At 71.3% G+C, this 115343-nt stretch carries 91 protein-coding genes, 1 tRNA gene, 1 rRNA gene and 1 pseudogene (1 of these 94 running past the window's edge); 60 read left to right on the forward strand and 34 right to left on the reverse strand.

Going from position 1 to position 115343, the window contains the following annotated elements; all coding sequences use genetic code 11:
- The 3 genes from rrf to ACWD1Z_RS27330 all read left to right on the forward strand — a co-directional run.
- Positions 1-90 (forward strand): 5S ribosomal RNA (rrf, locus tag ACWD1Z_RS27320); the annotation flags it as partial.
- 115 nt (positions 91-205) lie between these two features.
- Positions 206-868, forward strand: a complete 663-nt coding sequence (locus ACWD1Z_RS27325) for a DegT/DnrJ/EryC1/StrS family aminotransferase (RefSeq protein WP_451122355.1) — start codon at positions 206-208, stop codon at positions 866-868.
- 92 nt (positions 869-960) lie between these two features.
- Positions 961-1033, forward strand: a tRNA-Thr gene (locus tag ACWD1Z_RS27330).
- A 59-nt stretch (positions 1034-1092) separates the two neighbouring features.
- Here the strand turns inward: ACWD1Z_RS27330 and ACWD1Z_RS27335 are convergent.
- Complete coding sequence (locus ACWD1Z_RS27335) at positions 1093-3840, reverse strand: SpoIIE family protein phosphatase (RefSeq protein ID WP_451122243.1); 2748 nt, start codon at positions 3838-3840, stop codon at positions 1093-1095.
- Between the two features lie 436 nt (positions 3841-4276).
- On the opposite strand from ACWD1Z_RS27335, the gene ACWD1Z_RS27340 reads away from it, so the two are divergent.
- The 10 genes from ACWD1Z_RS27340 to ACWD1Z_RS27385 all read left to right on the forward strand — a co-directional run bounded on the left by ACWD1Z_RS27340 (position 4277) and on the right by ACWD1Z_RS27385 (position 18933).
- Positions 4277-9706: a HAMP domain-containing protein gene (locus ACWD1Z_RS27340; protein ID WP_451122244.1), complete on the forward strand. Its 5430-nt coding sequence runs from the start codon at positions 4277-4279 to the stop codon at positions 9704-9706.
- Between the two features lie 361 nt (positions 9707-10067).
- A complete protein-coding gene (locus tag ACWD1Z_RS27345) occupies positions 10068-10748 on the forward strand; it encodes a response regulator (RefSeq protein ID WP_389420956.1) in 681 nt (226 codons plus the stop codon).
- A 134-nt stretch (positions 10749-10882) separates the two neighbouring features.
- Positions 10883-13576, forward strand: coding sequence for a DNA translocase FtsK (locus ACWD1Z_RS27350; protein ID WP_451122245.1), 2694 nt, complete (start codon positions 10883-10885; stop codon positions 13574-13576).
- A 244-nt stretch (positions 13577-13820) separates the two neighbouring features.
- On the forward strand, positions 13821-14657 hold the full coding sequence (locus ACWD1Z_RS27355; protein WP_451122246.1) for a helix-turn-helix domain-containing protein: 837 nt from the start codon (positions 13821-13823) through the stop codon (positions 14655-14657).
- A gap of 86 nt (positions 14658-14743) precedes the next feature.
- Entirely contained in the window at positions 14744-16213 is a 1470-nt protein-coding gene (gene rimO / locus ACWD1Z_RS27360) for a 30S ribosomal protein S12 methylthiotransferase RimO (protein ID WP_389420959.1), read from the forward strand.
- The gene (gene pgsA / locus ACWD1Z_RS27365; RefSeq protein WP_451122247.1) at positions 16210-16917 is read left to right on the forward strand and encodes a CDP-diacylglycerol--glycerol-3-phosphate 3-phosphatidyltransferase; all 708 of its coding nucleotides are present in this window, start codon (positions 16210-16212) and stop codon (positions 16915-16917) included. Before rimO ends, pgsA begins: the two co-directional genes overlap by 4 nt.
- Positions 16914-17459, forward strand: a complete 546-nt coding sequence (locus tag ACWD1Z_RS27370; protein ID WP_451122248.1) for a CinA family protein — start codon at positions 16914-16916, stop codon at positions 17457-17459. Before pgsA ends, ACWD1Z_RS27370 begins: the two co-directional genes overlap by 4 nt.
- Before the next feature lie 109 nt (positions 17460-17568).
- Complete coding sequence (locus ACWD1Z_RS27375; RefSeq protein ID WP_015657463.1) at positions 17569-17949, forward strand: helix-turn-helix domain-containing protein; 381 nt, start codon at positions 17569-17571, stop codon at positions 17947-17949.
- A gap of 157 nt (positions 17950-18106) precedes the next feature.
- The gene (locus tag ACWD1Z_RS27380) at positions 18107-18577 is read left to right on the forward strand and encodes a Dps family protein (protein WP_451122249.1); all 471 of its coding nucleotides are present in this window, start codon (positions 18107-18109) and stop codon (positions 18575-18577) included.
- A gap of 80 nt (positions 18578-18657) precedes the next feature.
- The gene (locus ACWD1Z_RS27385) at positions 18658-18933 is read left to right on the forward strand and encodes a hypothetical protein (protein ID WP_451122250.1); all 276 of its coding nucleotides are present in this window, start codon (positions 18658-18660) and stop codon (positions 18931-18933) included.
- On the opposite strand, the gene ACWD1Z_RS27390 is transcribed toward ACWD1Z_RS27385, so the two are convergent.
- From ACWD1Z_RS27390 to ACWD1Z_RS27400, 3 genes are all read right to left on the reverse strand, one after another.
- Complete coding sequence (locus ACWD1Z_RS27390) at positions 18881-19669, reverse strand: SDR family NAD(P)-dependent oxidoreductase (protein WP_451122251.1); 789 nt, start codon at positions 19667-19669, stop codon at positions 18881-18883. The genes ACWD1Z_RS27385 and ACWD1Z_RS27390 overlap by 53 nt on opposite strands.
- A 32-nt stretch (positions 19670-19701) precedes the next feature.
- Complete coding sequence (locus ACWD1Z_RS27395; RefSeq protein ID WP_451122252.1) at positions 19702-20526, reverse strand: DNA-formamidopyrimidine glycosylase family protein; 825 nt, start codon at positions 20524-20526, stop codon at positions 19702-19704.
- A gap of 334 nt (positions 20527-20860) precedes the next feature.
- A complete protein-coding gene (locus ACWD1Z_RS27400; protein WP_451122253.1) occupies positions 20861-25669 on the reverse strand; it encodes an ATP-dependent helicase in 4809 nt (1602 codons plus the stop codon).
- A 93-nt stretch (positions 25670-25762) separates the two neighbouring features.
- Here ACWD1Z_RS27400 and ACWD1Z_RS27405 point away from each other — a divergent pair, with 93 nt between their 5' ends.
- The 3 genes from ACWD1Z_RS27405 to ACWD1Z_RS27415 are packed head-to-tail and all read left to right on the forward strand — an operon-like array spanning position 25763 to position 27650.
- Positions 25763-26719, forward strand: coding sequence for an AraC family transcriptional regulator (locus ACWD1Z_RS27405; protein WP_451122254.1), 957 nt, complete (start codon positions 25763-25765; stop codon positions 26717-26719).
- Positions 26626-27348, forward strand: a complete 723-nt coding sequence (locus tag ACWD1Z_RS27410; RefSeq protein WP_451122255.1) for an AzlC family ABC transporter permease — start codon at positions 26626-26628, stop codon at positions 27346-27348. The genes ACWD1Z_RS27405 and ACWD1Z_RS27410 overlap by 94 nt, the downstream gene beginning before the upstream one ends.
- On the forward strand, positions 27345-27650 hold the full coding sequence (locus ACWD1Z_RS27415; RefSeq protein ID WP_451122256.1) for an AzlD domain-containing protein: 306 nt from the start codon (positions 27345-27347) through the stop codon (positions 27648-27650). Before ACWD1Z_RS27410 ends, ACWD1Z_RS27415 begins: the two co-directional genes overlap by 4 nt.
- A 551-nt stretch (positions 27651-28201) precedes the next feature.
- Here ACWD1Z_RS27415 and ACWD1Z_RS27420 read toward each other — a convergent pair.
- Positions 28202-29146: a hypothetical protein gene (locus ACWD1Z_RS27420; protein WP_451122257.1), complete on the reverse strand. Its 945-nt coding sequence runs from the start codon at positions 29144-29146 to the stop codon at positions 28202-28204.
- A 79-nt stretch (positions 29147-29225) separates the two neighbouring features.
- Between ACWD1Z_RS27420 and ACWD1Z_RS27425 the strand changes: the two genes are divergently transcribed.
- Both ACWD1Z_RS27425 and ACWD1Z_RS27430 read left to right on the forward strand, forming a co-directional pair.
- Positions 29226-29423, forward strand: a complete 198-nt coding sequence (locus ACWD1Z_RS27425; RefSeq protein WP_451122258.1) for a DUF3046 domain-containing protein — start codon at positions 29226-29228, stop codon at positions 29421-29423.
- A gap of 60 nt (positions 29424-29483) precedes the next feature.
- Positions 29484-30746: an AI-2E family transporter gene (locus ACWD1Z_RS27430; protein WP_451122259.1), complete on the forward strand. Its 1263-nt coding sequence runs from the start codon at positions 29484-29486 to the stop codon at positions 30744-30746.
- Positions 30747-30848: 102 nt separating this feature from the next.
- Here the strand turns inward: ACWD1Z_RS27430 and ACWD1Z_RS27435 are convergent, their stop codons facing one another.
- Positions 30849-31421, reverse strand: a complete 573-nt coding sequence (locus ACWD1Z_RS27435; protein ID WP_389420973.1) for a GNAT family N-acetyltransferase — start codon at positions 31419-31421, stop codon at positions 30849-30851.
- Positions 31422-31678: 257 nt separating this feature from the next.
- Here ACWD1Z_RS27435 and recA point away from each other — a divergent pair, with 257 nt between their 5' ends.
- The 4 genes from recA to ACWD1Z_RS27455 all read left to right on the forward strand — a co-directional run bounded on the left by recA (position 31679) and on the right by ACWD1Z_RS27455 (position 34849).
- Positions 31679-32806 carry a recombinase RecA gene (recA, locus tag ACWD1Z_RS27440; RefSeq protein ID WP_451122260.1) on the forward strand — a complete coding sequence of 376 codons (1128 nt, stop codon included), beginning with the start codon at positions 31679-31681 and terminating at the stop codon, positions 32804-32806.
- 3 nt (positions 32807-32809) lie between these two features.
- Entirely contained in the window at positions 32810-33643 is an 834-nt protein-coding gene (gene recX / locus ACWD1Z_RS27445; protein WP_451122261.1) for a recombination regulator RecX, read from the forward strand.
- A gap of 272 nt (positions 33644-33915) precedes the next feature.
- Positions 33916-34410, forward strand: a complete 495-nt coding sequence (locus ACWD1Z_RS27450) for a substrate-binding domain-containing protein (protein WP_451122262.1) — start codon at positions 33916-33918, stop codon at positions 34408-34410.
- A 67-nt stretch (positions 34411-34477) separates the two neighbouring features.
- Positions 34478-34849 (forward strand): sugar ABC transporter substrate-binding protein, encoded by a 372-nt coding sequence (locus ACWD1Z_RS27455; RefSeq protein ID WP_451122263.1) that lies wholly within the window; start codon positions 34478-34480, stop codon positions 34847-34849.
- Here ACWD1Z_RS27455 and ACWD1Z_RS27460 read toward each other — a convergent pair.
- The 8 genes from ACWD1Z_RS27460 to ACWD1Z_RS27495 form a co-directional block, all read right to left on the reverse strand.
- Entirely contained in the window at positions 34825-35304 is a 480-nt protein-coding gene (locus tag ACWD1Z_RS27460; protein WP_451122264.1) for a rhodanese-like domain-containing protein, read from the reverse strand. The genes ACWD1Z_RS27455 and ACWD1Z_RS27460 overlap by 25 nt on opposite strands.
- Positions 35301-35831, reverse strand: coding sequence for a cysteine dioxygenase (locus tag ACWD1Z_RS27465; RefSeq protein ID WP_451122265.1), 531 nt, complete (start codon positions 35829-35831; stop codon positions 35301-35303). The genes ACWD1Z_RS27460 and ACWD1Z_RS27465 overlap by 4 nt, the downstream gene beginning before the upstream one ends.
- A gap of 79 nt (positions 35832-35910) precedes the next feature.
- The gene (locus ACWD1Z_RS27470) at positions 35911-35997 is read right to left on the reverse strand and encodes a putative leader peptide (protein ID WP_451122356.1); all 87 of its coding nucleotides are present in this window, start codon (positions 35995-35997) and stop codon (positions 35911-35913) included.
- 76 nt (positions 35998-36073) lie between these two features.
- Positions 36074-37675 carry an FAD-dependent monooxygenase gene (locus ACWD1Z_RS27475; RefSeq protein ID WP_451122266.1) on the reverse strand — a complete coding sequence of 534 codons (1602 nt, stop codon included), beginning with the start codon at positions 37673-37675 and terminating at the stop codon, positions 36074-36076.
- Positions 37676-37873: 198 nt separating this feature from the next.
- Positions 37874-38779, reverse strand: coding sequence for an amino acid ABC transporter permease (locus ACWD1Z_RS27480; RefSeq protein WP_451122267.1), 906 nt, complete (start codon positions 38777-38779; stop codon positions 37874-37876).
- Positions 38776-39453 (reverse strand): amino acid ABC transporter permease, encoded by a 678-nt coding sequence (locus tag ACWD1Z_RS27485; RefSeq protein ID WP_451122268.1) that lies wholly within the window; start codon positions 39451-39453, stop codon positions 38776-38778. The genes ACWD1Z_RS27480 and ACWD1Z_RS27485 overlap by 4 nt, the downstream gene beginning before the upstream one ends.
- A gap of 135 nt (positions 39454-39588) precedes the next feature.
- The gene (locus ACWD1Z_RS27490; protein ID WP_451122269.1) at positions 39589-40434 is read right to left on the reverse strand and encodes a glutamate ABC transporter substrate-binding protein; all 846 of its coding nucleotides are present in this window, start codon (positions 40432-40434) and stop codon (positions 39589-39591) included.
- 79 nt (positions 40435-40513) lie between these two features.
- The gene (locus ACWD1Z_RS27495; RefSeq protein ID WP_451122270.1) at positions 40514-41290 is read right to left on the reverse strand and encodes an amino acid ABC transporter ATP-binding protein; all 777 of its coding nucleotides are present in this window, start codon (positions 41288-41290) and stop codon (positions 40514-40516) included.
- A gap of 291 nt (positions 41291-41581) precedes the next feature.
- Between ACWD1Z_RS27495 and ACWD1Z_RS27500 the strand changes: the two genes are divergently transcribed.
- Both ACWD1Z_RS27500 and ACWD1Z_RS27505 read left to right on the forward strand, forming a co-directional pair.
- Entirely contained in the window at positions 41582-42268 is a 687-nt protein-coding gene (locus ACWD1Z_RS27500; protein WP_389420983.1) for a response regulator transcription factor, read from the forward strand.
- 9 nt (positions 42269-42277) lie between these two features.
- Positions 42278-43669 (forward strand): sensor histidine kinase, encoded by a 1392-nt coding sequence (locus ACWD1Z_RS27505; RefSeq protein ID WP_451122271.1) that lies wholly within the window; start codon positions 42278-42280, stop codon positions 43667-43669.
- Here the strand turns inward: ACWD1Z_RS27505 and ACWD1Z_RS27510 are convergent.
- Genes ACWD1Z_RS27510 through ACWD1Z_RS27520 form a run of 3 tightly spaced genes read right to left on the reverse strand, consistent with a single transcriptional unit; the run spans position 43659 to position 46427 of the window.
- The gene (locus ACWD1Z_RS27510) at positions 43659-44654 is read right to left on the reverse strand and encodes a TAXI family TRAP transporter solute-binding subunit (RefSeq protein WP_451122272.1); all 996 of its coding nucleotides are present in this window, start codon (positions 44652-44654) and stop codon (positions 43659-43661) included. The two genes, ACWD1Z_RS27505 and ACWD1Z_RS27510, sit on opposite strands and share 11 nt — an antisense overlap.
- A gap of 59 nt (positions 44655-44713) precedes the next feature.
- Positions 44714-45937, reverse strand: coding sequence for a cation:proton antiporter (locus ACWD1Z_RS27515; protein ID WP_451122273.1), 1224 nt, complete (start codon positions 45935-45937; stop codon positions 44714-44716).
- Positions 45938-45941: 4 nt separating this feature from the next.
- Positions 45942-46427, reverse strand: coding sequence for a cation:proton antiporter regulatory subunit (locus tag ACWD1Z_RS27520; protein WP_389420987.1), 486 nt, complete (start codon positions 46425-46427; stop codon positions 45942-45944).
- Positions 46428-46595: 168 nt separating this feature from the next.
- Between ACWD1Z_RS27520 and ACWD1Z_RS27525 the strand changes: the two genes are divergently transcribed.
- The 4 genes and pseudogenes from ACWD1Z_RS27525 (at position 46596) to ACWD1Z_RS27540 (ending at position 50743) form a co-directional block, all read left to right on the forward strand.
- Positions 46596-47546 carry a sensor histidine kinase gene (locus tag ACWD1Z_RS27525; RefSeq protein ID WP_451122274.1) on the forward strand — a complete coding sequence of 317 codons (951 nt, stop codon included), beginning with the start codon at positions 46596-46598 and terminating at the stop codon, positions 47544-47546.
- Positions 47546-48191: pseudogene (locus ACWD1Z_RS27530) on the forward strand (response regulator). Before ACWD1Z_RS27525 ends, ACWD1Z_RS27530 begins: the two are co-directional and overlap by 1 nt.
- 47 nt (positions 48192-48238) lie before the next feature.
- Entirely contained in the window at positions 48239-49756 is a 1518-nt protein-coding gene (gene miaB / locus ACWD1Z_RS27535) for a tRNA (N6-isopentenyl adenosine(37)-C2)-methylthiotransferase MiaB (RefSeq protein ID WP_451122275.1), read from the forward strand.
- A 279-nt stretch (positions 49757-50035) separates the two neighbouring features.
- On the forward strand, positions 50036-50743 hold the full coding sequence (locus tag ACWD1Z_RS27540) for a class III extradiol dioxygenase subunit B-like domain-containing protein (protein ID WP_451122276.1): 708 nt from the start codon (positions 50036-50038) through the stop codon (positions 50741-50743).
- Between the two features lie 72 nt (positions 50744-50815).
- Here the strand turns inward: ACWD1Z_RS27540 and ACWD1Z_RS27545 are convergent, their stop codons facing one another.
- Both ACWD1Z_RS27545 and ACWD1Z_RS27550 read right to left on the reverse strand, forming a co-directional pair.
- The gene (locus ACWD1Z_RS27545; protein WP_451122277.1) at positions 50816-51232 is read right to left on the reverse strand and encodes an antitoxin; all 417 of its coding nucleotides are present in this window, start codon (positions 51230-51232) and stop codon (positions 50816-50818) included.
- A 24-nt stretch (positions 51233-51256) separates the two neighbouring features.
- Positions 51257-51538, reverse strand: coding sequence for a hypothetical protein (locus ACWD1Z_RS27550; RefSeq protein WP_451122278.1), 282 nt, complete (start codon positions 51536-51538; stop codon positions 51257-51259).
- Between the two features lie 183 nt (positions 51539-51721).
- On the opposite strand from ACWD1Z_RS27550, the gene miaA reads away from it, so the two are divergent.
- The 6 genes from miaA to hflX all read left to right on the forward strand — a co-directional run bounded on the left by miaA (position 51722) and on the right by hflX (position 59819).
- Positions 51722-52660, forward strand: a complete 939-nt coding sequence (gene miaA / locus ACWD1Z_RS27555; RefSeq protein WP_451122279.1) for a tRNA (adenosine(37)-N6)-dimethylallyltransferase MiaA — start codon at positions 51722-51724, stop codon at positions 52658-52660.
- Between the two features lie 108 nt (positions 52661-52768).
- On the forward strand, positions 52769-53272 hold the full coding sequence (locus ACWD1Z_RS27560; protein WP_451122357.1) for a hypothetical protein: 504 nt from the start codon (positions 52769-52771) through the stop codon (positions 53270-53272).
- Positions 53273-53315: 43 nt separating this feature from the next.
- Positions 53316-54185 carry a diaminopimelate epimerase gene (gene dapF / locus ACWD1Z_RS27565; protein ID WP_451122280.1) on the forward strand — a complete coding sequence of 290 codons (870 nt, stop codon included), beginning with the start codon at positions 53316-53318 and terminating at the stop codon, positions 54183-54185.
- A 300-nt stretch (positions 54186-54485) separates the two neighbouring features.
- Positions 54486-56615: a RelA/SpoT family protein gene (locus ACWD1Z_RS27570; protein WP_451122281.1), complete on the forward strand. Its 2130-nt coding sequence runs from the start codon at positions 54486-54488 to the stop codon at positions 56613-56615.
- Between the two features lie 83 nt (positions 56616-56698).
- Complete coding sequence (locus tag ACWD1Z_RS27575) at positions 56699-58171, forward strand: M1 family metallopeptidase (protein WP_451122282.1); 1473 nt, start codon at positions 56699-56701, stop codon at positions 58169-58171.
- 154 nt (positions 58172-58325) lie between these two features.
- Entirely contained in the window at positions 58326-59819 is a 1494-nt protein-coding gene (gene hflX, locus ACWD1Z_RS27580) for a GTPase HflX (protein ID WP_451122283.1), read from the forward strand.
- 156 nt (positions 59820-59975) lie between these two features.
- Here hflX and ACWD1Z_RS27585 read toward each other — a convergent pair whose 3' ends face one another.
- Together ACWD1Z_RS27585 and ACWD1Z_RS27590 are read right to left on the reverse strand one after the other, a co-directional pair.
- On the reverse strand, positions 59976-61145 hold the full coding sequence (locus ACWD1Z_RS27585; protein WP_451122284.1) for a trypsin-like serine peptidase: 1170 nt from the start codon (positions 61143-61145) through the stop codon (positions 59976-59978).
- Between the two features lie 136 nt (positions 61146-61281).
- The gene (locus ACWD1Z_RS27590; protein ID WP_451122285.1) at positions 61282-62502 is read right to left on the reverse strand and encodes a trypsin-like serine peptidase; all 1221 of its coding nucleotides are present in this window, start codon (positions 62500-62502) and stop codon (positions 61282-61284) included.
- A 626-nt stretch (positions 62503-63128) separates the two neighbouring features.
- Between ACWD1Z_RS27590 and ACWD1Z_RS27595 the strand changes: the two genes are divergently transcribed.
- From ACWD1Z_RS27595 to ACWD1Z_RS27610, 4 genes are all read left to right on the forward strand, one after another.
- On the forward strand, positions 63129-64628 hold the full coding sequence (locus ACWD1Z_RS27595; protein WP_451122358.1) for a diaminobutyrate--2-oxoglutarate transaminase family protein: 1500 nt from the start codon (positions 63129-63131) through the stop codon (positions 64626-64628).
- Between the two features lie 45 nt (positions 64629-64673).
- Positions 64674-66809, forward strand: coding sequence for an IucA/IucC family protein (locus tag ACWD1Z_RS27600; protein WP_451122286.1), 2136 nt, complete (start codon positions 64674-64676; stop codon positions 66807-66809).
- A 96-nt stretch (positions 66810-66905) separates the two neighbouring features.
- Positions 66906-67736 carry a GNAT family N-acetyltransferase gene (locus tag ACWD1Z_RS27605; protein ID WP_451122287.1) on the forward strand — a complete coding sequence of 277 codons (831 nt, stop codon included), beginning with the start codon at positions 66906-66908 and terminating at the stop codon, positions 67734-67736.
- Between the two features lie 317 nt (positions 67737-68053).
- Positions 68054-70039: an ATP-dependent DNA helicase gene (locus tag ACWD1Z_RS27610; protein WP_451122288.1), complete on the forward strand. Its 1986-nt coding sequence runs from the start codon at positions 68054-68056 to the stop codon at positions 70037-70039.
- A gap of 170 nt (positions 70040-70209) precedes the next feature.
- Here ACWD1Z_RS27610 and lexA read toward each other — a convergent pair whose 3' ends face one another.
- Positions 70210-70989, reverse strand: a complete 780-nt coding sequence (gene lexA, locus ACWD1Z_RS27615; RefSeq protein ID WP_250079895.1) for a transcriptional repressor LexA — start codon at positions 70987-70989, stop codon at positions 70210-70212.
- A 575-nt stretch (positions 70990-71564) separates the two neighbouring features.
- Here lexA and nrdR point away from each other — a divergent pair.
- Positions 71565-72113 carry a transcriptional regulator NrdR gene (gene nrdR, locus ACWD1Z_RS27620; RefSeq protein WP_389421005.1) on the forward strand — a complete coding sequence of 183 codons (549 nt, stop codon included), beginning with the start codon at positions 71565-71567 and terminating at the stop codon, positions 72111-72113.
- A gap of 167 nt (positions 72114-72280) precedes the next feature.
- Positions 72281-75175 carry a vitamin B12-dependent ribonucleotide reductase gene (locus ACWD1Z_RS27625; protein WP_451122289.1) on the forward strand — a complete coding sequence of 965 codons (2895 nt, stop codon included), beginning with the start codon at positions 72281-72283 and terminating at the stop codon, positions 75173-75175.
- Between the two features lie 67 nt (positions 75176-75242).
- On the opposite strand, the gene ACWD1Z_RS27630 is transcribed toward ACWD1Z_RS27625, so the two are convergent.
- The gene (locus ACWD1Z_RS27630; RefSeq protein WP_451122290.1) at positions 75243-75776 is read right to left on the reverse strand and encodes a TerD family protein; all 534 of its coding nucleotides are present in this window, start codon (positions 75774-75776) and stop codon (positions 75243-75245) included.
- 155 nt (positions 75777-75931) lie between these two features.
- Between ACWD1Z_RS27630 and ACWD1Z_RS27635 the strand changes: the two genes are divergently transcribed.
- The 3 genes from ACWD1Z_RS27635 to ACWD1Z_RS27645 all read left to right on the forward strand — a co-directional run bounded on the left by ACWD1Z_RS27635 (position 75932) and on the right by ACWD1Z_RS27645 (position 78219).
- The gene (locus ACWD1Z_RS27635) at positions 75932-76537 is read left to right on the forward strand and encodes a YdbC family protein (protein WP_451122291.1); all 606 of its coding nucleotides are present in this window, start codon (positions 75932-75934) and stop codon (positions 76535-76537) included.
- 106 nt (positions 76538-76643) lie between these two features.
- Positions 76644-77303: a histidine phosphatase family protein gene (locus tag ACWD1Z_RS27640; RefSeq protein ID WP_451122292.1), complete on the forward strand. Its 660-nt coding sequence runs from the start codon at positions 76644-76646 to the stop codon at positions 77301-77303.
- 13 nt (positions 77304-77316) lie between these two features.
- Positions 77317-78219: an ADP-ribosylglycohydrolase family protein gene (locus ACWD1Z_RS27645; RefSeq protein WP_451122293.1), complete on the forward strand. Its 903-nt coding sequence runs from the start codon at positions 77317-77319 to the stop codon at positions 78217-78219.
- 294 nt (positions 78220-78513) lie between these two features.
- Here ACWD1Z_RS27645 and ACWD1Z_RS27650 read toward each other — a convergent pair whose 3' ends face one another.
- Positions 78514-80061 carry an MFS transporter gene (locus ACWD1Z_RS27650; RefSeq protein WP_451122294.1) on the reverse strand — a complete coding sequence of 516 codons (1548 nt, stop codon included), beginning with the start codon at positions 80059-80061 and terminating at the stop codon, positions 78514-78516.
- 184 nt (positions 80062-80245) lie between these two features.
- Here ACWD1Z_RS27650 and ACWD1Z_RS27655 point away from each other — a divergent pair, with 184 nt between their 5' ends.
- From ACWD1Z_RS27655 to ACWD1Z_RS27665, 3 genes are all read left to right on the forward strand, one after another.
- Complete coding sequence (locus tag ACWD1Z_RS27655; protein WP_389420073.1) at positions 80246-80869, forward strand: TetR/AcrR family transcriptional regulator; 624 nt, start codon at positions 80246-80248, stop codon at positions 80867-80869.
- Between the two features lie 82 nt (positions 80870-80951).
- A complete protein-coding gene (locus ACWD1Z_RS27660) occupies positions 80952-81653 on the forward strand; it encodes a ribonuclease HII (protein WP_451122295.1) in 702 nt (233 codons plus the stop codon).
- A 68-nt stretch (positions 81654-81721) separates the two neighbouring features.
- Positions 81722-82360, forward strand: coding sequence for a hypothetical protein (locus ACWD1Z_RS27665; protein WP_451122296.1), 639 nt, complete (start codon positions 81722-81724; stop codon positions 82358-82360).
- 300 nt (positions 82361-82660) lie between these two features.
- Here ACWD1Z_RS27665 and ACWD1Z_RS27670 read toward each other — a convergent pair whose 3' ends face one another.
- Positions 82661-83287 (reverse strand): hypothetical protein, encoded by a 627-nt coding sequence (locus ACWD1Z_RS27670; protein ID WP_451122297.1) that lies wholly within the window; start codon positions 83285-83287, stop codon positions 82661-82663.
- 437 nt (positions 83288-83724) lie between these two features.
- Here ACWD1Z_RS27670 and ACWD1Z_RS27675 point away from each other — a divergent pair, with 437 nt between their 5' ends.
- The 8 genes from ACWD1Z_RS27675 (at position 83725) to ACWD1Z_RS27710 (ending at position 97254) form a co-directional block, all read left to right on the forward strand.
- On the forward strand, positions 83725-85884 hold the full coding sequence (locus ACWD1Z_RS27675) for a RecQ family ATP-dependent DNA helicase (RefSeq protein ID WP_451122298.1): 2160 nt from the start codon (positions 83725-83727) through the stop codon (positions 85882-85884).
- 145 nt (positions 85885-86029) lie between these two features.
- On the forward strand, positions 86030-87478 hold the full coding sequence (locus ACWD1Z_RS27680; RefSeq protein ID WP_451122299.1) for a DUF4192 domain-containing protein: 1449 nt from the start codon (positions 86030-86032) through the stop codon (positions 87476-87478).
- Positions 87479-88072: 594 nt separating this feature from the next.
- Positions 88073-90319: a glycogen debranching N-terminal domain-containing protein gene (locus ACWD1Z_RS27685; RefSeq protein WP_451122300.1), complete on the forward strand. Its 2247-nt coding sequence runs from the start codon at positions 88073-88075 to the stop codon at positions 90317-90319.
- A gap of 230 nt (positions 90320-90549) precedes the next feature.
- Positions 90550-91308, forward strand: a complete 759-nt coding sequence (locus ACWD1Z_RS27690; protein WP_451122301.1) for an NUDIX hydrolase — start codon at positions 90550-90552, stop codon at positions 91306-91308.
- A 136-nt stretch (positions 91309-91444) separates the two neighbouring features.
- Positions 91445-93244 (forward strand): ABC transporter ATP-binding protein, encoded by a 1800-nt coding sequence (locus ACWD1Z_RS27695; RefSeq protein WP_451122302.1) that lies wholly within the window; start codon positions 91445-91447, stop codon positions 93242-93244.
- Positions 93245-93407: 163 nt separating this feature from the next.
- Positions 93408-94292, forward strand: a complete 885-nt coding sequence (locus tag ACWD1Z_RS27700) for a FadR/GntR family transcriptional regulator (protein WP_451122303.1) — start codon at positions 93408-93410, stop codon at positions 94290-94292.
- Between the two features lie 428 nt (positions 94293-94720).
- Positions 94721-96253 carry an RNA polymerase sigma factor gene (locus tag ACWD1Z_RS27705; RefSeq protein ID WP_451122304.1) on the forward strand — a complete coding sequence of 511 codons (1533 nt, stop codon included), beginning with the start codon at positions 94721-94723 and terminating at the stop codon, positions 96251-96253.
- A 134-nt stretch (positions 96254-96387) separates the two neighbouring features.
- The gene (locus ACWD1Z_RS27710; RefSeq protein WP_451122305.1) at positions 96388-97254 is read left to right on the forward strand and encodes a S1 family peptidase; all 867 of its coding nucleotides are present in this window, start codon (positions 96388-96390) and stop codon (positions 97252-97254) included.
- Between the two features lie 112 nt (positions 97255-97366).
- On the opposite strand, the gene ACWD1Z_RS27715 is transcribed toward ACWD1Z_RS27710, so the two are convergent.
- On the reverse strand, positions 97367-97597 hold the full coding sequence (locus tag ACWD1Z_RS27715; RefSeq protein WP_250071150.1) for a DUF7455 domain-containing protein: 231 nt from the start codon (positions 97595-97597) through the stop codon (positions 97367-97369).
- 439 nt (positions 97598-98036) lie between these two features.
- Here ACWD1Z_RS27715 and ACWD1Z_RS27720 point away from each other — a divergent pair, with 439 nt between their 5' ends.
- The 3 genes from ACWD1Z_RS27720 (at position 98037) to ACWD1Z_RS27730 (ending at position 102366) form a co-directional block, all read left to right on the forward strand.
- Positions 98037-100160 carry a DNA gyrase/topoisomerase IV subunit B gene (locus ACWD1Z_RS27720; RefSeq protein ID WP_451122306.1) on the forward strand — a complete coding sequence of 708 codons (2124 nt, stop codon included), beginning with the start codon at positions 98037-98039 and terminating at the stop codon, positions 100158-100160.
- A gap of 146 nt (positions 100161-100306) precedes the next feature.
- On the forward strand, positions 100307-100777 hold the full coding sequence (locus ACWD1Z_RS27725; protein ID WP_451122307.1) for a DUF485 domain-containing protein: 471 nt from the start codon (positions 100307-100309) through the stop codon (positions 100775-100777).
- The gene (locus tag ACWD1Z_RS27730) at positions 100774-102366 is read left to right on the forward strand and encodes a solute symporter family protein (RefSeq protein WP_451122308.1); all 1593 of its coding nucleotides are present in this window, start codon (positions 100774-100776) and stop codon (positions 102364-102366) included. The genes ACWD1Z_RS27725 and ACWD1Z_RS27730 overlap by 4 nt, the downstream gene beginning before the upstream one ends.
- Positions 102367-102456: 90 nt before the next feature.
- On the opposite strand, the gene ACWD1Z_RS27735 is transcribed toward ACWD1Z_RS27730, so the two are convergent.
- From ACWD1Z_RS27735 to ACWD1Z_RS27750, 4 genes are all read right to left on the reverse strand, one after another.
- The gene (locus ACWD1Z_RS27735) at positions 102457-103137 is read right to left on the reverse strand and encodes a response regulator (RefSeq protein WP_451122309.1); all 681 of its coding nucleotides are present in this window, start codon (positions 103135-103137) and stop codon (positions 102457-102459) included.
- Positions 103134-104807, reverse strand: coding sequence for a sensor histidine kinase (locus ACWD1Z_RS27740; protein WP_451122310.1), 1674 nt, complete (start codon positions 104805-104807; stop codon positions 103134-103136). The genes ACWD1Z_RS27735 and ACWD1Z_RS27740 overlap by 4 nt, the downstream gene beginning before the upstream one ends.
- Positions 104808-104949: 142 nt before the next feature.
- Positions 104950-105894 (reverse strand): sucrase ferredoxin, encoded by a 945-nt coding sequence (locus tag ACWD1Z_RS27745; protein ID WP_451122311.1) that lies wholly within the window; start codon positions 105892-105894, stop codon positions 104950-104952.
- A 76-nt stretch (positions 105895-105970) separates the two neighbouring features.
- Positions 105971-107227 (reverse strand): citrate synthase, encoded by a 1257-nt coding sequence (locus ACWD1Z_RS27750; protein WP_451122312.1) that lies wholly within the window; start codon positions 107225-107227, stop codon positions 105971-105973.
- Between the two features lie 110 nt (positions 107228-107337).
- Between ACWD1Z_RS27750 and ACWD1Z_RS27755 the strand changes: the two genes are divergently transcribed.
- Positions 107338-108513, forward strand: coding sequence for a citrate synthase/methylcitrate synthase (locus ACWD1Z_RS27755; protein WP_451122313.1), 1176 nt, complete (start codon positions 107338-107340; stop codon positions 108511-108513).
- A gap of 11 nt (positions 108514-108524) precedes the next feature.
- On the opposite strand, the gene ACWD1Z_RS27760 is transcribed toward ACWD1Z_RS27755, so the two are convergent.
- The 3 genes from ACWD1Z_RS27760 to ACWD1Z_RS27770 all read right to left on the reverse strand — a co-directional run bounded on the left by ACWD1Z_RS27760 (position 108525) and on the right by ACWD1Z_RS27770 (position 110314).
- Positions 108525-109163, reverse strand: a complete 639-nt coding sequence (locus ACWD1Z_RS27760) for a DUF6082 family protein (protein ID WP_451122314.1) — start codon at positions 109161-109163, stop codon at positions 108525-108527.
- Positions 109164-109358: 195 nt separating this feature from the next.
- A complete protein-coding gene (locus ACWD1Z_RS27765; protein WP_451122315.1) occupies positions 109359-109595 on the reverse strand; it encodes a hypothetical protein in 237 nt (78 codons plus the stop codon).
- 239 nt (positions 109596-109834) lie between these two features.
- Positions 109835-110314: a DUF6082 family protein gene (locus ACWD1Z_RS27770; RefSeq protein ID WP_451122359.1), complete on the reverse strand. Its 480-nt coding sequence runs from the start codon at positions 110312-110314 to the stop codon at positions 109835-109837.
- A gap of 347 nt (positions 110315-110661) precedes the next feature.
- On the opposite strand from ACWD1Z_RS27770, the gene ACWD1Z_RS27775 reads away from it, so the two are divergent.
- Positions 110662-111720: a CobW family GTP-binding protein gene (locus ACWD1Z_RS27775; RefSeq protein WP_451122316.1), complete on the forward strand. Its 1059-nt coding sequence runs from the start codon at positions 110662-110664 to the stop codon at positions 111718-111720.
- Here ACWD1Z_RS27775 and ACWD1Z_RS27780 read toward each other — a convergent pair.
- Positions 111717-114173, reverse strand: coding sequence for a DNA gyrase/topoisomerase IV subunit A (locus ACWD1Z_RS27780; protein ID WP_451122317.1), 2457 nt, complete (start codon positions 114171-114173; stop codon positions 111717-111719). The genes ACWD1Z_RS27775 and ACWD1Z_RS27780 overlap by 4 nt on opposite strands.
- Positions 114174-114486: 313 nt before the next feature.
- On the opposite strand from ACWD1Z_RS27780, the gene ACWD1Z_RS27785 reads away from it, so the two are divergent.
- Positions 114487-115343 carry the 5' portion of a M16 family metallopeptidase gene (locus ACWD1Z_RS27785; RefSeq protein ID WP_451122318.1) on the forward strand. The gene runs 535 nt beyond the window's last position, so only the first 857 of its 1392 coding nucleotides appear in the window; the start codon lies at positions 114487-114489; the stop codon falls past the right edge of the window.

A 115343-nucleotide genomic window follows, 5' to 3' on the forward strand; every position in this document is an offset into this window, starting at 1 on the left:
CCCGGTTACATTCCGAACCCGGAAGCTAAGCCTTACAGCGCCGATGGTACTGCAGGGGGGACCCTGTGGGAGAGTAGGACGCCGCCGAACAAATTTTGAAAAGGGTTGGACCCTGAACTTCGGTTCGGGGTCCAACCCTTTTTTGCTGTGCGTCACTTGAAGTTCACGTTGCGGAACCACCATCCCGGGCATGGGTACTGCTGCAATGCTCAGGGCCGCCGGCGTCGGAGTCGGTGACGAGGTCGTCGTACCGGCCTTCGGGAACGCCGAGGTGGCCGGGGCCGTGGTCCTGGCCGGGGCGCTTCCGGTGTTCGCCGACATAGACCCGGTCACGTACTGCCTGGACGCCTCCGCCGTCGAGGCGGTCGTGACCGCACGGACCGCGGCCGTGGTGGTCGTGCACCGCTTCGGGCGGTTCGCCGACATCGCCCGGCTGCACGGGGTCGGGCAGCGGCACGGGCTGCTCGTACTGGAGCAGGGCGAGTCCGAGGTGCCGTACGACGAGATCGCTCAGCGTCGGCAGCGGGCCGCCTATCTGGACGCGAAGCTGAAGGGCGTGTGCACGCCCGACGGGGGTGACGGGCACACCTATCAGCAGTACGTCGTGCGCGTGCCCGGGAACGGGCGGCCCGACCGGGATGCCTTCGCGCGCGCCGTGCGCGCCCGCGGGGTGGACTGCAAGGTGCCGGTGAAGACGCCCGTGCACCGGCTGCCCGAGTTCCGGCGGTGCGTGTCGTTGCCGGAGACCGAACGCGCCGCCGACGAGACGCTCACGTTGCCCGTGGACGCCGCGCTGACCAAGCGGGACATGCAGCGGATCGTCTCCGCGTGCAACGCGCTGGGCGGGTTGCTCCAGCCCGCCGTCTGAGAATTCGAGCCCCTGGGCGGGCGGTTCGAAGCATGCGCGAATTCAGGGTATGATTTAGCTCGTTGCCGCGAGGGACACCTCGAAGGCAACAGGCCCCTATAGCTCAGTCGGTAGAGCGTCTCCATGGTAAGGAGAAGGTCAACGGTTCGATTCCGTTTGGGGGCTCCGACAGAAAAAGGCCTCCGCCCTTACGGGCGGGGGCCTTTCTCGTATCCCCTGGACGCTCAGTCCTTGTGGAGGCCCGGGACGCGCATCGCGAGGATCGCCATGTCGTCGGACGGGGCGTCCGAGGCGAAGCGCTCCACGGCGCGCATGATGCGGGCGGCGACCGCGCCTGCAGTCAGGCCCGTGCAGGTCGTCAGGACGTCGCTGAGGCCGTCGTCGCCGAGCATGCGGGTGCCCTCGCGGCGCTCGGTGACGCCGTCCGTGACGCACAGCAGGACATCGCCGGGGTCGAGCGTGACGGTCTGCTCGTAGAGCTCCAGGTCCTCCATCACGCCCAGCAGCGGCTGGGGTTCGGCGGCCGGCTCGACCGTGCCGTCCTGGCGCAGGCGGAGCGGGAGGGGGTGGCCGGCGCAGACCACCTTCAACTCCGCGCTGCCGTCCTCCTGCGGCCGCAGCTCGCCGTAGAGGAGGGTCAGGAAGCGGCTGCGGGCGCCCTCGTCCAGGATCGCGGAGTTGAGGCGCTCCAGGACCGCGGGGCCGCTGAGGCCCTCGCGGGCCAGGAGGCGCAGGGCATGGCGGGCGAGGCCCGTGACCGCCGCCGCGTTCGGGCCCGTACCGCAGACGTCGCCGATGGCGAAGCCGTAGGCGCCGTCGCTGATCGGGAAGAGGTCGTAGAAGTCGCCGCCGACCTCGTTGCCCTCGCCGGCCGCGCGGTAGATGACCTCGACCTCCACGCCGTCGATCTGGGGGAGTTCGGGCGGCAGGAGGCTGCGCTGGAGGGCCTGGCTGATGGCCGTGCGCTCCGAGTACAGGCGGGCGTTGTCCAGGGCCAGGGCGGCTCGGCGGGAGAGGTCCTCGGCCAGCTCCAGGATCTCCTGGCGGAAGTGCTCGTCGGTCGGCTTGCCGAGGGTCAGCATGCCGATCACACGGTTGCGGGCCACCAGCGGCAGTACGACGGTCTCGCCGCCGACCGCCGAGGCCGTGGCGAGCGTCGGACCGATGCCGGAACTCGCGCGGGGGAGCGGCTCGCCGAGGCCCAGACTGCGCATGGAGGTGCGCAGGGCGGCCTGGTGGGCGGCCTCCGCGGGAGCGGACCAGATCCGGGCGCCGGGGGTGGGGACCGGGTCGGGCGGGGCGATCTTCGAGAGCAACGACTTGATGCCGTCGATGAGTTCCTCGTCCTCGTGCAGGACGTACGAGAGGTACGGCTCGGAGGCCTGGTCGGCGATCGTGTAGACCGCGCACCACGTGGCCAGCGTCGGGACCGTCATCTGGGCCATCAGGGCCAGGGTCTGGTCGCGGTCCAGGGTGCCGGCGAGCAGGTCGGAGGCCTCGACCAGGAAGCTCAGCGAGCCCCGGCGCAGGCGCTCCAGTTCGCCCAGGCGGGCCGATTCGACGGCCAACGCGATCCGGTCCGCGGCGAATTGGAGCCGTAGGGCCTCTTCGTTGGAGTATCTGCCGGGGGCCTCCGCCGCGACGCCGAGGGAGCCGGTGAGGCGGCCCTCGACCTTCAGCGGGACCGTCACGACCGAGCGCATGCCGGTGCCGCTGAGCAGCGGGACGGCGCCGGGGACGACCGACAGGTCGTCGTGGACCGCGGGCATGCGCGCGGAGCCGTAGCGGCCGGGGCCCGCCTCGACGGGCACGCGGGCGAAGCGCTGGCGGGCGGAGGGCAGGCCGGTGGAGGCGCGGACCTCCAACTCGGTCTCGTCGTCGGTCGCGAGGAGCAGGAAGGCGGAGTCGCCGTCGAGCATGTCGCGGGCGCGCTCCACGGTGCGCTGGAGGAGGCCGTCGAGATCGTCCGGGGCCGGGGAGCCGATGAACACCTCGAAGGGGTCGGTGCTCTGGCCCTCCCCGGAGCCGGCGTCGGAGGACGGCATCCGCAACGGCGTCTGCAGGACCGCGCGTTCGTTGTCCCGGACGAGGAGGCAGACCGTGGAGGGCTCGCCGCCGGTGTCGCGGACCCGGAGATGGGAGGCGTAGACCGGGGTGACCCGGCCGTTGGCGCCGCGGATGCCGTAGCTGCCCTCCCAGCGGGAGAGCTGCAGGGCCTCCGCGATGCCGGTGCCGGTGCCCGGGGTGTGCGGCCAGGCGGCGAGGTCGGTCAGGGGCTTGCCGGTGACCTGCTCGGCGGGGTAGCCGAAGAGTTCCTCGGCGTCCTCGTTCCACGCCGAGATGGCGCCCGTGCGGTCGATCTGGACGACGGCGACGCGGACGCGGGCGTCGGCGATCGGGAGGAGGTCGGCCGGGAGCGCGGGGCCCGCGGCCCGGGTGCCCACCGGGCGCTCGGGAAGATCGAGCTGGAACCAGACCTGCTTGTGCGTGGGCGTGTACTCGACACCCCACCGGCCGGCCAGGGCCGCGCAGAGCTGGAGGCCGCGGCCGCCCTCCCGGTCGGGGTTCCCCATGCTGACGGACGTGCCCCGGAGCGGGATCTCGCGCTCGGGGTAGTGGTCGGCGACCTCGATCCGGACGCCGTCGTCGGCGCGCAGGCACAGGACGTCGGCGGAGGTGCCGGCGTGCACGACGGCGTTGGTCACCAGCTCGCTGGTGAGGACCACGGCGTCGTCGACGATGTCGGCGAAGCCCCAGCCCTGGAGGGTGTCGCGGACGAAGGAGCGGGCGCTCGCGACCGACCGCCCGACGGGCTCGAAGCTGGCGGCCGCGCGCGCGGTGATCACTGAACTCCTCGACCGGTTGTCGACATGCAGGGCTCCGTGGCCGGCCGGCTCCTGCCGCTGATGCGGCAGTCCGCCCGCCGGCCGGGGTTCCGAGGGCTGCTCCCCCGGGATCAGTCCGGTGGTCATGTGTGCGGCCGCCCCTCCGTGCCCGCTCGTTTCCGTGCCACCGCCCGAGCCGGACGGACCGGTGCGGCTGGACAGCCGCATGCAAGGTTACTTACCTTCGCCGTCCACGCGGATGCCGGTCCGCAGTGTTTCCGCCCGGAGGGTGTGCGGACGGTGTGCGAAGCTGCCGAACTGTTATGGCCGGGTTCGGCCGGGGTGAAACACTGGGCAAGCTTGAGGTGAAGGTCCGGTCGGGCGGAGTGGCGTTCGCTCTCGGTGGGCAGCAGCCCGTGGTGCGGTCTGCCGCATCCGGCGGAGATACCCAGCAGTAACCGGTACGCCGAGCAGGAGTACCGGGAGCACGGCAGTGATGGTCGACCCCTGCGGGAGGGACACAGTGGAGTCTGGCGAAGCGACGCGGGGCACCAAGACGCGCGCGAAAGGCGGACAGCCCCTGATGAACCAGCGTAAACCGCGCGGTGGGACCACCACGGTGGACACGGCCTCCTTGAACCGGCTGCTGGCGGCCCTCGTCTCGATGCGGGACGGCAACTTCCGCAAGCGGCTGACGGTCTCCGGCGACGGTGTGATGTCCGAGATCGCGGCCGTCTTCAACGAGGTGGCCGACCGCAATCTGCATCTGACCGGCGAGCTGTCCCGGGTACGGCGCATGGTGGGCCGCGAGGGCAAGCTCACGGAGCGGCTGGAGACGGGCGCCTGCGAGGGCTCCTGGGCGGCCGCCGTCGACAACTCCAACGCCCTGGTCGACGACCTCGTACGGCCCGTCTCCGAGGTCGGCCGGGTGCTGTCCGCGGTGGCCGAGGGTGATCTGTCGCCGCGGATGGAGCTGCGCACGCAGGCCCCGGACGGCACCGCGCATCCGCTGCGCGGGGAGTTCCTGAAGGTCGGCCGTACCGTCAACAATCTGGTCGACCAGCTGTCCACGTTCACCGACGAGGTCACGCGGGTGGCCAGTGAGGTGGGCACCGAGGGCAAGCTGGGCGGACAGGCACGCGTGCGGGGCATGTCGGGTTCGTGGAAGGACCTCACGGACTCCGTGAACACGATGGCGTACCGGCTGACCGCGCAGGTGCGGGACATCGCGCTGGTGACCACGGCGGTCGCCAAGGGCGATCTGTCCCGGAAGGTCACGGTCCATGTGGCCGGCGAGATGCTGGAGCTGAAGAACACCGTCAACACGATGGTGGACCAGCTGTCGTCGTTCTCCTCCGAGGTGACCCGGGTCGCGCGCGAGGTGGGTACCGAGGGCGAGCTGGGCGGGCAGGCTCAGGTCCCGGGTGTGGCCGGTGTGTGGAAGGACCTCACCGATTCGGTGAACCTGATGGCCGGCAACCTCACGGCCCAGGTGCGAGGTATCTCACAGGTCACCACGGCGGTCGCCAACGGTGATCTGTCGCAGAAGGTGACCGTGTCGGCGCGCGGTGAGGTCGCGCAGCTCGCGGACACCATCAACCAGATGACCGAGACGCTGCGGATCTTCGCGGACGAGGTCACGCGCGTGGCCAACGAGGTCGGCGCCGAGGGACGGCTGGGCGGCCAGGCCAATGTGCCGGGTGCCGCAGGCACCTGGAAGGACCTGACGGACTCCGTCAACACGGTCTTCCGGAACCTGACGATCCAGGTGCGGGACATCGCCGCGGTGACGACGGCCGTGGCCAACGGTGATCTCTCGCAGAAGGTCACCGTCGACGTGGCCGGCGAGATGCTGGAGCTGAAGAACACCGTCAACGGCATGGTGGACCAGCTCTCCTCCTTCGGTTCCGAGGTCACGCGCGTGGCGCGCGAGGTCGGTGTCGAGGGCGAGCTGGGCGGGCAGGCGCAGGTGCCGGGCGCGGCGGGGACGTGGAAGGACCTGACGGACTCCGTCAACACCGCGTTCCGCAACCTCACCGGCCAGGTCCGCAACATCGCCCAGGTGACGACGGCGGTGGCCAACGGCGATCTCTCGCAGAAGGTCACCGTGGACGTCTCCGGCGAGATGCTCCAGCTGAAGAACACCGTGAACACGATGGTGGACCAGCTGTCGGCCTTCGCCGACCAGGTGACGCGGATGGCCCGGGACGTGGGCACGGAGGGCCGCCTGGGCGGTCAGGCGGTCGTGCCGGGGGTGTCCGGGACCTGGAAGGAGCTCACCGACTCCGTCAACTTCATGGGCGGCAACCTCACCTCGCAGGTGCGGCAGATCGCCCAGGTGACCACGGCGGTGGCGCGCGGTGACCTGTCGCAGAAGATCGACGTGGACGCGCGCGGGGAGATCCTGGAGCTGAAGAACACCATCAACACGATGGTCGACCAGCTCTCCGGCTTCGCCGAGCAGGTGACCCGGGTGGCCCGTGAGGTGGGCACCGAGGGGCGGCTGGGCGGGCAGGCGCAGGTGCCCGGTGTGGCCGGTGTGTGGCGCGATCTGACCGACTCCGTGAACGGCATGGCCGGCAACCTCACCGCTCAGGTGCGCAACATCGCGCAGGTCGCCACCGCGGTGGCCCGGGGTGACCTGTCCCAGAAGATCACCGTGGACGCGCGCGGGGAGATCCTGGAGCTGAAGAACACCCTGAACACGATGGTCGACCAGCTCTCCTCCTTCGCGGAGGAGGTCACCAGGGTCGCCCGTGAGGTGGGTACGGAGGGCCAGCTCGGCGGGCAGGCCGAGGTGCAGGGGGTCTCCGGCACCTGGAAGGACCTCACCCAGTCCGTGAACTTCATGGCGAACAACCTGACCATTCAGGTGCGCAACATCGCCGAGGTCACGACCGCGGTGGCCAAGGGCGACCTGTCCAAGAAGATCACCGTGGACGCCAAGGGCGAGATCCTGGAGCTCGTCACCACCGTCAACACGATGGTGGACCAGCTGTCCTCCTTCGCCGAGCAGGTGACCCGGGTGGCCCGTGAGGTGGGCACCGAGGGCATCCTGGGCGGCCAGGCGCATGTGCCGGGCGTCACCGGCATCTGGAAGGACCTCAGCGACAACGTCAACCTGATGGCCAAGAACCTGACCATGCAGGTGCGGAACATCTCCCAGGTCGCGGCGGCGGTCGCCAACGGTGACCTGACCCGGACGGTGACCATCGAGGCGCGCGGCGAGGTCGCGCAGCTCGCGGACACCTTCAACACCATGGTCAAGACGCTGAGTTCGTTCGCCGACCAGGTCACCAAGGTGGCCCGCGAGGTGGGCACGGACGGCATCCTGGGCGGCCAGGCGCGGGTGCCGGGAGTGGCCGGTACCTGGAAGGACCTCACCGAGTCGGTGAACCAGATGGCGTCGAACCTCACCGGTCAGGTGCGGAACATCGCCATGGTCACCACCGCCATCGCCAAGGGCGATCTGACCAAGAAGATCGACATCGACGCGCGGGGCGAGATCCTCGAACTCAAGACGACCATCAACACCATGGTCGACCAGCTCTCCTCCTTCGCGGAGGAGGTCACCCGCGTCGCCCGTGAGGTGGGCACCGAGGGACAGCTCGGCGGCCAGGCACGCGTGCGTGACGTCGACGGCACCTGGCGGGACCTCACCGAGTCCGTGAACGAGATGGCCGGGAACCTCACCCGGCAGGTGCGGGCCATCGCGCGCGTGGCGACCGCGGTGACCCGTGGCGACCTGAACCTGAAGATCGACGTGGACGCCTCCGGCGAGATCCAGGAACTCCAGGACTACATCAACAAGATGATCGCCAACCTGCGCGACACCACGATCGCCAACAAGGAGCAGGACTGGCTCAAGGGCAACCTCGCCCGGATCTCCGCGCTGATGCAGGGCCGCCGGGACCTCCAGGACGTGGCCTCGCTGATCATGAGCGAGCTGACGCCGGTGGTCTCCGCGCAGCACGGCGCGTTCTTCCTGGCGATGCCGGATGCCCACCAGAGCGACGAGGACCAGTACGAGCTGCGGATGCTCGGCTCGTACGGCTACTCGATGGGCTCCATGCCGACCTCGTTCCGGCCCGGGGAGGCGCTGGTGGGGACGGCGGCCCAGGAGAAGCGCACGATCCTGGTGGAGAACGCGCCCAGCGGCTACCTGAAGATCTCCTCCGGGCTCGGCGAGGCACCGCCCGCCCAGGTGATCGTGTTGCCGGTGCTGTTCGAGGGCCAGGTGCTCGGCGTGATCGAGCTGGCCTCCTTCACGCCGTTCACGCAGATCCAGAAGGACTTCCTGAACCAGATCGCGGAGATGATCGCGACCAGCGTCAACACCATCTCCGTCAACACCAAGACCGAGCAGCTGCTGAAGCAGTCCCAGGAGCTGACCGAGCAACTCCAGGAGCGGTCGGCGGAGTTGGAGAACCGGCAGAAGGCCCTCCAGGCGTCCAACGCCGAACTGGAGGAGAAGGCCGAGCTGCTGGCCCAGCAGAACCGTGACATCGAGGTGAAGAACACCGAGATCGAGGAGGCCCGGCAGGTCCTGGAGGAGCGTGCCGAGCAGCTCGCGGTGTCGATGCGCTACAAGAGCGAGTTCCTCGCCAACATGTCGCACGAGCTGCGCACCCCGCTCAACTCGCTGCTGATCCTGGCCAAGCTGCTCGCCGACAACGCCGAGGGCAACCTCTCCCCGAAGCAGGTGGAGTTCGCCGAGACCATTCACGGCGCCGGTTCCGACCTGCTCCAGCTGATCAACGACATCCTCGACCTGTCCAAGGTCGAGGCGGGCAAGATGGACGTCTCCCCGACGCGCATCGCGCTCGTCCAGCTCGTGGACTACGTGGAGGCCACCTTCCGCCCGCTGACCGCGGAGAAGGGCCTGGACCTGTCGGTGCGGGTGTCGCCGGAGCTGCCCGCCACGCTGCACACCGACGAGCAGCGGCTGCTGCAGGTGCTGCGCAATCTGCTCTCCAACGCGGTGAAGTTCACCGACTCCGGATCGGTCGAGCTGGTCATCCGGCCGGCCGGGGCGGATGTGCCGGTGGCGATCCGGGAGCAGCTGCTGGAGACCGGTTCGCTGCGGGACGCGGACGCCGATCTGATCGCGTTCTCGGTGACCGACACCGGCATCGGCATCGCGGCCAGCAAGATGCGGGTGATCTTCGAGGCGTTCAAGCAGGCCGACGGCACGACCAGCCGCAAGTACGGCGGTACGGGCCTGGGGCTGTCGATCTCCCGGGAGATCGCCCAGCTCCTCGGCGGCGAGATCCACGCGCAGAGCGAACCGGGACGCGGCTCCACCTTCACGCTGTACCTGCCGCTGCACCCGAGCGAGCTGCCGCCGCAGGGCTACCACCAGCAGCCCATGCCCGCCCTGGAGGCCGGCGACCTGGTGGCGTCGGCCGCGGAGTCGTCCGAGCTGTCGGACGTGGAGATCGAGACGCCGGCCGAGGTGAAGTCGTACCAGGAGACGCAGAACGGCGCCGCCGCGCTCTTCCGGCGCCGGCGCCGCAGGTCCGTGCCCGAGCTGGAGCAGCTGCCGCTCCAGCAGGAGCAGCTGCCGCTCCAGCAGGAGCAGCAGTGGCCGACGCTGGAGCAGCAGGCGGCGCCGCAGGTGCGCCGGGGCATCCGGTTCGGCGGGGAGAAGGTGCTGATCGTCGACGACGACATCCGCAACGTCTTCGCGCTGACCAGCGTCCTGGAGCAGCACGGCCTGTCGGTGCTGTACGCCGAGAACGGCCGGGAGGGCATCGAGGTGCTGGAGCAGCACGACGATGTGGCGGTCGTGCTGATGGACATCATGATGCCCGAGATGGACGGGTACGCGACGACCACGGCGATCCGCCGGATGCCGCAGTTCGCCGGGCTGCCGATCATCGCGCTGACCGCCAAGGCGATGAAGGGCGACCGGGAGAAGGCGATCGAGTCGGGCGCCTCCGACTACGTCACCAAGCCGGTCGACCCCGATCACCTGCTGTCGGTGATGGAGCAGTGGATGCGGGAGGCGTGACGGGACCGGCCGGGCTTCGTACGGGCCCGTGCGCGGCCGGCAGGGCTTCGTACCGGCCCGTGCGTGGCCGGGAGAAGGGCAGGTCGGGAACCTGCGGTGGACACACGGAGTTGCTGACTCAGTGTGCTCGACGCCGTGTAGAGGGACGGGATTCGGGGAACCTTCTGGTCTCCCGCTACGTTTCTGCTACGTGCACAGTGACATCGCGGTGACAGGGTGTGGCGACAGGCGGGGTGCGGCTACCATGACCGGCACGAGGACGGGCGGCGCAAGGGAGCCGTCCCCTGGGGCGGCACCCGGCGGTGCCGCGTCAAGTCCTGCGGACAGGGGAGGCCCCATGCCGGGGCGAGGAGGGCGGGCCATGGTGCAGAAGGCCAAGATCCTCCTGGTCGATGACCGGCCGGAGAATCTGCTCGCGCTGGAGGCGATCCTCTCTGCGCTCGATCAGACCCTGGTGCGGGCATCGTCCGGGGAGGAAGCGCTCAAAGCACTGCTCACGGACGACTTCGCGGTCATTCTGCTGGACGTCCAGATGCCGGGAATGGACGGTTTCGAGACCGCGGCGCACATCAAGCGCCGGGAGCGGACCCGGGACATCCCGATCATCTTCCTCACGGCGATCAATCACGGTCCCCACCACACCTTCCGCGGCTATGCCGCCGGTGCGGTGGACTACATCTCCAAGCCGTTCGACCCGTGGGTGCTGCGGGCGAAGGTCTCGGTCTTCGTCGAGCTGTACATGAAGAACTGCCAGCTCAGGGAGCAGGCGGCGCTGCTGCGGCTCCAGTTGGAGGGCAGCGGCCGGGCTCCGGGCGCCGAGACGAAGGAACCGGCGGGGCTGCTCGCCGAACTGTCGGCGCGGCTCGCGGCGGTCGAGGAGCAGGCCGAGGCGCTGTCCAAGCAGCTCGACGACGAGTCGGCGGACGCGGCGGCGGTCGCCACGGCGGCTCATCTGGAGCGCAAGCTCACCGGACTGCGGCGCGCGCTGGACGCGTTGGAGCCGGGCGCAGGGAACACCTCCTCGGTGTCCTCGCAGAACTGACGCCCGTCCGGGGCGCGTTGGAGATGACCTTTCTGTGAACGTGCGTCAGTTCAGCGCCGTCGTCACGGCGACACGAACGGGTGAAGCAGTGGGCACACGTGTCCGCTGTCGTCTCCCCCGGTAACCTCACACCTATGGCCTCACGTCCCTCCGCAGCCAAGAAGCAGCCCGCGAAGAGGGCTGCCGCTCCCGCGAAGGGCCCGGCGAAGAAGGCCCCCGCGAAGAAGGCGCCCGCCAAGAAGGCCGTCGCGAAGAAGCCCGCGCCCAGGCCGGCCCCCAGCCCCACCGGGGGCATCTACCGGCTGGTGCGGGCCCTCTGGCTCGGGCTCGCGCACGCCGTCGGCGCCGTGTTCCGCGGCATAGGGCAGGGCGCCAAGAACCTCGACCCGGCGCACCGCAAGGACGGCGTCGCGCTGCTGCTGCTGGGTCTCGGGCTGATCGTCGCCGCGGGCACCTGGTCCACGTCGCGCGGTCCCGTCGGCGAACTGGTCGAGATGCTGGTGACCGGCGCCTTCGGCCGGCTGGACCTGCTGGTGCCGATCCTGCTCGCGGTGATCGCCGTGCGGTTCATCCGGCACCCGGAGCAGCCCGAGGCCAACGGCCGGATCGTGATCGGCCTGTCCGCCCTGGCCATCGGCGTCCTCGGCCAGGTGCACATCGCCTGCGGCTCGCCCGCCCGCAGCGCCGGCATGCAGGCGATAAGGGACGCCGGCGGCCTCATCGGCTGGAGTGCGGCGACTCCGCTGACGTTCACGATGGGCGAGGTCCTCGCCGTACCGCTGCTGGTGCTGCTCACCGTCTTCGGGCTGCTGGTCGTCACGGCCACCCCGGTCAACGCCATCCCGCAGCGGCTGCGGCTGCTCGGGGTCAGGCTCGGCATCGTCGACGATCCGCGGGCGGAGGAGTACTTCGACGACGACGAGCGCTACGACGACCAGTGGCGCGAGGCGCTGCCCGCGCGCCCCCGGCGGCGCGGACCGTCGCCCGAGGCCTACGACCCCGAAGGCGCCGAACAGGAGGCCCTCTCGCGGCGTCGCGGGCGGCCCCGGCGGTCCGCGACGCCCCAGCCCGACATGAGCCGCCCCATGGACGCGGTGGACGTCGCCGCCGCTGCCGCCGCCGCGCTGGACGGGGCCGTACTGCACGGGATGCCGCCCTCGCCGGTCGTCGCCGACCTCACCCAGGGCGTGAGCGCGGGCGACCGCGAGCAGACCACGCCGGCACCGGCGCCGACGCCCGTCCCGGCCGCGCGGCCCAAGCAGGAGAAGCTGAAGACCGAGGTCGCCGACCTCACCAAGCCCGCGCCGGAGGCCCCCTCCGACCTGCCCCCGCGGGCCGAGCAGCTCCAGCTCTCCGGTGACATCACCTACGCGCTGCCCTCGCTCGACCTCCTCACGCGCGGGGGGCCCGGCAAGTCGCGCAGCGCCGCCAATGACGCGGTCGTCGCCTCGCTCACCAACGTCTTCACCGAGTTCAAGGTCGACGCCGCCGTCACCGGCTTCACGCGCGGGCCGACGGTCACCCGCTACGAGGTCGAGCTGGGCCCGGCGGTGAAGGTCGAGCGGATCACCGCGCTGACCAAGAACATCGCGTACGCCGTGGCCAGCCCGGACGTGCGGATCATCTCGCCGATCCCGGGCAAGTCGGCGGTGGGCATCGAGATCCCCAACACCGACCGGGAGATGGTCAACCTCGGTGACGTGCTGCGGCTCGCGGCCGCCGCGGAGGACGACCACCCGATGCTGGTGGCGCTCGGCAAGGACGTCGAGGGCGGCTATGTCATGGCCAACCTCGCGAAGATGCCGCACGTCCTGGTCGCCGGAGCCACCGGTTCCGGTAAGTCGTCGTGCATCAACTGCCTGATCACCTCGATCATGGTCCGGGCGACCCCCGAGGACGTCCGGATGGTCCTCGTCGACCCCAAGCGGGTCGAGCTGACGGCCTATGAGGGCATCCCGCACCTGATCACGCCGATCATCACCAACCCCAAGCGGGCCGCCGAGGCGCTCCAGTGGGTCGTACGAGAGATGGATCTTCGCTACGATGATCTGGCGGCGTACGGATTCCGGCACATCGACGACTTCAACCAGGCGATAAGGGACGGCAAGGTCAAGCCGCCGGAGGGCAGTGAGCGCGAGCTCCAGCCGTATCCGTATCTGCTGGTGATCGTCGACGAGCTCGCCGACCTGATGATGGTCGCGCCGCGGGACGTCGAGGACGCGATCGTGCGGATCACGCAGCTCGCCCGTGCGGCCGGCATCCATCTGGTGCTCGCCACGCAGCGGCCCTCCGTCGATGTGGTCACCGGCCTGATCAAGGCGAACGTGCCCTCGCGGCTCGCCTTCGCCACCTCCTCGCTCGCCGACTCCCGGGTCATCCTCGACCAGCCCGGTGCCGAGAAGCTGATCGGCAAGGGGGACGGGCTCTTCCTGCCGATGGGCGCCAACAAGCCCACCCGTATGCAGGGCGCCTTCGTCACCGAGGAAGAGGTCGCGGCGGTCGTCCAGCACTGCAAGGACCAGATGGCGCCGGTCTTCCGGGACGACGTCACCGTGGGCACCAAGCAGAAGAAGGAGATCGACGAGGACATCGGCGACGACCTCGACCTGCTCTGCCAGGCGGCGGAACTGGTGGTCTCCACGCAGTTCGGGTCGACCTCCATGCTCCAGCGCAAGCTGCGGGTGGGCTTCGCCAAGGCCGGGCGGCTGATGGACCTGATGGAGTCGCGGAACATCGTCGGGCCGAGCGAGGGCTCCAAGGCACGTGACGTTCTTGTGAAGCCTGACGAGCTGGATGGCGTGCTGGCGCAGATCCGCGGGGAGGCTTGAGAAGAGTCCCCCGCGGGCCGGGCCGTCGATGTCGGATCGTGACTCACCCGTAAGGGATCATTGAGCAACCGTTTCCCTTCGACGTACGTCAAGTTGAGGGAAGCGAAACGCTGCTGCCCCACCATCGGTGTGCCGGGCCATACCGATGGCGTACAAAGTCCCGCCGCCCGGTTGCCCCAGGCTTTCATACCCCCCCTAGACTGAACTTCCAGCACAGGTGGCTACACGCTCGAAAGGCGCCCCCGTGTCCATCGGCAACTCCCCTGAAGACGAGCGTCCGTTCGAAGACGTTTCCGACGAAGCCCGCCTCTCCGTCGGCCGAGCTCTCCAGCAGGCGCGTATCGCTGCCGGACTGACCGTCGACGACGTCAGCAACGCCACCCGGGTCCGCCTGCCCATCGTGCACGCCATCGAGGCGGACGACTTCGCCCCGTGCGGCGGGGACGTGTATGCCCGCGGCCATATCAGGACCCTGGCCAGGGCCGTCGCCCTCGACCCCGGCCCGCTGCTCGCCCAGTACGACGCGGACCACGGCGGTCGGCCCGCGCCGACCCCTGCGGCGCCGCTGTTCGAGGCGGAACGCATCCGCCCGGAGCGGCGGGGGCCGAACTGGACCGCGGCGATGGTCGCCGCGATCGTGGCCGTGGTCGGCTTCGTCGGATTCACCGCGTTCAAGGGTGAGGACGACGGCGGCTCGGCGACGGTCGCCGAGGGTGCCACGCCCTCGGCCGGCACCTCCGCCACCACCAAGCCCAAGACCGAGAAGCCCGAGGACCCGAAGCCGGAGCCGTCCGACAGCGCCATCGCCGCCGCGCCCCAGGACAAGGTGACGGTCCAGGTCAGCGCCGCCGACGGCAAGAGCTGGATCTCCGCCAAGGACCACACCGGCGGACTCCTCTTCGACGGCCTGCTCAAGCAGGGCGAGTCCAAGACCTTCCAGGACAGCGAGCGGATCAACCTCGTCCTCGGGGACGCGGGCGTCATCCAGCTCTACGTCAACGGCAAGAAGATCGACGACAACTGGCAGCCGGGAGCCGTGGAGCGCCTCACCTACACCAAGGGCGACCCCCAGGCCGGCTGAGCACACTGCGCGAGAGGACGGGGTCGGCCAAGATCGGCCAACCCCGTCGACGTGGGGTGTCAGCGAGACAAAGTAGTCTTGAGTCCATGCCTGAACGCCGTACCGTCGCACTCGTCACTCTTGGCTGCGCCCGTAACGAGGTGGACTCGGAGGAGCTCGCAGGCCGCTTGGAGGCGGACGGCTGGGATCTCGTGGAGGACGCCTCCGACGCGGATGTCGCCGTCGTCAACACCTGTGGCTTCGTCGACGCCGCCAAGAAGGACTCCGTCGACGCCCTCCTGGAGGCCAATGACCTCAAGGGGCACGGAAGAACCCAGGCGGTGGTGGCGGTCGGCTGCATGGCCGAGCGGTACGGCAAGGAGCTCGCGGAGGCGCTGCCCGAGGCCGACGGGGTGCTCGGCTTCGACGACTACGCGGTCATCTCCGACCGGCTCCAGACCATCCTGAACGGCGGCATCCACGCCGCGCACACCCCGCGCGACCGGCGCAAACTGCTGCCGATCAGCCCTGCCGAGCGGCAGGAATCGGCCGCCGACGTGGCGCTGCCCGGGCACGCGCCGGCGGACCTCCCGGAAGGGCTCGCGCCCGCCTCCGGCCCGCGCGCCCCGCTGCGCCGCCGGCTCGACGGCGCCCCCGTCGCCTCGGTGAAGCTCGCCTCCGGCTGCGACCGGCGCTGCACCTTCTGCGCCATCCCGTCCTTCCGCGGCTCCTTCATCTCGCGCCGCCCCAGCGACGTGCTCAACGAGACGCGCTGGCTGGCCGAGCAGGGCGTCAAGGAGATCATGCTGGTCTCCGAGAACAACACCTCCTACGGCAAGGACCTCGGCGACATCCGCCTGCTGGAGTCCCTGCTGCCCGAGCTGGCCGCGGTCGACGGCCTGGAGCGGGTGCGGGTCAGCTACCTCCAGCCGGCCGAGATGCGCCCCGGCCTGATCGACGTCCTCACCTCCACCCCCAAGGTCGCGCCCTACTTCGACCTCTCCTTCCAGCACTCCGCGCCCGACGTGCTGCGCGCGATGCGCCGCTTCGGCGACACCGACCGCTTCCTGGAGCTGCTCGACACCATCCGGAGCAAGGCTCCCCAGGCGGGCGTGCGCTCCAACTTCATCGTGGGCTTCCCCGGCGAGTCCGAGGCCGATCTGGCCGAGCTGGAGCGTTTCCTCAACCACGCGCGGCTGGACGCGATCGGCGTCTTCGGCTACTCCGACGAGGAGGGCACTGAAGCGGCGACGTACGACGGCAAGCTGGACGTCGACGTCGTCGCCGAGCGCCTGGCACGCGTCTCGCGGCTGGCCGAGCAGCTCGTCTCGCAGCGGGCCGAGGAACGCCTGGGCGAGACCGTGCGGGTCCTCGTGGAGTCCGTGGACGAGGAGGGCGTGTACGGCCGCGGCGCGCACCAGGCGCCGGAGACGGACGGCCAGGTGCTGCTCACGAGCGGCGAGGGCCTCAGTGTCGGTCGTATGGTCGAGGCGAAGGTGGTCGGCACCGAGGGCGTCGACCTGGTGGCCGAGCCGCTCCAGGGCTCGTTCGTACCCGATGAGGAGGCGGCCAGATGACCGGAGTCCCGGCATCCGCCGCGGGCGGCTCCTCCAAGGCGGCGGCCGCGGTCTCCGGCGAACCCGGGGACGCGAAGCCCGTGCGGGGCGGGAAGATCGCGGCGGCGGCCGTCAACCAGGCCAGCGTCTGGAACGTCGCCAACCTCCTGACCATGCTCCGGCTGCTGCTCGTCCCCGCGTTCGTCGCGCTGATGCTGGCCGACGGCGGCTATGACCCGGCGTGGCGCTCGTTCGCCTGGGCGGCCTTCGCGGTTGCCATGATCACCGACCTGTTCGACGGTCATCTGGCGCGGACGTACAACCTGGTCACCGACTTCGGGAAGATCGCCGACCCCATCGCCGACAAGGCGATCATGGGGGCGGCGCTGATCTGTCTGTCCGGGCTCGGTGATCTGCCGTGGTGGGTGACCGCGGTGATCCTCGGCCGGGAACTCGGCGTCACCCTGCTGCGTTTTCTCGTCATCCGGTACGGCGTCATCCCGGCGAGCCGGGGTGGCAAGCTCAAGACGCTCACGCAGGGCGTGGCCGTCGGGATGTACATCCTGGCGCTGACGGGATGGCTGGCCACTCTTCGGTTCTGGGTGATGGGCGCGGCGGTCGTGCTGACCGTGGTGACCGGGCTCGACTATGTAAGACAAGCCATTGTGCTGCGCAGGCAGGGCATCGCGGAGCGCAAGGCCGCGCTGGAGGAGGCGGAAGCGTGAATTCCCCCGCCGCTGAAGTGGTGCGACTACTGACCGTGAGGGGCGAGACGCTCGCTGTCGCGGAGTCGCTCACTGGTGGCCTTGTTGCGGCGGAAATCACAGCGGCCCCCGGGGCGTCGCAGGCCTTCCGGGGTTCGGTGACCGCCTATGCCACCGAACTCAAGCACCGGGTGCTCGGGGTCGACGCGGGCCTGCTGGAGCGGCGCGGAGCGGTGGATCCGCAGGTGGCGGCCGAGATGGCGGCGGGCGTGCGCAAGGTTCTCGGCGCCGACTGGGGCATCGCGACGACCGGAGTGGCGGGCCCGGAGGAGCAGGACGGGAAGGCCGTGGGAACCGTTTACGTGGCCGTGGACGGGCCCCGCCCGGCGGATTCCGGATCCGCCGGTGGCGGGAAAGTGGCCTCGCTGCGGTTGAACGGCGACCGGGCGGAAATTCGTATGGAGAGTGTACGGAGCGTACTCGCGCTGCTCCTGCGGCAGCTCGCGAGCGAACAGCCAGAGAATGAGCGGGCACAGGATACGGAACAGAACGGGGGGTTTTGATGTTTGCAGCCCTGAGTGAACACGACATCGCTCCCCGCACGGCCGCAGCGCAAGGCGGTACGGTGGGGCGTGAAGGATGCGGCTACGCGGTCCGAGGAGGGAGCCACCGATGATTCTGCTCCGTCGCCTGCTGGGTGACGTGCTGCGTCGGCAGCGCCAGCGCCAGGGCCGTACTCTGCGCGAAGTCTCCTCGTCCGCCCGAGTTTCGCTCGGCTATCTCTCCGAGGTGGAGCGGGGGCAGAAGGAGGCTTCCTCCGAGCTGCTCTCCGCCATCTGCGACGCGCTGGACGTACGGATGTCCGAGCTCATGCGGGAAGTGAGCGACGAGCTCGCTCTCGCCGAGCTGGCCCAGTCTGCTGCGGCCACCCCCAGCGAGCCCGTGCCCACGTCGGTCCGACCGATGCTGGGTTCCGTATCGGTGACCGGTGTGCCACCGGAACGGGTGACCATCAAGGCGCCCGCGGAGGCTGTGGACGTGGTCGCCGCGTGAGTCTCACGCGCATGGCGCATTGACCTGATCATGCGCTGAGGACGTGTGCGAAGCCCCGGCCGGGTCTTTCCAGGAGAACTGGAGAGGCGACGGCCGGGGCTTTCGTGCATCGTGGAGGGCGTGGACTCGGGGCCGGCACACCGAACGGAGCATATGGATGTACGTCGTGAAGAGCCCGCTGTCCGAGGCCGACCTGAAGACCGTGTCCGAGGCGCTGCAAGGCGCTCTCGTCGACTTGGTGGACCTCGCCCTGGTGGCGAAGCAGATCCACTGGAACGTGATCGGGCCCCGGTTCCGTTCCGTGCATCTCCAGCTCGACGAGGTCGTGACCACCGCGCGCACGCACTCCGACACCGTCGCCGAGCGAGCGTCGGCGCTGGGCGTCCCGCCGGACGGGCGCGCCGCGACGGTGGCCTCGGCCAGCGGTATCGAGACCGCGCCCGAGGGCTGGATCAAGGACGCGGGAGCCGTGGGCACGATGGTGGACGCGCTCGGCGCGGTGATCACCCGGATGCGGGAGCGCGTCGGGGCGACCGGTGAGGCGGACCCCGTCAGCCAGGACATGTTCATCACCATCACGGCCGAGCTGGAGAAGCATCACTGGATGTTCCAGGCCGAGAACGGCTGACGAGGGTGCTCCCGTGTGCCGTCGGTGCGCCCTGGTAGCGACCGGGGCGGTGATCTAGCGTCGGGCTGGAGGTGGCGGTCATGGCGGGGATAGCGCGCTGGGGGGCTGCGCTCGGGCTCGGGGCGCTGTGGTGGTGGGCCGTGCTGCGGCTCGCCGTCGCGCCGGACGCCGGAGCGCTGGAGGGCGCGATCGCCGCCGGGGGGTGGGGCCTGAGCCTGCTGCCGGTGCACTGCGTGCCGAAGACGCGGGCCGCGGGCGCGCTGGCCACGGGACGATGGGTACGGGCGTGGCGGATGGCCGGGGTCACCACGGCATCGCCACGCCCCCGTTCGGACGCAGGATCTGACCCGTCGTGAAGGCCGAGGCGTCCGAGGCCAGGTACAGCACCGCGTGCGCCACGTCCTCCGGTTCGCCGACCCGGCCCAGGGGTGCCATCCGCTTCATGAGCGCCTCGGTGGGCGTCTGTGGCTGTGGCTGTGTCCGTGTCTGCGCCTCATCGTCATGGCGGCCCGTCATGGGCGTGCGGATCCAGCCCGGTGCGACGGCGTTGACCCGGATGCCGTGGCGGCCGACCTCGGTCGCGAGCGTCTTGGTCAGCTGGACGACGGCCGCCTTGGCGGCGCCGTAGCAGAGCAGTCCGGGGCCGCCGGTGTCGACGGCGCCCGAGGCCATGGTGATGATGCTGCCCCGGACCTGCCGGGCGAGCATCAGGCGGGCGGCCGCCTGGCAGGCGTACAGGACGCCCTTGAAGTTGATGTCCAGGACGCGGTCCAGGTCCGCCTCGGTGGTCTCCAGGACCGGGCTGCTGTGCATGATCCCGGCGATCGCGGCCATGATGTCCAGCCGCTCGCAGGACTCGACCGCTTGCTGGAGCCGGCCGCGGTCCGTGACGTCCAGGGGGTGGAGGTGGGCGGTGCCGCCCTCGTCCTTGACCAGGGCGGCCGTCTCGTCCAGTCCGTGCGGGTCGCGGTCCGCGCAGTGCACGGTGGCGCCGGCCTGGGCTAGCAGCACGGCCGAGGCGCGGCCGATGCCGCTGGCGGCGCCGGTGACGAAGGCGGTCCGTCCGGTGAGGTCGTACGCGCTGACGGCCATGAGGGGACGGTACGAGGGTTTCTGACGGTCCGTCAATTGGTGGTACGGCGGCGATGTCCCGGTGTGGGGGCCGGGCCGCGCTGGCAGCTCGGGCACCAGTAGGTGGGGCGTTCGCGGGAGCCGTCGCCCTGGTTGGCGGAGCGGATGGGGGTGCCGCAGCGCAGGCAGGGGCGCGGTGCGCGGCCGTAGACGAAGAGGTCCCGGCCGCGGCGGCCCGTCGTGCTGCGGACCGGGCGGTCGCGGTTGGCCTCCAGGAGCTTCTTGGCGAGCACGGGGAGGTGCGCCGCGCGGTCGGGCGGGAGGGCGCCGACCGGGAGCCAGGGGGTGATGCCGAGGAGGAAGCAGAGCTCGCTCTTGTAGATGTTGCCGATGCCGGCGAGGTTGCGCTGGTCGAGGAGGGCCTCGCCGAGGGCGCGGGCGGGGTCCGCCTGGAGGTTGGCCAGTGCCTGGTCGGGGTCCCAGTCCGGGCCCAGCAGGTCGGGGCCGAGGTGGCCCACGGCCCGGGACTCCTCGGTGGTGCGGATGAGGTCGAGGACCGGGAGGCGGTAGCCGACGGCCGTGCGGTCGGCGGTGGCGAGGACCGCGCGGATCTGGTGGGCGGGGCCGCCGGTCCAGCGCTCCCGGTGGGCGTACACCCTCCAGGAGCCCTCCATGCCGAGGTGCGAGTGCAGGGTCAGGCCGCCCTCGACGCGGGTGAGGAGGTGCTTGCCGCGCGGGGTGACGTCCAGGACGGTGCGGTCGGCGAGGTCGACCGTGGCGAACTTGGGCACCCTGAAGTCGCTGCGGGTCAGCACCTGGCCCGCGAGGGCTGCGTGCAGGCGCCGGGCGGCCTGCCAGACCGTGTCTCCTTCGGGCATGGGTCAAGGGTGGCATGCGGGGTTGGGGGCGGGGGCGTGTGTGTGTCTGTCGGGCTGGTGGGGGGTGTGGGGGGGGGCGTGCTTTGTGCGTGTCCGCTGGGCTGATGGGGGTGGTGGCTCGGCGTGCTCATGCGTGTCTTCCGGGCCGGTGGGGGTTGTGGGGCGGTGTGCTGCGTGTGTGCTGGGCTGGTGGGGGGTGGCGGTGTGCTGCGTGTGTGCCGGACTGGTGGGGTGTGGGGTGGCGTGCTCATGTGTGTTCGCCGGGTCGGTGGGGTTGTGGAGCTGCGTACTTCTGCGTGTCTGCTGGGGCGGTGGCGGATTCGGCGCGGGCTGGTCATGCGCGGAGGCGCAGGCCGCGGGGGGTGGCGATGAAGCCCGCTCCTTCCAGGAGGACGCCGAGGGGGGAGGTCAGGGCCGAGGTGCCGTTGACGCGTTCGACGGTGACGGTACCGAGGGAGCCCGCGCGGGCGGCCGCGGCCAGGGCGTCGGCGGCCGCCTGCAGGCGGGGGTCGTCGGCCGGTGCGTCGTCCGGGGCGGCGGGCCAGGCCAGCAGGGTCTTGCCGCCGCGCTCCATGTACAGGCTCAGCTCACCGTCGACCAGCACCACCAGTGACCCCGCCTTGCGGCCCGGTTTGTGTCCGGCGCCGGACGGCGGCTCGGGCCAGGGCAGGGCGGCGCCGTAGGCGTTCGCCGGGTCGGCGGCGGCGAGGACGACGGCCCGGGAGTCGGCGGCGGGGCGGGTGCGGTGCGGGGCCGGGGGCGGCGGGAAGTCGCGGGGCGAGATGTACTCGTCCGGTCGGGCCGGTTGGGCCGGTCGGGTGGGGAAGGGCGCGGCGCTCTCGTCGAAGTCGTGGCCGGCGAAGGTCTCGGTCTCGAAGGGCGGTGCCGGGAGCGCCTCGCCGCGGTCGCGGGCGTTCGACACCGCGCGGAGGCGGTCCACCGCGCCGTCCATCGCGAACTGCGCCGCGCCCAGGCCCTCCACCACATAGCCGCGCCGGGCCTGCCCGCTCTCCTCGAAGACGGACAGGACGCGGTACGTCGCCGAGAAGCCGCCCTCGACGCCTTCCGCGGAGACCGCGCCCCGGGTCACCACGCCGTGCCGGTCGAGGAGGGCGCGGGCCAGGGCGTGGGCGCGGACGGTGGGGTCGGGCTCGGGTGCGGGGAGCAGGGACCAGCGGCCCGCGACGGTCGGCGGGCCCGAGCGGGAGGCGGGGCGGGCGGCGGTGGTGAGCGAGCCGTAGCGCCCGCGCGGGACCGTGCGTTTGGCCCGGTGGGCGGTGGAGCCGGCGGTGCGGCCCGAGCCCAGCAGGGAGCGCATCGGCGCCAGGGTGTCGTTCGTCAGCCGGCCCGACCAGGCCAGTTCCCAGATCGTGTCGGCGAGTTGGGGATCGGTGGCGTCGGGGTGGGTGGTGGCGCGGACCTGGTCGGCGATCTGCCGGAAGAACAGGCCGTAGCCGCCGGACAGGGCGTCCAGGACCGACTGGTGGAGCGCGGTCAGCTCCAGGGGGTGGGGCGCGGACACCAACAAGGGGGCCGCGTCCGCCATGTACAGGGAGACCCAGCCGTCCTTTCCGGGCAGGGCACCGGCACCGGCCCACACCACCTCTCCGGCGGCGGTCAGTTCGTCGAGCATCCCGGGGGCGTAGTTCGCGACCCGGGACGGCAGGACCAGCTTCTCCAGGGCGGAGGCGGGCACCGACGCGCCCTGCAACTGCTCGACGGCGCGGACCAGTCCGTCGATGCCGCGCAGTCCGTGTCCCTTGCCGATGTGCTGCCACTGGGGGAGGAACTGGGCGAGCGCGGCGGGCGGCACCGGCTCCAGTTCGTGCCGCAGCGCGGCCAGGGAACGGCGCCTGAGGCGGCGCAGCACCGCCGCGTCGCACCACTCCTGGCCGATCCCGGCCGGATGGAACTCGCCCTGGACGACCCTCCCCGCCGCCGCGAGCCGCTGGAGGGCGCCCTCGGTGACGGCCACGCCCAGGCCGAACCGGCCCGCCGCGGCGACCGAGGTGAACGGGCCGTGGGTACGGGCGTACCGCGCGAGGAGGTCGCCCAGCGGATCCTTCACCGGTTCCGTGAAGGCCTCCGGGACGCCGACCGGCAGCGCCGTACCCAGGGCGTCGCGCAGCCGGCCCGCGTCCTCGATCGCCGCCCAGTGCTCGGCGCCGGCGATACGGACCTGGATGGCGCGGCGGGCCCCGGCCAGTTCCCGGGCCCACTGCGGCTCCGCGCCCCGCTCGGCCAGGTCGGCGTCCGTCAGCGGGCCGAGCAGCCGCAGGAGGTCCGCGACGCCCTCGGCGTCCTTCACGCGGCGGTCCTCGGTGCGCCACTGGAGCTCCTGCTCCAGCTCGGTCAGCACCTCGGCGTCGAGCAGTTCGCGCAGCTCCGCCTGGCCGAGCAGTTCGGCCAGCAGCCGGGAGTCGAGGGAGAGGGCGGCGGCGCGGCGCTCGGCGAGCGGGGAGTCGCCCTCGTACAGGAACTGGGCGACGTAGCCGAAGAGCAGGGAACGGGCGAAGGGGGAGGGCTCGGGGGTGGTGACCTCGACCAGGCGCACCTTGCGGGACTCCAGGTCGCCCATCAGCTCGGTGAGCCCGGGGACGTCGAAGACGTCCTGGAGGCATTCGCGGACCGCCTCCAGGACGATCGGGAACGAACCGAACTCGCTCGCCACCTGGAGCAGTTGCGCGGCGCGCTGGCGCTGCTGCCACAGCGGGGTGCGCTTGCCGGGGGTGCGGCGCGGCAGGAGGAGGGCGCGCGCCGCGCACTCCCGGAAGCGGGAGGCGAACAGGGCCGAGCCGCCGACCTGGTCGGTGACGATCTGGTCGACCTCGCCCTTGTCGAAGACGACGTCCGCGGCGCCCACGGGGGCCTGGTCGGCGTCGAACTCCGTGCCCGCCTTCATGGGTTCCCGGTCGAGCAGGTCCAGGCCCATCAGGTCGGCGTCCGGCAGGCGCAGCACGATGCCGTCGTCGGCGTGCATGACCTGCGCGTCCATGCCGTACCGCTCGGAGAGCTTGGCGCCGAGCGCCAGGGCCCAGGGGGCGTGCACCTGGGCACCGAACGGGGAGTGCACCACGACGCGCCAGTCGCCCAGCTCGTCGCGGAAGCGCTCCACGACGATGGTGCGGTCGTCGGGGATGTGGCCGCAGGCCGCACGCTGTTCGGCCAGGTAGGACAGGACATTGCCGGCGGCCCAGGTGTCCAGTCCCGCGGCCAGCAGGCGCAGCCGGGCGTCCTCCTCGCTGAGCGAGCCGACCTCGCGCAGGAACGCGCCCACCGCGCGGCCCAGTTCGAGCGGGCGGCCCAGCTGGTCGCCCTTCCAGAACGGGAGCCGGCCGGGGACGCCCGGCGCGGGGGAGACCAGGACGCGGTCGCGGGTGATGTCCTCGATGCGCCAGGAGCTGGTGCCGAGCGTGAAGACATCACCCACGCGTGACTCGTAGACCATCTCCTCGTCGAGCTCGCCGACCCGGCCGCCGCCCTTCTTGGGGTCGGACCCGGCGAGGAACACGCCGAACAGGCCGCGGTCGGGGATGGTGCCGCCGGAGGTGACGGCGAGGCGCTGGGCGCCGGGCCGGCCCGTGACGGTGCCGGCGACGCGGTCCCACACCACGCGCGGGCGCAGTTCGGCGAAGGCGTCCGAGGGGTAGCGCCCGGCGAGCATGTCCAGGACGGCCGTGAACGCGGACTCGGGGAGCGACGCGAAGGGGGCGGCCCGGCGGACCATCGCGAGGAGGTCGTCGAACTGCCAGGTGTCCATCGACGTCATGGCGACGACCTGCTGGGCCAGCACGTCCAGGGGGTTGGCCGGGACGCGGAGCGACTCGATGGCGCCGGTGCGCATCCGCTCGGTGACCACGGCCGCCTGGACCAGGTCGCCGCGGTACTTGGGGAAGACCACGCCGGTCGAGACCGCGCCCACCTGGTGTCCCGCGCGGCCCACGCGCTGGAGCCCGGAGGCCACGGACGGCGGGGACTCCACCTGGACGACCAGGTCCACCGCGCCCATGTCGATGCCCAGTTCGAGGCTGGAGGTGGCCACCACGGCGGGCAGCCGGCCCGCCTTGAGGTCCTCCTCGACGAGGGCGCGCTGCTCCTTGGAGACCGAGCCGTGGTGAGCGCGCGCGATGACGGGCGGGGCGCCCTGGGCGGCCCCGGAGCCGCCCATCAGCTCGGCGGGCGCGTGGTGCTCGTCCAGCGGCTCGCCGGTGGCCCGCTCGTACGCGATCTCGTTCAGGCGGTTGCACAGGCGCTCCGCCAGCCGGCGGGAGTTGGCGAAGACGATGGTGGAGCGGTGGGACTGGACGAGGTCGGCGATGCGCTCCTCGACATGCGGCCAGATCGACGGACGCTCCCCGCCCTCAGTGCCCTCGGCGACCGGCGAGCCGCCCAGCTCGCCCAGGTCCTCGACGGGGACCACCACCGACAGGTCGAACTCCTTGCCCGACTTCGGCTGGACGATCTCCACCTTGCGGCGCGGGGAGAGATAGCGGGCGACCTCGTCGACCGGCCGGACCGTGGCGGACAGGCCGATGCGCCGGGCCGGCCTCGGCAGCAGCTCGTCCAGGCGCTCCAGGGAGAGCGCGAGGTGGGCGCCGCGCTTGGTGCCCGCCACGGCGTGCACCTCGTCCAGGATCACCGTCTCGATCCCGGTCAGCGCCTCGCGGGTGGCCGAGGTCAGCATCAGGAACAGGGACTCGGGTGTGGTGATCAGGATGTCCGGGGGACGGGTGGCCAGGGCGCGGCGCTCGGCGGCGGGGGTGTCGCCCGAGCGGATGCCGACCTTGACCTCGGGCTCGGGCAGGCCCAGGCGGACGGATTCCTGGCGGATGCCGGTCAGCGGGGAGCGGAGGTTGCGCTCGACGTCCACGGCCAGGGCCTTCAGCGGCGAGACGTACAGAACGCGGCAGCGCTTCCTGGGGTCGGCGGGCGGCGGGGTCGAGGCCAGCTGGTCCAGGGCGGCCAGGAACGCGGCCAGCGTCTTGCCGGACCCGGTGGGGGCCACCACCAGGACGTCCGAGCCCTCGCCGATGGCCTGCCACGCGCCCGCCTGGGCCGCGGTGGGCGCGGAGAAAGCCCCCGTGAACCAGCCGCGGGTCGCGGGGGAGAAGCCGTCCAGAGCTCGATGTGCGGAGCTGACCATGCGTCCATCCTGCACCCGGCCACTGACAATCGCGCTGACCTGCGCGAACACGGTCGCCGACGGCGCCGGTCGGGGAGCGGTGAGAATGGGGGCATGGCGGGATCGAGCGAGCGGGCGCGGCACTGGCGGTACACGGAGCTGCCCGGGGTGGACCTGCTGCGGGCCCGGTACGTCCGCAAGACGTTCGTCCGGCACACCCACGAGAACTTCGTCATCGCCGCCATCGCCGACGGCGTCGAGGTCTTCCACCACCGCGGCTCCGACCAGTACGCGGGTGCCGGGGCGCTCGCGCTGGTCAATCCGGACACCCCGCACACCGGGCGGGCCGGGGTGCCGGAGGGGTGGCGGTACGGGGCGGTGTACCCGTCGCCCGAGGTCGTGGCGGAGATCGCGGCCGAGACCACGGCGATCCGCGGCACGCCCGGATTCGTGTCCCCCGTCCTCGACGATCCCTACGCGGTGTCCCTGGTCCATCAGGTGCTGCGCGCCGCCGACGAGGGCAACGCCCTGGCCGCCGACACCCTCCTGCGGGTCGCCGTGACCCGGCTGCTGCGGCTGAACGGCGGCGTCCTGCCGCAGCGCGAGGTGCGCACGGCGGGGGCCCGGATCGCGGCACGCGCGCGTGGCGTGCTCCAGGAGCGGATGGCCGAGGCGCCGACCCTGGAGAAGCTGGCCGGTGAACTGGGCACCAGCCCCTTCGCGCTGCTGCGCGCCTTCCGGGACGCCTATGGGATGCCACCGCACACCTGGCTCACGGACGCCCGGGTACGGCGGGCGCGCGGGCTGCTGGATACCGGCGTGGCGCCCGCCGAGGCCGCCGTCGCCGTGGGCTTCGCCGACCAGCCGCACCTCAACCGGCACTTCAGCCGGATCGTGGGCGTGCCTCCGGGGGCGTACCAGCGGGAGCGCAAGAACGTACAAGACCGGGGAGGGCGACTGCTCCTACCGTCCGAGGCGTGGCAGACACAACACTCACAGACATACGGGACAGCGGAGGAAAGCCGGACGCCGCGGTCGTACGGGACGGGCTCGGGGTCGGAGTCGCCGTAGGGCTGTCCGGGTTCGCCTTCGGGGTGACCTCGGCGGGCAGCGGGCTCTCGCTCTGGCAGACCTGTGCGCTCAGCCTTCTGGTGTTCACCGGTGCGTCGCAGTTCGCGCTGGTCGGGGCGCTGGCGGCGGGCGGCGGGCCGATCGCGGCGGCCGCCGGGGCGTTCTTCCTGGGGGTGCGCAACGCCTTCTACGGGCTGCGCCTGTCGCAGGTGCTGGCCCTCCCGCGCGCGGTGCGGCCGTTCGCCGCCCAGTGGGTCATCGACGAGACGGCCGCCGTCGCGCTCGCCCAGCCCACCCGGCGTGCCGCCCGGCTCGGGTTCGTGGTGACCGGGCTCAGCCTGTACGTGCTGTGGAACCTCACCACGCTGGCCGGGGCGCTCGGCGCCGAGGCCATCGGGGACACCGACGCGTGGGGTCTCGACGCGGCCGGACCCGCCGTGTTCCTCGCGCTGCTCGCGCCGATGCTGACGAGCACGACCGAGCGCGTCGTCGCCGGGGCCGCGGTCGTCCTGGGGCTCGGGCTGCTGCCCGTCCTGCCGGCCGGGGTGCCGGTGCTGGTGGCCGCGCTGGCGGCTCCTGTCGTGCTGTGGGCCCAGGGGCGGCGCGGGCTGCGGAAGGGGGACCGGTGAACATCTGGATCGCCGTCGCGCTGACCGTCCTCGGCTGTTACGCCGTCAAGCTCGCCGGGCTCCTGGTGCCCGCGGGCGTCCTGGAGCGGCCCCTGGTCCGGCGGCTCGCCGCGCTGCTTCCGGTCGCGCTGCTCGCGGCCCTCACGGCCCAGCAGACCTTCGCCGACGGGCGGGCCCTGGTACTGGACGCCCGGGCGGCGGGGCTCGCCGCGGCGGCCTTGGCGCTGGTGCTGCGGGCGCCGTTCCTGGTGGTCGTGGGGGTGGCTGTGGCGGTTACTGCGGGGGTGCGGGCTCTGGGCTGAGGTGGGGGCGGGGGATGGGCTGGGATGCGGCGGGTGGACTGGGTGCGGGCCGCGTTGGCTGGTATTGGGGGCGCTGGGTGGGCTGGGCGCGGATGTCGGCTTGCGGGTGGTCTCGGGGGTGCCTGGTGGGCTGGCTGGGGCTTTGGGCTGGCGTCAGGGCATCGGATGGTCCCGTGGTCCGGCTGTGGGGGTGCGGGCCCTTGGTTGATGTCCGGAGATTCGATGGCCCGCGCGCGGGGTGCGGGTGGCTGGCGTCGGGTCACCGGGTGGTCCGGGCACGGGGTGCGGGTGGCTGGCCTGGGGTTACCGGGTGGTCGGACACGGGGTGTGGGTTCTCGGCAGTTCTCAGGGCACCTGGTGGGGGATCCGGCCCTCGGTTGACCTCATGGTCATCGGAGGGTTCGGCCGCGGGGGTGGGGGTGGTTCGCCCCGTATGCCCCGTATGCCCCGGATGTACGGATGGCCCGGCGGCGGCGGGAGGGCTGTCCCGTGGCTGGCGTCGGGTTACCGGATGGTCCGGCCGTGGGGGTGGGCCCTCGGGCGGTCTCAGGTCAGCCGATGGGGCGGCCGTACGCTCTCAGGGTGCGCAGGGCGGTGATGGTCAGCAGGGGGCGGGCCTCCAGGGTGGGGGCCGGGGACCAGTGGCGCCAGCGGACGGGCCAGCCGCCGTCGGCCTGCTGCTCGGCGGCGAGGAAGTCCAGCGAGCGGGTCATCTCGTCGTCCGTGAACCACGCGCGTGCCAGCGATCGCGGACTCTTCGCGAAGTCGTGCGGGAAGTGGTGCTCGGTGGGGGCGTAGCCGGGCGCCACCGGATAGGCGGCGAGGTCACCGGGGTCCAGTGCCGCGAGCCGGTGCTGGCGCACCAGGCGGCCGAGCCGGTCCGCGGCCGCCTCCGCGCGCGGGCGGTCCGGCGCGGAGTCCAGGAAGGCCACCGCGGCCTCGATCTCGTACGGATGGGACTTCTCCAGGGACTCCACCGCCTGCCAGCAGAAGTCCGTCGCCCGGAACAGCCAGGCGTGCCACACCTCGTTGCGGTGCAGCACCCCCACCACCGGCCCGGTGGCCAGGAGCTCGCTCGGCGGGTCGTCCACGACCGGGATGAACGGCGCCGCCGGGTAGCCGCGCTGGCTGGGATGGACCCCCGGCAGGGCGCCCTCCGCGGTGGAGACCGACGTCAGATAACGGCAGACGCGCTCCACGCGCTGCCCGCCGCAGCGTCCGACCGCGTCCAGCACCCGCAGCGCGTGCGCGGTGTGCAGTGGCTGGCTGACCGGGCCGCGCAGATCGGGTTCCAGCGCGTGGCCGTAACCGCCGTCGTCGTTGCGGTAGGCGTCCAGCGCGGTCTCCACCGGCTCGGCCCCGCCGTGCAGGAAGTCGTGCGCGAAGAGGCGCTGCTCCAGCACGCGCGCGGTGAGCCACACGAACTGTTCGGCGCGGAAGAGCGGGGAGTGCGCCGGGGGCGTCTGGGGGAGTGGGGAAGCTCCGGTTTCGGCCATGCGTCAGACCGTAGGCCGGAAAGCGGTCACGGCGAGGGGTCCCGGCGAGGGCCCACCCTCAGGGCGGGATACTGATGTCATGAGGTTGACGGTCTTCTGGGAGCGGATGGCGGAGCACTTTGGCTCGGCGGGATACGCCGAGACCTTCGCGCGCGATCACGTGATGTCGGAGCTCGGCGGACGCAGCGTGCGCGAGGCGCTGGACGCCGGCTGGGAGGCCAAGGACGTGTGGCGGGTCGTCTGCCAGGTCATGAACGTGCCACAGGAACAGCGTTGACAGGTCACGAAGATCGCAGGACGGCATCCGATTGTCGGTGGCGTGGGCGAGACTTGCTCCGTGGCACCCACTGACGACACCGGGCGGCTCGCCCAGCACCCCTCTCCGTTCGGCACGACGCCGTCGGCCAAGCCCTCGGCCGACGGCCCCGCCGCGCAGCCGCCCGCACGCATGCCGCGCTGGCTGCCGCGCGCCATGGTGCTCGCGCTCGCGCTCGTCGGTGCCTTCCAGCTCGGCAGCTGGGCCTTCCACCAGCTCACCGGGCTGCTGATCAACATCGTGATCGCGTTCTTCCTGGCCCTGGCCATCGAGCCCGCGGTGAGCTGGATGGCCGCCCGCGGGATGCGCCGGGGCCTGGCGACCGCGCTGATGTTCCTCGCCGTGATCGGGGTGTCCGCCGGCTTCGTCACCCTGCTCGGCTCGATGCTCGCCGGTCAGATCATCACCATGGTCGAGGAGTTCCCGGCCTATCTCGACTCCGTGATCAACTGGATCAACGCCCACTTCCAGACCGACCTGAAGCGGGTGGACATCCAGGAGGGCCTGCTCCGCTCGGACTGGCTGCGCAACTACGTGCAGAACAGCGCGACCGGTGTCCTCGACGTGTCCGCCCAGGTCATCGGCGGTCTGTTCCAGCTGCTGACGATCACGCTGTTCTCGTTCTACTTCGCCGCGGACGGCCCGCGACTGCGCCGCGCCCTGTGCTCCGTCCTGCCGCCCGCCAAGCAGGCCGAGGTGCTGCGGGCGTGGGAGATCGCGGTGAACAAGACCGGCGGTTATCTGTACTCACGCGGTCTGATGGCACTGATCTCCGGGATAGCGCACTACGTCCTGCTCCAGTCGCTGGACGTGCCGTACGCGCCCGTGCTCGCCGTCTGGGTGGGTCTGGTCTCGCAGTTCATCCCGACCATCGGCACCTATCTCGCGGGCGCCCTGCCCATGCTGATCGCCTTCACGGTGGACCCCTGGTACGCGCTGTGGGTCCTGATCTTCGTCGTGCTCTACCAGCAGTTCGAGAACTACGTGCTCCAGCCCAAGCTGACCGCGAAGACCGTCGACGTGCACCCCGCGGTCGCCTTCGGTTCCGTCGTCGCGGGCACCGCCCTGCTGGGGGCGGTGGGTGCCCTGATCGCGATTCCGGCGATCGCCACGCTCCAGGCGTTCCTGGGGGCGTACGTGAAGCGGTACGACGTCACCGACGACCCCCGTGTGCACGGGCACCGGGCGCGTGGGACGGGCGGCCCCGGTCTGCTCACGCGCGTGTGGCGGATGTGGGCCCGGCAACCGGCAGAGGCCCCCGCCCCGGAGAGCAACAAGGTCTGAGCCCTCAGCGCAACTCGAGCCCCATCAAGTCAGGATCCGCTCAGCGCAACTCGAGCCCCATCAGGATCCGCTCAGCGCAGCTCCAGCCGTATCAGGATCCGATCAACGCAGGTCGAGCCGCATCAGGACCCGAGGATGCCCGGCCAGCACCGAAGTGGTGTCGGCGACGTGGACGAACCCGGCGCGCTCGAAGTTCTTGCGGAGACCGGCGTACGCCATCGTCAGATCGACCCGCGCGTCACCGTTGTCGAGGGGGTACGCCTCGACGACCGGAGCGCCGTGCGCGCGGGCGAACTCCACGGCGCCCTCGATGAGGGCGTGCGAGATTCCCTGCTTGCGGTGGCCGGGGCGGACCCGGACGCACCACAGCGACCAGACCGGCACCTCGTCGACGTGCGGGATCTTGCGGTTGCGGGCGAAGGAGGTCTCCGCGCGCGGCGCCACGGCGGCCCAGCCGACCGGCTCGTCGCCGTCGTAGGCGATCACGCCGGGAGGAGGGTCGGCCCGGCACAGCTCGGCGACGTACTCGCCGCGGGCCGGGCCGCGCAGTTCGTTGTTGAGCCTGGACGGGATCCGGTAGCTCAGACACCAGCAGACGTTGGCTCCGGGTGATTTCGGGCCGAGCACGGCCCGGACATCTTCGAAGACCGACGCGGGACGCACCTCGATGGTCATGACCGCACGATAGAACCGCAGGGTTCCGGGGACCCGGGAGAGCGGTCAGGGGCCCTGCGTGGCGCGCTTGACACGTAAATCGAACATCCATTCTTATGGAGGCTCCGGCAAGACGCTCGGCGGGTGGATTGCCCCGGTTTCGACAGGGAAGTGCCCGAGTTATCCACAGGCCGGACGGGCGTCAGGGCGCATTGTCAGTGGCAGGCGTTAGCGTCTTTGACGTGAAGCGATCGACTCAAGCAAATCGGGTGGAACCCATGGCAGGAACCGACCGCGAGAAGGCCCTGGATGCCGCGCTCGCACAGATTGAACGGCAATTCGGCAAGGGCGCGGTCATGCGCATGGGCGAGCGGTCGAAGGAGCCCATCGAGGTCATCCCGACCGGGTCGACCGCGCTCGACGTGGCCCTCGGCGTCGGCGGTCTGCCGCGCGGCCGCGTCATCGAGGTCTACGGCCCCGAGTCCTCGGGCAAGACGACCCTGACCCTGCACGCGGTGGCGAACGCGCAGAAGGCCGGCGGCCAGGTCGCGTTCGTGGACGCGGAGCACGCCCTCGACCCCGAGTACGCGCAGAAGCTCGGCGTCGACATCGACAACCTGATCCTGTCCCAGCCGGACAACGGCGAGCAGGCCCTGGAGATCGTGGACATGCTGGTCCGCTCCGGTGCCCTCGACCTCATCGTCATCGACTCCGTCGCGGCCCTCGTGCCGCGCGCGGAGATCGAGGGCGAGATGGGCGACAGCCACGTCGGTCTCCAGGCCCGTCTGATGAGCCAGGCGCTGCGAAAGATCACCAGCGCGCTCAACCAGTCCAAGACGACCGCGATCTTCATCAACCAGCTCCGCGAGAAGATCGGCGTGATGTTCGGCTCCCCGGAGACCACCACCGGTGGCCGGGCGCTGAAGTTCTACGCCTCGGTGCGACTCGACATCCGCCGCATCGAGACGCTGAAGGACGGCACCGACGCGGTCGGCAACCGTACCCGCGTCAAGGTCGTCAAGAACAAGGTCGCGCCGCCCTTCAAGCAGGCCGAGTTCGACATCCTCTACGGCCACGGCATCAGCCGTGAGGGCGGCCTGATCGACATGGGCGTGGAGCACGGCTTCGTCCGCAAGGCCGGCGCCTGGTACACGTACGAGGGCGACCAGCTCGGCCAGGGCAAGGAGAACGCGCGCAACTTCCTGAAGGACAACCCCGACCTGGCCAACGAGATCGAGAAGAAGATCAAGGAGAAGCTGGGCGTCGGGGTGCGTCCGGTGGAGCCGGCCGCCGAGCCGGGCGTGGACGCCGCGGTGTCCGCCGCCCCGGACGACGCCGCCAAGACGGTGCCCGCTCCGGCCGCGGCCAAGGCCACCAAGTCCAAGGCTGCCGCAGCCAAGAGCTGACCCGTGACACGACGAACGGACTGGGCCGAGTACGCCTGCCCCGACCCGCCGGGGGAGTGGCACGGGAGGGGCGTGGGAGGTTCCACCGGGACGGACGGCGCGGCGTACGACGAGGCCGGCGCCCCCGGCCCGGACGGACCGTACGGCGGCGGGCGCCGGGCAGGCGGTGGCCCGGCGTCGGAGACCGATGGGCTCGCCGGCGGTTCGCGCCGCAGAGCCGGCGGGGCACGTGGCGCGGGCGGCGCCCGGGGGCGTCGTCGGCGCGGTCGCGAAGAGCCGTCCGGTGAGGACGGAGGCACCTCTGCCTCGTCGAGGGCCGAGCAGGGGGAGCCCCCGGGAGACCCGGTGGAGCGGGCACGGGCGATCTGCCTGCGCCTGCTCACCGGGACTCCACGCACCCGCAAGCAGCTCGCCGACGCCCTGCGCAAGCGGGAGATCCCGGACGAGGCCGCGGAGGAGGTGCTGTCGCGGTTCGAGGAGGTCGGGCTGATCAACGACAGCGCGTTCGCGGACGCCTGGGTGGAGTCACGGCATCACGGACGGGGGCTGGCCCGGCGGGCGCTCGCCCGGGAACTGCGCACCAAGGGCGTCGACTCCACGCTGATCGACGCGGCCGTCGGCCAGCTGGACTCGGAGCAGGAGGAGGCGACCGCGCGCGAGCTCGTCGACCGCAAGCTCCGGTCCACCCGGGGCCTCGACCGCGACAAGCGCCTGCGCCGACTCGCCGGGATGCTGGCCCGCAAGGGGTATCCCGAGGGGATGGCGCTGCGGGTGGTCCGGCAGGCGCTGGAGGCGGAGGGGGAGGAGACGGAGTTCCTGGAGGGCGAGGGGTACTGACGGAGGGCGAGGGGTACTGACGCGGGGCACCAGGTGCCTCGCGGAGTGCGGGCGGCGCAGGCTTACCTTGCGTTCCCGGGAGGGTCGAGCGGGCTCCCGGTGGCTGTACCGTCTGCCGACGTCGCGCGGACGTTCGAGCCTGAGTGGGCTTCACGGTCTGTGGCCCCCACCGACGAGTTGACCCTGACGACTCCCGCACGGGCCTGTCCTCCGTGCGTTGCGAAAGGCAGCCCGCCATGCCTCGTTCCGTCCGTTGCCGAAGAACGCTGACCGTGTCGGTGCTCGCCGGAAGCCTGCTCCTCAGCGGCTGTGACGTGCTGCGACCGCAGACCGAGGAAGGGGTCGACGGCCCCCTCACACTCGGGTTCGTCAACGGCGGCACCTCGCCGTTCCACACCTGTCTGGAGGCGTCCGTCGACGACACGGCCCGGAACAACCTCGCCGAGCTCCACATCGCCAACTCCCGCCAGGACGCGGCCACCGAGCTGGTCAACATCGAGGACATGATCGCCCGCGACGTGGACGCGATCATCGTGCAGACGGTGGACGTCGAAGCGCTCCGCGACGTCATCGCCAAGGCCCGGAGCGCCGGCGTGCCCGTCTTCCTCACCTCGGTCGTTCCCGACGACACCTCGGACATCCTCGGCGCGGTCGTCGTCGACCTCGACCATGTGGGCCGACTGGACGCCGGCTGGATCGAGAAGGACGCGGCCGGGAAGGAGGTCCAGGTCGGCATCGTCGCGGGGGCCCCCGGGAGCCGCCTCTGACCTGCTGGTCGGCGGCTTCAAGGACGCGCTGCCGGCCAACGCCGAGGTCGTCGCGGACGAGCCCGGCATGTTCGACCCCGGCAGGGCCGGGAAGGTCGCCGCGGCCATGATCCGGGACCGTCCCGGACTCGACTACGCCTTCGTCGCCAACGAGGCCATGGCCTTCGCCGTCCGCGAGGCCTTCGACGCGGCCGGCGCCGACGCCGTGAAGATCGTCACGGTCAACGGCACCGACGAGGGCCTGGCCGCCCTCAAGGACGGCCGGTTCGCGGCGACCGTCGCCAACTCCGCGGCGGACACCGGCGAACTGGCGGTGACGACCACCATCGCGCTGCTGCGCGACTGGGACGCGGAGAGAATCGCCCACACCCCGGTCCGCCTGGTGACCAGGCACAACGCGGACACGGCGCCGCTCTACTGCCCGCCCGACGTCCTGTGAGGCGCACCCCGCCCAGGAGCCGTCACCGGCAGCCCAGCCGCCCGCCAGGCCTGGAACCCGCCGGTCAGATCGGTCGCCCGGTGCAGCCCCAGCCGGTGCAGCGACTCCGCCGCCAGACTGGACGCGTAGCCCTCGTTGCAGAACAGCACCACCCGCAGGTCATGGCTGTTCGCCTCCGGCACCTTGTGGCTCCCGCGCGGATCCAGCCGCCACTCCAGCTCATTGCGCTCGATCACCAGCGCCCCCGGGATCACCCCGTCCCGCTCCCGCAGCGCCGCGTACCGGATGTCCACCAGCAGCGCCCCGCCGGACCGGGCGGCGTCGTAGGCCTCGCGGGGCCCGATGCGCACGTAGCCCGCGCGCACCCGCTCCAGCAACTCGTCGATGCCCACCGGCCGTTCGGACCCGTTGCCGCCGAAGGACCGGTCGCCGCCGAGGGGCCGCCCGCCGCTCACTGCCAGTCCTCCGGCCGCTCCACCTGCTCCAGCCGCAGGATCGGCCCGCTGCGGCTGTAACGGCGGATCCGGGGCAGCGGCGGATAGTAGGCGTGCACGGAGACCGCGTGCCGGCCGAGGGATTCGTTGAGGACCTCGTGGACATGGTGGTGGCCGAAGGAGCGGCCCCTGCCGGCCGGCAGCCGCCGCTCCCGGTCGACGTCCTCGCTGAGTTCCAGGGTCTTCCAGCCGTCCGTGGGCAGCCGGGCGGCGAGCGAGTTCTCCGTCAGCTCACCGGCCGCCGTCACGAAGGCGCCGACCGAGTCCGCGTGGTCGTGCCAGCCGGTGCCCGAGCCCGGCGGCCAGCCGATCAGCCACGCCTCACTGCCGGCGGGCCCCTCCAGGCGCACCCAGGTGCGGCCCTCGGGGTCCAGCGGGAGCGAGGCGATCAGCTCGGCGTCGGCCGCGGTGCGCCGTACGAAAGCGAGGAGGTCCGCCTGCGTGGGCGCGGCGGAGGTGGACACATAAGGGGAGGGGGAGACAGACACGTCGACCGTCCTGATGAGGGTTCGCGGGGAGCGCGCGACGGCGCGGCGGCGGTGCGCGCGGGTGAGGAGAGACGCGAATTCAGCAGGACCGGGTACACATGCAGCCCGCGTAGCGGACGAGGTCCACATGGACCTTCCGCCACAGGTGCACACAGGTGTCGATCACGGTCCGGAGTACACCATGGAGGTGCGGACCGGTCAACTCACCGTCAGCATGTGGACGGTGACGCCGCGGGGGCCGCTCAGCGCGACCCCGCCGTGGCCTGCGCCTCCGCCTCCGACGGGACCGGGCCGCCCAGGGTGGCCTCCGCCGCCGCGTACAGGTCGGCCGGGCGCACCCCGCCGAGCGCCGTGACGAGGTGGCCGTCGGGCCGGATGAGCAGGACCGTGTGGGCGGCGGCGCCCGGATAGCTCTCGGCGACCAGCAGCTCCGCCGGATGCGGCAGCGCCGTCACCGCCGCCGCGAGCCGCGGCATGATCCCGGCGGTCACCCAGTGCTTGCGGTCCCACACCCCCGTGCCCGGCGCGATCAGCAGCACCAGCAGCGCCCCCCGGCCGAGCCGGTCCCGCAGCCGTACGAACGAGCCGTCCTCCGCGGTCACCCGTACATCGGCGACCGGCGCGCCCACCGGGGTGTCGAGGGACACCTCGCCCTCCAGGTGCCGGGGCGCGAGCGGCGAGTCGGCGTACGCCCCCGGCGCACCCAGCGCCCCGTGCCCCAAGTGGCCCTCCGCGAGCAGCGCGTCATGGCCCCGGGCCGATCCGGGGACGTACGCCCGCAGGCCCCCGCCGCCGCGCAGCAGCGGCAGCGCCTGGTCGGCGGCGCGCAGCCGGGCGGCGACGACCGCGCGCCGCTCCGTCTGGTAGCTGTCCAGCAGCGCCTCGTGCGGCCCGTGATGCCAGGCCAGCGCCAGCTTCCAGGCGAGGTTGTCGGCGTCCCGGAGCCCTTCGTCGAGCCCGTGTGTGCCGAGGGCCCCGAGCAGATGCGCCGCGTCCCCGGCGAGGAAAACCCGCCCGGCCCGCCAGCGCCGGGCCAGCCGGTGGTGCACCGTGTGGACGCCGGTGTCGAGGAGTTCGTACGGCGGTGTCGAGCCGTCCGTCCAGCCCGCGAGCGTCTCCCGGACCCGGGTGACCAGCAGCTCGGGGGTGACCAGGTCCTTGCCCGGCGGGAGCAGCCAGTCCAGGCGCCAGGCCCCGTCCGGCAGCGGGCGCGCGGTGACCTCGCCGGCCGAGGGACCCGAGGTCCGCCACGGCGGCAGCCGGTGCAGCAATGCCTCGTCGGGCCAGGGGAGGTCGGTGCGCAGCGCGGCGACGGCGTACCGTTCGACGGCCGTACGGCCGGGGAAGCGGATGTCCTGGAGCTTGCGCACGGTGGAGCGGGGGCCGTCGCAGCCGACCAGGTAACTGCCGCGCCACCAGGTGCCCTTGGGGCCGCGGGTGCGGGCGGTGACGCCGGCCGGCTCCTGCTCGATGCCGTCGAGGCGGCTGTCCACGACGATCCGCGCCAGCCGTTCACCGGCCAGTGCCGCGCGCAGGGCGCCGGTCAGGACGTGCTGGGCGATGTGCACGGGCGCCGAGTCGTCGAAGGAGACCTCGCGCATCACCTGCTTGCGCCGCATCGACCGCCATCCGGCCCAACGGCAGCCCGCCTGCCCGACCGGCAGTCCGGTCAGCCGCTCCATCAGGGCGGCGCTGTCCTCACGCAGCACGACGGTGCGTGCCGGGCGGGGTTCGTCCTTGCCGGGTCCTTCGTCGAGTACGACCGACGGCACCTCCTGACGCGCCAGCGCCAGGGCGAGCGTGAGCCCGACGGGCCCCGCTCCGACGATGATCACCGGGTCCACGGCGTGGTGCCCCCTGCCCGCAGAGATGTCCCGGAGGACGCGTGTGAACAGGAGGTTGGAGCAGGGTGCACGATCACAGAACGTATGCAACCCATTGCCGGTGCTTGCGTCAAGTGACGGAGGCAGTGGCGATCATGCCACTGCCTCCGTGTCGTTCACGCCATGCTCAGCGTATCCCTCGGGTCACGTGACCGTGCGTCAGGTGATGCCGCCCTTGCCGGTGCCGGGGGTGCCGATCTCCGCGGCGTTGAGCTCGTCCACGTCCTCCGCACCGAGCACCGCCCCCGTACTGCGCTTGCTGCGCCGCAGCCTCGCCTCCAGCCAGCTCGCGAAGCTGGTCAGGATGAAGTTCAGGACGATGTAGACGACCGCCACGACGATGAAGCTGGGGATGACGTTCGCGTAGTTGGCCGCGAGCGTGCCGCGCGCGTTCAGCAGCTCGGTGAAGCCGAGCATCACGCCGCCCAGCGCGGTGTCCTTCACGATGACGACGAGCTGGCTGACGATGGCCGGGAGCATCGCCGTCACGGCCTGCGGCAGCAGGATGGTGGACATCGTCTGGCCCTTGCGCAGCCCGATCGCCTGCGCGGCCTCCGTCTGCCCCTTGGGCAGGGCGAGGATGCCCGCGCGGACGATCTCGGCGAGGACCGAGGCGTTGTAGAGCACCAGGCCGGTGACGACCGCGTAGAGGGGGCGGTCCGCACTGCTGACGTCCGTGTAGCGAGCGTAGAACTCGTTGGCGAACAGCATCAGCAGCAGGACCGGGATCGCCCGGAAGAACTCGACCACGGCGCCGGCCGGCATCCGCACCCAGCGGTGGTCGGACATCCGGGAGATGCCGAAGAAGGCGCCCAGGGGCAGGGCGATGATCATGGCCAGCGTCGCGGCCTTGAGGGTGTCCCCGAGACCGGGCAGCAGATAGGTGGTCCAGGCCTCGGACTGGGTGAACGGCTTCCACAGGGACCACTTCAGCTGGCCCTTGTCGTCCATCGTCCGCCAGATCCACCACAGCAGCAGGGCGAGCAGGACGACGAAGACGGCCGAGAAGATCAGGTTGCGCCGCTTGGCCTTGGGGCCGGGCGCGTCGTACAGAACCGAAGTCACCGCTTCACCGCCAGTCGCTTGCTCAGCCAGCCGAGGATCAGGCCGGTGGGCAGGGTCAGTACCACGAAACCGAAGGCGAAGACCGCGCCGATGAGCAGCGTCTGAGCCTCGTTCTCGATCATTTCCTTCATCAGCAGGGCCGCCTCGGCCACGCCGATGGTGGCCGCCACCGTGGTGTTCTTGGTCAGCGCGATCAGCACGTTGGCGAGCGGGCCGATGACCGAGCGGAACGCCTGCGGCAGCACGATGAGCGCGAGCACCTGGCTGAAGCTGAAACCGAGGGCACGTGCCGCCTCGGCCTGGCCCACCGGGACGGTGTTGATGCCGGAGCGCAGCGCCTCACAGACGAAGGCGGCCGTGTACGCGACCAGACCGAGGATCGCCAGGCGGAAGCCCTGGGCCTCGAAGTCGTCGGGCGCGCCCATCGTCATCCCGAAGATGTCGGCGAGGCCGAGCGAGGTGAAGACGATGATGACGGTCAGGGGGATGTTCCGGACGAAGTTCACATAGGCGGTTCCGAAGCCGCGCATCAGGGGAACCGGGCTGACCCGCATGGCCGCCAGGAGGGTGCCCCAGACCAGGGAGCCGATGCCGGAGAAAATGGTGAGCTGCACCGTCACCCAGAAGGCGCCGAGCAGGCTCGGGTCGTCATAGTCAGAAAGAAAGTCGAACACGATCTCCCGCGCTTCCGGGTGTGTGGCGAACGTGGTGCACGGGGGCGGTCGTGTCGGGCCGCCGCCGTGCTGACGTGCCGCGCCGCCGCCGTGAGGTCGGGCCGACGGCGGCGGCGCGTGAGGGCGATGTCCGCGTTACTGAACGATGTTCCCGATCTTCGGGGCGGGCTCGTTCTTGTAGTCGGCCGGACCGAAGTTGTCCTTGACGGCCGTCTCCCAGGCGTTGTCGCCGACCATCTTCTCCAGCGCGTCGTTGATCTTGTTCACGGTCTCGGTGTCGCCCTTCTTGACGCCGATGCCGTAGTTCTCGTTGCTCAGCTTCAGGCCGGCGAGCTTGAACTGGCCCTTGTACTGCTCCTGCGCGGCGAAGCCGGCGAGGATCGAGTCATCGGTGGTCACGGCGTCGACGGCGCCGCTCTGCAGACCGGCGATGCACTCCGAGTACGTGCCGTACTCCCTCAGCTGGGCCTTGGGAGCGATCTCGTCCTGGATGTTCTGCGCCGAGGTCGAGCCGACCACCGAGCACAGCTTCTTGCCGTTGAGATCGGTGCCCTCAGTGATGTCCGAGTCCGCCTTGACCAGCAGGTCCTGGTGGGCCAGCAGGTACGGGCCGGCGAAGTTGACCTTCTCCTTGCGCTCGTCGGTGATGGAGTAGGTGGCGGCGATGAAGTCGACGTCGCCACGGGCGAGCGCGTTCTCGCGGTCGGCGCTCTTGGTCTCGATCCACTCGATCTGGTTCGGCTCGTAGCCGAGCTCCTTCGCCACGTAGGTGGCGACGTCCACGTCGAAGCCGGAGAAGGAACCGTCGGGCTCCTTCAGGCCCAGACCGGGCTGGTCGTACTTGATACCGATCTTGATCTTGTCGCCGCCGCCCGAGCCGGTGTCGGCGCTGTCGCTGTCCTTGTCGTCGCCACAGGCCGTCGCGGTGAGGGAGAGGACGAGCGCAGCGGCCGCCGCGGCGGTGACCTTGCGGAGCTTCATGGTGAACATCCTTTGTCTGGTGAAGAGATGCGAGCCGTCGGTGCGGTGACGCAGGGCCTGCGAGAGCGCCGGTGCGTCGTCAGTGGTGCAGGATCTTGGACAGGAAGTCCTTGGCACGGTCGCTGCGCGGGTTGCTGAAGAACTGGTCCGGCACAGCCTCTTCGACGATCCGCCCGTCCGACATGAACACCACACGATTGGCGGCCGAACGGGCAAAACCCATCTCATGGGTGACGACGATCATGGTCATGCCGTCCCGGGCGAGCTGCTGCATGACCTCCAGCACCTCGTTGATCATTTCCGGGTCGAGGGCCGAGGTCGGCTCGTCGAAGAGCATGACCTTCGGGTCCATCGCCAGGGCGCGTGCGATGGCCACGCGCTGCTGCTGGCCGCCGGAGAGCTGGGCGGGGTACTTGTCCGCCTGGTTCGCCACACCCACCCGGTCGAGCAGGCCGCGGGCCTTCTCCTCGGCCTTCTTCTTGTCCGCCTTGCGGACCTTGATCTGGCCCAGCATGACGTTCTCGAGCACCGTCTTGTGCGCGAAGAGATTGAACGACTGGAAGACCATGCCGACGTCGGCGCGCAGCCGGGCCAGCTCCTTGCCCTCGTCGGGCAGCGGTTTGCCGTCGATGACGATCGTCCCCGAGTCGATCGTCTCCAGGCGGTTGATGGTGCGGCACAGGGTGGACTTCCCGGACCCGGAGGGCCCGATGACCACGACGACCTCGCCGCGGGCGATCGTCAGGTCGATGTCCTGGAGCACGTGCAACGCGCCGAAATGCTTGTTGACACTCTTCAGGACGACCAGGTCGCCGGTCGCAGCCACGTCTTCCTTGGCCACCGATACTTCGGTCATCGCTCTCAGGCTCCGTCCTCCTCGGTTTCGGAGGACACTAATAACCGTATCCGACCTGCGTCATTAGTCCTGAGGGGAATTTGAGCATCACGATCCGGTAGCAATCAGACACGTGTCGTAGCCCCGGAGACCTGGGCGCGTACCGGGTGGGTAACGACAAGCTCCGCGCAACCGGAACCCACTTGACGGCGTCCTCGTCCATCAGCGTGACTGCCAGGGTGCACGCGCGCGCGTGCACGCTTCGTGTGTAGTGAGGTCACCCGTACGGCCGATGAACAGGAGGGAGACGGGATGAGACTGCTCCTCGTCGAGGACGACAACCATGTCGCCGCCGCCCTGTCCGCGGTCCTGGCCCGGCACGGCTTCGACGTCACGCACGCCCGCAGCGGCGAGGAGGCCCTGCAGGCGCTTGTCCCGGAGGGCGCCGGCTTCGGCGTCGTCCTGCTCGACCTGGGCCTGCCCGACCAGGACGGCTACGAGGTCTGCGGCAAGATCCGCAAGCGCACCAGCACCCCGGTGATCATGGTCACCGCCCGCTCCGACGTCCGCTCCCGCATCCACGGCCTCAACCTCGGCGCCGACGACTACGTGGTCAAGCCGTACGACACCGGTGAGCTGCTCGCCCGGATCCACGCCGTCAGCCGGCGCTCCGTCCACGACGACCCCGCGGCCGGCGGCGACACCGTGCTGCGCCTGGGCCCGGTGCACATCGAACTGCCCACCCGGCAGGTCAGCGTGGACGGTTCGGTCGTCCAGCTGACCCGCAAGGAGTTCGACCTGCTGGCCCTGCTCGCCCAGCGGCCCGGCGTGGTCTTCCGCCGGGAGCAGATCATCAGCGAGGTGTGGCGGACCAGCTGGGAGGGGACCGGACGCACCCTGGAGGTGCATGTGGCGTCCCTGCGGGCCAAGCTGCGGATGCCGGCCCTGATCGAGACCGTGCGCGGGGTCGGCTACCGGCTCGTCGCCCCGGCCGCCTAGCGGGGACGGGTGCGCACGCGACTCCTTCCGCTGCTGATCGTTCTGATGGCGGCCGTACTGCTGGCGCTCGGGGTGCCGCTCGCCGTCAGCCTGGCCGCCGCCCAGCAGCAGAAGGTGGTCGTCGACCGCATCGACGACACGGCCTACTTCGCGGCCATGGCCCGGTCCGTCATGGACACCCCCGAGGGCCCGCGCGACGAGGGCCGCACCCTGAGCCGGGAGCTGGAGAGCTACCACGGCGTCTACGGCATCCGGGCCGGTGTCTTCCTGCCCGGCGACGCCCCGCTGGCCAACGCGCCGCGGACCTGGTTCCTGCCCGAGTCGGGCGAGGTGCGCGACGCCTTCGAGGAGGCGCTGCTCAGCCGGCGCAGCCACGACCCGCGGCAGGTGTGGCCCTGGCAGCGCAACCGCCTGGTCGTCGCCTCACCGGTGATCCGGGACGGCGATGTCGTCGCGGTCGTCGTCACCGACTCGCCCACCGGACAGATGCGTTCGCGCATCCTGTACGGCTGGCTGGTCATCGCCGCGGGCGAGTTCGCCGCGATGCTGCTCGCCGTCGGCGCCGCCCTGCGGCTCACCGGCTGGGTGCTCAGGCCCGTACGCGTCCTGGACGCCACCACCCACGCCATCGCGAGCGGCGCGCTGAAGTCCCGGGTGGCGGCGGCCGGCGGACCGCCGGAACTCCAGCGCCTGGCCCGGTCGTTCAACGAGATGGCGGACAACGTCGAGGGCGTCCTGGAGCAGCAGCGCGCCTTCGTCGCCGACGCCTCGCACCAGCTGCGCAACCCGCTCGCGGCACTGCTGCTGCGGATCGAGCTGCTCGCCTTCGAACTGCCCGAGGGCAATCAGGAGATCGCCTCGGTCCAGGCCGAGGGCAAGCGACTCGCCCAGGTCCTGGACGACCTGCTCGACCTCGCGCTCGCCGAGCACACCGCGGCCGACCTGCGGCTCACCGACATCGGCGCGCTGACCGCCGAGCGGGTCGCCGCCTGGTCGCCGACGGCCGTGGCGAAGGGGGTCGAGCTGACCGGGGACTGCCCGGCCACCACCGCCTGGGTGGACCCGGTGGCGTTGTCGTCCGCGCTGGACGCGGTGATCGACAACGCCGTGAAGTTCACCCCGCGGGGCGAGCGGGTCGAGGTGGTGGTCGCCTCCAACGGCGACAGCGCGACCGTCGTGGTCGCCGACCGCGGGCCCGGGCTGACCGACGAGGAACTGGTCCGCATCGGTGACCGCTTCTGGCGCAGCGGCCGCCATCAGAACGTCAAGGGCTCCGGCCTGGGCCTGTCCATCTCCCGGGCCCTGCTCTCGGCGGGCGGCGGATCCCTCGCGTACGGCCATCACGAGCCGCACGGACTGAAGGTGACGGTGCGGGTGCCGCGCAGCGAGGCTACGGCTTGACCGAGCGGTAGTAGCGCCGGGCGCCCTCATGCAGCGGGAGGGGGTCGGTGTAGATCGCGGTGCGTACGTCGACCAGTTGGGCGGAGTGGACGTGCGCACCGATGCCGTCCCGGCTGTCGAGCACGGTCCGGGTCAGCCACTCGGTGAGCCGGGGGTCCAGATCCTTGCGGGTCACCAGCAGGTTGGAGACGGCCATGGTCGCGACCGTGGAGCCGTTCTGAATGGTCTTGTAGGCCGATTCCGGCATGTTGGTGGCCCGGTAGTAGCGGGTGGCGCCGCCCTGCGCGTGCACCCGGGCGACCATCGAGGACTCGATCGGCACGAACCGGAAGGCGGAGGTCTCGGCCAGCTCCCGCAGCCCGCGCGTGGGCAGGCCGCCGGACCAGAAGAACGCGTCCAGGTCGGACCCCAGCCGCTCGGGTCCGGTGTCGATGCCGTCGGAGCGGGGCGTGATGTCCTTCTCCGGGTCGATGCCCGCCGCCCGCAGCACCCGGTTGGCGATCAGCCGCACACCCGAGTTCGGCAGCCCTATGGCCACCCGCTTGCCCCGCAGGTCCGCGACGGACTCGATGTCGGAGTCCGGCGGGACGACCAGCTGCACGTAGTCGTCGTACAGCCGCGCCACCCCGCGCAGCAGGTCCGCGTTGGTGCCGCCGTCGGTCTCGTAGGTGTCCACCGCGTCGGCTGCGGCGATGGTCACGTCGGCGTCCCCGGTCGCCACGCTGCGCACGTTCGCCAGCGAGCCGGCGCTCGTCACCAGCTTGACCGTCAGGCCCGGCATGTCCTTGGCGAGTTCCTTCTGGAGCCGCTCGCCGTACTCGTGGTACACCCCGGCCTCGGTGCCCGTGCTGAAGGTGATCGTCCCGCTCGGCGGGTCCTCGCCCAGCGGCAGCAGCCACCACAGCAGTAGCCCGAGCGCGACGAAGCCGGCGACGGCGCCCTGGAGGGCCCGGCGCCTGCCGACAGGGGGGAACAGCGTGGGCATGCGGCGATACTGCCAGGCCCTTCACCCCCCTGACCAGGGGCGGCGCCGCGCCCCCGCCGCTATACGTCGGCCACCGGGGCCTCCGTTTCCTCGTACCGCCGGGATTCCTGCCGCTTGCGCACCGCCGGTCCGCGTTCCGTCCACCACATCGCCACCGGCTCCGTGAACCGTGCCGTCAGCGGGCCGACGATCACCAGGATGAGGACGTAGGCCGTGGCCAGCGGCCCCAGCGACGGCTCGATGCCAGAGCCCACCGCCAGCCCCGCGATGACGATGGAGAACTCGCCGCGGGCCACCAGGGCACCGCCCGCGCGCCAGCGGCCCTTGACGGAGATGCCCGCCCGGCGCGCCGCCCAGTACCCCGTGGCGATCTTCGTCACCGCCGTCACCACCGCGAGCGCGAGGGCGGGCAGCAGGACCGGAGGGATGCTCGCCGGGTTGGTGTGGAGGCCGAAGAAGACGAAGAACACCGCGGCGAACAGGTCCCGCAACGGGCTCAGCAGGGTGTGCGCGCCCTCCGCCACCTCCCCGGACAGGGCGATGCCCACCAGGAAGGCGCCCACCGCCGCGGACACCTGGAGCTGCTGCGCGACGCCCGCGACCAGGATGGTCAGCCCCAGCACCACCAGCAGCAGCTTCTCCGGGTCGTCGCTGGAGACGTAACGGGAGATGACCCGGCCGTAGCGGACCGCGACGAACAGGACGAGTCCCGCCGCGCCCAGCGCGACGGCCAGCGTGACACTGCCCGCCAGCAGGCCCGCCCCGGCGACCAGGGCCGTGACGATGGGCAGGTAGACCGCCATCGCCAGGTCCTCCAGGACCAGCACGCTGAGGATCACCGGTGTCTCGCGGTTGCCGATCCGGCCCAGGTCGCCCAGGACCTTCGCGATGACGCCCGAGGAGGAGATCCAGGTGACGCCCGCCAGCACCACGGCCGCCACCGGACCCCAGCCGAGCAGGAGGGCCGCCAGCGCGCCCGGAACGGCGTTGAGGGCGCAGTCGACGAGGCCGGCGGGGTAATGGGCCTTGAGGTTGGTGACGAGATCGCCGGCCGTGTACTCCAGGCCCAGCATCAGCAGCAGCAGGATGACGCCGATCTCCGCGCCCGCGGCGATGAACTCCTCGCTGGCCCCGAGCGGCAGCAGCCCGCCCTCGCCGAAGGCCAGCCCGGCGAGCAGGTACAGCGGGATCGGCGAGAGCCGGAAGCGGGCGGCGGCCCGGCCGAGCAGACCCAGACCGAGGATGATCGAACCGAACTCGATCAGCAGGATGCCGGAGTGCACCGGTTCACTCCCGCCCGAGTATCGACGCGGCGGCGTCCACGCCCTCGCGGGTGCCGATGACGATCAGGGTGTCGCCGCCCACCAGCCGGAAGTCCGGCGCCGGGGACGGGATCGCCTCGGCCCGGCGCAGCACCGCCACCACGGAGGCGCCCGTCTCGGTGCGCATCCGGGTGTCGCCGAGCAGCCGGCCGTTCCAGCGCGAGGTCGCGGCCACCTCGATCCGCTCGGCGACCAGGCCCAGATCGGTGGTGTAGAGCAGGCTCGCGCTGTGATGGGACGGCTTCAGGGCGTCGATCAGCGAGTCCGCCTCGGAGCCGGTCAGCCGCAGCGACTGCAGGCACGAGTCGGGATCGTCGGCCCGGTACACGTTCACCGTGCGGCCGCCGTCGCGGTGTGCCACCACGGACAGATGGCGGTGTTCCCGTGTCACGAGGTCGTACTGGACCCCGATGCCGGGCAGCGGCGTCCGCTTCAGGCGTGGAGCTGACACGTTTGTTCCCCTTGCCGTTCGTGATCGTTTCGATGGCTCGGTCGGCATGCTGCCAGGCCCCCGTACGGTGGCGATATGGGTGTCGTCACGGATATACGCGATCGGACTCGAGCACCGAGGCTGGTGACGGCCATGCCCCGGAGCGCCGGAAGGAGCCGGAACGCGCCCGTGTCCCTGTTCTGGCGGATCTTCTCGCTCAACGCCGCGGGCCTGGTGGTGGCCGCGGCACTGCTGCTCGGTCCGGTCACCGTCTCGACACCCGTGCTGCCCGCCGAGGCACTGGTCGTCGTCGCGGGCCTCGCGCTGCTGCTGGTCGCCAACGCCCTGGTGCTCCGCCTCGGCCTCGCCCCGCTGCACCGGCTCGGCCGCGCCATGGCCGCCGCCGACCTGCTGCGGCCCGGGGCCCGCGCGGTGGTCGCGGGACCGGCCGAGGCGGCCGAGCTGATCACGACGTACAACACGATGCTCGACCGGTTGCAGAGCGAGCGGGCCGCCGGGGCCGCCCGCGCGCTGTCCGCGCAGGAGCGGGAGCGCCACCGGATCGCCCGGGAACTGCACGACGAGGTCGGCCAGACGCTGACCGCCGTGCTGCTCCAGCTCAAGCGGGTCGCCGACCGGGTGCCCGCGGAACTGCGCGAGGACGTCGGCCAGGCGCAGGAGGCCACCCAGGCCGGCCTCGACGAGATCCGGCGCATCGCCCGCCGGCTGCGCCCCGGCGTCCTGGAGGAACTCGGCCTGGTCAGCGCCCTGCGCTCGCTCGCCGCCGAGTTCACCACGCACGGCCTGACCGTCCGCCACCACGTGCCCGCCGAGGCGCCCCCGCTCACCGAGGAGTCCGAACTCGTGCTCTACCGGGTCGCCCAGGAGGGCCTGACCAACACCGCCCGCCACGCCGGCGCCGACCGCGCGGAGATCACGCTCCACGTCCTCTCCTACGGCGTCGAACTCGTCGTACGCGACAACGGCAAGGGCGTCGGGGACTCCCCTGAGGGCGCCGGAATCCGCGGGATGCGGGAGCGGGCGCTGCTGGTGGGGGCCGAGCTGGCCGTGGGACCGGGGCCGGACGGCGGTACCGAGATCCGGCTGCGGGTGCCGGCCGGGGCCGCGGGAGGCCGCTGATGCCGATCCGGGTGCTGCTGGCCGACGACCACACCCTGGTGCGCCGGGGCGTACGGCTCATCCTGGACGGCGAACCGGACCTGGAGGTCGTCGCCGAGGCCGCCGACGGTGCCGAGGCGGTGGCGCTGGCCCGCTCCCGCGAGGTCGATCTCGCGGTGCTGGACATCGCCATGCCCCGCATGACCGGCCTGCAGGCGGCCAGGGAACTCTCCCGGCGACTGCCGGACCTGCGGATCCTGATCCTCACCATGTACGACAACGAGCAGTACTTCTTCGAGGCGCTGAAGGCGGGCGCGGGCGGGTACGTCCTCAAGTCCGTCGCCGACCGCGATCTCGTCGGCATGCCGGGCGGCCGTACGCGACGAACCGTTCATCTGCCCCGGGGCCGAACGCGCCCTGGTCCGCTCCTACCTGGAGCGGCTGCACGGCGGTGACCGGCTGCCGGAGCGGCCCGTGACCGAGCGCGAGGAGGAGATCCTCAAGCTGGTCGCCGAGGGGCACACCTCCAAGGAGATCGGCGAGCTGCTCTTCATCAGCGCGAAGACCGTCGAGCGGCACCGGGCCAACCTGCTGCAGAAGCTGGGCGTGCGGGACCGCCTGGAGCTGACGCGGTACGCGATCCGGGCCGGGCTGATCGAGCCCTGATGCGGTTGCCGGGAAGGGCGCTCCCGGCGCGCCCTTACCCTTGTGCCATGAGCAGCATCGACCGGAGCCACGCCGTGGACGTCAAGCGAACGTATGAAGTGCGTACCTACGGGTGCCAGATGAACGTCCACGACTCCGAGCGATTGTCCGGACTGCTCGAGGAGGCCGGTTACGTCCGCGCCCCCGAGGATGCCGACGGTGACGCCGACGTCGTCGTCTTCAACACCTGCGCCGTCCGCGAGAACGCCGACAACCGGCTCTACGGCAACCTCGGACGCCTCGCGCCTAGGAAGGTCTCGCGGCCCGGGATGCAGATCGCGGTCGGCGGCTGCCTGGCGCAGAAGGACCGCGACACCATCGTGAAGAAGGCGCCCTGGGTGGACGTCGTCTTCGGCACGCACAACATCGGCAAGCTGCCCGTCCTGCTGGAGCGCGCCCGCGTGCAGGAGGAGGCGCAGGTCGAGATCGCCGAGTCGCTGGAGGCGTTCCCGTCGACCCTGCCGACCCGGCGCGAGAGCGCCTACGCGGCCTGGGTGTCGATCTCCGTCGGCTGCAACAACACCTGCACCTTCTGCATCGTCCCGGCCCTGCGCGGCAAGGAGAAGGACCGCCGCCCCGGCGACATCCTCGCCGAGGTCGAGGCGCTGGTCGCCGAGGGCGTCTCCGAGATCACGCTGCTCGGGCAGAACGTCAACGCCTACGGCAGCGACATCGGCGACCGCGAGGCCTTCAGCAAGCTGCTGCGGGCCTGCGGGAGGATCGAGGGCCTGGAGCGGGTCCGCTTCACCTCCCCGCACCCGCGCGACTTCACGGACGACGTGATCGCGGCGATGGCGGAGACCCCGAACGTGATGCCGCAGCTGCACATGCCGCTCCAGTCCGGTTCGGACACGGTGCTGAAGGCGATGCGCCGCTCGTACCGGCAGGAGCGTTACCTCGGGATCATCGAGAAGGTGCGGGCCGCGATCCCGCACGCCGCGATCACCACCGACATCATCGTGGGCTTCCCCGGCGAGACCGAGGAGGACTTCGAGCAGACGATGCACGTGGTCCGCGAGGCCCGCTTCGCGCAGGCGTTCACCTTCCAGTACTCCAAGCGGCCCGGCACCCCGGCCGCGACCATGGAGAACCAGATCCCCAAGGAGGTCGTCCAGGCGCGCTACGAGCGTCTCGTCGCCCTTCAGGAGGAGATCTCCTGGGAGGAGAACAAGAAGCAGGTCGGCCGCACGCTGGAGCTGATGGTCGCGGAGGGCGAGGGCCGCAAGGACGGCGCCACCCACCGCCTCTCCGGCCGCGCCGCCGACAACCGCCTGGTCCACTTCACCAAGCCGGGCCAGGAGGTCCGCCCCGGTGACGTGGTCACGGTCGAGATCACCTACGCCGCCCCCCACCACCTCCTGGCCGAGGGCGACGTCCTCTCCGTGCGCCGCACGCGCGCGGGCGACGCCTGGCAGAAGCGCACCGCCGCGGCGGCGGCCGAGCCGGCGGGCGTGATGCTGGGCCTGCCGACGATCGGCGCCCCGGAGCCACTGCCGACGACCACCGGAGGCTGCGCCCTCGGCTGACGGCTGGGGTGGGGCGGGGTTCGACTGTCGGCTGGGGTGGCGCGGGCCGCGACTGACGGCTGCGGTCGTGCGGGTCTCGGCTGCGGTCGTGCGTGTCTCGCCTGTCGGGCTGGGGTGGGGCGGGCCTCGGCTGTCGGCTGCGGTGGCGCGGGCCTCGGCTGATGACCGTGGTGGCGCAGGGCTCGGCTGACGCCTGGGGTTCGCGTGGGCCTGGTCTGTGCCTGCGGTGGGGCGGGCCTCGGCTGTCGGCTGGGGTAGCGCGGGGTTACGCTGCCGATCATGCTTGTCGCCGCCGCCGTCTGTCCCTGTCCGCCCCTGCTCGTGCCCGAGGTCGCCTCGGGGGCGGCGCCCGAGCTGGACGCCGCGCGTGCCGCGTGCGCGGACGCGCTCGGGGTGCTGGCCGCCGCGCGGCCCGACCGGCTGCTGGTCGTCGGGCCCGCCGGGGAGGAGGGGCGCGGGACGTTCCCGGCGGGGTCGCGGGGCTCCTTCCGGGGCTTCGGCGTGGAAGTCGACGTACAGCTGGGAACGGCTGCCGGGTCCGGGCGCGAGCTGCCGGCGTCGCTGGCGGTGGCGGCCTGGCTGCTGGAGCGGGTCGGATGGGTCGATGCCCCGGTCGAGGGACTGGGGGTGGGGGAACCTCTGGCCGCCGAGCGGTGTATCGAAGTGGGAAGGGAGATCGCCGCGGGCCCGGACCGGGTGGCGATACTGGTGATGGGCGACGCCAGCGCCTGCCGCACGCTCAAGGCACCCGGCTACCTCGACGAGCGCGCGGAACCGTTCGACGCCGCCGTCGCGCGAGCGCTGGGCGCGGCGGACCTGGGCGCGCTCAGGGCGCTGGACACCGAGCTGGCGTACGAGCTCATGGCGTCCGGCCGGGCGCCCTGGCAGGTGCTCGCGGGCGCCGCGGAGGGTGCCGGGCTGTCCGGGGCGCTGCTGTACGAGAGCGCGCCGTACGGCGTCGGGTACCTCGTCGCGACCTGGTCGTAGCGCCGGCACGACGGCGGACGGCCGGGAGCGAGTCTGCTCCCGGCCGTCAGCCGTGGTGCCGTGCCGCCTTGATCAGGTGGTCGGAGGCGGCGTGCCGGGCGGGGTGCTCGGCGGCGTGTGCGGCGGGGGGTTCGGCGGGGAGTACGGCGATGTGGCGCCGCCGCCCGTGTCCGTGCCGGTGCCGGTGCCGGTCCCCGTGCCGCCGCCCGTGCCCGTGCCGCCGCCCGTGCCCGTGCCGCCGCCCGTGCCCGTGCCGGTCCCCGTCACTGTGCCGCCCTCGTCCTTGTGCGCGAGTCGGTCCACGGCGCCCTTGGCCTTGCCCGAGCCCTTCTGGATCTTGTCGCTGTACTTGCCCTTGGTCTTCTCGTCGACGACCTTGGCAGCCTTGTCCAGGCCGTGCTGGACCTTGTCGCCGTGCTGCTGGGCGAGGTCGGACACCTTGCCCTTGGCAGGTCCGAGCTTGGCCTTCAAATTGTCCAGGAGACCCATCGTTCGCCTTCCCACGCGGGATCGTCAGCTGCGGGCGCCCTCGCCGGCCTCTCGCTCGGCCGCCTCGTCGGCGGACTGCTGCTTGGGGATCTCGACGCCGTCGGCCGACTCGGACCCGACGGCCGCCGTCGCCTCCCGCGGAGCCCGGGCCTCGGTTCCGGCCGGCTCCTTCGCCTCGGTGACCTCTTCCGCCTGAGCCGCCTCTTCCGCCTCGGTCCCGGCCGCGGTGGTGCCGGCCCCTGCCTCGGCGGCCGACGCTTCCTCCGACGCCTTCGACCTCCGAAGAAGCCGTGCCAAAACGCCCATATCAACTCCATACGTTACTCGTGCGGGCGAAATCCCGCGTCGTCCGGTGCGTCCGTTTGCGTCGCCCGGATCGCCGCCTCCCGGGGACCGGCGGCGCGAACCACGCAACTGGCAACGACGCCGGATCCGCCCCGTCACGTAACTCGTTCGAGGCCACCCCGTGAGGTTTGCGAGACTGGGGCGGTGAGCAGCACACCTCCCGCCCCCCGCGTCATCGCCGTCGTCGGCCCCACTGCGGCCGGAAAGTCCGATCTGGGCGTCTTCCTGGCCCAGCGGCTCGGCGGCGAGGTCGTCAACGCCGACTCCATGCAGCTGTACCGAGGGATGGACATCGGCACCGCCAAGCTGACGCCCGAGGAGCGGTCCGGCGTCCCGCACCACCTGCTGGACATCTGGGACGTCACCGTCACCGCCTCGGTCGCCGAGTACCAGCGGCTCGCCCGGGAGCGGATCGACGCGCTGCTCGCCGAAGGGCGCTGGCCGATCCTGGTCGGCGGCTCCGGCCTGTACGTCCGCGGCGCCGTCGACAACCTGGAGTTCCCCGGCACCGACCCCGAGGTCCGGGCGCGCCTGGAGGAGGAGCTGACGCTGCGCGGCTCGGGCGCGCTGCACGCCCGCCTGACCGCCGCCGACCCGGACGCCGCGCACGCGATCCTGCCCAGCAACGGCCGCCGTATCGTCCGCGCCCTCGAGGTGATCGAGATCACCGGCCAGCCCTTCACCGCCAACCTCCCGGGCCACGACTCGGTCTACGACACGGTCCAGATCGGCGTCGACGTCGCCCGGCCCGAACTCGACGAGCGCATCGCCCGCCGCGTCGACCGGATGTGGGACGCGGGGCTCGTCGAGGAGGTGCGCGCACTGGAGGCGCAAGGGTTGCGCGAGGGGCGTACGGCATCGCGCGCGCTCGGCTACCAGCAGGTCCTCGCGGCGCTCGCCGGGGGGTGCACCCTGGAGGAGGCCCGCGCCGAGACCGTACGAGCCACCAAACGCTTCGCGCGCCGTCAGGATTCATGGTTCAGGCGCGACCCCCGGGTGCACTGGCTGAGTGGGGCTGCGGCGGATCTCACAGAACTTCCGCACCTCGCACTGGCGTTGGTCGAACGACCGGTTACAGCCTGATCACGTCCTGGCATCGGGACGCTCCGGCCGTCATCGCGGCCTCCGGCGCCGTGCCATCATCGAGCTTCGATCGACCAAGTGGAGTCCGAGTTGGGAGGGCGCGTGGCGATGGAGGCCGGCCCTCGCGACACCGCACAAGGCACCGAACCCGTCACCAGTGACCGGGGCGAACCGGAGCAGGACGGCGACCGTCTGAGCCCGGACGGACCCGACGACACACAGGGCGGCGTGACCGCCGACGGCCCCGAGCCGGAGGAGATGTTCACCAGCGGCCCCGAGGTCGAGGTCGAGCTGCGCCCGCAGCGCCGACTGCGCATCTGGCAGCTCGCCCCCATCGTGTCGCTGGCCGCGGTCGGCTCCCTGATGTTCGCCTTCCCGCTCGCCTTCGACTTCGGCGACAGCGGCGCGGTGATCGCCATGCTGGGCCTGCTGATCTGCTCGTGCGCCGCGGGCTGGGGCATGATGGCGGCCCGCCGCGTGGGGCACACCTGGCCCGGCCTGCCGCAGCGCGGCTCGGGCAGGCGCCCGGACTGGCGGGTGGTGCTGGCGTACGTCCTCGTCGTGGCCGTGGTCGTCGTGCTGGCCGTGTGGCGCGTGGCAAGGCTGCGCTGACCGGGCTTCGGGCACTGTCGGTGGCGCCCCGTACGATCGAGGCATGAGCACGCGGATCGCCTTCCTCAAGGGTCACGGCACCGAGAACGACTTCGTGATCGTCCCGGACCCCGAGAACGCCGTCGACCTGCCCCCCTCGGCCGTCGCCGCCCTGTGCGACCGGCGCGCGGGCATCGGCGGCGACGGCCTGCTGCACGTCGTGCGGTCCGCCGCCCACCCCGAGGCCAAGGACATGGCGGCCGAGGCCGAGTGGTTCATGGACTACCGCAACGGCGACGGCTCCATCGCCGAGATGTGCGGCAACGGCGTCCGCGTCTTCGCCCGCTACCTCCAGCGCGCCGGACACATCACCGAGGGAGACCTCGCGATCGCCACGCGCGGGGGCGTCAAGCGCGTGCGCCTCGCCCAGGGCGGGGACGTCACGGTCGGCATGGGCAAGGCGCTCCTGCCCGAGGGCGACGTCACGGTGAGCGTCGGCGAGCGCAGCTGGCCCGCGCGGAACGTGAACATGGGCAACCCGCACGCCGTGGCCTTCGTGGCGGACCTCGCGCACGCCGGCGACCTGCGCTCCGCGCCGCCGTTCCGCCCCGCGTCGGCCTACCCGGACGGGGTGAACGTCGAGTTCGTCGTCGACCGCGGCCACCGGCACGTCGCCCTGCGCGTGCACGAGCGCGGCGCCGGTGAGACCCGCTCGTGCGGCACGGGCGCGTGCGCGGTCGCCGTGGCCGCGGCCCGCCGGGACGGCGCCGACCCCGCGGTCACCGGTACCCCGGCGACGTACACCGTCGATGTGCCCGGCGGCACCCTGGTGATCACCGAGCGGCCCGACGGCGAGATCGAGATGACCGGACCCGCGGTGATCGTCGCCGAGGGCACCATCGACGCCGACTGGCTGGAGACGCTCGCCCACTGAGCCGGGCAACGACTTGATATCGGTGTGCCGGGCATCCGGTCGGCGCGGGCGCTCCTTCCCCGGCCGCCCGGTCGAGGATCGAAACCCCGGTCGGCCGCAGGTCGCGGGGTTCGAAACCGTAAACCTGCGAACCTTCGCTCGAATGGGTGATCCGTTTCACGCTCGGCGAGAGGCGGTCAGCCGGGCGTGATGGGCTCGGTAGCATCAAGCACCGGCCCGGACGGGGGACCGTTGCCAGTCCCGTGAGCCGTGTCCGCCATGGGGCACCCCGTCCGCCGGTCCACGCAGCCGGAGGTGCCCATGAGTGCGGAGGCCACGAACCCCGCGACGCCAGGCCCGGTGACCGCCGGGCCCACCGCGCGCTGGCGGGCACGGATCGACCTGCGGCGCCTGGGCCGGGCCGCACTGCTCGGTCCGGCCGCCCGGGACCGGCTGCCCGACGCCATCGGCCATGTCGCCGAGGCCCACCGCGCCCACCACCCCGACGCCGACCTCGAACCCCTGCGCCGCGCCTATGTGCTGGCCGAGTCCTCGCACCGGGGCCAGATGCGCAAGAGCGGCGAGCCGTACATCACCCACCCCCTCGCCGTGACCCTGATCCTCGCCGAACTCGGCGCCGAGACCACCGCGTTGACCGCCTCCCTGCTCCACGACACCGTCGAGGACACCGAGGTGACGCTCGATCAGGTCGGGGAGCAGTTCGGCGCGGAGGTGCGCTTCCTCGTCGACGGCGTGACCAAGCTGGAGAAGGTCGACTACGGCGCCGCCGCCGAGCCGGAGACCTTCCGCAAGATGCTCGTCGCCACCGGCAACGACGTCCGCGTGATGTCGATCAAACTCGCCGACCGGCTGCACAACATGCGCACCCTCGGCGTGATGCGCCCCGAGAAACAGGCCAGGATCGCCAAGGTGACCCGGGACGTCCTCATCCCGCTCGCCGAACGGCTCGGCGTCCAGGCGCTCAAGACCGAGCTGGAGGACCTGGTCTTCGCGATCCTGCATCCTGAGGAGTACGAGCACACCCGGGAGTTGATCGTCGACAACGCCTCCCGTACGGACGATCCGCTCGCCGAGGTCGCCGAGGAGACGCGCACGGTCCTGCGGGACGCCGGCATCCAGGCCGAAGTCCTCATCCGGCCGCGGCACTTCGTCTCCGTGCACCGGGTGGCCCGCAAACGCGGCCGGCTGCGCGGCGCCGACTTCGGACGGCTGCTGGTGCTGGTCGGCGAGGACGCGGACTGCTACGGCGTCCTGGGCGAACTGCACACCTGCATGACGCCGGTGGTCTCGGAGTTCAAGGACTTCATCGCCGTACCGAAGTTCAACCTCTACCAGTCCCTGCACACGGCGGTGGCCCGCGAGGACGGCCAGGTCGTCGAGGTCCTCATCCGCACCCACCAGATGCACAAGGTGGCGGAGGCCGGGGTGATCGCCCTCGGCAACCCCTACGCGCCCTCCTCGGACGAGCCCGTCGACGGCGAGCGCGCGGACCCGACCCGGCCCGGCTGGCTCTCCCGCCTCCTCGACTGGCAGGAGGCGGCCCCCGACCCCGACACCTTCTGGTCCACCCTCCGCGAGGACCTCGCCCAGGACCGCGAGATCACCGTGTTCCGCCCCGACGGCGGCACGCTCGGCCTGCCCGAGGGCGCGACCTGCGTGGACGCCGCCTACGCGCAGTACGGCGAAGACGCGCACGCCTGCATCGGCGCCCGGGTGAACGGCCGGCTGGCGACCCTGAGCACGGTGCTCAGGGACGGCGACACCGTCCAGCTCCTCATGGGCCAGGACCCCGCCTCCGAGCCCTCCAGGGAGTGGCTGGAGCACGCCCACACCCCCGCGGCCCGCATCGCCATCCAGCGCTGGCTGGCCGCCCACCCCTCGCACGAGGACCAGATCAGCCGCGCCGACGCCGACGCGACGGCCCCCCGCCCCACCACGGAGGCCCTGTCCACGGAGGGGTCGCCGACCGCCCGGCCGGCGGCGAACGTCGTGGCCGACCAGCCGGACGCGACGGTCCGCCTGGCCGGCTGTTGCACTCCGGTGCCGCCGGACGGGATCACGGGGTTCGCGGTCCGCGGGGGAGCGGTGACCGTGCACCGGGTCGAATGCGCGGCGGTGGCCCGCATGAAGAGCACGGGCCGCGCGGAGATCGGGGTGCGCTGGGGCGACACCACGGAGGTCCGGGTGACGTTGGTAGCCGAATCGTTCGTCCGCCCCCATCTCCTGGCCGACCTGACCGAAGCGATGGCCCAGGAGGGCGCGGAGATCGTCTCGGCCACCGTCGAACCCCCCACCCAGCAACGGGTCCGCCACACGTACACGGTCCAGCTTCCGGACGCCGGGCATCTCCCGGCGCTGATGCGCGCGATGCGGAATGTGGGCGGGGTCTATGACGTGAGCCGGACGCAGACCCAGCCGGGGATGTCCTAGGGCGCCGCTGAACCCCAACCCGTTCGGGTGGGCCGATCGCGCGTCGCCGCCGTCCCGCACGCCCCCGCTGGTAGCCGTGGTCCATGCCGCACACCCCCCGCAAGGCCACCGCCCTTCTCGCCTCGGCCGTCACCGTCTGCCTCCTCGCCGCCGCCGCCCCCGCCGAGCCCCTCGGCATCGGCGACCGTCTCTTCCCCCACCTCGGCAACCCCGGCTACGACGTGGCGTCGTACGAACTCTCCTTCACCTATCCCGGCAGCAACAGCAAACCGCTCCCGTCGGTCACCACCATCGACGCCTGGACGACGACCCCCCTGGACCGCGTCAACCTGGACTTCGCCCACGGCGACGTGGAGTCCGTGGAGCTGGACGGCGAACCGGCCGCCTTCAGCACCGCGGGCGAGGACCTCGTGGTCACCCCCGACGAACCCCTGCCCGCCGGCAGCTGGATGCGGCTCACCGTGCGGCACACCAGCGACCCCAGGCCGGCCGAGAACCGGGACGGGGGCTGGCTGCGCACCGCCGACGGCCTGGCGATGGCCAACCAGGCCGACGCCGCGCACCTGGTGTTCCCGGGCAACGACCACCCCTCCGACAAGGCCATGTTCACCATCCGGGTGACCGCGCCGAACGGCTACACGGCGGTCGCCAACGGCCTGCCCACCGGCACCGAACGCTCACGCGCGGCGACGACCTGGACCTACCGCACCCAGCACCCCATGGCCACCGAGCTCGCCCAGGTCTCCATCGGCCGCTCCGCCGTCCTGCGCCGCACCGGCCCGCACGGCCTGCCCGTCCGGGACGTGGTCCCCACCAAGGACCGCGAGCAGCTGGAACCGTGGCTGCGCAAGACGCCGGACCAGATCTCCTGGATGGAGGAGAAGGTCGGCCGCTACCCCTTCGAGACGTACGGCGTGCTCATCGCGGACGTGGACACCGGCTTTGAACTGGAGACACAGACCCTGTCCCTGTTCGAGAAGGCCCTGTTCACCGACCGCGGCTTCCCCGCCTGGTACGTGGATTCGATCATGGTGCACGAGCTGGCCCACCAGTGGTTCGGCAACAGCGTCAGCCCTCGCACCTGGTCCGACCTGTGGCTCAACGAAGGGCATGCCACCTGGTACGAGGCCCTGTACGCGGAGGAGAAGGCCGGCCGCCCCCTGGCGGCGCGGATGAAGGCCGCGTACGGCGCCTCCGACCGCTGGCGCGCCGCCGGCGGCCCCCCGGCCGCGCCCAAGGCCCCCAAGCCCGGCCAGAAGACCGGCATCTTCCGCCCGAACGTCTACGACGGCGCGGCCCTCGTCCTGTACGCCCTGCGCCAGGAGATCGGCCACCCGGCCTTCGAGCGCCTGGAACGCGCCTGGGTCACCCGGCACCGGGACGGCGTCGCCACCACCGACGACTTCGTCGCGCTCGCCTCCGAGATCACCGGACGTGACCTCAGCGGCTTCCTCCAGCCCTGGCTGTACGGCGAGACGACCCCGCCCATGCCCGGCCACCCCGACTGGAAGCCGGTCGCACCCGCGAAAGCACCCGCCGCTTCCCCCGTGCGATAAGCCGATGACGAGACGCCTCGTCCCGTGCGACCATCTTCAGGTCGGCGCGGGCACGAGGCCGGGGCCGCAGGCGGTTCCGCGGGAATCTCCCGGGGCACTCGTACGTTGTGCACAGTGACCGCCGTACACGAATCCTCAACGACGTAAGGATCCAATGACCTCCTCTTCTTCCTCTTCCCAGGACTCGCAGCGCCTCGCGCACACCTACCCCGACGGTCTTCGGGCCGATGCCCTGATGGAAGAGGACGTCGCCTGGAGCCACGAGATCGACGGAGAGCGGGACGGCGACCAGTTCGACCGCTCCGAGCGCGCGGCTCTGCGCCGCGTCGCGGGCCTCTCCACCGAACTCGAGGACGTCACCGAGGTCGAGTACCGCCAGCTCAGGCTGGAGCGGGTCGTGCTCGTCGGTGTCTGGACCACGGGGACCGTGCAGGACTCGGAGAACTCCCTCGCCGAGCTGGCCGCCCTCGCGGAGACCGCGGGCGCGCTCGTGCTCGACGGCGTGATCCAGCGCCGCGACAAGCCGGACGCGGCCACCTTCATCGGCTCCGGCAAGGCTCTCGAGCTGCGCGACATCGTCCTCGAGACCGGCGCGGACACCGTCATCTGCGACGGTGAGCTCGGCCCGGGCCAGCTCATCGCCCTCGAAGACGTCGTCAAGGTCAAGGTCATCGACCGTACGGCCCTGATCCTCGACATCTTCGCCCAGCACGCCAAGTCCCGGGAGGGCAAGGCGCAGGTCGCGCTCGCGCAGATGCAGTACATGCTGCCGAGGCTGCGCGGCTGGGGCCAGTCGCTGTCCCGTCAGATGGGCGGCGGCAAGGGCGGCGGCCTCGCCACCCGTGGTCCCGGTGAGACCAAGATCGAGACGGACCGGCGCCGGATCCGCGAGAAGATGGCGAAGATGCGCCGGGAGATCGCGGACATGAAGACCGGCCGCGAGATCAAGCGCCAGGAGCGCAAGCGCCACAAGGTGCCCTCCGTCGCCATCGCGGGCTACACCAACGCCGGTAAGTCCTCCCTGCTCAACCGCCTCACGGGCGCGGGCGTCCTGGTCGAGAACGCCCTGTTCGCGACCCTGGACCCGACCGTCCGCCGGGCCGAGACCCCGAGCGGCCGGCTCTACACGCTGGCCGACACCGTCGGCTTCGTCCGGCACCTGCCGCACCACCTGGTCGAGGCGTTCCGCTCCACCATGGAGGAGGTCGGCGAGTCCGACCTGATCCTGCACGTGGTCGACGGTTCGCACCCGAACCCGGAGGAGCAGCTGGCCGCCGTGCGCGAGGTGATCAGGGACGTCGGCGCCACCGACGTACCCGAGATCGTCGTGATCAACAAGGCCGACGCGGCCGACCCGCTGACCCTGCAGCGGCTGATGCGGATCGAGAAGCGTTCCATCGCGGTCTCGGCCCGTACCGGCCGGGGCATCCCCGAGCTGCTCGCGCTGATCGACAACGAGCTGCCGCGGCCGTCGGTCGAGATCGAGGCCCTGGTGCCGTACACCCTCGGCAAGCTCGTCGCCCGCGCGCACGACGAGGGCGAGGTGATCTCCGCGGAGCACACCCCGGAGGGCACCCTGCTCAAGGCCCGGGTGCACGAGGAACTGGCGGCCGAGCTGGCGCCGTACGTGCCCGCTCCCGCCGCGTAAGCGGTAAGCGCGAAGAAGGCCCGCCTCCCAGGGAGGCGGGCCTTCTTCATGTCCGCGTCTCGTGGAGGCGGGCTTTGGTCATGCCGGTGTCTCGTGGAGGCGGGCTTTGGTCATGCCGGCGTCCCGGGGAGACGGGCCTTGGTCATGCCGGCGTAGTCACTGGCCGCCGTAGGTCTTGCTCATGTTCTGGTACAGCGCCTCCGCGCTCTTGCCGAGCTGCGGCCCGGCCAGCCAGGTGTTGTCCTCGGGGCCGATCGACGTGTTCGACACCAGCTTGGTCTCACCGTCCACCACCCGGAACCAGCCGCCACCGGAGGAGCCCCCGGTCATCGTGCAGCCGATCCGGTACATCGTCGGCAGCGTCGGGTTCAGCGAGAACCGGCCCGGCCGGTCGAGGCACTTGAACATCTGCTGACCGTTGTACGGCGGCGCCGCCGGGTAGCCCCAGGCGCCCATCGTGCCCGACTCGGTCGCGGACGGGGCCGAGAAGTCCACGTCCAGCGCCGCGCCGACGGTCTCCTCGAGCGACTTGGAGCCCTGCTCCGGCTTCACATGCAACACCGAGTAGTCGTACGCCGCACCCGCACCGCCGGTGGCCGAGCCGCCCTGGATCCACTCGTTGGACGTGGCGGCCCAGTCCGCCCACCAGTTGCCGTAAGGGGCGATCTCGGTGGCGTTCGCGCCGGCCAGCTGCGCCTCGGACTTGCCGAGGTCGTTGTAGGCCGGGACGAAGACGATGTTGCGGTACCAGCCGCCCGCACCGCCCGCGTGCACACAGTGGCCGGCCGTCCACACCAGGTTGGACTTGCCCGGGTGGTTGACGTCCTTGATCACCGTGCCGGAGCAGACGGCGGGACCGTCGGGGGAGTCGAAGAAGACCTTCCCGACCGGAGCGGCGTTCTGGTGGTACGGCGTCTTCTCGGCCGTCGCCTGCACGGGCTCCGGCTCCGGGTCGCTGATGCCCTGGTCGGCGGAGGCGTCCTTCGTCGAGACGGTCTTGTCGGCCTCTTCCGCGGATCGCATCCGGTCCGGCTTCCACAGGCCCTCGATCACCGGGTTGACGAAGTCCTTGGCCTGACTGAGCCACTTGTCCTTGTCCCAGTCCTGCCAGCCGCCGTCGGCCCAGGCATCGACGTCGATGCCGTGTTCCTTCAGCCTGTCGGCGATGCCCTGACCGATCTCGGCCTTGCCCTGGTCGGCGGCGGCCTGAGAGGTGCTCGGCTTGTCACTCGCCTTGTCGTCGCCGGAACCGCTGCACGCAGTGGCGGTCAGCGCCACGGCCGCGAGAAGCGCGGTGGCGGCGAGGCGGGTACGTGTGGAACGCATGCTGCGGTGACCCCCGTAGTACTGCTCTGACTGATTCGCACGTGCCCCTGGCACGCGACCCCCCACTATGCCCGGGGAGTTGAGGGCGAACGGCGGTGAGACCGTGAAAGTTTCCCGGGCTCACCGCCGCCGGTGCTCACTGGCCGGCGAACTTCCCGCTGACCTCGTCGAACACACCCTTGGCCTCCGCACCGAGCCGCGGCCCGGCCAGCCAGCCCGACTCCACCGGCCCGATGGAGGTGTTGGAGACGAGCGCGGGCTTGCCGTCCGAGCCCGTCGCGACCCAGCCACCGCCCGACGAACCACCGGTCATCGTGCAGCCGATGCGGTACATCGTGGGATCGGCCTTGGTCAGCGACAGCCGCCCCGGCTGGTCCTGGCACTGGAAAAGCTTCTGCCCGTCGAACGGCGGCGCCGCCGGGTACCCGGTCGCGGTGACGCTGTCCACCTCCGGCACGGCCGGCGCGTCGAAGTCCACGGGGAGCGCCGAACCGACCATCTCCTCCAGCGACTTGCCGCCGCTGCCCTCCTCCGGCGTCACATGGATGACGGCGAAGTCGTAACTGGCGCCGTCACCGCCGGTGGCGCCACCCTGCTCGATCCACTGGTCCGAGGTCTGCACCCAGTCACCCCACCAGACACCGTACGGAGCGACCTCCTCCCGGGTGGCGCTCTCCAACTCCGCCGTCTCCATGGCGTCGTTGTTGTACGACGGCACGAACGCGATGTTCCGGTACCAGCCGCCGTCCTTGCCGGCGTGCACACAGTGGCCCGCCGTCCACACCAGGTTGGACTTACCGGGGTTGGCCGGGTCCGCCACGACCGTCGCCGAACACACCATGGTGCCCTCGGGGGAGTCGAAGAACACCTTGCCTGCCGTCGGCACGCTGTCGTGGTACGCCGCCTGCACGGCCTGCGCCTCCACCGGAGCGGGCGTCGGGTCGGTCACACCCGCGTCACCGGAGATGTCCCCGGCGTCGACGTCCTTGTCCGGCTCCTCGGCCTCACGCATCCGGTCCGGGTCCCACAGGTCCTCGATGATCGGGTTGACGAAGTCCTCGGCCTCGCGCAGCCAGTCGTCCTTGTCCCAGTTCTTCCAGGCGCCGTCCTTCCACTTGTCGATGTCGATCCCGTGCTCCTTGAGCCGGTCCTTGATGTCATCAGGGATCGAGATCTTGTCGTCACCGGCGGCGGAGGTCGCGGATGCCTCGCCACCGGCGTCGGCGTCGCCCGAGTCACAGGCGGTGGCGGTGAGCGCGAGGGCCGCGGCGAGGGCGACGGCCGCGGGCAGGGGGGACGTCCTGCGCCGCGCGCCCCTTCCTCGGCGAACGGTGAACGACGGCCGTATGGATCGCATGGTCTGACTCCCCCTGGGACGAACGAACTTGGCAGTACTGCCGCACTCCCGCGCCGCTCGACGCGGCGACCGGGAACGGCAACACACACTATGCGCTCGCTGTGGGGGACTCCCCACGGAACGGCAACGGTTCCGTCACGGCAAGGATCTTGAGGCAACCCGTAACCGGGGGAGCGGTGCGGGGTTGGTAGCGATGGGGTTCTGCTGCCTGTGCGCGGCCCTCTGTGCCCAATTCCCCGGAGCTTCGAGTGAAGCGTCGCGGGGGTGCGTATGTCGGGACGGGCGAGGACCGAGATGACCTGCTCGCCCCTGAACGGCGGGAGGACGGCGGACGGTGGCTGTGAGTGAGCCTGGCGGTGGGGGGCTGTGGCGGGGCGGTAGGGCTTGGGGGGTTGTGGCCGGGGTGCCTGGGCCCTGGGGGTCTGTGACTCGGGTGCCTGTGACTTGGGTGCCTGTGATGGGAGCGGGCGAGGCCGCCGAGGCGTGTGGGTCGAGAGCAGTGGGGGCGTGTGGGTTGGGAGCGGGTGGGCTTGAGCAAGGTGTGCGTGAGCCGGTAGTGCATGGCTCGCGTGGGCTTGAGCAGGGCATGCGTGAGTGGGGTGCACCTGACGTGGGCGGGCGTGGCGATGCGTGAGCCCCGGGTGCGTGAGCTGGGTGGGCGGAGGTTCGTGGGGCGCGGGGCCCCGGAGGACCGCTCCTCCCAGCAGGAAGGGATTCTGCGGAGGCAGGCGGCGCGCGAGTCGGCGGCACGCACCTACGCGCGGGCCCTGCCCATCGTGCCGGTACGGGCGCGCGGGATGACGATCGAGGGCGCCGACGGACGCCGGTACCTGGACTGCCTCTCCGGGGCCGGGACCCTGGCCCTGGGCCACAACCACCCGGTCGTCCTGGAGGCCATCCGCACGGTCCTGGATTCCGGTGCCCCCCTGCACGTCCTCGACTTGGCGACCCCGGTCAAGGACGCCTTCACCACCGAACTGTTCCGCACATTGCCTCCGGGGCTCGCCGAGCACGCCCGCGTGCAGTTCTGCGGTCCCGCCGGAACCGACGCCGTCGAGGCGGTCTTCAAGCTGGTCCGCACCGCCACCGGCCGCACCGGAATGCTCGCCTTCACCGGCACTTACCACGGCATGTCCGCCGGTGCCCTCGAAGCCTCCGGCAACGCCCTCGACGTACGCGTCGCCCGCGTGCCCTACCCGCAGGACTACCGCTGCCCCTTCGGCGTCGGCGGCGAACGCGGTGCCGAACTCGCCGCCCGCTGGACCGAGTCCCTCCTCGATGACCCCAAGTCGGGCGTACCGCACCCCGCCGGGATGATCCTCGAACCCGTGCAGGGCGAAGGCGGAGTGATCCCCGCCCCCGACGCCTGGCTGCGCCGCATGCGGCAACTCACCGCCGACCGGTCCATCCCACTGATCGTCGACGAGGTCCAGACCGGTGTCGGACGCACCGGCGCCTTCTGGGCCGTGGAACACAGTGGTGTCACACCCGACGTGATGGTCCTCTCCAAGGCCATCGGCGGCAGCCTCCCCCTGGCCGTCGTGGTCTACCACGAAGATCTCGACGTCCGGGTGCCCGGCACCCACGCCGACACCTTCCGCGGCAACCAACTCGCCATGGCCGCGGGCACCGCCACCCTCGCTCACGTCCGTGAGAACGGCCTCTCCGAGCGAGCCCATCACCTCGGCTCCCGCATGCTCGCCGAACTCCGCGGACAGGTCGCCGAATTCGCCTGCGTCGGCGACGTCCGGGGGAGGGGCTTGATGATCGGCGTGGAGGTGGTGGACCCGACGAAGGGGCTGACAGAGGGGTGGACGGAGGGGCCGACGGAGGAATCGCCGGAAGGGCTGATGCCGAAGCAGCCCTTTGATCCGCGTCAGCATCCGCTGCGGCCGGACGCCGCTCGCGACCCTCGTCCGCCGGCTCCGGAACTCGCCGCCGCCGTGCAGCGGGAGTGCCTGAGGCGAGGTCTGATCGTCGAACTCGGCGGACGCCACAACAGCGTCGTACGGCTCCTCCCACCGCTCACGATCAGCGACGAGCAGGCGGCCGCAGTACTGGACCGCCTCACCGACGCCCTGCACACGGTCGCCCGCGACCACGCCGAAAGCCGGCCACCGCACTGACGGCTTCCCCTCCACCAGAACCACCTCCCAGGAACAGAGCAGAAGTTGAACACCACGCGCTCATCCGACGAGCACACCCCGAGGGACTCGGCAGGCACCACCGACGCCGAGCCGCCCACGCCGACGGCCGCGTCCGTCCCCCGGCAACAGGGAGCCAGCCCCGAGCTGAGCGAACCGGGGACCGCCGAATCACCGCCGCGAGGAGGGGTTGGCGCACTCTCACCGGAGCACACTCCGGCGCAACGCGGTGGATCCGGCGCCGCACCCTCACGTCGCCCAGCCGCCGACCTCCTGGAGCACCCCGACCCGCACACCGCGGCCCAGGCCGCCGCCGTGGAGAACCTGCTCCGCTGCTGGGTGAGGGAGGCGGGCCTCCCCGCCCCCGCCGACGAGGTCCTGTACATCCCGCTGCCCGCCAGCGGCACCTCCCTCCTCGCACCGGTCCACTTCTGGTCCCCGACGGGCTGGCACCGCTTCGGCCTCCCACGTCTGGCGGGCGCACCTGACCAGTCCCCACCCGCCGACGCGGTCACAGTCGCGGCACTGCTCGCCCGGGAAACTCCGCAGGGCGCCGGCCCAGGGGCCCCTCCACCGGCCGACGGGGGAGTTGGCCCAGCAAGCCCCCCACAGGCCGACGCCGCTCCGGCACCGTACGCCGCTTCAGCGCCGGGTGACACCCGACCGACCCCCGGCGCCAACGCCAGCGCCGACGCCGCCCATGGCACCGACCTCGCCGCTCGCGTCGCCGACTCGGTCCGGCGTACCGCCCTGTTCATCAGCGACCGCCGGGACCGGCCCGCCGACGGCCCGGACCTCTTCCTCAGCGCCGAGCAGGCCCTCGTCCTGGGGCACCCGCTGCACCCCACCCCGAAGGGCCGCGAAGGCATCTCCGACTCCGAAGCCCGGCTGTACTCACCCGAACTGCGCGGCTCCTTTCCCCTCCACTGGATCGCCGTAGCGCCCTCCCTGCTCGCCACCGACTCGGCCTGGACCGAACGCGGACGCCCTGTCGCCGCGCCCCAGCTCACCGCCAGGCTCGCCGGCGCCGGCCTGCCCCTGCCCGACACCTACACGGCCCTGCCCCTGCATCCCTGGCAACTGCGCGAGGTCAGCCACCGCCCAGAGGTCGCGGCCCTGTTCGACGCCGGCCTGCTCCGGGACCTCGGCCCTCATGGAGCCCCGTGGCACCCCACCTCCTCCGTACGGACCGTCCACCGGTCCGGGGCCCCCGCCATGCTCAAGCTCTCGCTGGGCCTGTGCATCACCAACTCCCGTCGTGAAAACCTCCGTAAGGAACTGCACCGCGGTGTCGAGGTCCACCGCTTGCTGCGGGCCGGCCTGGCCGGGCAGTGGCAGACCGCGCACCCGGGCTTCGACATCGTCCGTGACCCCGCCTGGGTCGCCGTCGACGGGCCGCAGGGTGATCCGGTGCCGGGTCTCGACGTGATGATCAGGCACAACCCCTTCCACCCCGCCGCCGATGTCTCCTGCATCGCCGGACTCGTCTCGCCCCGCCCTTACGCCGAGCCGGGCGCCACCCGCGACGACCACCGGCCCGCCTGGCGGTCCCGCCTCGCCGAGGTCGTCACCCGCCTCGCCGCCCGAACCGGCCGCCCCCGTGGCGCCGTGTCCACCGAGTGGTTCCTGCGCTACCTCGAACACGTCGTCCGCCCCGTGCTCTGGCTTGACGCGAACGCGGGCATCGCCTTGGAGGCGCACCAGCAGAACACCCTGCTCCTGCTGGACTCGGACGGTTGGCCCAGCGGCGGCCGCTACCGCGACAACCAGGGCTATTACTTCCGCGAGTCCCGTCGCGCGGAACTCGACGCCCGGCTCCCCGGCATCGGCCGGCACAGCGACACGTTCGTCTCCGACGGCGTGACCGACGAGCGCTTCGCCTACTACCTCGCCATCAACAACGTGTTCGGCCTCATCGGAGCCTTCGGCTCCCAGGGCCTCGCCGATGAACGGCTGCTGCTCGCCGCCCTCCGCCGCTTCCTCGGCGACGTGGCCTCCGGGCCCGCCCGACTGAGCACCTCGCTCCCGGCCCACCTGCTCGACTCATCCACCCTGCGCTGCAAGGCCAACCTCCTGACCCGGCTGCACGGCCTGGACGAACTCGTCGGCCCGGTCGACACACAGTCCGTCTACGTCACCATCGCCAACCCCCTCCATTCCTGAGCTGCGCCGTCGAACCACCTGAACCGCACCCCCGCACCACCTCACTCCCTCCAGCAAGGACCATGACCCACCCCGTCTTCTGAGAGGAGCGTCGCCGTGCCTCCCAACGACGCGAGCACCGACGCCGGAATCGACCCCGCCGCCTTGGTCGGCACCGACACGGCCCCCGGCGCCTGCCCCGGCGACGGGGACAGCGAGGACACGCTGGACCTGCGCCTGCCCGCCGAACTCCTCGCGCTGTTCGCGGTGACGGAGGAGACCCAGGGCGAGGCCGTCGGTGACGGGGGTGAGGGGGCAGCGCCGCCTGCCTGGTCCGCCTCCGTCACGACTGCCCAGCACCGAGCCACGGCCGGCGACGATCTCCTGGACCGCGTCGTCGACTGGGGGCCGATCACCACGGCCGCGGGCGTGTTCCAACTCGTCCCCGTGCGCGTCGAACAGGACCTTCCACTCATCAGCCGCTGGATGAACGACCCCGCCGTCGCCGCCTTCTGGGAGCTGGCCGGGCCCCAGAGCGTGACCGAGGAACATCTGCGGTCCCAGCTGGTCGGGGACGGGCGCAGTGTGCCGTGCGTGGGCGTACTGGACGGCACACCCATGAGTTACTGGGAGATCTACCGGGCGGACCTCGACCCGGTGGCCCGGCACTATCCCGCCCGTCCTCACGACACCGGGATTCATCTCCTCATCGGTGATGTGGCGGACCGCGGCCGAGGTCTCGCGACCACATGTCTCCGAGCCGTCGCCGATCGTGCCCTCGAGCGGCGGCCCGCCTGTGCACGCGTCATCGCGGAACCCGACATCCGTAACACTCCTTCCGTCGCTGCCTTCCTCAGCGCCGGTTTCCGGTTCTCCGCCGAGGTCGACCTGCCCGGCAAGCGGGCCGCCCTCATGGTCCGGGACCGGGCCTTGCGCGATCTGCTGTAACGCCACGCTGTGGTGTCGTCACTTTTGGTACACCGCTCGGGCGGCCGGGGTTCCCACTCGACGCGGAGCAATCTCGAACCGGTCACCCGACCTGCCCTTCGCCTCACCCACCGGACCCACGCCGCACCCCTCCCGATGCCGCCCAGCACATCTCCCACCCGATTCGCCCCCACCCGATTCGCCCCCACTCGATCCGCTCCCACTCGATCCGCTCCCACCCGATCCGCTCCCGACCGAGGACCCGAGGTCTTGATCCAGCCCCCCTCCACCTCCGTGATCACCCGTTTGTCAGTGCCGGGCCGTAGGGTGGTCGCGCTATGACGAAGCCCTCACTCCCCGAACTCCTGCACGCTGCCGTCACTGCCGTCGGCGGTACGGAGCGCCCCGGCCAGGTGACCATGGCCGAATCCGTCGCGGAGGCGATCGACGAAGGTTCCCACCTGCTGGTCCAGGCCGGCACCGGCACCGGAAAGTCGCTCGGCTATCTCGTGCCCGCTCTCGCACACGGGGAGCGCGTCGTGGTCGCGACGGCCACCCTGGCCCTGCAGCGCCAGCTCGTGGAGCGGGATCTGCCCCGCACGGTCGACGCCCTGCACCCGCTGCTGCGCCGCCGCCCGGAGTTCGCGATGCTCAAGGGCAGGTCGAACTACCTGTGTCTGCACCGCCTCCACGAGGGCGTCCCCCAGGACGAGGAGGAAGGCCTCTTCGACCAGTTCGAGGCGGCCGCGCCCACCAGCAAGCTGGGCCAGGACCTGCTCCGCCTGCGGGAGTGGTCCGACGAGACCGAGACGGGCGACCGCGACAACCTCACCCCCGGAGTCTCGGACCGCGCCTGGGCGCAGGTCTCCGTCTCGTCCCGTGAGTGCCTGGGTGCCACGAAGTGCGCCTACGGAGCGGAGTGCTTCGCCGAGATGGCCCGCGAGCGGGCCAAGCTCGCCGAGGTCGTCGTCACGAACCACGCCCTGCTCGCGATCGACGCCATCGAGGGCGCCCCGGTCCTTCCGCAGCACGAGGTGCTCATCGTCGACGAGGCCCATGAGCTGGTCTCCCGGGTCACCGGCGTCGCCACCGGCGAGCTCACCCCGGGGCAGGTCAACCGCGCCGTGCGCCGCGCCGCGAAGCTGGTCAACGAGAAGGCCGCCGACCAGCTCCAGACCGCCGCGGAGGGCTTCGAGCGGGTAATGGAGCTGGCGCTGCCGGGCCGTCTGGAGGAGGTCCCGGAAGATCTGGGCTACGCGCTCATGGCACTGCGCGACGCCTGTCGCACGGTGATCTCGGCGATCGGCGCGACCCGTGACAAGTCCGTCCAGGACGAGGACGCGGTCCGCAAGCAGGCGCTGGCCTCGGTGGAGTCGGTGCATGACGTGGCGGAGCGGATCACCAACGGCTCCGAGTGGGACGTCGTCTGGTACGAGCGCCACGACCGCTTCGGCGCGTCCCTGCGGGTGGCGCCCATGTCGGTCTCGGGACTGCTGCGCGAGAAGCTCTTCGCGGACCGCTCGGTGGTGCTGACCTCGGCGACCCTGAAGCTGGGCGGTGACTTCAACGGCGTCGGCGCCTCCCTGGGCCTCGCCCCGGAGGGAACTGAAGGCGAGGATGTCCCGCAGTGGAAGGGGGTCGATGTCGGCTCGCCCTTCGACTATCCCAAGCAGGGAATCCTCTATGTCGCCAAGCACCTGTCGCGCCCCGCGCGGGACGGCGACCGGGCGGACATGCTGGACGAGCTGACGGAGCTGATCCAGGCGGCGGGCGGCCGGACGCTCGGCCTCTTCTCCTCTATGCGGGCCGCCCAGCTCGCCGCCGAGGAACTGCGCTCCCGGATTCCCGAGTTCCCGATCCTTCTCCAAGGCGAGGAGACGCTCGGCGAGCTCATCAAGAACTTCGCCGCCGACCCGAAGACCTGCTTGTTCGGCACGCTCTCGCTCTGGCAGGGCGTCGACGTCCCGGGCCCCAGCTGCCAGCTCGTCGTCATGGACAAGATCCCCTTCCCGCGCCCCGACGATCCGCTGATGAGCGCCCGCCAGAAGGCGGTCGAGGACGCGGGCGGCAACGGTTTCATGGCGGTGGCCGCCACCCATGCCGCACTGCTGATGGCTCAGGGCGCCGGTCGTCTCGTACGGGCGTCGGGGGACCGCGGTGTGGTCGCCGTACTGGATCAGCGGCTGGCCACAGCGCGCTACGGAAGCTATCTGAAGGCGTCGCTGCCCGACTTCTGGTACACCACGGACCGTAACCAGGTCCGTAGGTCGCTGGCCGCGATCGACGCGGCGGCACAAGCTCAGGCGCAGGCCGAAGACGAGTGAGGGGTTGGCCTGCCCCGCAGCCAGGACGGGGCCAACCACCCCTGCAGCCGGGACAGGCCAACCACCCCTGCATAACCGAGCGTCGACCGGGTCGGGAAAAGAGCAGGGCCCCGGAACCGGCGCAGGGGTCCCGGGGCCCGGTCAGATCGGCGAGATCTGCCGCGCGGTGCTCACACGCGCCGCAGCACCGCCACGACCTTGCCGAGAATGGTCGCGTCGTCGCCGGGGATCGGCTCGTACGCGGAGTTGTGCGGGAGGAGCCAGACGTGGCCGTCCTCGCGCTTGAAGCGCTTGACGGTGGCCTCGCCGTCGAGCATCGCGGCCACGATGTCGCCGTTCTCGGCGACGGGCTGACGGCGGACCGTGACCCAGTCGCCGTCGCAGATCGCGGCCTCGATCATCGAGTCACCGACGACCTTCAGGACGAACAGCTCGCCGTCGCCGACCAGCTGCCGCGGGAGAGGGAAGACGTCCTCGACGGATTCCTCCGCGAGGATCGGACCGCCGGCGGCGATCCGGCCGACCAGCGGGACGTACGACGCGGCGGGCTTGCCGGCGGTGTCCGTCGGCTGCACCGAGGCGGCCTGGTCTGAGCCGCGCACCTCGTACGCGCGCGGGCGGTGCGGATCGCGGCGGAGGAAGCCCTTGCGCTCCAGCGCCATCAGCTGGTGTGCGACCGAGGAGGTGCTCGACAGGCCGACGGCCTGGCCGATCTCGCGCATCGACGGCGGGTAGCCGCGTCGCTGCACCGAGTCCCTGATCACCTCGATGACCCGGCGCTGCCGGTCGGTCAGCCCTGAGCTGTCCGCCCGGATGCCTGGAGGTCGGCCCGGCAGGGAGCGCTTGTGCCCCTCGGGATTCGCGGCTTCGTTCATCGCATGCACCGGCTCGAGTCGGCCCTGGGAGCGGTCCTGGGCAGTGATGGTGGCACTGTCTGCGGTGGTGGTCACGTCGGCCCCTCTCGATGGTCTCCCTGCTGGACAACGGTAGTTGCTTTCGAAAGGTTGCGCCAAACACACGTTCGAGTGAAAAATCGCGATTCACCTGACGTGATCATGTGTCTGGGTGTATGGCTAACGCGGTGCCTGGCGGACAAAAGGGTCCATTGCTGTACCCTTCACCGCCGGGGTGACGACCTCGCGGGTTGTTGCCCCAGTCTGCCATCCGGCGTCCGGACGGCCGGGACGTGGTCGCCATCTCTGCGCGAGTGCCACGACGCCTCCGTGTGGCGCTCACGGTATCTCCGCATGTGCCGTAACGGTACGGCTGTGCACGCCCGTGTTGCCGCAGTACTGCGGTCCACCGCTGCGGCCCGGTGGGGTCGGTCTCCACAAGTGCGACACGCGCGCCTGGCGTGTATGTATGAGCCAATCCCCACATCTAGTGGTTGGATTGCAGCAGCAGCCCAGAAGTTGTGGTCCCCCGGGTCTTCGGACTCCCAGCGATCGCCTATGCTTGGGGCTGCTTCGAGGGGCCCGTGAGGCCCACGAGGCTATTGAGTCTGCTGTGAGGAGGGTTGGAGTTCATGCACTGCCCCTTCTGCAGGCACCCCGACAGCCGTGTGGTCGACAGTCGTACGACCGACGACGGCACGTCGATCCGCAGGCGCCGCCAGTGCCCTGACTGCTCCCGTCGTTTCACGACCGTGGAGACGTGCTCGCTCATGGTGGTGAAGCGGTCCGGAGTCACCGAGCCGTTCAGTCGGACCAAGGTCATCAACGGCGTGCGCAAGGCGTGCCAGGGGCGGCCTGTCACCGAGGACGCGCTCGCCCAACTCGGCCAGCGGGTCGAGGAGGCGGTGCGGGCCACCGGGAGCGCCGAGCTGACCACCCACGACGTGGGGCTGGCCATACTCGGCCCGTTGCAGGAGCTGGACCTCGTCGCCTACCTGCGATTCGCCTCCGTGTACCGGGCGTTCGACTCGCTGGACGACTTCGAGGCCGCGATTGCGGAACTCAGGGAGACACGACGTCCCGGCGCCGACGACGATGACGCGCGCGCGGGGAGCCAGGAAGACGACAGCGGGCCCGGAGGGACGGCTCACGTCCCCGTGCCCGCCAGCGCCGCCGACTGACCGACGGACCGGATCCGGAATTCCAGGACCCCGGGTCCGGCCGCGCGGCGGCGACCGAAGACCTGTTGCGGGCGGCAGCACGAGATGCCCGCAACACCAGACAGAACACCGTGCCACGGGAACATCGGGGCACTTCAGGGCGTTTTAGCCCGTACCAGGGAGGCGGCATGACAGAGACGGCGAGCGGTCCGGCACGAGGTTCCCGCGCCAAGGGCACCAAGACGAGCAAGGGCCTGCGTATCGAGCGCATTCACACCACCCCCGGCGTGCACCCGTACGACGAGGTCCAGTGGGAGCGCCGTGACGTCGTCATGACCAACTGGCGCGACGGCTCTGTGAACTTCGAACAGCGCGGCGTCGAGTTCCCCGACTTCTGGTCGGTGAACGCGGTCAACATCGTCACCAGCAAGTACTTCCGGGGTGCCGTCGGCACCCCGCAGCGCGAGGTGAGCCTCAGGCAGCTCATCGACCGGATCGTGAAGACGTACCGGAAGGCAGGTGAGGACTACAAGTACTTCGCCTCGCCCGCCGATGCCGAGATCTTCGAGCACGAGCTGGCCTACGCCCTCCTGCACCAGATCTTCAGCTTCAACAGCCCCGTCTGGTTCAACGTCGGCACGCCCCAGCCGCAGCAGGTCTCCGCCTGCTTCATCCTGTCCGTCGACGACTCCATGGAGTCGATCCTCGACTGGTACAAGGAAGAGGGCATGATCTTCAAGGGCGGCTCCGGCGCCGGCCTGAACCTCTCCCGCATCCGCTCCTCCAAGGAGCTGCTGTCCTCCGGCGGCAACGCCTCCGGCCCGGTCTCCTTCATGCGCGGCGCCGACGCCTCGGCCGGCACCATCAAGTCCGGCGGTGCCACCCGCCGCGCCGCCAAGATGGTCATCCTCGACGTCGACCACCCCGACATCGAGGACTTCATCGTGACCAAGGTGAAGGAGGAGGAGAAGATCCGCGCCCTGCGCGACGCGGGCTTCGACATGGACCTGGGCGGCGACGACATCACGTCCGTCCAGTACCAGAACGCCAACAACTCGGTCCGGGTGAACGACGAGTTCATGAAGGCGGTCGAGCAGGGCGGCAAGTTCGGCCTCCGCGCGCGGATGACCGGCGAGGTCATCGAAGAGGTCGACGCCAAGTCCCTGTTCCGCAAGATGGCCGAGGCGGCCTGGGCCTGCGCCGACCCGGGCATCCAGTACGACGACACCATCAACCACTGGCACACCTGCCCGGAGTCCGGCCGGATCAACGGCTCGAACCCCTGCAGCGAGTACATGCACCTGGACAACACGTCCTGCAACCTCGCCTCGCTGAACCTGATGAAGTTCCTGAAGGACGACGGCAAGGGCAACCAGTCCTTCGAGGTCGAGCGCTTCGCGAAGGTCGTCGAGCTGGTCATCACCGCGATGGACATCTCCATCTGCTTCGCGGACTTCCCGACCCAGAAGATCGGCGAGAACACGCGCGCGTTCCGCCAGCTCGGCATCGGCTACGCCAACCTCGGCGCCCTGCTGATGGCGACCGGCCACGCCTACGACTCCGACGGCGGCCGCGCCCTCGCCGGTGCCATCACCTCCCTGATGACCGGCACCTCGTACCGGCGCTCCGCCGAGCTCGCCTCGGTCGTCGGCCCGTACGACGGCTACGCCCGCAACGCTCAGCCGCACCTGCGGGTCATGAAGCAGCACGCCGACGAGAACACCAAGGCCGTCCGCGTGGACGACCTGGACACGCCGATCTGGGCCGCCGCCACGGAGTCCTGGCAGGACGTGCTGCGTCTCGGTGAGAAGAACGGTTTCCGTAACTCCCAGGCGTCCGTCATCGCCCCGACCGGCACCATCGGTCTCGCGATGTCCTGCGACACCACCGGCCTCGAGCCCGACCTCGCCCTGGTCAAGTTCAAGAAGCTGGTCGGCGGCGGCTCCATGCAGATCGTCAACGGCACCGTCCCGCAGGCCCTGCGCCGCCTGGGCTACCAGGAGGAGCAGATCGAGGCGATCGTCGCCCACATCGCCGAGCACGGCAATGTGATCGACGCTCCGGGCCTCAAGCACGAGCACTACGAGGTGTTCGACTGCGCCATGGGCGAGCGCTCCATCTCCGCGATGGGCCACGTCCGGATGATGGCCGCGATCCAGCCCTGGATCTCCGGCGCACTCTCCAAGACGGTCAACCTGCCGGAGACGGCGACCGTCGAGGACGTCGAAGAGGTCTACTTCGAGGCCTGGAAGATGGGCGTCAAGGCGCTCGCCATCTACCGCGACAACTGCAAGGTCGGCCAGCCGCTCTCCGCGAAGACCAAGGAGAAGGAGAAGGTCGAGGTCACCGAGAAGACCGAGGCGACCATCCGCGAGGCGGTCGAGAAGGTCATCGAGTACCGCCCGGTCCGCAAGCGCCTCCCCAAGGGCCGCCCCGGCATCACCACGTCCTTCACGGTCGGTGGCGCCGAGGGTTACATGACGGCCAACTCGTACCCGGACGACGGTCTCGGCGAGGTCTTCCTGAAGATGTCGAAGCAGGGCTCGACCCTCGCGGGCATGATGGACGCCTTCTCCATCGCGGTCTCCGTCGGCCTCCAGTACGGCGTGCCGCTGGAGACGTACGTCTCGAAGTTCACCAACATGCGCTTCGAGCCGGCCGGTATGACGGACGACCCGGACGTGCGGATGGCGCAGTCGATCGTCGACTACATCTTCCGCCGCCTGGCGCTGGACTTCCTGCCCTTCGAGACGCGCTCGGCGCTCGGCATCCACTCCGCCGAGGAGCGTCAGCGCCACCTGGAGACCGGTTCGTACGAGCCGGCCGACGACGAGGTCGACGTCGAGGGGCTGGCCCAGTCGGCGCCGCGCGCCCAGGAACTGAAGGCCGTCGTCACGCCCAAGGCCGAGGTCGAGGCGGCCAAGCCCGCCCCGCAGCAGGCCCACACCAGCGCCGAGCTGGTGGAGATGCAGCTGGGCATCCAGGCCGACGCCCCGCTGTGCTTCTCCTGCGGTACGAAGATGCAGCGGGCCGGTTCCTGCTACATCTGCGAGGGCTGCGGCTCGACCAGCGGTTGCAGCTGATCATCAGTCCCTGACGAAGGAGGGGCGCCGACTCTGTGTCGGCGCCCCTTTTTCGTCGTGCCTGGGGTCAGGGCTGGTGGGCCTTGCCCATGGCGCGGGTGAAGGTGGCGGGGTCGTCCTCGAAGCCGTGGATACCGGGATGGAAGTCCCAGGTGCCGTCCTCCTGGCGGGCGAACTCCGCGACCGTGGCGGCCGTAGCGCCGAGGACGCCGCCGAAGTCGTCCGTGACCAGGTCGTGGTAGCCCTCCCGGATGCGCAGACCCGGGCTGGTCACGCTGACGAAGGTGCGCCGTCCCGACCGCTGCTGGATGACGACGCCGACCACCACGCGCGCGTAGCGGCTGTCGAGGCGGTCGAGTTCCACCGTCATGACCTCGTCCCAGCCGAAGCCCTTGCCGTCGTGGCTGTCGCGGTTGAGATAGATGGTGCCGTCGGGGGACCGGCTGTCGAAGTGCACGACGAACGCCGGATCGCCGTACGGATCGCTCGCCAGGTACGCCCCGGCGACAAGATCCAGATCGGTGGGCGGCTGCCCCGCCGGACTCGGATCCCACCTGAGTGAGATCTCGACCTTCCGGATCCCCTTGTTGAGGCCGTTCACAGACTCCCCTTCCCCGGTTCAACCTGCGCGTGCGGCCCGAACTGCTCGACAGACAAGGCCGATTGTCCATCCTGCCACGCGTGCGTGCGCCCTCGTGGGCGAGCAGTCGCCGCGAGGGCGGACTGTGCCATGCTCCGTGGCCTTACCATGGCGCGGTGCTGGTCAAGTGGATTCGCTGCACCGTGGTGGACCGCCGCGGTTTCGAGCGCGGGCAGCGAAAGTGGGCGGGGCTTCTGGGGGAGCCGGGGTTTCGGGGGCAGGGCGGTGGTTGGAGCCGGAGCCGGCCGGGGGTGGCGCACGTCGTCGCCTTCTGGGAGAGCCGTGCCTTCTACGACTCCTTCATGGCGCGCTCCCACGACCGGCTGGCCGCGTCCCAGTCGGGCACGTTAAAGGACGCCCAGGTCAAGCTCTTCGACCACCGGTTCGATGTGAAGACCGGCTTCGAGCCGCGTTTCACCGACGCCGACCTGCTGCGCGTCGCGCACTGCCGGGTGCACGAGGAACGTGCCGAGCACTTCACGCTGATGCAGGAGAAGGTCTGGAACCCCGCGATGGCGGGCTCACCCGGCATGGTCCGCGGGCTGTTCGGCGAGGCACCCGGCCATGAGTTCCTCGTCCTGTCGATGTGGCTGTCCGCCGCCGAGCACGGCAAATACCGTGCCGAACGCGTCGAGCGGCTGGCCCTGAGGGCCCAGACGGAGGCGGACGTCGCCGCTCTCACCGGCGACATCGTCCAGCTGGAACCCTCCTGGACGGTGTGATCATCACGGCACATTCCGGAAGGATCACTCCCGGAAATATGTGACCTACGCCGTATGGAGCCCGTACGGGTGCTCGCTGGGCCGTCACCCGATCTAGGGTCTTGGCATGGCACGACCACGGCGTATCGTCCTTGTCCGGCACGGCGAGTCAACGGGCAATGTTGATGACACCGTGTACGAACGCGAACCCGATCACGCGCTGGCCCTCACCGAGCAGGGCTGGCGGCAGGCGGAGGAGACGGGCAAACGGCTGCGCGAAGTGTTCGGCCGCGAGCAGATCAGCGTGTACGTCTCCCCCTACCGCCGTACGCACGAGACGCTGCGCGCCTTCCACCTGGACCCCGAGCTCATACGCGTCCGGGAGGAGCCGCGCCTGCGCGAGCAGGACTGGGGGAACTGGCAGGACCGCGACGACGTACGCCTGCAGAAGGCCTACCGGGACGCCTACGGCCACTTCTTCTACCGCTTCGCCCAGGGGGAGTCCGGCGCCGACGTGTACGACCGGGTCGGCGGTTTCCTGGAGAGCCTGTACCGCAGCTTCGAGGCCCCCGACCATCCGCCGAACGTGCTGCTGGTGACCCATGGGCTCGCGATGCGTCTGTTCTGCATGCGGTGGTTCCACTGGACGGTCGCGGACTTCGAGTCGCTGTCCAATCCCGGGAACGCCGAGATGCGGATGCTCGTTCTCGGGGACGACGGCAAGTACGCGCTTGACCGGCCTTTCGAACGCTGGCGAGATCCGGAACCGTACGGAATCACCGGATAGAGTGGACAGAGCGATGACCGCTGATTCCTCACCCGACGGGCGCCTGGGCCGCGCCCTTGCCAGTCTGCGCGGACTGTCCGTGGGAGACGCGCTGGGCTCCCAGTTCTTCGTGCCCGCGAACTACCCGCTGCTGAAGCGCCGTGAACTGCCGGCCGGCCCCTGGCAATGGACCGACGACACGGAGATGGCCTGTTCCGTGGTCGCGGTCCTCGCCGTCCACCACCGCATCGACCAGGATGCGCTGGCCCGCTCCTTCGCCGAGCACCACGACTTCGACCGCGGCTACGGCCCCGCCACGAACCGCCTGCTGCGGCTGGTCCGCGAGGGCGGCGACTGGCGCGAGCTGTCCTCCGCGCTCTTCAAGGGGCTGGGCTCGTGGGGGAACGGCGCGGCGATGCGGATCGCGCCCCTCGGTGCCTGGTACGCGGACGATCCCGAGCAGGCCACCCACCAGGCCGAGATCTCGGCGTACCCGACGCACCAGCATCGAGAGGCCGTCGTCGGTTCGATGGCCGTCGCGGCGGCAGCGGCGCTGGCCGCCGCCCCGGGCGGTCCGCCCACTGCCGAGGCGCTGCTCGACGGGGTGATCGCGCTGGTTCCGAAGAGCGCGGTCGGGGCCGGGTTGCGCCGGGCGCGCGACATGCTGGACTACGGCGACGCCGCGACCGTCGCTGCCGTGCTGGGCTGCGGCCGGCGGACGACGGCCCATGACACCGTGCCCTTCGCGCTCTGGTCGGCCGCGCGGTCCCTCGGTGACTACGAGCGGGCGTTCTGGACCACCGCGCAGGTCGGCGGCGACATGGACACCACGTGCGCCATCGTCGGCGGAGTGCTCGCCGCGGGCAAGGTGGGGACTCCGCCGTCGGAGTGGGTGCAGCGGACCGAGGCGCTGCCGGAGTGGGTTCCGGGGGTTTGACGGAGCCCGTTTCCGTGACTTTGCGGCAATCTCAGAACTCTCCGTGAAGCGTGGGAACTCTCTGTGACCACCGACGCGTTCTTCTGGCATCGGCTGTGCGAGGCGTGGGCTCGTGGGATCCACGGGTCCGTCCAGCCAGATGACGCGAAAGGGATGCGGGGGGTGGACGTGTACGTGGTGCTGGCGCTGGTGCTTCGGTTGCTGGGACGGGTGCGGATGACCGGGCCGTCGCCCTCGCCGTCGGTCCCCCGGGCGAGGTCCGGCCATCCGCGGTCCCGTGCGGCGCCGGCCGGATCAACCGGCCATCGGGCCCGCCGTGCCGGCCAGGGCTTCCAGGTCGCTCTTGCGGACCTTGATCACCAACCAGGCGGTGGCCAGGGCGAGGACGCCCATCGCGGCGGCCGCCACGAAGCCCATGGAGATGCCCTGGGTGAGCACCGCGTGCCCCCAGGGGCCGGGCATCTGGTGCGTCTCGGCGAACTGCGCCTTCTGCTCCGGCGATGCCTCGGCCATGAACCGCGGCAGCTGCTTCTCCGCCTCCTCCTTGCTGGCCGAGCCGAACACCGTGGTCAGGATGGACAGACCGAGCGCCCCGCCCACCTGCTGGGTGGTGTTGAGCAGTCCGGAGGCGGCACCGGCCTCGTGCTGGGCGACCCCGGAGACGGCGGTGATCGTCAGCGTCACGAAGTTCAGCCCCATGCCCAGGCCGAACAGCAGCATCGGCCCCAGCACTCCGCCCGCGTAGGAGCTGTCGGCGCTGATCAGTGCCTGCCAGGCCAGTCCGATCACGACGAGCGTCGAGCCGGCCACCATGAAGGGCTTCGGGCCCAGCACCGGCAGGAACCGCTGCGACAGACCCGCGCCGATGGCGATCACCACGGTCACCGGAAGGAAGGCAAGGCCCGCCTCGATCGGGGTGTACCCCAGCACGTTCTGCACGAAGAGCACGATGTAGAAGAACATGCCGAACATCGCCGCTGCCAGGCTCAGCATGATCACGTACGTGCCGGAGCGGTTGCGGTCGGCGAACATCCGCAGGGGAGTGATCGGCTCCTTGGCCCGCCTCTCGATGAACGCGAAGGCCAGCAGCAGAACCACCGCCGCGACGAAGGAGCCGATGGTCAGGCTGTCCCGCCAGCCCTCGTCGGCCGCCCGGATGAAGCCGTACACGAGGGACGCCATGCCCAGCGTCGAGGTCATCGCGCCCATGATGTCGAAGCGGCCGCTGTGCCGTTCGGACTCGTTGATGTAGAGCGGGGTGAGGACGGCGATCAGGATGCCGATCGGCACGTTGACGAAGAGCACCCACCGCCAGTCGAGCCATTCGGTGAGCATGCCGCCGGCGAGCAGTCCGATGGCGCCGCCGCCCGCGGAGACCGCGGCGAAGACGCCGAACGCCCGGTTGCGTTCCGGGCCTTCGGGGAACGTCGTGGTGATGAGCGCCAGCGAGGTCGGCGACGCGATGGCGCCACCCACGCCCTGCAGCACGCGGGCCGCCAGCAGCTGCCAGGGCTCCTGGGCGAGGCCACCGAGCAGCGAGGCGAACGTGAACAGCAGAATGCCGGTCATGAAGACCCGGCGGCGGCCGAGGATGTCACCGGCCCGGCCGCCGAGCAGGAGCAGACCGCCGAAGGTCAGCGTGTAGGAACTGACGACCCAGGTGAGGTCGGTGGTGCTGAACTTGAGGGCGTCTTGAATGTGCGGGAGTGCGATGTTCACAATCGTCGCGTCGAGGACCACCATGAGTTGGCAGGCCGCGATGACGGCGAGTGCGATGCCGGGACGGCCCGGCCTGCGGGCCGCACCTGGTTTCTGGTCCTGAATCAACTGAGAGGTTGTCACTATGGGTCCCCCACGAAGGCTTTAGTGAACGCTCGCGTTCACTGTCGCGTCAACGGTAGTGAGTCCCCAGTAGTGAACGCAAGCGTTCACTCAGCTTGTCGCCGCGTGGCGTTCCCCCTGTCGCTGCCGCGCGGTCTTCCCGAATCCCCTGAAACACCCACTCCCTTGTTCGCTGGAGACGCTGATGGTTACCTCGCGCTGGACGGCCGCCCCCGCTCAGGCGGCCTCGATGCGCCGGCGCGGCGCCGTGCTGGAACGCGCGATCCTCGACGCCACGCTGGAACAGCTCAGTACGGTCGGCTGGAACGGCCTCACGATGGAGGGTGTCGCCGCCGGCGCCCAGACCGGCAAGGCCGCGGTCTATCGCCGCTGGCCGTCGAAGGAGGACCTCGTCGCCGACGCCCTGCAGGCCGGGCTGCCCCGGATCGAGGCGGTGCCCGATCTCGGCAGCGTGCGCGACGATCTGCTCGCGCTGTGCCGTATGGCGCGGGACGCCATGTACTCGCGCCCCGGTTTCGCCCTCCGTGCGGTCATTCACGAATGCGACCAGGTCCAGGCGGAGCGGTTCCACAGCGTGATCTACGACGGTGTCGTGGAGCCCACCCTCAAGCTGATCCGCGAGGTCATCACCCGCGGAATAGAGCGCGGAGAGGTGCGCTCCGACGCCGCCAACGGATGCGTCTTCGATGCGATCCCGGCGATGATGATGTACCGCTCCAAGATGCGCGGAAGTGAATGGGGTGATGACGAACTGGCGGAGTTGATCGATCAGCTGATGATGCCGGTGCTCCGGCCGAGCGGGGGCTGAGCGGCTGGGAGGCGGCGCCTGGAGCCGTCAGGGGAAACCGGGGTACCGCCCGGTGATCCGGGCGGCGTAGGCTAAGGGCGCCATGCCGTACGAACCGCCTACTCACACCGTCGAGCGCTCACTCCGCGCCACGACCGGAGCGAAGATCATTGCCGGTGTCGACGAGGTGGGGCGCGGCGCCTGGGCCGGCCCCGTCACCGTCTGCGCGGCGATCACCGGACTGCGCCGGCCCCCCGACGGACTCACCGACTCCAAGCTCCTCACCCTCAAGCGGCGCACCGAGCTGGCCTTGGTGCTGAAGACATGGGTGACGTCGTACGCCCTGGGGCACGCCTCGCCGGAGGAGATCGACGATCTCGGGATGACGGCCGCGCTGCGGCTGGCCGCGGTACGCGCCCTGGAGGCGCTGCCGGTCCGTCCCGACGCGGTGATCCTCGACGGCAAGCACAACTACCTCGGGGACCCGTGGAAGGTCCGCACGGTGATCAAGGGCGACCAGTCCTGTGTGGCGGTCGCGGCGGCTTCGGTGATCGCCAAGGTTCAGCGCGACAAAATGATGGCCGAACTGGGTATCGACCATGCAGACTTCGGTTTTGCGGACAATGCCGGGTATCCGTCGCCCGTGCACAAGGCCGCACTGGAGGAGCGGGGACCCACCCCGTACCACCGCTTGTCGTGGGCGTATCTTGATGCGCTGCCCCAGTGGCAGCACCTCAAGAAGGTCCGCAGGTGGGCGGAACGGAGTGTTCCGGAGATCGAGGGGCAGCTCGGCTTCGATTTCTGACCGTTCTGTTCGCACTCATGTGCCACCCGTTCACGTGAGCCGCACCAACGTTTGATAAATATCAGCCCATGCCTCTCATTCCCGAGGAGCCTCAGATTCACGAGAGTGCCCAGGGTCCCCGCGCCACGCCGGCCAGTGGCCGCACCGCGCCGACCCCCCGCCCCGTACCCGGTCCGCGTCCCGCGGCTCCGTCGCGTCCCGGCCGTCCCGGGCCCCCGCGGCCCACGGCGCCGGCGCAACGCACGCCCCGTGACGTGCCCGTGGCCAAGCCCGGACCGGCCGGTCCGGCTGCCCCTGTCCCCGCACCGGCTGCGGCGGCTCCGCAGATCCAGCTGATCCCGGCCTCGGCCGAGGGCGCGCTGGACGCTGCCGAGGAAGCCGTCGACCTGCTGCTGGAGTCGGGCCGTGCCCCTGGTGACGTCCTGGTGATCACCACCGGCGAACAGCACCCGTGGGCCGCCCACGAGCTGTCCTTCGGCGAAGCCTCCTACTGGGCCCAGCACGACGCTGGCGACGACGTCTTCTACGCGGACGCCGCCACCGCAAGCCGTGCCGGCTCGCGCGCCGTCGTCGTGGTCGCCGTCAACGGCGGATCCGAAACCGCTGCCGCCACCGCCCTGCCCCTGGCCCTCGGCCGGGCCGGCGCCCTGCTGATCGTCTGCGGCGACCCGCAGCAGATCAACTCGGTGCTGGGCGCGGGCGTCTGAGCCGCCTCCGGCTTCCTCCGGAGGCGGGTCCGCCGGGGTGCCGCCGCGGCGCGCGGCGGTAGCAGCACAGGGTGGATTTCGGCGTGAGCGGGTGAGGGCTCGCTCGGCTCCAGCCGTCGCCATCGGGTCTTCCGGCCTGGGCGTCCATTGGCGCCATTAGGGCCCGGCGTCTTGTGGGGCGCCGACGTCTTGCGGGGCGCTGGCGTCTTGTGGGTCGCTCGGCATCCTGTGGGGCGTAAGAGGGCACGTGCGTCACGTACAGGCCGTGGTGGGCGGAGAAACGTTCCGGCCTCGGGAGGCTCAGCGAGCCGCCGCGCGGCGCAGCAGTTCCGAGGCGCCGCCGCCGGTGCGGGGGAGCGGGGGCGGTGACTCGGAGGTGGCGAACGGCTCCGGTATGGAGTCGACGCTGGGACGACGGCCGCCGCGCCCCTCGCCGAGCACCTGCCAGCCGTCCTGGGTCAGCGTGATGTACGCGCCGCAGCGCAGGCCGTGCAGAGTGCAGGCGTCCCGCAGGCCCCACATCCATGCTCCGTCCTCCGGCGTCCAACGCGCGTCTCCGTCACGGCAGTAGAGCAGGACGGCGGTGCGCACCGGGGTGCGGCGGCGCAGGTCGTGCGGGATGATCCGGCGCAGCTGGTCGAGCAGGACGTTGCGGAACATCCACCCGTCGGCGGGGGCCGGCCGGCGAGTGAACGAGGCACTTGCCAGCAGCCGCTCGTCCGGGTCCAGGACGGCCACGATCGCCGTCGCGGGCCGGGGGTGGTGCCGGGAGTGCAGTCCGCTGACGACCTCGCGGGGATTGCGCAGCAGGGGGATTCCGGCGGCGGCCCACTCCGCCGGCTCCAGCACGCGGCCCAGCGAGGTAGCGGACAGATCGTTGGAGGTCGACGTGGATGCCGCGGGGGACGGAGCGAATCCGAAGGTCACGGTCCTCCCTTCGGCTACGCGCCCACACTGCGGGCGGGGTGGAATCGGGGGAGCGCACACCGCGGCGGAGCCCTGCCGGACCACGGGCGAGCCGTGCGGGGAGCGGACTTCAATTCTTCCTGTCGAACTGGGTTGCGGCAACGAGCAATTGGGGCGACCGACCGATATAGGACGGCGTGCGTCTTATATCCCTACCCATTGCGTCACCTGGTGACGCGTGGGGTGCGACGCTCTTTGGAGGTGAGGGGGGCGCGGGGTGGCGGTAGAGGCCGCTCCGCGCGCCGTACGACGCCATGCCGCTGGTTACAAGCCTGGGGCGACACGCCGGTCGTGTCCACCGAGCAGTGATGCTGCGGCACGCGCGCTGGGCCGTGCGGGGCGGCCGGGGGCGGGCTGCGGAGTGGCTGACTGTCAGTGCCATCGGGTTGCATGGGGGTATGGACGAACTGGAACTCCGTGCCGAAGCCGATGCCATCCTCGGTCAGCTGGTCGGCGACCGGGACAAAACGGCCCGCCTGCGGGAGGACCAGTGGCAGGCGGTCGCCGCCCTGGTGCGTGAGCACCGGCGCGCCCTGGTGGTGCAGCGCACCGGCTGGGGGAAGTCGGCGGTCTACTTCGTCGCCACCGCCCTGCTGCGCAAGCGCGGCGCGGGTCCCACGGTGATCGTCTCGCCCTTGCTGGCGCTGATGCGCAACCAGGTCGAGGCGGCGGGGCGGGCCGGCATCCGTGCGCGCACCATCAACTCGGCCAACCCCGAGGAGTGGGACACCATCCAGGAGGAGGTCGAACGCGGCGAGACCGATGTGCTCCTGGTGAGCCCGGAGCGCCTCAACTCCGTCGACTTCCGCGACCAGATGCTGCCGAAACTGGCGGCCACGACCGGCCTGCTCGTCGTTGACGAGGCGCACTGCATCTCCGACTGGGGACATGACTTCCGCCCGGACTACCGCAGGCTGCGGGCGATGCTCGCCGAACTCGCACCCGGTGTCCCCGTGCTGGCCACCACCGCGACGGCCAACGCGCGCGTGACGGCCGACGTGGCCGAACAACTGGGCACCGGTGCGGGCGAGGCCCTGGTGCTGCGCGGCCCGCTGGAGCGGGAGAGCCTGCGCCTCGGCGTGGTCCAACTGCCCGACGCCGCCCACCGACTGGGCTGGCTCGCCGAGCACCTGAACGACCTGTCCGGGTCCGGAATCATCTACGCCCTCACCGTCGCCGCGGCCGAGGAGGCCACCGCCTTCCTGCGGCAGCGCGGCTTCGCCGTCGCCTCCTACACGGGCCGCACCGAGAACGCGGACCGGCTCCAGGCCGAGGAGGACCTGCTGGCGAACCGGGTGAAGGCACTGGTGGCGACCTCGGCACTCGGTATGGGCTTCGACAAGCCTGACCTCGGCTTCGTGGTCCACCTCGGCTCCCCGTCCTCGCCCATCGCCTACTACCAGCAGGTCGGACGGGCGGGCCGTGGCGTCGCCCACGCCGACGTCCTGCTTTTGCCGGGCAAGGAGGACGAGGCCATCTGGCGCTACTTCGCCGACACCGCCTTCCCGCCCGAGACCCAGGTCCGCCAGACCCTCTCGGCGCTCGCCGGAGCCGGGCGCCCGCTGTCCGTACCCGCACTGGAGGCGGCCGTGGACCTGCGGCGCAGCCGCCTGGAGACCATGTTGAAGGTGCTGGACGTCGACGGCGCGGTGAAGCGGGTCAAGGGCGGCTGGATCGCCACCGGAGCCGACTGGGTGTACGACACCGAGCGCTATGCCCGCGTCGCGCGCCAGCGGGCCGCCGAGCAGCAGGCCATGCGCGAGTACGCGAGTACGACCGGCTGCCGGATGGAGTTCCTGCGGCGCCAGCTGGACGACGAGGGCGCGACCGCGTGCGGCCGCTGCGACAACTGCGCGGGACCCTGGGCCGATCCCACGGTGACGGCCGAGGCGCTGACGGGCGCGGCCAAGGAACTGGACCGCCCCGGCGTGGAGGTCGAACCGCGCCGGATGTGGCCCACGGGGATGCCCGCCCTGGGCATCGAGCTCAAGGGCCGTATCCCCGCCGGAGAGCAGTGTTCCACCGGACGCGCCCTGGGCCGGCTCTCGGACATCGGCTGGGGCAACCGCCTGCGGCCACTGCTGGCCGAGAATGCGGAGGACGGCCCGGTCCCCGACGAAGTTCTGCGGGCGGCGGTGTCCGTGCTCGCCGACTGGGCACGGTCACCGGGCGGTTGGGCAACGGGCGCGGCGGACGCCCCGGCCCGGCCGGTGGGAGTCGTCGCGGTGCCGTCCCTGACCCGTCCGCGGTTGGTGGCCACGCTGGCCCAGGGGATCGCTGACATCGGGCGGATGCCGTTTCTCGGCACGCTGACCTACACCGGCCCGGGCGGTGCGCATGCGGTGCGGCGCAGCAACTCCGCGCAACGGCTGAGGGCACTGTCCGGCGCGTTCAGCGTGTCCGGGGAACTGGCGGAGGCGCTGGCGGGCTCTCCGGGCCCGGTGCTGCTCGTGGACGACTACACGGACTCCGGCTGGACACTGGCGGTCGCGGCCCGTCTGCTGCGGCGGGCGGGGAGCGGGGAGGTGCTTCCGCTGGTGCTGGCCGCGGCGGGCTGAGCCTGGTCGGGCTGAGGTTTGCCGGACGACCGCGCGTGCACGGCGGCCGAGGTCGGGTCGGCGGTCCTGACGCAATTGCCATGTCCCTGCTCGGAGTTATCCACAGGCTCAAGCGGAGATTCGCAATCCGCGAGATCGTCAATGCATGACGAATCACGGCGAAAACGCTGGAAACACCGAGAACGGCGACATCGTGGGGCACGAGACCCACCCCACCGACCAACTCGACTGCACCGCTTACGAAAACCACGGGGGCGACCGGCAGCTCACCCTGCGCACCCCCGCCGAACTGGCCGACGCGCTGCCGTATCTGCTCGGATACCGGCCCGAGGACAGCATCGTGCTGGTCGCCCTGCACGACCGCGACGGCCGCGGCCGCTTCGGCGGACGAGCCCGGCTCGGCATCCCCACCAACCCGGCCGACTGGCCCTCCGCGGCACGACAGTTGGCCCAGGGACTCGTCACCGGCAGCGAACGCCGGGGCGCCCGACCCGAGCAGATGGTGGCCTACGTCTGCAAGGAGCCCGAGCCGGGCGAGACCGGCCGACAGGTCATGGAGCGGCTACGGCCGCTGGCACAGAAGCTGCGCACCGAGTGCGGCCACCTCGACGTACCCGTGATCGAGGCCCTCTGCATCTCCGAGGGCCGCTGGTGGTCCTACTGCTGCGGGAACGAAGGCTGCTGCCCGTCCGACGGCACCCCCATGGGCCTGCCCGGCACCTCCGTGCTGGCGGCGGCCGCCACCTACGCTGGACTCCAGGTGCGCGGCACCCTGCGCGAACTGCGGGCCCGACTCTTCCCCTGGGAGGCCCCGGCCGCCGCCCTGGAACAGGAAATCGCCCTCGACACCGCCGGTATGGCCCTGGTCCCCAGGATCCTCGACGAGACAAGCCGCGGGGACGTTGCCGAGGAGACCCTGACACTGGCCGGGCGGATCATGGAACGCCTCGCCGGGGCATCCCCTGTCTCAGGCACCCTCACCGCGGACCTCCGCGACGATCAACTGATCACCCATGACGAAGCAGCCCTGCTCATTCTCGGCCTCCAGGACCGCACCACGCGCGACTGCGCCGCCGAATGGATGGAGGGCGACGAGGCGGCCCACGCCCTGCGCCTGTGGCGGGCCCTGGCCCGCCGCTGCGTCGGCCCCTACGGCGAGCACGCCGCGGCGCCGCTCACCCTCGCCGGCTGGGTCGCCTGGTCCACCGGTGACGAACTGGAGGCCCGCGAGGCCCTCGCCATGGCCCTCGGCGCCGACCCCGACTACCTCTTCGCCCGCCTCCTGCACCAGGCCTGCAACGAAGGGCTCGACCCCGAGTCCATCCGCCGCTGCCTGCGCGCGGCACGCACCGACCGAGCCCCCGCGCCGACCACCGCCGAGCCGGCCCGCAAACACCGTGCGCGTGCCGCCACTTCAGCCGCTGGGGCTTCCTCGGGACCCGCCGGCAGGGCCGGCCGCCGACCGGGGGCCAGGGTTCCGGGCCCGCGCACCCCGGTCAGCGGCACGCATCCCGGCTCGGGCCGAAAGCCCCGCACCACCCGAGCCCAGGGGAAGCGGCGCGACGCGGACAGGGAGACGGAGGGGGAGTCGTGACGGCGGGCGGGGTGGAGACCGGGGCCGAGGGCGAGTCGTGACAGCGAGTGGGGTGGAGACCGGGATCGGGGGAGTCGTGACGGCGGGCGGCGGGGAGACCGGGGCCGAGGGGGAGTCGTGACGGCGACCGCGGTGGACACCAGGGCCGAGGAGGAGGCGTCACCGTGAGCGGCGCGGACACGGGGAGAGGGGAAGTGGTGACCGTGAGCGGCGCGGACACGGGGAGAGGGGAAGTGGTGACCGTGAGCGGCGCGGACACGGGGAGAGGGGAAGTGGTGACCGTGAGCGACGCGGACACGGAGACAGACAGAGGGAGCCGTGACCGCGAGTAGCGCGAGCAGTGAGACGCAGGGGGAGAGTCATGGCCGCGAGCGACGCGAACACCAGGGCCCAAGGGGAGCCGTGACCAAGAACGACACGCCCCCTCCCACCCCATTCGGCCGCCCCGAGCGTGACTCCAAGGAGCGTCCCCCCGTTCACCTGAGTGGCGGAACAACCCCACCCGCCGTGCCGCCGACCTGCCCAGGTATCCCCGGATCCCGCACCCGGCGCCGAACACGCCCGAGGTCCACAGAGCGCAGAGGAAGCCGCCCCATGCACCAGCCGACTCCGCCCTCCGCCGCCGACCGCAACCGCCCACCCGCGGCCCGCCCGCCCGAACCCCCCTTCGGCCCGATCCACCTCGCACCACCGCTCCACACAGCCGACGCCGCGTCGGACACCCCCCGGCAGGCAGCCGGCTCAGTCGCAGGTAACCCCCGAACCAAGGCCCCCGCCCACTCCCCGTACCTCGCCCCCGCCCCGCACCTCGCCCACCCCCCGTACCTCGCCCCCGCCCCGCACCTCGCCCACCCCCCGCACCCCGACCACGCCCCGCACCCCCGCCGCCCCACCGACCTACCCCCCACCCACACCGCCCTGATCTGCGTAGCCCTCCCCGCTCTCGCCATCTCCACCGAACGAGGCCAGCTGACCGGCCGAGGGCTGGAAGGCTTCTACCGGGCGGGACGACGCCTGCTCTCCCGGTGCCAGGTACGCGTCGCCGGACGCGAGCCCCTCCCCGTGCACGCCCGGATGACCGCCGCGGACCAAGCACGTTTCGTCGGCACCCTCCGCGCCTCCCCGGACGCGGGCCCGGACCCCGACATCGTCGTCGAGCGCGTCCGTCACGCGGACGGCACCGAGCGGATCACCCTGCACAGTTCCGCCCCGCGCCCCCTGCGCCTCCCGGTCGAAGTCGCCCTCGGCACCGACCTGGCCGCCCTGGGAGCCATCGCGTCCGGCACTACCGGCCCCGAACTGCCCGCCACCGTCCACGACTCCGGCCTGCGCTGGACCTGCGCTTCCGGCAACGCGGCCGTCACAGCCCACCCCCCACCCACCGACGCCCTTGCCTCCGCGGGCCTGCTGCGCTGGGAGTTCGAACTGCCCCCTGGCGGCAGCGCCCATGTGGAACTGCGGGTACGGCCCAACGGAGCAGGCCCGCTCCGCACCGTGGGCCGGACATCGGCGACGACCCCGCTGGCCCCCGCCCGGGCCGCGGGTGACCACCCCGGCGTCCAGCCACTGCTGCACACCTGCGTCGAAGACCTCCAGTCCCTGCTGCTGCGCGACCCCGCCCACCCCATCGACATCCACCTCGCCACCGGAGCACCCTGGCGCTGCGGACTGGCTCCCGCCGAAGCCCTGGCCGCCGCCCGGATGGCCCTGCCCCTCGGTACCCGGCTCGCCGCGGGCACACTGCGCACCCTGGCCCGCACCCAGCTGCCCGGATCCGGACCCCGGTCCGGCATGATCCCCGGGCCGCGCAGGGACGCCGGCCCCCATCTGCCACCGAGTTGCACGGCCACCGAAGCCAGCCTGCTCTTCCCGGCCCTCCTCGCCGAAGCCCACCGTTGGGGGCTCCCCGAGAGGGACACCGAGGAACTGCTCCCTGCCGCCGAGAAGTGCCTGACCTGGCTGCGCAGAGCCGTGGGCGACGACACCTACCTCCGCGACCCCCACCCCGGCGGACCACAGCGCTGCGAAACGCAGGCCCAGGCCCACCGCGCGGCGCTGCTCGGCGCCGAACTGCTCGACACCTTCGGCAGACCGGGCGGCGCCGAGCTACGGCACTGGGCGAGGAATCTGCGGACGGCGTTCCAGCGGGAGTTCTGGATCGACGACCTGGGCGGTGGCCGACCCGCGGGCGCCCGCTCCCCGGACGGACGGCTCGTACCGCACCTGGGCTCCGCCACCGCCCACCTCCTCGACACCGGCCTGCTCGGCGGAGGCGAACAGGCGCCCGGGCTGCTCGACAAGGTGCAGACCGAACAGCTCGCCCGACTCCTCGGCAGCCCGGCCATGGACTCCGGCTGGGGCCTGCGCGGACTCGGCGCCAAAGAGGCCGGGTTCAACCCGTTCGGCCACCGCAGCGGCGCCGTACGGACCCAAGAGACCGCCATCGCCGTAGCGGGCCTGATCGCCGCAGGCTACGAGAGGGAGGCGACCGGGCTGCTGCGCGGCGTCATCGCGGCCGCCGAGGCATTCGGCCACCGGCTGCCGGAGATGTACGGCGGACTGCAGCGCACCGACGCCGGCGCCCCCCTCCCACACCCCGCGGCCTGCCGACCCGCCGCCACCGCCGCGGCGGCCGGAGTCCTGCTGCTGACCACCCTCGCCGGTATCCGCCCCGACGCCCCCGCCGGCACGGTCACCCTCCGCCCCGCGGCCGGCGCACCGCTCGGCGAGATCGTCCTCACCGGATTGCGTGTCGCGGGCGCCCCCTTCTCCGTACGGGTGGGCCGGCTCGGCCTCGCCATGGTGGAGGAGGCCGCCGACGGACTGCAACTGGGGGTGTGACCTCGTACGACAGCCCACCGGAACAGCGGACGCAAGACCGATGACGGACGAAACCGATCAGGGGACAGGCCAGCGAACGACACCCGCGACCCGGGTCACTGATCGAACTCGATCAGGGAAGCGACCGCCGAACGACACCCGAAAGACCGATCACCGACCGAACCCGATCAGCGGCCCCTGCGACCGGCGAAGGGAGTGTTTATCGTCAGGAAGACGACTATGATCGCCGCATGCCCTACGACCCGTCAGCCTTTCCGCCCTTCGCCGTCACTGTGGACCTGGTCGTGCTGACCGTGCGCCGCCATGCCCTGTGCGCGCTGGCGGTCCGCAGGGGCGAGCCGCCGTTCCAGGGCCGCTGGGCCCTCCCCGGCGGATTCGTCAGGGCCGACGAGGACCTGGCCCAGGCAGCGGCACGCGAACTGGCCGAGGAAACGGGCATGCGCGCCCACGACGCCGCCGTACCCGTCCCGGACAACGGCGCCCACCTGGAACAGCTCGCCACCTACGGCGACCCCAAGCGCGACCCGCGCATGCGCGTCGTCAGCGTCGCCCACCTAGCCCTCGCCCCTGACCTGCCCGCCCCGCGCGCGGGCGGAGACGCCAGCAACGCCCGCTGGGCCCCGGTCGAGGAACTGCTCCAGCAGGACGGCTACGGCCGCGAGGGCGAACCCGTCGCCCCGCTCGCCTTCGACCACGCCCAGATCCTGGCCGACGGCGTCGAGCGCGCCCGTTCCAAGATCGAGTACTCCTCGCTGGCCACCGCGTTCTGCCCCACCGAGTTCACCGTCGGCGAGCTGCGCCGCGTCTACGAAGCCGTCTGGGGCGTGGCTCTCGACCCGCGCAACTTCCACCGCAAGGTGACCGGCACCCCGGGCTTCCTCGTCCCCACCGGAGGCACCACCACCCGCCAAGGGGGACGCCCGGCGCAGCTCTTCCGGGCCGGCGGCGCCACCCTCCTCAACCCCCCGATGCTGCGCCCCGAAGTCTGAGACGAGCCCCCGGGAGCCCCAGGGTCTCGGGTCCGCACGCGAACGACGAACAAGGATCCGAGCACACCGACTGCCGCCCGGGGAACGGGCCTTGCGGTGCCCGAAAAACCCGACATAGCGCGCTATCTTGCTTCGGGTGATCCAGGCCTTCGGACTGACCAGCGACCCCCGCAAGGAGCTTCCGCCCGCCGTCGACGACGTCTCCTTCGAGGCACACGCGGGCCGTGTCACCGCGTTGCTCGGCGCCGCCGGCGCGGGCAAGACGACCGCGCTCAGACTCATGCTCGAACTCCAACACGGCCGCGGACTGACCTACTTCAGAGGCCGCCCCCTGCACCGCATCGCCCACCCCTCCCGCGAGGTGGGCGTACTCCTCGGTGATGTGCCGGGCCATCCCGCCCGCACGGTCCGCGGCCATCTGCGCATGCTGTGCGCCGCCGCCGGCGTCCCCGTCCGCCGCGCCGACGAAGTCCTCGAAGTCGTCGGCCTGGTCAGCCTGCGCGACGAACGGCTCGGCACCCTGTCCCGCGGCATGGACCGCCGCCTCGGCCTGGCCTGCGCCCTGCTCGCCGACCCCCACACCCTCGTCCTCGACGACCCCGCCGACGGACTCTCGACCCGCGAGAGCCGCTGGCTCCACGGCGTCCTGCGCGCCCACGCCACCCAGGGCGGCACGGTCCTGCTCACCACCGCCGACCCCAAGGAAGCCGCACGCACGGCCGACCGCGTCATCACCCTGGACCAGGGCCGGCTCGTCGCCGACCAGGACGCCGCCGACTTCGCCCGCACCCGCCTGCGCCCCCGCGTCGCCGTCCGCACCCCCCACGCCGTCCGCCTCGCGGCCCTCATCGCCAAGGACGCCCGTACGGCACAGCGCTCGGTGGAAGTCGTCCGCGAGGACGGCAACCGCCTCTCGGTGTACGGCAGTACCTGTGCCAACATCGGCGAACTGGCCTTCCGGCACGACGTCCTCGTGCATCAACTCGCCGACGAGGTGGGGGACATGGGGCCGGGAGCAGCGGCGAGGCAGGAAGCGGCCGACACCGTGGGGGAGACGGAGGCTGCGCAGGGATCCGGCGAGGAGCGGAACACCGGGCCCGCCGAGAACGGTCCGGGGGCCCCCTCCCCCCTCCCCTCCCTCCCACCCCCCATCTCCGTCCGCCCCGCCCCCTCCCCCCTCCGCCCCCTCCGCTACGAGATCCGCCGCGCCGCGGGCGTCGGTACCGGGTTCCTCACCGCTGCCGCCGTCCTCGTCGTGTCGGCCCTCACCGCGCTGGTGCTCGCGCGCATCGGGCACACCCCGCAGGCGCGGCTGCTGGCTGCCTGGCCGCGGGAGCTGCCGTTGCCGCCCGCGGCGCTCGGGGCGGGGTTGCTGGGCGCGCTGGCCTTCGGGGACGAGTTCCGCCATCCCGCGCTGGCGGTGGACCGTGGCACCGTGCCCCGCCGGCTGGGGCTGCTGGCCGCCAAGCTCCTCGTCTCCGGGGTCACCGCGCTGTCGCTGGCTTTTCTGACGGTGGGGTGCGATGCCGAAGTGCTGTACCTCGTATACGGACGGGAGGTGGCGGAGGTTCCCGCGGACTGGCTGTCGCTGGGGGTGAGTTGGATCGGACTGGTGGTGGGGTGCGCGTGGGCCGGTGTGCTGGCCGCGGGGGTGTTCCGGTCCACCAGTGCCGGGCTGGCCGCCGTGGTGGGGGTGCCCATGGTTGTCGTACCGCTGGTGCACAAGGTGCTGGAGGGGCCCGCGGTGCGGTCGGCCGCCGGATTTCCCGTGCGGCTCAGGGAGGTGCTGCTGATGCAGTGGCCCTTCGGGGGAGAGCGGTATCTGGCGGCTGCGGTACGTGTGGTCGCCCAACCCGTGGGTGGTGCGCTGATGTTGTCGCTGACCGCACTGTTGTGCGCGTATCTGCTCACGACCCTGCGCAGCAAGGTCCGATGACGACCGTCCGCCCGCTTTCAGCACCCCCTGTGCGCACAACTCCCCGGGGAAAGCCCATTTCTTTCCGATAAGGCGTCAATTGCGACGGGGTGAGCGATCACCCTTTCGTGTGCTTTTCACCAAAGACCTCAAGGGAGTTGAAGAGGGCGCCGACAAAAGATCCGTGAGTACCCTTGCGCACACCATGATGACCGCCGCCCGCACCGCCGACTCCGGTCTCGCCGGCCCGGGCGAACTCGACCGCTACCCCTACGCCGAGGCCCCTGTCGCCGACCGCGCCGCAACCCCCTCCTGGGAGGGCGCGGACCAGGAGCTGGGCCGCGTGGGCCGGCGCTCCGCGGGCCGCGGACGCGGACTGCACGGCCAACTCGTCCAGCAGCTCGGCCAGATGATCGTTTCCGGTGACCTGGGCGCCGACCGCCCGCTGGTGCCCGAGGAGATCGGCCAGCGGTTCGAGGTCTCCCGCACCGTCGTCCGCGAGTCGCTCCGCGTCCTGGAGGCCAAGGGCCTGGTCAGCGCCCGGCCGAACGTCGGCACGCGCGTGCGTCCCGTCAGCGACTGGAACCTGCTCGACCCGGACATCATCGAGTGGCGGGCCTTCGGGCCGCAGCGCGACGATCAGCGACGTGAGCTGACCGAGCTGCGCTGGACGATCGAGCCGCTGGCCGCGCGGCTGGCCGCCGGTCACGGCCGTGAGGACGTCCAGCAGCGGCTGGGCGACATGGTCGAGATCATGGGCCATGCCATGGCGCAGGGTGACGCCCTGACCTTCTCCCGGGCCGATGCCGAGTTCCACTCGCTGCTCATCCAGGTCGCCGGCAACCGCATGCTGGAACACCTGTCCGGGATCGTGTCGGCCGCGCTCCAGGTCTCCGGCGGTCCGGTCGCCGGGTGTGACCGGCCGAACGACGCCTCGCTCGCGCACCACGCCCGGATCGCCGACGCCCTGGCCGCGGGCGACGGCACGGGCGCGGAGACGGCGATGCGGCAGCTTCTGATGGTTCACCCCGAGGTGGAGCGCGTGGTGCCCGCCCCGCGCGAGCACTGAGCGCGCCCCACGGGCGGCGCGGCCGGCGATGCCTCCCCCCTCCTGCGGCATCGCCCGGCCGGCGGACCGCCTGCCGTCGGACCCCGCAGGATCACCCGGATCCGGCGGGGTCCGACGGTGCGGCGGGGCGAGGGCGCGGTGGCGTACGGCGGATGGGACCGGGAGACTGACCGCATTTGCCCGTATCTGACAGTTTTTGAGCGCTTACGGGGTGTGACTCGGGCCACGCAGATTGGGCGTAACGCTCGTGGGAGCAGCGCGATGACCTAAGAGGTGACAGCCGCGGAGGGAATACGGACGCCATACAAGGCGCTGTGCATCTTCCCGGCCCCCGCCCGCACCATCGGTCCATCCCCAGGCCGGTGGTCGGCTCCGGTCCGTTGTGGACGGGGCCGGAAGCCGTTTTCCAACGTTCCGAGAGGTTGTTCGTGTCGGCCAGCACATCCCGTACGCTCCCGCCGGAGATCGCCGAGTCCGTCTCTGTCATGGCGCTCATTGAGCGGGGAAAGGCTGAGGGGCAGATCGCCGGCGATGACGTGCGTCGGGCCTTCGAAGCTGACCAGATTCCGGCCACTCAGTGGAAGAACGTACTGCGCAGCCTCAACCAGATCCTCGAGGAAGAGGGTGTGACGCTGATGGTCAGTGCCGCGGAGCCCAAGCGCACCCGAAAGAGCGTCGCAGCGAAGAGCCCGGCCAAGCGCACCGCCACCAAGACGGTCGCGGCGAAGACGGTGACCGCGAAGAAGGCCACCGCCACCGCCACGCCCGAGACCCCTGCCGCCGAGGCAGCCGTCGAGGACGAGGCGCCCGCGAAGAAGGCCGCTGCCAAGAAGGCGACGCCTGCCAAGAAGACGGCCGCGAAGAAGACCGTCGCCAAGAAGACGGCGGCCAAGAAGACCACCGCCAAGAAGGACGACGCCGAGCTCGTCGAGGAAGAGGTCCTCGAGGAGGTCAAGCCCGGCGAGGAGCCCGAGGGCACCGAGAGCGCCGGCTTCGTGCTCTCCGACGAGGACGAGGACGACGCGCCCGCCCAGCAGGTCGCCGCCGCCGGTGCCACCGCCGACCCGGTCAAGGACTACCTCAAGCAGATCGGCAAGGTCCCGCTGCTCAACGCCGAGCAGGAGGTCGAACTCGCCAAGCGCATCGAGGCCGGTCTGTTCGCCGAGGACAAGCTGGCCAACGCCGACAAGCTCGCCCCCAAGCTCAAGCGCGAGCTGGAGATCATCGCCGAGGACGGCCGCCGCGCCAAGAACCACCTCCTGGAGGCCAACCTCCGTCTGGTGGTCTCCCTGGCCAAGCGCTACACCGGCCGCGGCATGCTCTTCCTGGACCTCATCCAGGAGGGCAACCTCGGTCTGATCCGCGCGGTCGAGAAGTTCGACTACACCAAGGGCTACAAGTTCTCCACGTACGCCACCTGGTGGATCCGTCAGGCGATCACGCGCGCCATGGCCGACCAGGCCCGCACCATCCGTATCCCGGTGCACATGGTCGAGGTCATCAACAAGCTCGCGCGCGTGCAGCGCCAGATGCTCCAGGACCTGGGCCGCGAGCCCACCCCGGAGGAGCTGGCCAAGGAACTCGACATGACCCCCGAGAAGGTCATCGAGGTCCAGAAGTACGGCCGCGAGCCCATCTCGCTGCACACCCCGCTGGGCGAGGACGGCGACAGCGAGTTCGGTGACCTCATCGAGGACTCCGAGGCCGTCGTCCCGGCCGACGCGGTCAGCTTCACGCTCCTCCAGGAGCAGCTGCACTCCGTCCTCGACACCCTGTCCGAGCGCGAGGCGGGCGTCGTCTCGATGCGCTTCGGTCTCACCGACGGTCAGCCGAAGACCCTCGACGAGATCGGCAAGGTGTACGGCGTGACGCGCGAGCGCATCCGCCAGATCGAGTCGAAGACCATGTCGAAGCTGCGCCACCCGTCGCGCTCCCAGGTGCTGCGCGACTACCTCGACTAGGCCGCGGTCCTACGGCGTACAAGGCCCGGTTCCCCGAGCGGGAGCCGGGCCTTTCGCCTGCCCGCGCGGGTGCGGGGCGCTGCGGAGTGGATCACGCTGGGTTTCTCAACGACAGCCCTGAGTGAGGAGTACGCATGCGTCGCCCCCTTGTCCGGGCGCTGGCCGGGCCGCTGGTCCTGGCCGCCGCCGCAGCCGTCATACCGCTCGCGTCCGCCGCTCCGGCGGCCGCCGACAACATCGTCGTCGGAGGGTTTCCGGTCGAGGCCTCCGACAGTCCCTGGACGGTGGCCCTCTCCAGCCGTGACCGGTTCGGGGGTACGCGCTCGGGCCAGTTCTGCGGCGGCGTGGCCGTCGGCCCGTCCACCGTGCTCACCGCGGCGCACTGCCTGGACGAGGACGTCCTCGGGGGGCCGCCGGGGCAGGTGACGGACTTCAGCGTCATCGCGGGCCGCACGGACCTGCGCACGAAGGAGGGCCAGGAGATCAAGGTCCGTGAGACATGGGTGAATCCGGGATACGACGACGCCACCAATGTCGGGGACTTCGCCGTGCTCACGCTCGCCGAGCCCTTGCCGAAGGAGTCGGTGATCGCGATGGCACCGGCCGGGGATCCGGCGTACAGGGCGGGCACCCGGGCCATGGTCTACGGCTGGGGTGACGCGACCGGCAGCGGCGACTACCCGTCGGGCCTGCGGGCGGCGCGCCTGCAGGTGCTGTCCGACACCCTGTGCCGGCAGGCGTACCCGGGCGGCGCGGGCGGCTCCTACAGCGCCGACAGCATGCTGTGCGCCGGCGAGGTGCAGGGCGGTCCGGACGCCTGCCAGGGGGACAGCGGAGGGCCGCTGGTCGCCGGGGGGCGGCTGGTCGGGCTGGTGTCCTGGGGAGGCGGCTGCGGCCGCGCCGGCAGCCCCGGGGTGTACACACGGGTGTCCCACGCCCTGACGACGCTGGGCTGGGACATCGGCACCGGCCGGGCCGACGGGGCCGCTGCGGGCCTCTGAGGGCCCCTGAGCGGCACGGCAACGCGTACGGGCGGCTGCCCCTGAAGGATCAGGGGCAGCCGCCCGTACGCCGGCCTAATGCCTGGAGCTGGCTCGTCGTGGACGCGAGTTGTCAGCGCTCTTCTTCGGAGGCGGTGGCTGGAGCGGCCGTCAGTCGCTCCGTCTCGTCCTGTATCTCAGCGGCGATCTTCTTGAGTCCCGGCTCGAACTTGCGGCCGTGGTGGGCGCAGAAGAGCAGTTCTCCGCCGCTCAGCAGGACGACACGCACGTATGCCTGAGCGCCGCAGCGGTCGCAGCGGTCGGCGGCCGTCAACGGGCTCGCGGGGGTCAGAACAGTAGTCACGTCGCCTCTTCTCTAGCTCGACGAGCTGTCGTACCAGGGTCAACATCCAACCAGCCCGAAAACGTTCCCGCTCGGGGCTTTTGCTTGAAAAAACTTTCCAGGCGGCCGGCTGTTGCCGGTTGGCGGCGAATGTGCCGTATTGCGTGTCTGTGTGTCGTACGGGTTCGCGCTGTCGGTAGTGGTCGGTCCTCCCGGCTGGATTGCCGGTTTGTTCATGAGGACGTGCCCGGAGCCTAAATGGTTCATGCCCCGAAGGGAACGTGATATGTACTTCACTCCATCGAGTGATCGAACACCTATGCGACCGTGCACTAGTCTGCCCGGAGACGAGGGTGGCGTTACATCGGCTCTACCAGGCCTCGGTACCCTCTGAGCGGCAACCGAAGCCGCGCCCTTACCCCAAAGGGCACCATCTGAAATTCAGCGAGGAGCGAACCGCGTGACCGCCGAGACGTCCGTGCCGTCCACAGCGCTGCTGGCAGGAGCAGACCGGGACGGTTCCAACTACACCGCGCGGCACCTCCTCGTCCTCGAGGGACTCGAGGCCGTGCGCAAACGCCCGGGCATGTACATCGGCTCGACCGACAGCCGCGGTCTGATGCACTGCCTCTGGGAGATCATCGACAACTCCGTCGACGAGGCCCTCGGGGGCTACTGCGACCACATCGAGGTCGTCCTCCACGACGACGGCTCGGTCGAGGTCCGCGACAACGGCCGGGGCATCCCCGTCGACGTCGAGCCCAAGACCGGCCTGTCCGGTGTCGAGGTCGTCATGACCAAGCTGCACGCGGGCGGCAAGTTCGGCGGCGGCTCCTACGCGGCCTCCGGCGGCCTGCACGGCGTCGGCGCCTCCGTGGTGAACGCCCTGTCCGCCCGGCTCGACGTCGAGGTGGACCGCAGCGGCCACACCCACGCCATCAGCTTCCGGCGCGGTGTCCCCGGAGCCTTCGCCGCCGACGGGGCCGACGCCAAGTTCGAGGCCAAGAGCGGACTGCGCAAGACCAAGAAGATCCCCAGGAACCGCACCGGCACGCGCGTGCGCTATTGGGCCGACCGCCAGATCTTCCTCAAGGACGCCAAGCTCTCCCTGGAGAACCTGCACCAGCGGGCCCGCCAGACGGCCTTCCTGGTGCCCGGCCTGACCATCGTCGTGCGCGACGAACTCGGCCTCGGCCAGGACGGCAGCAAGGGCGAGGAGTCCTTCCGCTTCGACGGCGGCATCAGCGAGTTCTGCGAGTACCTCGCCGTCGACAAGCCGGTCAACGACGTCCTCCGCTTCTCCGGCCAGGGCACCTTCAGGGAGACCGTCCCGGTCCTGGACGAGCACGGGCAGATGACGCCCACCCAGGTCACCCGCGAACTCGACGTCGACGTCGCCATGCGCTGGGGCACCGGATACGACACCACCCTGAAGTCGTTCGTGAACATCATCGCCACCCCCAAGGGCGGCACCCATGTCGCGGGCTTCGAGACGGCCGTCACCAGCACGATCAATGAGGTGCTGCGCGCCAAGAAGCTGCTGCGCGTGGCCGAGGACGACATCGTCAAGGACGACGCCCTGGAGGGCCTCACCGCCGTCGTCACCGTGCGCCTGGCCGAACCTCAGTTCGAAGGTCAGACCAAGGAGGTCCTCGGCACCTCGGCGGCCCGCCGCATCGTGAACGCCGTGATCACCAAGGAGCTCAAGGCGTTCCTGACGTCCACCAAGCGGGACGCGGCCGCCCAGGCCCGGGTGGTCATGGAGAAGGCGGTCGCCGCCGCCCGTACGCGCATCGCGGCCCGCCAGCACAAGGACGCCCAGCGCAGGAAGACGGCCCTGGAGTCGTCCTCCCTGCCCGCCAAGCTCGCCGACTGCCGCAGCGACGACGTCGAGCGCAGCGAGCTGTTCATCGTCGAGGGAGACTCCGCGCTCGGCACCGCCAAGCTCGCCCGGAACTCCGAGTTCCAGGCGCTGCTGCCGATCCGCGGCAAGATCCTCAACGTCCAGAAGTCGTCCGTGACCGACATGCTGAAGAACGCCGAGTGCGGCGCGATCATCCAGGTCATAGGAGCGGGCTCGGGCCGCACCTTCGACATCGACGCGGCCCGCTACGGCAAGATCGTCATGATGACCGACGCCGATGTGGACGGCTCGCACATCCGGTGTCTGCTGCTGACGCTGTTCCAGCGCTACATGCGGCCCATGGTCGAGGCGGGACGCGTCTTCGCGGCCGTACCGCCGCTGCACCGGATCGAGCTCGTCCAGCCCAAGAAGGGGCAGGACAAGTACGTCTACACGTACTCGGACCGGGAACTGCGCGACAAGCTCATGGAGTTCCAGACCAAGGGCATCCGCTACAAGGACTCGATCCAGCGCTACAAGGGCCTTGGCGAGATGGACGCCGACCAGCTGGCCGAGACCACGATGGACCCGCGCCACCGCACCCTGCGCCGCATCAACTTCTCCGACCTGGAGGCGGCCGAGCAGGTCTTCGACCTGCTGATGGGCAACGACGTGGCGCCGCGCAAGGAGTTCATCTCCTCCTCCGCGGCGACCCTGGACCGTTCGCGCATCGACGCGTAGGCGCCGCGCCCGGCGGGAGACGGGGTGGGCACGGCACAGGCCATGCCCACCCCGTTTTACGGCTTCCTCCGGGACAAATCACCTGATGGGGTGAAAGGCGAGGGGAACAAGAGTCGGGGATCTTCCCGTTCTGTCCATCCTTGGGCATGCAGTCAAGCAACGGTCGCTCCCACGCGCGCGTGCCCTACGACGACCCCTGGTACGACGCGCTGGCCTCCGGCTGGGGTGAGGCGGACGCCGGTGCCGACGCCGTCCCCGAGCCCCGCGAGGAGGGCGCGAGGGCCGCGGCCGACATCTACCTGGAGGTGCAGCGCAGCGCCGCCTTCCAGGAGGTGCGCAGCCGGTACCGGAGGTTCGTGATGCCGGCCGTCATCGGCTTCCTGGCCTGGTACATCGGCTACGTCGTGGCCGCCACCACCGCACCGGGACTGATGGCCCGGCCCGTGGCCGGCGCGGTGAACGTGGCGATGCTCGCCGGCCTCGGGCAGTTCCTCTCCACCTTCCTGCTCACCTGGGCCTACGCCCGGCACGCGCGCCTGCACCGGGACCGCCCCGCGCTGGACCTGCGCTGGGACACCCAGGAGCTGACCCGGACCGCGAGGGGCGGCCACTCGTGACGGGCGATCATCAGACCCTGGCGCTGCTGCTGTTCAGCGCGTTCGTCGCGGTCACCCTCGCGATCACGACCTGGGTGAGCCGCCACCGCCACGGGTCGGCCGAGGAGTTCTACGCCGGCGGCCGGCTCTTCTCGCCGATGGAGAATGGTTTTGCCATCGCGGGCGACTACATGTCGGCCGCCTCCTTCCTCGGCATCTCCGGACTCATCGCGCTCTACGGCTACGACGGACTGCTCTACTCGGTGGGCTTCCTCGTCGCCTGGCTGGTCGTGCTGTTCCTGGTCGCCGAACTGGTCCGCAACTGCGGCCGGTTCACCCTGGCCGACGTCGTCGCCGCGCGGATGCGCGAGCGGCCCGTCAGGATCGCGGCGGGAACTTCCTCGGTCACCGTGTCCGTTCTGTATCTGGTGGCGCAGATGGTGGGTGCGGGCAGCCTGGTCGCGCTGCTGCTCGGCGGCCAGAGCGAGGCGGCGCGGACCTGGACCGTCATCGGCGTCGGCGCGCTCATGGTCATCTATGTGTCGTTGGGAGGGATGCGAGCCACCACCTGGATCCAGATCGTCAAAGCGGTCCTGCTGCTCGGCGGCACCATCACCCTGACCGTGCTCGTCCTGGTGCGCTTCCACGGTGACTTCGACGCCCTGCTGCTCACCGCGGCCGAACGCAGCGGCCACGGCGCATCGTTCCTCGCGCCCGGACTCAAGTACGGCGCCGACTGGACCGCCCGCTTCGACTTCATCAGCCTCGGCATCGCCCTGGTGCTCGGCACCGCGGGGCTGCCGCACATCCTGTCCCGCTTCTACACCGTGCCCACTGCCCGCGCGGCCCGGCGCTCGGTGGTCTGGTCGATCGGACTCATCGGCAGCTTCTACCTGATGACGATCGTCCTCGGCTTCGGCGCCGCCGCGATCGTCGGCACCGACGTGGTGCGCGGCTCGAACGCCGCGGGCAACACAGCCGTACCGCTGCTGGCCCTCGATCTGGGCGGCGGGCCGGAATCCGCCGGTGGAACGGTTCTGTTCGCGATCGTCGCCGCCGTCGCCTTCGCCACCATCCTCGCCGTGGTCGCCGGGATCACCCTCGCCTCCTCCGCGTCCGTGGCCCACGACCTGTACGCGTCACTGCGGCGCCGGCGCTCCGCACCGCGCAGTGAGGTCGCCGTCGCCCGGGTCGCCGCGGTCGGCATCGGCGTCGTCGCCATCGCCCTCGGCCTGCTCGCCCGCGACCTCAACGTCGCCTTCCTGGTGGGCCTCGCCTTCGCCGTCGCCGCGTCCGCCAACCTGCCCGTGCTGCTCTACTCCCTGTTCTGGCGCGGCTTCACCACCCGCGGTGCCGTCTGGTCGGTGTACGGCGGCCTGATCCCGGCCGTCACGCTCGTGCTGCTGTCGCCCGTGGTGTCCGGCAGCCCCGACTCCCTGTTCCCCGGCGTCGACTTCCAGGTGTTCCCGCTGCAGAACCCCGGCATCGTCTCGATCCCGCTCGGCTTCCTCGCCGGCTGGCTCGGCACCGCCACCTCCGGGGAGGTCCCGGACGAGGCCAAACACGCGGAGACCGAGGTGCGGTCGCTCACCGGGGCGGGGGCGGCCTAGCCGTAACGGCGCCGCCGGAGACAACGACGCGCCGGATCCGTATGGACAGGGGGTACGGCCGCTTCCCCGCCCCCACCGCCGGCCGTGCCCTCAGGCGCGGGTCGCCCACACGTAACGGTGTTCCGGGCGGCCCGCGTCCCCGTACTTGAGGGTGAGCCGTGCCCGGCCCGTGCGCTCCAGGAGCTTCAGATAGCGCTGGGCGGTCTGGCGGCTGATGCCGGTGCGCTCCGCGATCTCCTGGGCGGACAGGGGGCCTTCGGCGCCGATCAGGCAGCGACGGACGACGTCGGCGGTCGTGGGGGAGTGGCCCTTGGGCAGCGCCGGCTCCGACGGCGCGGACAGCGCGCCGAAGATCCGGTCCACCTCGGCCTGTTCGGCCTCGCCGCCGCCGTCGAGGGTGCGGCGCAGCTCCGCGTACGCCTCCAGCTTGGCGCGCAGGCCCGCGAAGGCGAACGGCTTGACCAGGTACTGGAGCGCGCCGTGCCGCATCGCCTCCTGGACGGTGGAGACGTCCCGGGCCGCCGTCACCATGATCACGTCGGCCCGGTGGCCGCGCCGCCGCATCTCCCGGACGACCGACAGACCCGTCTCGTCGGGCAGGTAGTGGTCCATCAGGACCAGGTCCACCCGGGGCAGCTCCTCGACCCGCCGCAGCGCCTCGGCCGCGCTGTGCGCCTCGCCGGCCACGTGGAAGCCCGGCACCTTCTCCACGTAGGCGGCATTGACCTGCGCGACCCGTGTGTCGTCGTCCACGACCAGGACCTCGATCATCGCGACTCCCTCTCGGCGGTGCGGTGGGCCAGGGGCCCGGTGAGGGCCGGTTCGGCGCCCGGCTCGGTGAGCGCCTCGGGCAGGACGACGGTGAACTCCGCGCCGCCCCCGTGCGCCTGGTCCACGGTGACGGCGCCGCCCTGCCGTTCGGCGAGCCTGCGCACCAGGGAGAGACCGATCCCGCGCCCCCGATGGGCCGGTGCCTCCTTCGTGGACCAGCCCTCCGTGAAGATCAACTCGCGCTGCGCGGCCGGGATGCCCGGCCCCGTGTCCCGCACCCGCAGGACGGCCGCGCGCCCCTCGGTGCGCAACTCGACCTCCACGCGCGCGTGCGCCGTCCCCGCGACCGCGTCCAGGGCGTTGTCCACCAGGTTCCCGACGATCGTGACGATGCCCCGGGGGTCGATCAAGCGGTCCGGGAGCCACGTCCGCTCCGACACCAGCAGCGCGACCCCGCGCTCCGCCGCCACGGTCGCCTTGCCCACCAGCAGCGCCGCCAGCAACGGGTCCTGGATCTTCTCGGTGATCTGTTCCGCGGTCACCCTGTGGTCGCCCACCACCTCGCCGACGAACTCCATGGCGTCGTCGTACATCTCCAGCTCCAGCAGCCCGAGAAGCGTGTGCATGCGGTTGGCGTGCTCATGGTCCTGGGCACGCAGGGCGTCGATCAGACCGCGCGTGGAGTCCAGCTCCCGCCCCAGCTGCTCCAGCTCCGTCCGGTCGCGCAGAGTGGCGACCGCGCCGCCGTCGTCGGTGGGCATCCGGTTGGCGACCAGGACGCGCCGGCCGCGCACGGTGAGCAGATCGGTGCCCGTGACCCGCCCGGCCAGCACATCGGTCGTACGGCCTTCCCCGAGCGCCTCGTCCAGGGAGCGGCCGACGGCCTCCTCGCCGATGCCGAGCAGGCGGCGCGCCTCGTCGTTCAGCAGCCGGACCCGCCCCGCGCGGTCCAGGGCGACGACGCCCTCCCGGATGCCGTGCAGCATCGCCTCGCGCTCCGCGAGCAGCGCCGAGATGTCGGAGAAGGCCAGGTCACGCGTCTGCCGCTGGACCCGCCGAGAGATCAGCCAGGCGGCCAGCGCGCCGACCGCCAGGGCACCGCCCGCATACGCCAGCAGCTCCGGTATCGCGTGGATCAGCCGGGCCCGGACACTGTCGTACGCGATCCCGACCGAGACCGCGCCCACGATGTCCCCGTCGCTGTCGCGCAGCGGCACCTTGCCGCGGGCGGTGCGGCCGAGGGTGCCGTCGTCGATCTGCATGACCTCGTGACCGGCCAGGACCTGCCCGGGATCGGTGGACACCGTCCTGCCGATCTCGCCGGGCGTGGGGTGCGACCAGCGCACGCCCCGCCAGTCCATCACCACGATGTACTCGGCCCGGGTGGCCTTCCGGATCCGCTCCGCCGCCCCCTGGACGGGGCCGCCGGCCGTCGGGGGCGTGGCCACGACGTCCTCGGCGATCTGCGGCTGGACGGCGGTGGTCTGGGCGATGGCGAGGGCCCGGCGCATCGCCTGGTCGTCCAGCTGGTTGCTGAGCGGGGCGAGGAACAGGCCGGTCGCGAGCACCGCGACGCCCGCCGCAATGGCCACCTGCATCAGCAGCAGCTGCGAGAACATCCGCCGCGGCAGGCCGAGGCGCAGGCGGCGCGCGGGGGCAGTGGGGCTCATACCCCAGACGGTACGTGGACGCGCCGGGAGCACCGAAGGGGGTGTGGCAGGTATCTCTTGATCAATGATGGACGCGGGATCTTTTGATCAATGGTGGACGGGCCTGTTCGCGGAGGAAGTCGCCCACGGCCGACCAGGCAGGTCAGCCCGCCAGTGCCGTCGCGGTCGCCAGCTCCCGCACCGCGACCACGTCCATCTGCGCCGGCGAGCCCAGCACCGAGGTTCCGCAGCTCTCCGCGCGGGGCGGCAGCGCGGCCCCCTGGGTGACGACCACATGCCAGTGGCGTCCGTCGGTGTGCGCGACGGTCACCGTCCAGCGCGGCGCGGCGCCCTCCGTACGGACGACGCTCAGCGCGTTCACCGCGTACTCGCCCAGGGCCCTGCGCACGGCCAGCTCGGCCGCCTGCCCCGGCCGCTCCCAGGCGGAGCTTCCGCGGCATCCCTCGACGACGACCCGGCCCGCCCGCACCTGGCGGAGGATCTCCCGCACGGAGTGCGCGTCGGCCCGGCCGTAGGCGTAGCCGTACGGCAGGACCAGCAGCGTCGGCGAGAAGCGATGTCCACCCAGATGGGTGACCTCCCAGACGCCGCCTACGCCGGAGGCGGCCAGCTCGGCGGCGAGGGGGCGGCCGAGGAGGGCGCAGCAGCGGTCCCGTTTGCCGTTGGTGCACACCAGCGCGAGCGGGTCGCCCGTGTACGGGCCCGCCCCCAGCGCCGAGTCGAAGGAGCGGGCGTCGCCGCTGCCGAGCGCGGCGAAGTCGAGGTCGAGCAGCCGCCGCGGATCGCGGACCGCCGCGCCGTGCAGCCAGGCATGACCCGGGGCGGTGTGGGCGGCGTACACCTGCCGCTCGACGGTTGTGCCGCCGTCGGCGTGCCGCCTGGGGCGGCGGATGAGCGCCACACGCACACCGGTGTTCTTGGCCGCCGCTTCCAGGGCGCGGCCCAGTGCGGGGTCCAGATGGCTGGAGGTGAGCGCCTTGGCACCCCACGGGCCGGGCTGTTCCATTAGCAGCCAGGTCCTCGCGGTGGCCGCGGTGCCCGCGATGGGCTCGCCGAGGTCCCGGGAGTCACTTGAGCAAGTACTCACAAAGGTGAGCCTAACCTGAGTTGATCCGGTGTGGCTCACCGAACCGCTCGTGTCCTGCCCCGGCAATGGTTGCGTCCTACTCCGGCAAGGGTTGCGGGGGCCTCGGGCCCACGTAGTGACCGCTGGGGCGCATCCGCAGCGGGCGCTCGCCGTACTCCTCCAGGGCGTGGGCGATCCAGCCCGCCGTCCGGGCCACGGCGAAGATCGTCTCGCCCGCGGTGGCGGGCATACCGCTGGAGGCGGTGAGCACGGCCAGCGCCAGGTCGACATTGGCGTGCAGCGGCGTGTGGCGGGCGGTCGTGGCGACGATGTCACGGGCCGCCGCGAGCGCGGGTGCGGCCCGCGGGATCTCCTCCAGCAGCCCGAACAGCACGCGCGCGCGGGGGTCTTCGCCCGGGTAGAGCCGGTGGCCGAGTCCCGGGACGCGGCGGCCGGCCCGCAGCTCCTCGGCGATCACCGGGGCCGCGTCGCCGCGGTCCAGGACGTCCAGCAGCATCCGGTGGGCAAGCCCGCTGGCGGCGCCGTGCAGGGGGCCTTCGAGGACGCCCAGGCCCGCCGAGACGGCCGCGTAGGCGTGGGCGCGGGCGGACGCGGCGACGCGCACGGCGAGCGTCGAGGCGGCGAGGTCGTGGTCGACCAGCAGGGCCAGCGCCGTGTCCAGGGTGCGCAGCGAGGCCTCGTCCGCCTCGTGACCGCTGAGCCGGGCCCACAGCCGGTGCGCCAGCGGGCCCGCGTCGCGGTGGTCGCGGCGCACCGGCGGCAGGGCGGCGACGAGGGTCGGGATGAGACTGCGCGCGGTGCCCAGGACGGCGTCCTCGGACAGGTCGAAGCGCAGCGGGTCCACCGTCGCGGCGGCGATGGCCGCGACCCTCAACCGGTCGGTGGGCCCGGCGTGTTCGGGCAGGGCGTCCACAGCACGGCGGGCGGCGGCGACCGTGGCCTCGGGGGCGGCGAAGGCGATGCCGGGGCGCAGCAGGCCGGTCCACAGCCACTCGGCGACCTCCTCGTAGGAGTGCCGGACGGCGAGTTCAGTCGCGTCGACGCCCCGGAAGTAATACCGGTCCGTATCGATGAACGTGATGCGGGTGCGCACCGAAAGCTCACCGCCCGACCCCGAAGTCCCGCTGCTCTCACGCCGGTTGCGCCGGGCGAGCGCCTCGACCTCCTGCGCGTCGAAGGTGCTGCCCCGGCCGCTGGGCACCCGCCGGCTGCTGAGCTGGCCGCGGCTGACGTACGCGTACACGGTCTCGGGCTTCACGCCGAGCAGTTCGGCGGCCTCCTTGGTGGTCAGCCGACGGGGCGGGTGAGGGGAGCCGGGCTCTTGATCGCGCATGGGGGTCACCGTATCCGCTGGACGACATATTGACGGATGTATTGATTGAATCAATATTGACAGAGATTGAGTCAAGCATGGACAGTCGAATCAAGTCCAGGGAGGAAATCATGTCCGTCAACAGGTCGGCCCCTGCTCTCGTCGAGGCGCCGCGAGGACTCGCCGGCGTCGTCGTCACCGACACCGCCATCGGTGACGTCCGAGGGCTGGAGGGCTTCTACCACTACCGCCAGTACTCGGCCGTCGACCTCGCGCAGACCCGCGCCTTCGAGGACGTCTGGCATCTGCTGGTCCACGGCGAGCTGCCGGACGCCGGGCGTGCCGCGGCCTTCGCCACCGAGACCGCGGCGCTGCGGTCGCTGCCGGACGAGGTCCGCGCGGTCCTGCCCGCCATCGCCGGGGCGAGCGGAGGCGCGGGCGGCTCCGGCCCGCTGGCCGGCATGCGCACCGCGCTGTCGCTGCTCGGCGCGGTGCGGGGCTTCCGGCCGGTGTACGACATCGACGCGGACGAGCGCCGCCGGGACGCGCTCGCCGCGGCGGCCGCCGTACCGACGCTGCTGACGGCGCTGTACCGGCTGGGTGAGGGGCTGGAGCCGGTCGAGCCGCGGGAGGATCTGTCGTACGCGGCGAACTACCTGTACATGTTGACGGGTTCGGAACCGGATCCGGTCCGGGCGAGGGCCGTTGAGCAATACTTGATCTCAACCATTGACCACGGATTCAACGCGTCAACGTTCACGGCGCGGGTCATCGCCTCTACCGGAGCGGATGTGGCGGCCTGTCTGGTGGGGGCGGTCGGGGCGCTGTCCGGTCCTCTGCACGGGGGCGCGCCCAGCCGGGCGCTGGACACCCTGGACGCGATCGGAACGCCCGAGCGCATCGACCCCTGGATCCGCGGACGTGTCCTCGCCGGCGACCGCATCATGGGCTTCGGTCACGCCGTCTACCGCACGGAGGACCCCCGCTCCCGCATGCTCCGCGAGATCGCCCAGCGCTTCGGCGGTCCGCGCGTGGACTTCGCCGTGGAGGTGGAACGCCGGGTCGAGTCGATCCTCGCCGAACTGAAACCCGGCCGTGAACTCCACACCAACGTCGAGTTCTACGCGGGCGTGGTCATGGAACTCTGCGGCCTGCCCCGCGAGATGTTCACCCCCACCTTCGCGGCGGCCCGCGTGGTGGGCTGGAGCGCCAACATCCTTGAACAGGCGGAGGACCCCAAGATCATCCGCCCGGCGGCGCGGTATGTGGGGCCGGGGGCGCCGGTGGCGGTACCGGCCGTTGCCTGACCCGGAGGTGGTCAGGACCCGGCCGAGCCGTCGCCTCGTTGCGGAGCCTCGTCAACCGCACGATCGAAGAGCCGGAAGAAGCGGCTCTCCGTGCTGTCCTCGGGCAGGGCCGCTTTGGCGTCGCGTGAAAGACGCCAGTAGCGGCGGAACGCCGGGCTCTGCACCAGCCTGCGGGCGTGGGCGAGTACCTCGGCGTCCGACATGCTTCCCCACTCGTAGACAAGCATGTAATGGCCGTACGTGAGGTTGGCGAACAGCAGTTGCCGTATCTCGGCCGGATCCTGGCCGGGGTAGTCGTTCCACACCTCGGCCAGAGCCGCGTCCGTCATTTGCATCTGGGTCAGCTGGATGTGCAGGCCGCGCAGATCCGCCGTAGCGCTTCGGCGGAGCTCTTCGCGAGAAGCGATGAGTTCCCCTCGCTGGAGGGCGAGTTCCTCTCGCTGCATGCGCAGTTCGCGCCGTTGGAAGAAGAGGGTGGCGACAAGGAGCAGCGCGGCCACGCCCGAGAACACGGCGCTCACCGCCCCGAAGTAGTCACCCAGGGCGCTGCGTCGTGAGGCGGCCTCCCAACTGCCGTTGGCGTGCTCCACACCGTCTATCAGCCAGCCGCTGACGACGATCGAAGCCACGCACACGAAGCCGATCGCCATGCACATGACGGCAAGCCACACAACCGGCCTGCCCGCTGATCGCCACGCCGGTACCCCAGCCAAGGTCCCCTCCTGGAAGCCGAGTCGGGAGACTTCCCCCGTGCCGAAAGGGGAAAACTTGTATGGCTGGGGCCCGGCCGGCGCAAGAGACCCAGCGCCGCCTTCGTCACCGGTGCCGGGGATCCGGTGCCGTACTCAGACGTCCGGAATGTCTTTCTTCGCTCTGAGGAGCGTCGCACGGGTGATGACCACGATGCGCTCGTACTCGGCACGTGCGGCGTCGGGGGGGAGTGCGGGGTCGAGCTCAGCCGTTGCCTCACGGCCGATGACGGCGAAATCTCCGTCATCGAGCTCGAAGATGTCGGGGCACGACTGCCCCGTGCCGCTGCCACGCTCGCGAGGCGAAGCCCCAATACGTCGCACGATTTTCACCGACAGGTACCAGCCTTATGGCTCGGAGGAGAGGAAGCGGCCTCCGGGTTCTCCGGGCAGGCGTGTGCGACGGAGCGGTCTGTCTCCGAGCGCGAGGGTGTTCGTCGGAGCGCCCGGAGAGGGCCAGCAATAAGATAGCGATTCGTCGCTCGCGGTGGGTGCACAACCGCCCGGCGAGCGAGTGAAGCCTGGCTCCGGCCCTTGACTCGAAGCAGCTGTCGGTCGGCGGGAGCGCGTGGTCAGGACGTCTCTTCCGGAGGTGTCCCCACCACCCACCACTCGTCGCTGTCCGACTCGGCGAGGTCCTGGATGAGCTCGTCCATCATGCGCCCGAGAGCGAACTCCTCCGATGCGCTGGGAAGGCTCTTGCGGTGATGGCGGGTCGCCTCCCAGTACTCGCGGAACACCTTGTTCTGGCACATGATGCGCAGATGGCCGAAGAGCTCCGGCCGCGTCAGGGCACCGATCCGGTGAAAGTACAGGGCGTTCACGTAGAGGGCATTGGCGAAGAGGAACTGGCGCTGTTTCTCGAGTGGGATCTCGGTGTCGTAGGTGTCGAGAACAGCGGTCAGGGCGGGATCGTCCATCGCCTTGCACAACAAGTCGAAGTGAAGCCGGTGCTGTTCGATGAGGGCTGCTCGCCGTCGGTGGTGCGAGCCGGTCGCGGCAATGAATCGGGTCACGGTGGCGACCCGGGCCTTGACCGTCGAGCCGAGCATCCGCATCCCAGAACTCTGTGTGGCCATGTCAACCCCCGAATCAGGCGGCCGTCCGCCGGTCGTCGGGGTGCGGGTCGACTGAAGGGGACCGGCGAGCGGTGGGCGGCGCTTGCCGTCTCCCAGGGTGCCGAGCGGCTCTGATCGGCGGGGAGGCGGAGAGGAGGCGCACGGAGGGAAGCGAGGGTCGCACAGTCCGGCGCCATGCCCAACGTCTGCCCCGCGAGCGCAGCTAACAATCGTTCACTTCGCGCGGTTTCTCGCGGCTCGTATCCTGGACCGGCATTCATTCTTCGTACGCTCGCCGGAACGTGAGCCGGTGTACGCGTAGGTGTGAGAGAGGTCGCTCGTTGGTCCGCAGCCGCACTGCGCAGCAGATCCCCGTCGTCGTTCTCGCCGGTTTCCTCGGCTCCGGCAAGACGACGCTCCTCAACCATCTCCTCCACCGCAGCAAAGGCAGCCGGATCGGAGCGCTCGTCAACGACTTCGGGGCCATCGAGATCGACGCCATGGCCGTGGCCGGCGCGCTCGGCGACTCGACCGTCTCGCTCGGCAACGGCTGCCTGTGCTGCGCCGTCGACGCCAGTGAGCTCGACCGCTACCTGGAACGCCTCGCCGCCCCCTCCGCCGGCCTCGACGTCATCGTCATCGAGGCCAGCGGTCTCGCCGAGCCGCAGGAACTGGTCCGCATGGTGCTCGCCAGCGAGCATCCGGGGATCGTCTACGGCGGTCTCGTCGAGGTCGTCGACGCCGCCGAGTTCGACGCCACCCGCGCCAGGCACCCCGAGATCGACCGCCATCTCGCCCTCGCCGACCTCGTCGTCGTCAACAAGCTCGACCGCGTCGCCGAGCCCGGCCAACTCGTCCCGCGCGTCCGGGAACTCGCCCCGCGCGCCGCCGTCGTACCCGCCGTCCACGGCCGTATCGACCCGGAGTTCCTCTTCGACTGCCGGCCCGGTGAGGAGCGCGTCGGGCAGCTGTCCTTCGACGACCTGCACGAGCACGGCGAGCACGGCGACCACGACGGGCATCTGCACACCGGGTACGACAGCGTCTCGTTCGTGTCGCGGCAGCCCCTCGACCCCCGCGCCCTCATGAGCTTCCTCGACAGCCGTCCCGAGGGGCTCTACCGGATCAAGGGGTACGTCGACTTCGGCCCCCACGACACCCTGAACCGGTACGCCGTGCACGCCGTCGGGAGCTTCCTGCGGTTCTACCCCGAACCCTGGGCGCCCTCCGAGGAGCGGCTCACCCAGCTCGTCCTCATCGGCACCGGCATCGACGCGCCCGCCCTCGGCAAGGAACTCGAGGCGTGCCGCAGCGACGCCCCGCACGCCGACGAGCACGGCATGTGGGGCGTCCTGCGCTACGTACAGGGCTCCGAGGACGAGCCCGGCGACGCGGCCTAGACCGGGCCCGCCACCACCGCCACCGTCTTCGGCAGCGACACGCCCGAGCCGTCGCGGCGCGGGTCCATCTCCGGAAGCTCGGCCGGGGTGCCGTTCTTCTGCGCCGCCCGGGCCGGAGCGGGGCCCGCCCAGGCCAGCGAGAGACAGTCCTCGCCCTTCAGGAACCGCTGGCAGCGGACCCCGCCGGTGGCGCGGCCCTTGCGCGGGTACTGGTCGAACGGGGTCAGCTTGGCCGTCGTCTGGACCGAGTCGTCCAGCGTGCCGCGCGAGCCCGCGACGGTGAAGACGACCGCGTCGGCCGCCGGGTCCACCGCCGTGAAGGAGATGACCTTCGCGCCCTCGGTCAGCTTGATGCCCGCCACACCGCCCGCCGGCCGGCCCTGCGGACGCACCTGCGCGGCCTGGTAGCGCAGCAGTTGCGCGTCGTCCGTGATGAAGACCAGGTCCTCCTCGCCGGTGCGCAGTTCCACCGCGCCGACGATCCGGTCGCCCTCCTTGAGGGTGATGACCTCCAACTCCTCCTTGTTGGACGGATAGTCGGGCACCACGCGCTTGACGACACCCTGCTCGGTGCCGAGCGCCAGGCCGGGGGAGGACTCGTCCAGCGTGGTCAGGCAGACCACCGTCTCGTCGCCCTCCAGGGAGACGAACTCCGTCAGCGGAGCGCCGCCCGAGAGGTTGGGACGCGCCGCCGTGTCCGGCAGCGTCGGCAGGTCGATGACGCTGATCCGCAGCAGCCGGCCCGCGGACGTCACCGCGCCCACCTCGCCGCGGGCCGTGGCCGGCACCGCCGAGACGATCACGTCGTGCTTGGAGCGCTTGGCGTCGGCGTCCTCCGCGAACGGGTCGCCGTTCGCCGTACGGGCCAGAAGGCCCGTGGAGGACAGCAGGACCCGGCACGGGTCGTCGGCCACCTGGAGCGGTACGGCGGCGGACACCGCGCCCGCCGAGTCCAGCAGGACCGTACGCCGCTCGGTGCCGAACTTCTTGGCCACCGAGGCCAGTTCGTTGGAGACCAGCTTGCGCAGCTCGGCGTCCGAATCCAGGATCCGGGTCAGCTCGGCGATCTCCTCGTTGAGCCGGTCCTTCTCCGCCTCCAGCTCGATGCGGTCGTACTTGGTGAGCCGGCGCAGCGGGGTGTCCAGGATGTACTGGGTCTGGATCTCCGACAGCGAGAAGCGCTCCATCAGGCGCTGCTTGGCCTCGGCGCTGTTCTCGCTGGAGCGGATCAGCCGGATGACCTCGTCGATGTCGACGAGCGCGGTGAGCAGGCCCTCCACCAGGTGCAGCCGGTCGCGCCGCTTGGTGCGGCGGAACTCGCTGCGGCGCCGCACGACCTCGAAACGGTGGTCGAGGTAGACCTCCAGCAGCTCCTTGAGGCCCAGGGTGAGGGGCTGGCCGTCGACCAGGGCGACGTTGTTGATGCCGAAGGACTCCTCCATCGGCGTCAGCTTGTACAGCTGCTCCAGCACCGCCTCCGGCACGAAGCCGTTCTTGATCTCGATGACCAGGCGCAGGCCGTGCGCGCGGTCGGTGAGGTCCTTGACGTCGGCGATGCCCTGGAGCTTCTTCGAGCCGACCAGGTCCTTGATCTTGGCGATGACCTTCTCGGGGCCGACCGTGAAGGGCAGCTCGGTGACGACGAGGCCCTTGCGGCGCGCCGTCACGTTCTCCACGGCCACCGTCGCGCGGATCTTGAAGGTGCCGCGGCCGGTCTCGTAGGCGTCCCGGATGCCGGTCAGGCCGACGATCCGGCCGCCGGTGGGCAGGTCGGGGCCCGGGACGTGGCGCATCAGGGCGTCCAGATCCGCGTTCGGGTGCCGGATCAGGTGGCGGGCGGCCGCGATGACCTCGGCGAGGTTGTGCGGCGGCATGTTGGTGGCCATGCCGACCGCGATGCCCGACGCGCCGTTGACCAGGAGGTTCGGGAACGCGGCGGGCAGCGCCACCGGCTCCTGCTCCTGGCCGTCGTAGTTGGGCGCGAAGTCGACCGTGTCCTCGTCGATCGACTCGGTCATCAGGCTGGTCGCGGCGGCCTGCCGGCACTCGGTGTACCGCATGGCGGCCGGCGGGTCGTCGTTGCCCAGCGAGCCGAAGTTGCCGTGGCCGTCGACCAGGGGGAGCCGCATCGAGAAGGGCTGCGCCATGCGCACCAGCGCGTCGTAGATCGACGCGTCGCCGTGCGGGTGCAACTTACCCATGACCTCGCCGACCACGCGCGCGCACTTCACATAGCCGCGGTCGGGGCGCAGGCCCATCTCGTTCATCTGGTAGACGATCCGGCGGTGCACCGGCTTGAGGCCGTCACGGGCGTCCGGCAGGGCACGGGAGTAGATGACCGAGTACGCGTACTCGAGGAAGGAGCCCTGCATCTCGTCGACGACGTCGATGTCGAGGATCTTCTCCTCGTACGAGTCGTCGGGCGGCGGGGTCTTCGTGCTGCGGCGGGCCATCGCTGCCAAGGCTCCTTTTTCTGTGTGCTCACCTACGGGGCGCTCATGCTGACGCGTGAACTGGATCTGACGCGGACCATTGTGGACCGCGGCACTGACAACCCGGACCAGGACCCGGCGTCGCCCGTCCGCCCCGGCGCGGAGAGGGGCCTCCGCTCACGGCTGCCCGCAGGCTACGCGATCCGCTGTCGGCATCCGCCCTCGGCGTACGCGGACCGGGAACTTCGCCGCGGCCTCGCACGCTTGCATACAGTGGCAGGACCGGCAGGAAAACCGCGGTTTCGAGACCGCGTCAGCGATCGAAGGGACGTACATGCCCATGGGTCACACGGCCACCACCCAGGCAGGCTCCGGAGGCCTGACAGCGACCGAGCACCGCCTGGCCAACGGCCTGCGCGTGGTGCTCTCGGAGGACCACCTGACCCCGGTCGCGGCGGTGTGCCTCTGGTACGACGTCGGCTCGCGCCACGAGGTCAAGGGGCGCACCGGCCTGGCTCACCTTTTCGAGCACCTGATGTTCCAGGGCTCCGCCCAGGTCGAGGGCAACGGTCACTTCGAGCTCGTGCAGGGCGCGGGCGGCTCGCTCAACGGCACCACCAGCTTCGAGCGCACCAACTACTTCGAGACCATGCCCGCCCACCAGCTGGAGCTCGCCCTCTGGCTGGAGGCCGACCGCATGGGCTCACTGCTCGCCGCCCTGGACGACGAGTCGATGGAGAACCAGCGCGACGTCGTGAAGAACGAGCGCCGCCAGCGCTACGACAACGTCCCCTACGGCACGGCCTTCGAGAAGCTGACCGCTCTCGCCTACCCCGAGGGCCACCCCTACCACCACACGCCGATCGGCTCGATGGCCGACCTGGACGCGGCGACCCTGGAGGACGCGCGCGCGTTCTTCCGTACGTACTACGCGCCCAACAACGCCGTGCTGTCGATCGTCGGCGACATCGACCCCGAGCAGACGCTCGCCTGGGTGGAGAAGTACTTCGGCTCCATCGCCTCCCACGACGGCAAGCCCGCCCCGCGCGACGGCTCGCTGCCGGAGATCATCGGCGAGGAGCTGCGCGAGGTCGTCGAGGAGGAGGTCCCCGCGCGGGCGTTGATGGCCGCCTACCGCCTCCCCGAGGACGGCACCCGCGCGTGCGACGCGGTCGACCTGGCCCTGACGGT

The organism is Streptomyces sp. NPDC002784 (assembly GCF_053592135.1).

Excerpts from the sequence above, each read along its gene's own strand:
- nrdR (WP_389421005.1), top strand. The coding sequence starts at position 71,565 with ATGCACTGCCCCTTCTGCAGGCACCCCGACAGCCGTGTGGTCGACAGT.
- ACWD1Z_RS27755 (WP_451122313.1), top strand. The coding sequence starts at position 107,338 with ATGTCCGTCAACAGGTCGGCCCCTGCTCTCGTCGAGGCGCCGCGAGGA.
- ACWD1Z_RS27455 (WP_451122263.1), top strand. The coding sequence starts at position 34,478 with ATGTTCGACCCCGGCAGGGCCGGGAAGGTCGCCGCGGCCATGATCCGG.
- ACWD1Z_RS27585 (WP_451122284.1), bottom strand. The coding sequence starts at position 61,145 with ATGCGTTCCACACGTACCCGCCTCGCCGCCACCGCGCTTCTCGCGGCC.
- ACWD1Z_RS27490 (WP_451122269.1), bottom strand. The coding sequence starts at position 40,434 with ATGAAGCTCCGCAAGGTCACCGCCGCGGCGGCCGCTGCGCTCGTCCTC.
- pgsA (WP_451122247.1), top strand. The coding sequence starts at position 16,210 with ATGACCGGAGTCCCGGCATCCGCCGCGGGCGGCTCCTCCAAGGCGGCG.
- ACWD1Z_RS27350 (WP_451122245.1), top strand. The coding sequence starts at position 10,883 with ATGGCCTCACGTCCCTCCGCAGCCAAGAAGCAGCCCGCGAAGAGGGCT.
- ACWD1Z_RS27710 (WP_451122305.1), top strand. The coding sequence starts at position 96,388 with ATGCGTCGCCCCCTTGTCCGGGCGCTGGCCGGGCCGCTGGTCCTGGCC.
- ACWD1Z_RS27390 (WP_451122251.1), bottom strand. The coding sequence starts at position 19,669 with ATGGCCGTCAGCGCGTACGACCTCACCGGACGGACCGCCTTCGTCACC.
- dapF (WP_451122280.1), top strand. The coding sequence starts at position 53,316 with ATGAGCACGCGGATCGCCTTCCTCAAGGGTCACGGCACCGAGAACGAC.
- ACWD1Z_RS27685 (WP_451122300.1), top strand. The coding sequence starts at position 88,073 with ATGCACCAGCCGACTCCGCCCTCCGCCGCCGACCGCAACCGCCCACCC.
- ACWD1Z_RS27750 (WP_451122312.1), bottom strand. The coding sequence starts at position 107,227 with ATGCGCGATCAAGAGCCCGGCTCCCCTCACCCGCCCCGTCGGCTGACC.
- ACWD1Z_RS27545 (WP_451122277.1), bottom strand. The coding sequence starts at position 51,232 with ATGGGTCTCCTGGACAATTTGAAGGCCAAGCTCGGACCTGCCAAGGGC.
- hflX (WP_451122283.1), top strand. The coding sequence starts at position 58,326 with ATGACCTCCTCTTCTTCCTCTTCCCAGGACTCGCAGCGCCTCGCGCAC.
- ACWD1Z_RS27675 (WP_451122298.1), top strand. The coding sequence starts at position 83,725 with ATGGACGAACTGGAACTCCGTGCCGAAGCCGATGCCATCCTCGGTCAG.
- ACWD1Z_RS27740 (WP_451122310.1), bottom strand. The coding sequence starts at position 104,807 with ATGAGCCCCACTGCCCCCGCGCGCCGCCTGCGCCTCGGCCTGCCGCGG.
- ACWD1Z_RS27640 (WP_451122292.1), top strand. The coding sequence starts at position 76,644 with ATGGCACGACCACGGCGTATCGTCCTTGTCCGGCACGGCGAGTCAACG.
- ACWD1Z_RS27550 (WP_451122278.1), bottom strand. The coding sequence starts at position 51,538 with ATGGGCGTTTTGGCACGGCTTCTTCGGAGGTCGAAGGCGTCGGAGGAA.
- ACWD1Z_RS27570 (WP_451122281.1), top strand. The coding sequence starts at position 54,486 with ATGAGTGCGGAGGCCACGAACCCCGCGACGCCAGGCCCGGTGACCGCC.
- ACWD1Z_RS27735 (WP_451122309.1), bottom strand. The coding sequence starts at position 103,137 with ATGATCGAGGTCCTGGTCGTGGACGACGACACACGGGTCGCGCAGGTC.
- ACWD1Z_RS27610 (WP_451122288.1), top strand. The coding sequence starts at position 68,054 with ATGACGAAGCCCTCACTCCCCGAACTCCTGCACGCTGCCGTCACTGCC.
- ACWD1Z_RS27325 (WP_451122355.1), top strand. The coding sequence starts at position 206 with ATGCTCAGGGCCGCCGGCGTCGGAGTCGGTGACGAGGTCGTCGTACCG.
- ACWD1Z_RS27380 (WP_451122249.1), top strand. The coding sequence starts at position 18,107 with ATGTACGTCGTGAAGAGCCCGCTGTCCGAGGCCGACCTGAAGACCGTG.
- ACWD1Z_RS27375 (WP_015657463.1), top strand. The coding sequence starts at position 17,569 with ATGATTCTGCTCCGTCGCCTGCTGGGTGACGTGCTGCGTCGGCAGCGC.
- ACWD1Z_RS27595 (WP_451122358.1), top strand. The coding sequence starts at position 63,129 with ATGCGTGAGCCCCGGGTGCGTGAGCTGGGTGGGCGGAGGTTCGTGGGG.
- ACWD1Z_RS27575 (WP_451122282.1), top strand. The coding sequence starts at position 56,699 with ATGCCGCACACCCCCCGCAAGGCCACCGCCCTTCTCGCCTCGGCCGTC.
- ACWD1Z_RS27510 (WP_451122272.1), bottom strand. The coding sequence starts at position 44,654 with ATGCCCACGCTGTTCCCCCCTGTCGGCAGGCGCCGGGCCCTCCAGGGC.
- rimO (WP_389420959.1), top strand. The coding sequence starts at position 14,744 with ATGCCTGAACGCCGTACCGTCGCACTCGTCACTCTTGGCTGCGCCCGT.
- ACWD1Z_RS27340 (WP_451122244.1), top strand. The coding sequence starts at position 4,277 with ATGAACCAGCGTAAACCGCGCGGTGGGACCACCACGGTGGACACGGCC.
- ACWD1Z_RS27500 (WP_389420983.1), top strand. The coding sequence starts at position 41,582 with ATGAGACTGCTCCTCGTCGAGGACGACAACCATGTCGCCGCCGCCCTG.
- ACWD1Z_RS27335 (WP_451122243.1), bottom strand. The coding sequence starts at position 3,840 with ATGACCACCGGACTGATCCCGGGGGAGCAGCCCTCGGAACCCCGGCCG.
- ACWD1Z_RS27665 (WP_451122296.1), top strand. The coding sequence starts at position 81,722 with ATGCCTCTCATTCCCGAGGAGCCTCAGATTCACGAGAGTGCCCAGGGT.
- recA (WP_451122260.1), top strand. The coding sequence starts at position 31,679 with ATGGCAGGAACCGACCGCGAGAAGGCCCTGGATGCCGCGCTCGCACAG.
- miaB (WP_451122275.1), top strand. The coding sequence starts at position 48,239 with ATGAGCAGCATCGACCGGAGCCACGCCGTGGACGTCAAGCGAACGTAT.
- ACWD1Z_RS27425 (WP_451122258.1), top strand. The coding sequence starts at position 29,226 with ATGAGGTTGACGGTCTTCTGGGAGCGGATGGCGGAGCACTTTGGCTCG.
- ACWD1Z_RS27495 (WP_451122270.1), bottom strand. The coding sequence starts at position 41,290 with ATGACCGAAGTATCGGTGGCCAAGGAAGACGTGGCTGCGACCGGCGAC.
- ACWD1Z_RS27625 (WP_451122289.1), top strand. The coding sequence starts at position 72,281 with ATGACAGAGACGGCGAGCGGTCCGGCACGAGGTTCCCGCGCCAAGGGC.
- ACWD1Z_RS27345 (WP_389420956.1), top strand. The coding sequence starts at position 10,068 with ATGGTGCAGAAGGCCAAGATCCTCCTGGTCGATGACCGGCCGGAGAAT.
- ACWD1Z_RS27395 (WP_451122252.1), bottom strand. The coding sequence starts at position 20,526 with ATGCCCGAAGGAGACACGGTCTGGCAGGCCGCCCGGCGCCTGCACGCA.
- ACWD1Z_RS27760 (WP_451122314.1), bottom strand. The coding sequence starts at position 109,163 with ATGGCGATCGGCTTCGTGTGCGTGGCTTCGATCGTCGTCAGCGGCTGG.
- ACWD1Z_RS27590 (WP_451122285.1), bottom strand. The coding sequence starts at position 62,502 with ATGCGATCCATACGGCCGTCGTTCACCGTTCGCCGAGGAAGGGGCGCG.
- ACWD1Z_RS27780 (WP_451122317.1), bottom strand. The coding sequence starts at position 114,173 with ATGGCCCGCCGCAGCACGAAGACCCCGCCGCCCGACGACTCGTACGAG.
- ACWD1Z_RS27655 (WP_389420073.1), top strand. The coding sequence starts at position 80,246 with ATGGTTACCTCGCGCTGGACGGCCGCCCCCGCTCAGGCGGCCTCGATG.
- ACWD1Z_RS27405 (WP_451122254.1), top strand. The coding sequence starts at position 25,763 with ATGGCGGGATCGAGCGAGCGGGCGCGGCACTGGCGGTACACGGAGCTG.
- ACWD1Z_RS27540 (WP_451122276.1), top strand. The coding sequence starts at position 50,036 with ATGCTTGTCGCCGCCGCCGTCTGTCCCTGTCCGCCCCTGCTCGTGCCC.
- ACWD1Z_RS27725 (WP_451122307.1), top strand. The coding sequence starts at position 100,307 with ATGCAGTCAAGCAACGGTCGCTCCCACGCGCGCGTGCCCTACGACGAC.
- ACWD1Z_RS27660 (WP_451122295.1), top strand. The coding sequence starts at position 80,952 with ATGCCGTACGAACCGCCTACTCACACCGTCGAGCGCTCACTCCGCGCC.
- ACWD1Z_RS27645 (WP_451122293.1), top strand. The coding sequence starts at position 77,317 with ATGACCGCTGATTCCTCACCCGACGGGCGCCTGGGCCGCGCCCTTGCC.
- ACWD1Z_RS27385 (WP_451122250.1), top strand. The coding sequence starts at position 18,658 with ATGGCGGGGATAGCGCGCTGGGGGGCTGCGCTCGGGCTCGGGGCGCTG.
- ACWD1Z_RS27680 (WP_451122299.1), top strand. The coding sequence starts at position 86,030 with ATGACGAATCACGGCGAAAACGCTGGAAACACCGAGAACGGCGACATC.
- ACWD1Z_RS27560 (WP_451122357.1), top strand. The coding sequence starts at position 52,769 with ATGGAGGCCGGCCCTCGCGACACCGCACAAGGCACCGAACCCGTCACC.
- ACWD1Z_RS27690 (WP_451122301.1), top strand. The coding sequence starts at position 90,550 with ATGCCCTACGACCCGTCAGCCTTTCCGCCCTTCGCCGTCACTGTGGAC.
- ACWD1Z_RS27400 (WP_451122253.1), bottom strand. The coding sequence starts at position 25,669 with ATGGTCAGCTCCGCACATCGAGCTCTGGACGGCTTCTCCCCCGCGACC.
- ACWD1Z_RS27435 (WP_389420973.1), bottom strand. The coding sequence starts at position 31,421 with ATGACCATCGAGGTGCGTCCCGCGTCGGTCTTCGAAGATGTCCGGGCC.
- ACWD1Z_RS27420 (WP_451122257.1), bottom strand. The coding sequence starts at position 29,146 with ATGGCCGAAACCGGAGCTTCCCCACTCCCCCAGACGCCCCCGGCGCAC.
- ACWD1Z_RS27770 (WP_451122359.1), bottom strand. The coding sequence starts at position 110,314 with ATGCTCGGCTCGACGGTCAAGGCCCGGGTCGCCACCGTGACCCGATTC.